This is a genomic window from Capnocytophaga sp. H4358 (assembly GCF_002302515.1).
GTDB classification, from domain to species: Bacteria; Bacteroidota; Bacteroidia; order Flavobacteriales; family Flavobacteriaceae; genus Capnocytophaga; species Capnocytophaga canis.
This window is the reverse complement of sequence record NZ_CP022380.1, coordinates 230,686-346,028: the sequence shown is the minus strand read 5'-3', so window position 1 is coordinate 346,028 and position 115,343 is coordinate 230,686. Positions and strand designations below refer to the sequence as shown.

At 35.3% G+C, this 115,343-nt stretch carries 95 protein-coding genes and 1 tRNA gene (2 of these 96 only partly in view); 58 read left to right on the top strand and 38 right to left on the bottom strand.

Annotated elements, in window-relative coordinates:
• The 6 genes from CGC49_RS01475 to msrB form a co-directional block, all read left to right on the top strand.
• On the top strand, positions 1–6 hold the 3' portion of the coding sequence (locus CGC49_RS01475; protein WP_157908980.1) for a BF3164 family lipoprotein. Its footprint begins 1,122 nt before the window's first position; 6 of the gene's 1,128 nt are visible here — the last part of the coding sequence; the start codon falls outside the window, past its left edge; it ends in the stop codon at positions 4–6.
• A gap of 12 nt (positions 7–18) precedes the next feature.
• On the top strand, positions 19–3,006 hold the full coding sequence (locus CGC49_RS01470) for an efflux RND transporter permease subunit (protein ID WP_198540632.1): 2,988 nt from the start codon (positions 19–21) through the stop codon (positions 3,004–3,006).
• 306 nt (positions 3,007–3,312) lie between these two features.
• Positions 3,313–3,747, top strand: coding sequence for a sigma-70 family RNA polymerase sigma factor (locus CGC49_RS01465; protein ID WP_369801100.1), 435 nt, complete (start codon positions 3,313–3,315; stop codon positions 3,745–3,747).
• 354 nt (positions 3,748–4,101) lie between these two features.
• The gene (locus CGC49_RS11375) at positions 4,102–4,236 is read left to right on the top strand and encodes a hypothetical protein (protein ID WP_369801099.1); all 135 of its coding nucleotides are present in this window, start codon (positions 4,102–4,104) and stop codon (positions 4,234–4,236) included.
• A 45-nt stretch (positions 4,237–4,281) separates the two neighbouring features.
• Positions 4,282–4,548, top strand: a complete 267-nt coding sequence (locus CGC49_RS11370) for a DUF417 family protein (RefSeq protein WP_369801098.1) — start codon at positions 4,282–4,284, stop codon at positions 4,546–4,548.
• A gap of 120 nt (positions 4,549–4,668) precedes the next feature.
• The gene (gene msrB, locus CGC49_RS01450) at positions 4,669–5,682 is read left to right on the top strand and encodes a peptide-methionine (R)-S-oxide reductase MsrB (RefSeq protein ID WP_095912656.1); all 1,014 of its coding nucleotides are present in this window, start codon (positions 4,669–4,671) and stop codon (positions 5,680–5,682) included.
• A 110-nt stretch (positions 5,683–5,792) separates the two neighbouring features.
• Here msrB and CGC49_RS01445 read toward each other — a convergent pair whose 3' ends face one another.
• The 9 genes from CGC49_RS01445 to CGC49_RS01405 form a co-directional block, all read right to left on the bottom strand.
• On the bottom strand, positions 5,793–6,224 hold the full coding sequence (locus tag CGC49_RS01445) for a hypothetical protein (RefSeq protein WP_042344929.1): 432 nt from the start codon (positions 6,222–6,224) through the stop codon (positions 5,793–5,795).
• Between the two features lie 15 nt (positions 6,225–6,239).
• On the bottom strand, positions 6,240–6,731 hold the full coding sequence (locus CGC49_RS01440; RefSeq protein ID WP_095911694.1) for a hypothetical protein: 492 nt from the start codon (positions 6,729–6,731) through the stop codon (positions 6,240–6,242).
• 31 nt (positions 6,732–6,762) lie between these two features.
• Complete coding sequence (locus tag CGC49_RS01435; RefSeq protein ID WP_042006236.1) at positions 6,763–7,302, bottom strand: RNA polymerase sigma factor; 540 nt, start codon at positions 7,300–7,302, stop codon at positions 6,763–6,765.
• 3 nt (positions 7,303–7,305) lie between these two features.
• Positions 7,306–9,141 (bottom strand): ABC transporter ATP-binding protein, encoded by a 1,836-nt coding sequence (locus CGC49_RS01430; RefSeq protein ID WP_095911693.1) that lies wholly within the window; start codon positions 9,139–9,141, stop codon positions 7,306–7,308.
• 237 nt (positions 9,142–9,378) lie between these two features.
• Positions 9,379–10,461 carry an AMP-binding protein gene (locus CGC49_RS01425; RefSeq protein WP_095911692.1) on the bottom strand — a complete coding sequence of 361 codons (1,083 nt, stop codon included), beginning with the start codon at positions 10,459–10,461 and terminating at the stop codon, positions 9,379–9,381.
• 227 nt (positions 10,462–10,688) lie between these two features.
• Positions 10,689–10,919, bottom strand: a complete 231-nt coding sequence (locus CGC49_RS01420; RefSeq protein ID WP_042006231.1) for a hypothetical protein — start codon at positions 10,917–10,919, stop codon at positions 10,689–10,691.
• A gap of 80 nt (positions 10,920–10,999) precedes the next feature.
• Positions 11,000–11,890, bottom strand: a complete 891-nt coding sequence (locus tag CGC49_RS01415; RefSeq protein ID WP_095894058.1) for an IS1595 family transposase — start codon at positions 11,888–11,890, stop codon at positions 11,000–11,002.
• 195 nt (positions 11,891–12,085) lie between these two features.
• Positions 12,086–13,330 (bottom strand): alginate export family protein, encoded by a 1,245-nt coding sequence (locus CGC49_RS01410; protein ID WP_095911691.1) that lies wholly within the window; start codon positions 13,328–13,330, stop codon positions 12,086–12,088.
• 211 nt (positions 13,331–13,541) lie between these two features.
• Positions 13,542–13,961, bottom strand: a complete 420-nt coding sequence (locus tag CGC49_RS01405) for a hypothetical protein (RefSeq protein WP_095911690.1) — start codon at positions 13,959–13,961, stop codon at positions 13,542–13,544.
• A gap of 144 nt (positions 13,962–14,105) precedes the next feature.
• On the opposite strand from CGC49_RS01405, the gene CGC49_RS01400 reads away from it, so the two are divergent.
• The 3 genes from CGC49_RS01400 to creD all read left to right on the top strand — a co-directional run bounded on the left by CGC49_RS01400 (position 14,106) and on the right by creD (position 16,570).
• Positions 14,106–14,729, top strand: coding sequence for a hypothetical protein (locus tag CGC49_RS01400; RefSeq protein ID WP_042006224.1), 624 nt, complete (start codon positions 14,106–14,108; stop codon positions 14,727–14,729).
• 81 nt (positions 14,730–14,810) lie between these two features.
• Positions 14,811–15,113 (top strand): transcriptional regulator, encoded by a 303-nt coding sequence (locus CGC49_RS01395; RefSeq protein ID WP_042006222.1) that lies wholly within the window; start codon positions 14,811–14,813, stop codon positions 15,111–15,113.
• A 77-nt stretch (positions 15,114–15,190) separates the two neighbouring features.
• Complete coding sequence (gene creD, locus CGC49_RS01390; protein ID WP_095911689.1) at positions 15,191–16,570, top strand: cell envelope integrity protein CreD; 1,380 nt, start codon at positions 15,191–15,193, stop codon at positions 16,568–16,570.
• Positions 16,571–16,595: 25 nt separating this feature from the next.
• Here the strand turns inward: creD and CGC49_RS01385 are convergent.
• Positions 16,596–16,668 (bottom strand) — tRNA-Pro (locus CGC49_RS01385).
• A 49-nt stretch (positions 16,669–16,717) separates the two neighbouring features.
• Complete coding sequence (locus CGC49_RS01380) at positions 16,718–18,919, bottom strand: bifunctional (p)ppGpp synthetase/guanosine-3',5'-bis(diphosphate) 3'-pyrophosphohydrolase (protein WP_042006218.1); 2,202 nt, start codon at positions 18,917–18,919, stop codon at positions 16,718–16,720.
• Between the two features lie 575 nt (positions 18,920–19,494).
• Here CGC49_RS01380 and CGC49_RS01375 point away from each other — a divergent pair.
• Positions 19,495–20,463, top strand: a complete 969-nt coding sequence (locus CGC49_RS01375) for a polyprenyl synthetase family protein (protein WP_042006216.1) — start codon at positions 19,495–19,497, stop codon at positions 20,461–20,463.
• A gap of 43 nt (positions 20,464–20,506) precedes the next feature.
• On the opposite strand, the gene murB is transcribed toward CGC49_RS01375, so the two are convergent.
• The 3 genes from murB to CGC49_RS01360 all read right to left on the bottom strand — a co-directional run bounded on the left by murB (position 20,507) and on the right by CGC49_RS01360 (position 25,031).
• On the bottom strand, positions 20,507–21,517 hold the full coding sequence (murB, locus tag CGC49_RS01370; RefSeq protein ID WP_095911688.1) for a UDP-N-acetylmuramate dehydrogenase: 1,011 nt from the start codon (positions 21,515–21,517) through the stop codon (positions 20,507–20,509).
• An 11-nt stretch (positions 21,518–21,528) separates the two neighbouring features.
• Positions 21,529–23,922, bottom strand: a complete 2,394-nt coding sequence (locus CGC49_RS01365; RefSeq protein WP_095911687.1) for an RND family transporter — start codon at positions 23,920–23,922, stop codon at positions 21,529–21,531.
• Positions 23,923–24,095: 173 nt separating this feature from the next.
• Positions 24,096–25,031, bottom strand: coding sequence for a DUF368 domain-containing protein (locus tag CGC49_RS01360; protein WP_095911686.1), 936 nt, complete (start codon positions 25,029–25,031; stop codon positions 24,096–24,098).
• 369 nt (positions 25,032–25,400) lie between these two features.
• Between CGC49_RS01360 and ilvD the strand changes: the two genes are divergently transcribed.
• The 6 genes from ilvD (at position 25,401) to ilvA (ending at position 33,491) form a co-directional block, all read left to right on the top strand.
• The gene (gene ilvD / locus CGC49_RS01355) at positions 25,401–27,083 is read left to right on the top strand and encodes a dihydroxy-acid dehydratase (protein ID WP_095911685.1); all 1,683 of its coding nucleotides are present in this window, start codon (positions 25,401–25,403) and stop codon (positions 27,081–27,083) included.
• A 17-nt stretch (positions 27,084–27,100) separates the two neighbouring features.
• Entirely contained in the window at positions 27,101–28,108 is a 1,008-nt protein-coding gene (locus CGC49_RS01350; RefSeq protein ID WP_095911684.1) for a YhcG family protein, read from the top strand.
• A gap of 25 nt (positions 28,109–28,133) precedes the next feature.
• Entirely contained in the window at positions 28,134–29,816 is a 1,683-nt protein-coding gene (gene ilvB, locus CGC49_RS01345; protein WP_095911683.1) for a biosynthetic-type acetolactate synthase large subunit, read from the top strand.
• Between the two features lie 66 nt (positions 29,817–29,882).
• Entirely contained in the window at positions 29,883–30,422 is a 540-nt protein-coding gene (ilvN, locus tag CGC49_RS01340) for an acetolactate synthase small subunit (RefSeq protein ID WP_013996713.1), read from the top strand.
• Between the two features lie 155 nt (positions 30,423–30,577).
• Positions 30,578–32,047 (top strand): ketol-acid reductoisomerase, encoded by a 1,470-nt coding sequence (gene ilvC / locus CGC49_RS01335; protein ID WP_095911682.1) that lies wholly within the window; start codon positions 30,578–30,580, stop codon positions 32,045–32,047.
• A 184-nt stretch (positions 32,048–32,231) separates the two neighbouring features.
• Positions 32,232–33,491, top strand: coding sequence for a threonine ammonia-lyase IlvA (gene ilvA / locus CGC49_RS01330; RefSeq protein WP_013996708.1), 1,260 nt, complete (start codon positions 32,232–32,234; stop codon positions 33,489–33,491).
• Between the two features lie 129 nt (positions 33,492–33,620).
• Here ilvA and CGC49_RS01325 read toward each other — a convergent pair whose 3' ends face one another.
• The 3 genes from CGC49_RS01325 to nth all read right to left on the bottom strand — a co-directional run bounded on the left by CGC49_RS01325 (position 33,621) and on the right by nth (position 36,382).
• Positions 33,621–34,100, bottom strand: a complete 480-nt coding sequence (locus tag CGC49_RS01325) for an Lrp/AsnC family transcriptional regulator (protein ID WP_042008552.1) — start codon at positions 34,098–34,100, stop codon at positions 33,621–33,623.
• 89 nt (positions 34,101–34,189) lie between these two features.
• Positions 34,190–35,275, bottom strand: a complete 1,086-nt coding sequence (locus CGC49_RS01320) for a DUF2817 domain-containing protein (RefSeq protein WP_232745212.1) — start codon at positions 35,273–35,275, stop codon at positions 34,190–34,192.
• Between the two features lie 468 nt (positions 35,276–35,743).
• Complete coding sequence (nth, locus tag CGC49_RS01315; RefSeq protein ID WP_042343882.1) at positions 35,744–36,382, bottom strand: endonuclease III; 639 nt, start codon at positions 36,380–36,382, stop codon at positions 35,744–35,746.
• A 163-nt stretch (positions 36,383–36,545) separates the two neighbouring features.
• Here nth and CGC49_RS01310 point away from each other — a divergent pair, with 163 nt between their 5' ends.
• Positions 36,546–38,795, top strand: a complete 2,250-nt coding sequence (locus CGC49_RS01310; RefSeq protein ID WP_095893209.1) for a GH92 family glycosyl hydrolase — start codon at positions 36,546–36,548, stop codon at positions 38,793–38,795.
• A gap of 334 nt (positions 38,796–39,129) precedes the next feature.
• On the opposite strand, the gene CGC49_RS01305 is transcribed toward CGC49_RS01310, so the two are convergent.
• From CGC49_RS01305 to queA, 10 genes are all read right to left on the bottom strand, one after another.
• Positions 39,130–39,429 carry a hypothetical protein gene (locus CGC49_RS01305; protein ID WP_042008555.1) on the bottom strand — a complete coding sequence of 100 codons (300 nt, stop codon included), beginning with the start codon at positions 39,427–39,429 and terminating at the stop codon, positions 39,130–39,132.
• A gap of 122 nt (positions 39,430–39,551) precedes the next feature.
• Positions 39,552–42,272, bottom strand: coding sequence for a calcium-translocating P-type ATPase, PMCA-type (locus CGC49_RS01300; protein ID WP_095911681.1), 2,721 nt, complete (start codon positions 42,270–42,272; stop codon positions 39,552–39,554).
• A 130-nt stretch (positions 42,273–42,402) separates the two neighbouring features.
• A complete protein-coding gene (locus CGC49_RS01295; RefSeq protein ID WP_197063219.1) occupies positions 42,403–43,647 on the bottom strand; it encodes an MFS transporter in 1,245 nt (414 codons plus the stop codon).
• Between the two features lie 154 nt (positions 43,648–43,801).
• Positions 43,802–45,730 (bottom strand): LTA synthase family protein, encoded by a 1,929-nt coding sequence (locus CGC49_RS01290; RefSeq protein ID WP_095911680.1) that lies wholly within the window; start codon positions 45,728–45,730, stop codon positions 43,802–43,804.
• 120 nt (positions 45,731–45,850) lie between these two features.
• Complete coding sequence (gene aroC, locus CGC49_RS01285) at positions 45,851–46,918, bottom strand: chorismate synthase (protein WP_095911679.1); 1,068 nt, start codon at positions 46,916–46,918, stop codon at positions 45,851–45,853.
• Between the two features lie 64 nt (positions 46,919–46,982).
• On the bottom strand, positions 46,983–47,648 hold the full coding sequence (gene mnmD, locus CGC49_RS01280) for a tRNA (5-methylaminomethyl-2-thiouridine)(34)-methyltransferase MnmD (protein ID WP_095911678.1): 666 nt from the start codon (positions 47,646–47,648) through the stop codon (positions 46,983–46,985).
• A gap of 3 nt (positions 47,649–47,651) precedes the next feature.
• Positions 47,652–48,740 carry a BT_3928 family protein gene (locus tag CGC49_RS01275; protein ID WP_095911677.1) on the bottom strand — a complete coding sequence of 363 codons (1,089 nt, stop codon included), beginning with the start codon at positions 48,738–48,740 and terminating at the stop codon, positions 47,652–47,654.
• An 8-nt stretch (positions 48,741–48,748) separates the two neighbouring features.
• Entirely contained in the window at positions 48,749–49,294 is a 546-nt protein-coding gene (locus CGC49_RS01270; protein WP_042008562.1) for a DUF1599 domain-containing protein, read from the bottom strand.
• A gap of 207 nt (positions 49,295–49,501) precedes the next feature.
• Positions 49,502–51,259 (bottom strand): 30S ribosomal protein S1, encoded by a 1,758-nt coding sequence (gene rpsA, locus CGC49_RS01265; RefSeq protein WP_042008563.1) that lies wholly within the window; start codon positions 51,257–51,259, stop codon positions 49,502–49,504.
• Positions 51,260–51,483: 224 nt separating this feature from the next.
• Positions 51,484–52,533, bottom strand: coding sequence for a tRNA preQ1(34) S-adenosylmethionine ribosyltransferase-isomerase QueA (gene queA / locus CGC49_RS01260; protein ID WP_095911676.1), 1,050 nt, complete (start codon positions 52,531–52,533; stop codon positions 51,484–51,486).
• Positions 52,534–53,794: 1,261 nt separating this feature from the next.
• Here queA and CGC49_RS01255 point away from each other — a divergent pair.
• Together CGC49_RS01255 and CGC49_RS01250 are read left to right on the top strand one after the other, a co-directional pair.
• On the top strand, positions 53,795–55,183 hold the full coding sequence (locus CGC49_RS01255; protein ID WP_095893204.1) for a dipeptidase: 1,389 nt from the start codon (positions 53,795–53,797) through the stop codon (positions 55,181–55,183).
• 241 nt (positions 55,184–55,424) lie between these two features.
• Positions 55,425–56,045: an L-threonylcarbamoyladenylate synthase gene (locus CGC49_RS01250; protein WP_042008567.1), complete on the top strand. Its 621-nt coding sequence runs from the start codon at positions 55,425–55,427 to the stop codon at positions 56,043–56,045.
• A 3-nt stretch (positions 56,046–56,048) separates the two neighbouring features.
• Here the strand turns inward: CGC49_RS01250 and CGC49_RS01245 are convergent, their stop codons facing one another.
• Together CGC49_RS01245 and CGC49_RS01240 are read right to left on the bottom strand one after the other, a co-directional pair.
• The gene (locus tag CGC49_RS01245; protein WP_042008568.1) at positions 56,049–56,960 is read right to left on the bottom strand and encodes a bifunctional UDP-sugar hydrolase/5'-nucleotidase; all 912 of its coding nucleotides are present in this window, start codon (positions 56,958–56,960) and stop codon (positions 56,049–56,051) included.
• Between the two features lie 168 nt (positions 56,961–57,128).
• A complete protein-coding gene (locus CGC49_RS01240; protein WP_095911675.1) occupies positions 57,129–57,746 on the bottom strand; it encodes a hypothetical protein in 618 nt (205 codons plus the stop codon).
• A gap of 534 nt (positions 57,747–58,280) precedes the next feature.
• Here CGC49_RS01240 and CGC49_RS01235 point away from each other — a divergent pair.
• From CGC49_RS01235 to prmC, 6 genes are all read left to right on the top strand, one after another.
• Entirely contained in the window at positions 58,281–60,050 is a 1,770-nt protein-coding gene (locus tag CGC49_RS01235) for a long-chain fatty acid--CoA ligase (protein ID WP_042346361.1), read from the top strand.
• A 119-nt stretch (positions 60,051–60,169) separates the two neighbouring features.
• Entirely contained in the window at positions 60,170–61,108 is a 939-nt protein-coding gene (locus tag CGC49_RS01230) for a bifunctional riboflavin kinase/FAD synthetase (protein WP_042346359.1), read from the top strand.
• A 167-nt stretch (positions 61,109–61,275) separates the two neighbouring features.
• Complete coding sequence (locus CGC49_RS01225; protein WP_095911674.1) at positions 61,276–62,454, top strand: acetyl-CoA C-acyltransferase; 1,179 nt, start codon at positions 61,276–61,278, stop codon at positions 62,452–62,454.
• A gap of 21 nt (positions 62,455–62,475) precedes the next feature.
• The gene (locus CGC49_RS01220) at positions 62,476–63,402 is read left to right on the top strand and encodes a 1-aminocyclopropane-1-carboxylate deaminase/D-cysteine desulfhydrase (protein ID WP_232745189.1); all 927 of its coding nucleotides are present in this window, start codon (positions 62,476–62,478) and stop codon (positions 63,400–63,402) included.
• On the top strand, positions 63,395–64,351 hold the full coding sequence (locus CGC49_RS01215) for a glucosaminidase domain-containing protein (protein WP_095911672.1): 957 nt from the start codon (positions 63,395–63,397) through the stop codon (positions 64,349–64,351). Before CGC49_RS01220 ends, CGC49_RS01215 begins: the two co-directional genes overlap by 8 nt.
• A 4-nt stretch (positions 64,352–64,355) precedes the next feature.
• Entirely contained in the window at positions 64,356–65,201 is an 846-nt protein-coding gene (gene prmC, locus CGC49_RS01210) for a peptide chain release factor N(5)-glutamine methyltransferase (protein WP_095911671.1), read from the top strand.
• Positions 65,202–65,217: 16 nt separating this feature from the next.
• On the opposite strand, the gene CGC49_RS01205 is transcribed toward prmC, so the two are convergent.
• The 3 genes from CGC49_RS01205 to metG form a co-directional block, all read right to left on the bottom strand.
• Complete coding sequence (locus CGC49_RS01205; RefSeq protein WP_095894416.1) at positions 65,218–66,042, bottom strand: N-acetylmuramic acid 6-phosphate etherase; 825 nt, start codon at positions 66,040–66,042, stop codon at positions 65,218–65,220.
• A 124-nt stretch (positions 66,043–66,166) separates the two neighbouring features.
• The gene (locus CGC49_RS01200) at positions 66,167–66,412 is read right to left on the bottom strand and encodes a hypothetical protein (protein WP_042008417.1); all 246 of its coding nucleotides are present in this window, start codon (positions 66,410–66,412) and stop codon (positions 66,167–66,169) included.
• A gap of 250 nt (positions 66,413–66,662) precedes the next feature.
• Positions 66,663–68,726: a methionine--tRNA ligase gene (gene metG, locus CGC49_RS01195; protein WP_095911670.1), complete on the bottom strand. Its 2,064-nt coding sequence runs from the start codon at positions 68,724–68,726 to the stop codon at positions 66,663–66,665.
• 204 nt (positions 68,727–68,930) lie between these two features.
• On the opposite strand from metG, the gene tgt reads away from it, so the two are divergent.
• From tgt to CGC49_RS01140, 11 genes are all read left to right on the top strand, one after another.
• A complete protein-coding gene (tgt, locus tag CGC49_RS01190) occupies positions 68,931–70,061 on the top strand; it encodes a tRNA guanosine(34) transglycosylase Tgt (RefSeq protein WP_095911669.1) in 1,131 nt (376 codons plus the stop codon).
• Between the two features lie 28 nt (positions 70,062–70,089).
• Positions 70,090–71,169, top strand: coding sequence for an LptF/LptG family permease (locus CGC49_RS01185; protein ID WP_042008421.1), 1,080 nt, complete (start codon positions 70,090–70,092; stop codon positions 71,167–71,169).
• Positions 71,170–71,402: 233 nt separating this feature from the next.
• Positions 71,403–72,431: a rod shape-determining protein gene (locus CGC49_RS01180; RefSeq protein ID WP_042008422.1), complete on the top strand. Its 1,029-nt coding sequence runs from the start codon at positions 71,403–71,405 to the stop codon at positions 72,429–72,431.
• 233 nt (positions 72,432–72,664) lie between these two features.
• Positions 72,665–73,498, top strand: coding sequence for a rod shape-determining protein MreC (gene mreC / locus CGC49_RS01175; RefSeq protein ID WP_042343266.1), 834 nt, complete (start codon positions 72,665–72,667; stop codon positions 73,496–73,498).
• Positions 73,491–73,997, top strand: a complete 507-nt coding sequence (locus CGC49_RS01170; protein ID WP_042008424.1) for a hypothetical protein — start codon at positions 73,491–73,493, stop codon at positions 73,995–73,997. Before mreC ends, CGC49_RS01170 begins: the two co-directional genes overlap by 8 nt.
• Positions 73,994–75,838, top strand: coding sequence for a penicillin-binding protein 2 (gene mrdA, locus CGC49_RS01165; RefSeq protein ID WP_042008425.1), 1,845 nt, complete (start codon positions 73,994–73,996; stop codon positions 75,836–75,838). The genes CGC49_RS01170 and mrdA overlap by 4 nt, the downstream gene beginning before the upstream one ends.
• Positions 75,839–75,859: 21 nt before the next feature.
• Complete coding sequence (locus CGC49_RS01160; protein WP_095893192.1) at positions 75,860–76,726, top strand: helix-hairpin-helix domain-containing protein; 867 nt, start codon at positions 75,860–75,862, stop codon at positions 76,724–76,726.
• 274 nt (positions 76,727–77,000) lie between these two features.
• Positions 77,001–78,143 (top strand): acyl-CoA dehydrogenase family protein, encoded by a 1,143-nt coding sequence (locus tag CGC49_RS01155; RefSeq protein WP_095893191.1) that lies wholly within the window; start codon positions 77,001–77,003, stop codon positions 78,141–78,143.
• A 227-nt stretch (positions 78,144–78,370) separates the two neighbouring features.
• Positions 78,371–78,931, top strand: a complete 561-nt coding sequence (locus tag CGC49_RS01150) for a GNAT family N-acetyltransferase (protein ID WP_095911668.1) — start codon at positions 78,371–78,373, stop codon at positions 78,929–78,931.
• Between the two features lie 11 nt (positions 78,932–78,942).
• On the top strand, positions 78,943–80,928 hold the full coding sequence (uvrB, locus tag CGC49_RS01145; protein WP_095911667.1) for an excinuclease ABC subunit UvrB: 1,986 nt from the start codon (positions 78,943–78,945) through the stop codon (positions 80,926–80,928).
• Positions 80,929–81,154: 226 nt separating this feature from the next.
• The gene (locus tag CGC49_RS01140) at positions 81,155–82,096 is read left to right on the top strand and encodes an IS30 family transposase (RefSeq protein WP_095911666.1); all 942 of its coding nucleotides are present in this window, start codon (positions 81,155–81,157) and stop codon (positions 82,094–82,096) included.
• 23 nt (positions 82,097–82,119) lie between these two features.
• On the opposite strand, the gene CGC49_RS01135 is transcribed toward CGC49_RS01140, so the two are convergent.
• Entirely contained in the window at positions 82,120–83,322 is a 1,203-nt protein-coding gene (locus CGC49_RS01135) for an IS256 family transposase (RefSeq protein WP_095893597.1), read from the bottom strand.
• Between the two features lie 410 nt (positions 83,323–83,732).
• Between CGC49_RS01135 and CGC49_RS01130 the strand changes: the two genes are divergently transcribed.
• Positions 83,733–84,266 (top strand): helix-turn-helix domain-containing protein, encoded by a 534-nt coding sequence (locus CGC49_RS01130; RefSeq protein WP_095911665.1) that lies wholly within the window; start codon positions 83,733–83,735, stop codon positions 84,264–84,266.
• 99 nt (positions 84,267–84,365) lie between these two features.
• Entirely contained in the window at positions 84,366–85,274 is a 909-nt protein-coding gene (locus CGC49_RS01125) for a hypothetical protein (protein ID WP_095894415.1), read from the top strand.
• Positions 85,275–85,439: 165 nt separating this feature from the next.
• On the opposite strand, the gene pyrE is transcribed toward CGC49_RS01125, so the two are convergent.
• A complete protein-coding gene (gene pyrE / locus CGC49_RS01120; RefSeq protein WP_095912654.1) occupies positions 85,440–86,081 on the bottom strand; it encodes an orotate phosphoribosyltransferase in 642 nt (213 codons plus the stop codon).
• Between the two features lie 7 nt (positions 86,082–86,088).
• On the opposite strand from pyrE, the gene CGC49_RS01115 reads away from it, so the two are divergent.
• The 18 genes from CGC49_RS01115 (at position 86,089) to aroQ (ending at position 104,549) form a co-directional block, all read left to right on the top strand.
• Positions 86,089–86,712 carry an NUDIX hydrolase gene (locus CGC49_RS01115; RefSeq protein ID WP_042343285.1) on the top strand — a complete coding sequence of 208 codons (624 nt, stop codon included), beginning with the start codon at positions 86,089–86,091 and terminating at the stop codon, positions 86,710–86,712.
• 47 nt (positions 86,713–86,759) lie between these two features.
• Complete coding sequence (gene lnt / locus CGC49_RS01110) at positions 86,760–88,361, top strand: apolipoprotein N-acyltransferase (protein ID WP_042008436.1); 1,602 nt, start codon at positions 86,760–86,762, stop codon at positions 88,359–88,361.
• A gap of 122 nt (positions 88,362–88,483) precedes the next feature.
• Positions 88,484–88,849, top strand: coding sequence for a PadR family transcriptional regulator (locus CGC49_RS01105; RefSeq protein ID WP_095911664.1), 366 nt, complete (start codon positions 88,484–88,486; stop codon positions 88,847–88,849).
• A 152-nt stretch (positions 88,850–89,001) separates the two neighbouring features.
• The gene (locus tag CGC49_RS01100; RefSeq protein WP_095911663.1) at positions 89,002–89,715 is read left to right on the top strand and encodes a hypothetical protein; all 714 of its coding nucleotides are present in this window, start codon (positions 89,002–89,004) and stop codon (positions 89,713–89,715) included.
• 100 nt (positions 89,716–89,815) lie between these two features.
• Complete coding sequence (locus tag CGC49_RS01095; protein WP_095911662.1) at positions 89,816–90,511, top strand: hypothetical protein; 696 nt, start codon at positions 89,816–89,818, stop codon at positions 90,509–90,511.
• Between the two features lie 9 nt (positions 90,512–90,520).
• Complete coding sequence (locus tag CGC49_RS01090; RefSeq protein ID WP_095911661.1) at positions 90,521–91,219, top strand: hypothetical protein; 699 nt, start codon at positions 90,521–90,523, stop codon at positions 91,217–91,219.
• A 50-nt stretch (positions 91,220–91,269) separates the two neighbouring features.
• A complete protein-coding gene (locus CGC49_RS01085; protein WP_095911660.1) occupies positions 91,270–91,965 on the top strand; it encodes a hypothetical protein in 696 nt (231 codons plus the stop codon).
• Positions 91,966–92,629: 664 nt separating this feature from the next.
• A complete protein-coding gene (locus CGC49_RS01080; RefSeq protein ID WP_095912653.1) occupies positions 92,630–93,001 on the top strand; it encodes an HU family DNA-binding protein in 372 nt (123 codons plus the stop codon).
• A 153-nt stretch (positions 93,002–93,154) separates the two neighbouring features.
• Positions 93,155–93,355, top strand: coding sequence for a hypothetical protein (locus CGC49_RS01075; RefSeq protein ID WP_042010462.1), 201 nt, complete (start codon positions 93,155–93,157; stop codon positions 93,353–93,355).
• Positions 93,356–93,825: 470 nt separating this feature from the next.
• Positions 93,826–95,361 carry a signal peptidase I gene (gene lepB, locus CGC49_RS01070; protein WP_095911659.1) on the top strand — a complete coding sequence of 512 codons (1,536 nt, stop codon included), beginning with the start codon at positions 93,826–93,828 and terminating at the stop codon, positions 95,359–95,361.
• 12 nt (positions 95,362–95,373) lie between these two features.
• Positions 95,374–96,006: a WbqC family protein gene (locus CGC49_RS01065; protein ID WP_095911658.1), complete on the top strand. Its 633-nt coding sequence runs from the start codon at positions 95,374–95,376 to the stop codon at positions 96,004–96,006.
• Positions 96,007–96,027: 21 nt separating this feature from the next.
• Positions 96,028–96,942 carry a UDP-3-O-(3-hydroxymyristoyl)glucosamine N-acyltransferase gene (gene lpxD / locus CGC49_RS01060; RefSeq protein ID WP_042010469.1) on the top strand — a complete coding sequence of 305 codons (915 nt, stop codon included), beginning with the start codon at positions 96,028–96,030 and terminating at the stop codon, positions 96,940–96,942.
• Between the two features lie 6 nt (positions 96,943–96,948).
• On the top strand, positions 96,949–97,632 hold the full coding sequence (locus CGC49_RS01055; protein ID WP_042010471.1) for a cell division ATP-binding protein FtsE: 684 nt from the start codon (positions 96,949–96,951) through the stop codon (positions 97,630–97,632).
• A 106-nt stretch (positions 97,633–97,738) separates the two neighbouring features.
• On the top strand, positions 97,739–99,418 hold the full coding sequence (locus tag CGC49_RS01050; protein WP_198540631.1) for a M23 family metallopeptidase: 1,680 nt from the start codon (positions 97,739–97,741) through the stop codon (positions 99,416–99,418).
• Positions 99,419–99,736: 318 nt separating this feature from the next.
• A complete protein-coding gene (locus CGC49_RS01045; RefSeq protein WP_042010475.1) occupies positions 99,737–100,114 on the top strand; it encodes a RidA family protein in 378 nt (125 codons plus the stop codon).
• A gap of 150 nt (positions 100,115–100,264) precedes the next feature.
• On the top strand, positions 100,265–100,486 hold the full coding sequence (locus CGC49_RS01040; RefSeq protein ID WP_042010477.1) for a DUF2795 domain-containing protein: 222 nt from the start codon (positions 100,265–100,267) through the stop codon (positions 100,484–100,486).
• Positions 100,487–100,716: 230 nt separating this feature from the next.
• The gene (gene secA / locus CGC49_RS01035; protein ID WP_095911657.1) at positions 100,717–104,070 is read left to right on the top strand and encodes a preprotein translocase subunit SecA; all 3,354 of its coding nucleotides are present in this window, start codon (positions 100,717–100,719) and stop codon (positions 104,068–104,070) included.
• A 65-nt stretch (positions 104,071–104,135) separates the two neighbouring features.
• Positions 104,136–104,549, top strand: coding sequence for a type II 3-dehydroquinate dehydratase (gene aroQ / locus CGC49_RS01030; RefSeq protein WP_095911656.1), 414 nt, complete (start codon positions 104,136–104,138; stop codon positions 104,547–104,549).
• Positions 104,550–104,704: 155 nt separating this feature from the next.
• On the opposite strand, the gene CGC49_RS01025 is transcribed toward aroQ, so the two are convergent.
• On the bottom strand, positions 104,705–108,616 hold the full coding sequence (locus tag CGC49_RS01025) for an Ig-like domain-containing protein (protein ID WP_095911655.1): 3,912 nt from the start codon (positions 108,614–108,616) through the stop codon (positions 104,705–104,707).
• Between the two features lie 400 nt (positions 108,617–109,016).
• On the opposite strand from CGC49_RS01025, the gene CGC49_RS01020 reads away from it, so the two are divergent.
• Positions 109,017–111,965 carry a VIT domain-containing protein gene (locus tag CGC49_RS01020; protein ID WP_095912651.1) on the top strand — a complete coding sequence of 983 codons (2,949 nt, stop codon included), beginning with the start codon at positions 109,017–109,019 and terminating at the stop codon, positions 111,963–111,965.
• Between the two features lie 151 nt (positions 111,966–112,116).
• Here CGC49_RS01020 and CGC49_RS01015 read toward each other — a convergent pair whose 3' ends face one another.
• From CGC49_RS01015 to CGC49_RS01005, 3 genes are all read right to left on the bottom strand, one after another.
• On the bottom strand, positions 112,117–112,872 hold the full coding sequence (locus CGC49_RS01015) for a rhomboid family intramembrane serine protease (RefSeq protein ID WP_095911654.1): 756 nt from the start codon (positions 112,870–112,872) through the stop codon (positions 112,117–112,119).
• A 15-nt stretch (positions 112,873–112,887) separates the two neighbouring features.
• Positions 112,888–114,723, bottom strand: a complete 1,836-nt coding sequence (mutL, locus tag CGC49_RS01010; RefSeq protein ID WP_095911653.1) for a DNA mismatch repair endonuclease MutL — start codon at positions 114,721–114,723, stop codon at positions 112,888–112,890.
• A gap of 97 nt (positions 114,724–114,820) precedes the next feature.
• Positions 114,821–115,108: a hypothetical protein gene (locus CGC49_RS01005; RefSeq protein WP_042345328.1), complete on the bottom strand. Its 288-nt coding sequence runs from the start codon at positions 115,106–115,108 to the stop codon at positions 114,821–114,823.
• Between the two features lie 175 nt (positions 115,109–115,283).
• Here CGC49_RS01005 and CGC49_RS01000 point away from each other — a divergent pair, with 175 nt between their 5' ends.
• Positions 115,284–115,343 carry the beginning of a potassium/proton antiporter gene (locus tag CGC49_RS01000; protein WP_042008163.1) on the top strand. The gene runs 1,410 nt beyond the window's last position, so the window shows 60 of its 1,470 coding nt (coding positions 1–60); the start codon lies at positions 115,284–115,286; its stop codon lies off the right edge, out of view.

The following is a 115,343-nucleotide window of genomic DNA, read 5'->3' as shown; positions in this document are numbered from 1 at the left end:
CCTTAATATAATTTAAAAATGTCTTTTAATCAACCTAAAATATCATCATTCAGTATTATTTTAGTGTTTTTGTGCATTTCTTTAGCGGGAATAGCACTTGTTCCTTTATTGCCTGTAAAGTTAGCTCCCTCTCAAAATCTCCCTGCTCTGACAGTGTCTTTTTCGATGCCCGGAAGTGCATCGCGTGTGGTGGAAATGGAAGCTACTTCAAAAATAGAAGCGATGCTTTCCCGTATTAAAGGTATTAAAAAAATTACTTCTCGTTCGGGAAATGGTTGGGGAAGCGTTTCCTTGGAAATGGATAAACACACTTCCATTGATGTTGCTCGTTTTGAGGCATCCACCGTTATAAGGCAGTTGTGGGGCGATTTACCAAGAAGTGTTTCTTACCCACAATTGCAAGTGCGTCGCCCTGATGAAAATGCGAATCGCCCTTTTCTAAATTATACTCTCAATGCATCAGCACCACCCATTACTATTCAAAATTATTGTGAAAACAGCATCAAACCCCGACTTAGTGAGATTGAAGGTATCTATAAAGTGGATGTAAACGGAGCAACTCCTATGGAATGGCAACTTCAATACGACAACGACCAACTGAACCGAATGGGAGTAAGTGTGGACGAAATCCAACGAGCCATACAGTTGCATTATAATACACAATTTTTGGGTATTGGAGAAATTGAAGATAATGGAAATGTTCGAAAATTTGCACGAGTTGTCTTAGGAGATGCTTCTGAAAAAGAAACTTTTGACGCTTCCAAAATTTCTGTCACCAATAAAGACGGAAAGATACTCTATTTGAATCAATTAGTAAATGTAAGTAGGGTGGAACAAGCTCCCCGAAGCTATTATCGTATCAACGGACTCAATTCCATCTATATTTCCATTTCGGCAGAAGAAAATGCCAATCAATTGCAGTTGAGTAACGAAATCAAAAAATTGATGGAAGATATTAGAAAAAATCTTCCGCAAGGGTATGAATTACATCAGAGTTACGACGCTACCGAATACATCAAAGATGAACTCAACAAAATTTACTTCCGAAGTGGGCTTACTATCCTGATTTTATTGGCTTTTGTATTGCTCATCTCACGAAATTTTAAATATTTGTTCCTTATCGTTAGCAGTTTGTTCATCAATCTGGCAATAGCTGTTGTGTTATATTATTTTTTCCGTTTGGAAATACAACTCTATTCGTTGGCAGGGATTACCATTTCCCTTAATTTGATGATTGACAACACCATCATAATGACCGATCATTTGCGAACCAAAAATAATCGAAAGGTTTTCTTACCTATTTTGGCTGCCACACTAACTACCATCGGAGCTCTTTGTATGATTTTCTTTTTAGACGAACGGTTGCGACTCAATCTACAAGATTTTGCGATGGTGATCGCCATCAATTTAGCGGTTTCGTTGCTCGTTGCCTTGTTTTTCGTACCTGCAATGATGGAAAGAATTAAAATCGCTAACAAAACACGAAAATCACGACAGAAATTCCGTATATCGAAGTGTTTTATTGTAAAAACAAGCCGATTTTATCAAAAAATCATTTTGCTTTTAAAGAAAGGAAAATGGGCTGTATATGTATTTTTTATTCTTTTGTTTGGACTACCTGTTTTTTTGCTTCCCGATAAAATTGATAAGGAAACTCGATGGGCGGAGCTGTACAATAATGTTTTCAATACGGCAACTTACAAAGAAAAAATAAAACCCATAACGGATAAGGTTTTTGGAGGAACCTTGCGTTTATTTGTTCAGAACGTATATGAGCGGGGATATTTTGACCGAAATCAGGAAATGGTCTTAACCATTACCTCTTCAATGCCCAACGGGACTACACTCTCACAGATGAATACTTTGGTACAGCGAATGGAAAGTTATCTTTCTACTTTTTCTGAGATAAAACAGTTTCAAACCTCTATAAATAGCCCTAACAGAGCTTCCATTTCTGTGTATTTTACCAAGGAAGCGGAACGCTCGGGATTTCCGTACAGACTGAAAAATAGTGTGATTACCAAAGCCTTGGAATTGGGTGGCGGTAGTTGGGGTGTTTTTGGGTTGGAAGACAGAGGATTTAGCAATGACGTGAAAGAAACTGCGGGAAGTTTTTCGGTAAAATTGTTGGGATATAACTACGATGAGCTGAACACTTGGGCAGACTCTCTGAAAAATAATTTACTGAAACATCGTCGTATCCAAGAAGTGACCATCGGTTCAGATATGTCTTATTACAAAGATGATTATCAAGAATTTATGTTTAACTTAGATAAAAAACAACTTGCCATTCAGAATATGTCTCCCTCTCGGTTGTTTAATTCGCTTTCGAGTATGTTTGGTAGGGACATTTGGGCAGGAAGATTGTTTGTTGATGGACAAAATGAAGATATCGTACTTCACAGTAAGCAATCCAAAACATACGATATTTGGGCATTGCAACACGCTGGAAATCATTTTGACGAACAATTTCATAAACTGAATCAATTTGCTCAAATTACCAAAGGACAAGCTCCGAAAGAAATCGCCAAAGAAAATCAACAATACCGATTGATAGTGCAGTTTAATTACATAGGTTCTTCCCAACAGGGAAATAAGGTACTTGATAATGAAATAGAAAAGCTCAACAGTAGCTTGCCTTCGGGATATAAAGCCGAAAAACAAGGTTGGAATTGGAATTGGGGAAAAGATAAAAAACAATATTGGCTATTGGGTTTGCTTATTGCGATTATCTTTTTTACTACTTCCATTTTGTTTAATTCGCTCAAACAACCTTTTATTGTTATTTTGATTATCCCTATATCATTTATTGGGGTTTTTCTTACGTTTTATAGTTTCGACTTGAATTTTGACCAAGGCGGATTTGCATCGTTTGTACTGCTTTCAGGGATTACGGTAAATGCTAATATTTACATTTTAAATGAGTATAACGGTCTTCGTAAAAAATACCCTAATCTTTCCTCAGTAAGAGCTTATTTGAAAGCGTGGAACAGTAAATATTTTTGAATACTTACCATTTTCTACTTTTTTTAGGATTTGTAAATGAGTTTCCACTTGCTGCCAGGAACGATGGGAGGATGCTCTTTTCGCTGTAGGAATTTTTATATTGTTACCGATGTTTTGTCAAAGAAAATAATCTATTTTAAAATTGAAAAGTTCACACTTTAAGGACTATTTAGTATTTCAAAAAATAAAAGATGGTAGATAAAACAAAAGACCAACAAATAACGCTGTGGATTGAAATGTATTCAGAGTCATTGCCTCCAATAGGGCTTTTTACTGGTTTCGGATAAGGAAGATGCGGCCGATATCGTGCAAAAGTTTTCTTTTTCTTCATTTGAATCTTTTCAAGAGAAAAGTAGTCCACTTACGTGGTTGTACAATATTCTTCGCAATAAAACAGCCGATTTTTATCGGAATAAGTATAAAAATCCTGTCAGTACGAGTCTTTCTGATTTTTTTGATGAAGATGGAATCTGGACAGATCAGAGCGTCTTAAACTTTTGGCAAGAAATATCAGAAAATTCCTCAGAAAAGGAAGATTTTTCACGAGTTTTGGAGGAATGTATTGAAAAATTGCCACCACGATGGAAAATTCTCGTCAAACTTTATTATTTAGAAGGGAAAAAGACGGAAGTAGTTTGTCAGGAAATGGAAATTTCAACGACTAATCTGTGGAAAATATTGCAAAGGAGTCGTTTACAGCTCAGAAAATGTTTGGAAATTAATTGGTTTGGAAATGTTTAGCAGAATTATACATTATTTTATATTGCCTTGTAGTGAAATTTCATTGCTCATTGAAAAGAAAGCAGCGGGAAAAATTTCCTTCTTTGAAAAAGTGCGTCTTTTTTCACATTTGAGGGTGTGTCGCCTTTGTGAGATGTATCACGAAAAAGTGATATTTTTGGATAAATCACTTCAAAATACAGAAATCGGTGAAAAAAAAGTTACTTTTGATGATTCTGAAATTCAGTTATTTAAGAATAAAATGAAAGAAAATATAAAAAAATAGTTCTTTTTTTGTCAGGTTTTTTAAAAGTTAACGACTATAAGGATGTACGATTAATTATACATTTTTAAAATAACTTTTTTTTGAACCAGATGAAAAAACAAATCTTCAAATTGTCGTTGTCAGATGAAAAATCACAAATAGGCTATTACGTATCTCTTTTCGGGGCTTTTAATTTTATTTTGGAAGAATTTCAAAATTCACAACAGCTGAAGCCAATGCGATAAAACCTTTGGTCGAAAATCATTTCTTAACATTTTGGGCATACATGAGTGTACAAGCCGTTTTCAAATCTTGTCGGTATCGTTGAAATTACATTGGCTTTATTGCTTTTACTCAGTCCGTTTTTTCCAAAATTGAGAAAATATGCTGCCTACGGAATGATAGTAACTTTTTTAGTAACAATTAGTTATTTGTTTACTACTCCAAATATGTGGCGAAAAGTAGAATGGCTACCAATTACAGATTTTTTTATACTGAAAGACCTTGTATTGTTGGGTTTCAGCCTAATGTTGGTAGGAAAACAAGAAAAAAAATAATTTTAAATTAGATGTCAAAATGAAAAATATAATTACTTTTATGGCGGTATTGCCTATCATGATTTTGCTTACAAGTCAATCAAAATCTCAAAGGAATCAGTGAAAATTCAAGAGTCAGTTATGAAAAAGCAGAATATGGATATCAAAACAAAGAATAACAAAAAGGATATGAAAGAAATTTATTTTGCGGGAGGTTGTTTTTGGGGAACAGAACACTTCTTTAAGCAAATTCGTGGTGTTATTGCCACTCAAGTTGGGTATGCCAACGGAAATACCCAAAGGCCAAGTTATGAAGAAGTATATACCGATAAAACGGGATTTACGGAAGCTGTGAAAGTTGTTTATGACCCGAAAGAGGTTGATTTACAATTGCTTTTGGATTTATTCTATAAAACTATCGACCCAACCAGTTTAAACAAACAAGGAAACGATATAGGAACACGTTATCGTACAGGGATTTATACTGTTGATGATTCTGATAGAAAAATAATTGAGAAATCACTTAATGAATTGGCTTCCAAATATAATCAGCCGATTGTGGTGGAGAATTTGCCTTTGAAAAATTTCTATGATGCGGAAGAAAATCATCAAAATTATTTAGATAAAAATCCGGATGGGTATTGTCACATAAATCCCAAATTGTTTCAGGTGGCAAAAGAAGCTAACTCTTTGCCTAAAAACGGTAAAAAAATGTACGAAAAACCGACCGATGACGTATTAAAGGATAAGCTTACCAAAATTCAGTATGAAGTTACACAAAAAAACGCTACGGAACGTCCTTTTCACAATGAATATTGGAATGAATTTCGCGAAGGAATTTATGTGGATATTACCACAGGTGAGCCTCTTTTCATTTCAACAGATAAATTTGAATCGGGATGCGGTTGGCCAAGTTTCTCCAAACCGATTGATAAAAAACTCATTGCGGAGAAAATAGATAAATCGCACGGAATGACCCGTGTAGAAGTCCGAAGCAAAACAGGTGACGCTCATTTAGGACACGTATTTACAGATGGACCTTTGGACAAGGGAGGATTGCGTTACTGTATCAATAGTGCTTCTCTGCGTTTCATTCCAAAGGAAGAAATGAAAAAGGAAGGGTATGGTGATTATTTGAAACTGCTGAAGAAATAAATTCTTCTTATTAGATTTGGACTTCTAATAAAAATGTTCACAAAACAACAAGAGACCATATTCAAACGGTCTCTTGTTGTCTTATAATGTAACTTCGAAGAAGCAGGTATTTATTTCGAATTTTTGTACTGTGTCATTAGTTTTCTATGAAAATCTCTTTCTGCATTTTTCAATAATACTAATTTTTGTGCAGAGATAACTTTTAAAAGTTCTTTATCTTTATCCTTGCTTATTTTTGAAATTTTATCTCCTAATTCAGTGTCTTTTTTCAAAATTTCCAAAGCCTCTTTTTCGGTCAGATTCTCTTTCTTAGAAAAACCATGTCTACGACACGTTTTGGCTTCGGTATGTAAATCGTGTAAAATTTTATTATATTTTTCGTATATAGGCCAAAACTTTTTTGCCTCTTCAGCAGTTAAACTCACTTCTTCGGTGATATATCCTATTTTTAGAGTTTTTATACGCTCATAGTTATCCTCTTTTTGAGCAAAAACAGAAAAAGTAAATAAATTAAATAACAAGAAAGTATAAATCAATTTCATAATTACCTATTTTTTTTAATATTCATCTAATCTATAATCGTATTCTGACAAGTAACTGTCAATATTTCCAAAGGATTGTATGTCCCCAACCAAAAAATTATCTAAGTGAACATCTTCAGATTCTTCAACTATCAGGTAAGATTTATCTTCGATATATATATCGCTGAAATAACCCTGAATCTCTGCCGAAGTTAAATCCGAAAAATGAACGTTATTATTTTGATTGTGAGATGTATACATCCAAACAGAAGAGAGTATGAGAGCTGTAAAAACCGATGCCACGGCATATCTGACAAATGAGAACATCCGTGTTTTCGTTTTTTTCGTTGTAGCTTTCAAAATAGCTTGTTTTGACTTCTCAAAATACTTCTCTGGAACAATAAATGTTTCTTTATTAGGTGCATACTCTTCCAATTCAACCCTATTCATCAATTTCTTTTTGAACTGGTCAAAATAATTTTCGGGCAGTTGCATTCCCGATTGAATATGTAAATTATCTTCGTTCATTTCCTCTAAGACGATAAAAAAGTAAAAAAGTTTAATGACTTTCTAAATAATTTTTAATTTTCTGTACAGCATGATGATATGAAGATTTCAACGCTCCCACTGAAGTACCCAAAATTTCAGAAATTTCCTCATATTTCAATTCTTCAAAATATTTCATATTGAATACAATTTGCTGTTTTTCAGGTAACGAAGATATAGCTTGTTGGAATTTTCGCTCAATTTCGTCGCCTTCAAAATAAGTATCAGCTTCTAAGTGCGAACTTCGGTCGTATTGCAAATCTTCGATAGTACAATTTTTCTCATTAGCTTTCTTTTTCAAAAAATCAAGAGCTTGATTGGTCGCTATGCGGTAAATCCATGAAAATAAAGAGCTATCTCCTCTGAAATTTTCAATACTTCGGAAAATTTTGATAAATGTTTCTTGTAATACATCATCAGCATCATCGTGTGAAATTACAATACGACGGATATGCCAATAAAGTCGCTTTTGGTACAAATCGACCAAAATCTCAAAAGCCTTTCCTCTTTTTTTCTCATTTTGAAGTTGTGATATGAGCTCTTTTTCGTCCAAATTTTATGTTTCAAAAGATTGCATTTCTACCAGTTTTCGATATACGCCATCTTTGGCAAGTAACTCTCCATGAGTACCTTGTTCTACGATGCGCCCCCTTTGCATTACCACGATTAAATCCGCATTTTGGATGGTTGAAAGTCGATGAGCAATGACAATTGAAGTTCGATTTTTCATCATATTTTCCAAAGCACTTTGTACCAAACGCTCACTTTCCGTATCTAATGCTGAGGTGGCTTCATCTAAAATCATAATGGGTGGATTTTTTAAAACAGCACGGGCGATACTCAACCGTTGTTTTTGCCCACCACTGAGTTTACTGCCGGAATCACCTATGTTTGTGTCAAACCCCTCGGGTAGGTCTTTGATAAATTCGTAAGCATTTGCCACTTTGGATGCGTCCAAAATAGCCTCATCGTTAGCAGTCGGATTTCCTATCAGTAAATTGTTTTTTATGCTGTCATTAAATAAGATTGAATCTTGTGAGACCACGCCGATAAGTCTGCGTAAATGACTTATTTTTAGTTGTTTGATGTCTATTCCATCGATTTCGATAGTTCCTTCATTAACATCGTAAAAGCGAGTTATAAGATTGGCGATCGTACTTTTTCCACTTCCCGATTGCCCCACCAAAGCAATGGTTTTTCCTTTGGGAATTTCTAGTGAAAAATCAGTTAAAACGTTTTGTTCTCCGTATCGGAATGTGATGTTTTTCAGTGAAATAGCTGATGAAAAATCAAAAATTTCGGTTGCATTCTCTTTTTCCTTAATTGGATTGTCATATTCCAAAATCTCGAATACGCGTTCGGCTGCGGCATTTCCTCTACGGAAATCGTACGAGGCCTTGCTAATTGCTTTGGCAGGGGTTAAAATGTTGTAAGCCAATCCCATAAAAGCGATAAACGCAGCTCCATCTAAACTTTTTTCCACCAAAACCATTGTTCCACCAAACCATAAAAGCGTAGCAATCATCAATATTCCTAAAAATTCGCTCATGGGCGAGGCTAAGTTTTGTCGGTTACCTAAATTATTTGCCAATTTAAAAAAACGATGCGTTGACTCTTCAAATCTTTTTTGGAAAGTTTTTTCGGCATTGAATGCTTTTACAACTCGCAATCCGCCGACGGTTTCTTCAATGAGTGATAAAAATTTGCCTTGTTCTTGCTGTACTTTTGTGGATTGCTTTTTTAGTGATTTTCCTATTTTGGAAATAATCCACCCTGAAAGTGGAATAAATACAAAAGTGAAAATGGTTAATTTTATACTGATACCGAGCATCATTACAATTGAAAATATAATTGTAAGAGGCTCACGTACAATGAGTTCTAATATAGATAAAAAGGAATGCTGAACTTCTCCTACATCACCAGCCACACGAGCTATGATGTCTCCTTTTCGTTGTTCTGAAAAGTAGGAAAGCGGTAGATTGGTAATTTTTTTATAGAGTTTGTTACGTAAATCTTTCAAAACGCCATTTCGCAAATGGGTAATGAAAAATACTGCTATATAGTTAAATAAATTTTTCAGTAAGAACAACAAAATTACCAAACAGATGACAATAGTGAGTGCTGATACAGAATCCTCACCTACCATATTCGAAATTTTGTAGTTTAGCCATTTTTTTCCGTAGTCCACTAAATCGGAGACGTTTCCAGAGAAAGTGGGCACTTCGTAAACCCTGCTCTCTTTCTTTCCAAACAAAATGTCCAACATAGGAATCAATGATACAAACGACAAAGCACTGAATAATGCATATAATACATTAAAAAGCACATTTAAGAAAGCGTATTTCTTATATGGGTATATATATGGTATGAATTTTTTTAAATTAGGATTCATTTTTTTTGGATTCTGAATTTTATTTTACAGGAGTATGTTTTTTAAAAAACTTTCTCATATTATATTCATCAGCTACATTTGTTAATTTTTGGTGTAGTTACGATGATTAATAACGCAATTTGAATTTAGGAAAACATTATTTACTTTTATGTGAAAGACTCAAATTTCATAAAAAAAACTCAAAAAACGCACATAAAAACACGAATTTTGAGTTTTTTATCTATCTGAAAAACATACTTATTTGTTGTGTTTTTTCACAGTTTCGTCTCTTCGAACCTTCCCGTTATCTGTGTATTCAAATTTTGGAACAAAATAAATAGCTCGTGGCACTTCCAATTTTAACATATCTTTATCAACAAACAAATCATGCGATAAAGTTGGATAATCTTTTTCATTACCTTCTATGTATAAAACCGCTTTCTCCCCAAGTTTTTCGTTAGGTTCGCTGGTTAAAAAGTACTGGTTTTTGATATATTTTTTCATTTTACGCTCCACACTTTCAGGAAATACTTTGAATCCGCCCGAATTGATTACATTATCGTAACGTCCCACCCAAATAAACTCAGTTTGAGATATTAGTTCCACAATATCATTCGTAACCACCAAATGATCCGCGATTTGAGGTGCGTTGATTACCAAACATTTTCGGTCATCTTGTGAAAAGGTAACACCTGGTAGTGCTTTGTAACTTTCTTCGTGGGTAGCGGTGTGATTCACTCTACGCATTGCAATATGTGAGATAGTTTCCGTCATTCCATATGAAGAATAAACATGTGTAGAAACATTTTGCAATTTGTTTTCCAAATCTTCATCAATGGAAGCTCCTCCCAAAATCAATTTTTTCACCCGATGTAAATCGTACAACGACTTTGAAGCTTGTAAAGGAATCATCGCTGAGAAATCATAGTCACGGTTAGTTAATGCTAAAGGCATTGACGAGGGCTGGATGATATCTAAATGCAATCCTAAAATGATAGAACGGATAATCATCATTTTTCCAGCAATGAAATCAGCTGGTAAGCAGAAAAGAGCCGTATTTTTAGGTAATAAATTTAGATATTTACCTGTAGCCAATGCTGAGTTGACCATAAACTGCTTTTTCAAATGTATTACCTTAGGAACACCTGTTGAACCAGAAGTAGTTGCTTCAATAAAGTCACGATTATCCAACCAATTTAACAAGAAATCTCCGACAGATTTCAGATGATTCTCTCCGTTTTTTACATAGTCGGTAGCCAAGATAAGCAACCGTTCTCTGTCCATTGGAAAATTGTCAATTTTGAAATCTCTATGTATGAATGTATAATCTATTTCGTTCATTATGTTTATTTTTTTATGCTATGTATTAATTAATTATCTAAAAATGTACGTAAATCTTGTAACACAAATATCTTGGAAATAAAGTGTTTATTTCCTTATGTTTTATGAAAAAATAGAGGTGCAAATATACGAAAAGGATAGGGAAGTTAAAAATAATCGTAAAAATATTTTTATCGGGTAGATTTAACCTTTAAGGCTATGTCTGTTTTTGAGCTTTTCTAGTTGATTTACAAATCAAAAACAGAACTTCGTTTGGTGTAGAATAGGTCTTTTATCCTTAATAAAGATGCTAATAACAGATAGATTCCGAACCAAGCTCCGAGTGTAGCAAACGTGCTGTATATGAAAAATATACGTACATCTTTAGCTCGTACACCTAGCTTTTCTGCTATTCGAGAGGAAACTGCAAATCCGTGTTTTTCCAAAAAAAAACGAAAATCGAACAATTTTTGTTTCATATCTGATTAATTACCTTGCAAATATAGTAAAAAATAGGTACATGATTCACTTTGTTTTTAAAATCTTTTGAGTTCCACACTTAACTACATATCAAATTCCGGTGATGAACAGGTTTCTTCTCAATCATTCGTTTGATGAGATTATTGAATATATTATCTTTCGATTGAGAACGGTTAATTCGGTATGAAAATTCAGCCAAATATCTATCCATATTGAAATCTGAAACTCGACAATAAATCGTTCTCAACCAACTTTTTACTTGGTGTATTATGGTATGTAAAATAGGGAAATTCTTCCCTTTATTACTCGGTATTTGTTTGATATTGAAATCTTTAATAGGTCTGTAACCTTTCCAATCATCAGTGGTCACTTGGGCGGATTTATCAATATGTTTATCAAAAATTGTCCGTAATGATTTGGCAGAATAATCTTCTATTTTATTAGCATAGAATCGTTTAACCTTCCCATCATCAGTTAGTTCTATGGCACAAACAATCTTTTTTTTCTTTGAATCGTAACTCCTACCTTGTTTGCCATCTTCTTTCCCTCCCACAGTAAACTCGTCCACTTGAACTTGACCATTCATTTTATGTAATTCATTGGATTTCATTGCTTCACGAACTTTGTGCATAAACAATCGAGCCGTATTTTCGGTAATTCCATAACGAACAGACATTTGTAAAGCTGATAGGTTTTTAGTGGTTGCACACATCTCAAAACAAATAAAAAAAGCCTTACGAAGCCCGAATTTTACTTTGTGAAAAAGTGTTCCTGCCGTAGGGCTTTCCGTATCAGAACAAATGTTACAAGTTCTTGAAAAATCCTTGCGGATTTGGCTTTTTGTATGCCCACATTTACGACAAACAAAGCCTTTTTCCCACTTCCAATGAGCTAAATATTCTTCACAATCTAAGTCGGTTTTGAAGCGTTCAGTGAACTCTAAAAGATTTTGACCGTTAAAAATTTCCATAACTACCTGATTTTATGAACTGCAAATATATGAAATTATATGAGGAACTCAAAAAATCTTTATTGATGTTGCACCTGTAATTTGTAATCTAAATGATATTATTCGATGAATAATTTTGAAAGTACTCATAAAAAAACCGCTTGATTCTCAATAATCAAGCGGAATATTACAAGTTTTTTTGTAAGAAAGAGTATCTTACTGTTTGGTAGTGAATAAGGTTGGTTTTATGTTCAATTGCACCCAGAACCAATTTTGCATATCGTGAGTTATGGGCGTTTTTATGGCATCAGAAGGCAAATGATGTGAGTATCCAATGTTTAAGCCAACATCTTTGCGGAATTGCTGTGTGAACATAAAGTCTAACTCGGTTCCGAGATAGCTTTTGTTATCAGCACGTTTTGCATTGCTCATAAAAATATGCGGCATGAATAGCAAATTTGATTTCTCATTGAATTTAACAATGGCTTTAGCATAGATATCGTTGAGTCCTGTGGTTCCCTGTAAATTTTGACCTAAGTAGTAAAAATCCATATGCCCGTTGAACTTGTGAGCCGTTCCGTACAGAGGATTGAAACTTTTGATTTTAGCAGAAGTGTCATCATAGTCTCTACCGCTAAGCATTTCCATTCCCAATCCTGCGGTAAACTCCTGTGTCTTATAAATTAACTCAGCCCGAAGTTGATATGCCGAAACGCTTGTTTTTTGAAATTTTCCAAATTGGTAATAAGCACTTGCTTCCAACATTAGGCTTGATATCGGGAAAATACCGTAAAAACCAGTGGTTTGCATGTTCGACACACCATCTTGTTTTCCTGATGAGTCAAAGTCTTGAAATCCATTGTTGATAAACAAAAAGCTAAGTGAATTGTCTTGCCATTTTTTGTTGGCTCTTAAAAACTGCATCGTTTTGTATGTGTTTTTTGAAGTGTTTCCAATGGCATAAGCGTTTCCTACGTTAGGTTGTCCTTCTTGGTTGAATGCCAACCCAACGTTTAGAAAATTTTTATACGAAACGACTGCTGCATCATGGAAACGACCATATTGAGACCAATCCAATCCTCCTAAGATCCGCTCATCATCATACGAAATGACTTGTCGACCTAATTTCACATTCCAATCTTCATCAATTTGCATTTTTGCCCAAGCTTCAAAAAAACCTAAATGATTTTTTAATTCTGCTTGAGGTTGTTGTGCATCGCCCCAAGTAAAAATTTGCTGTGCTGTCAAGCGAAGTTCTAACCACTCGTTTTGATAGGAAGTCCCCAATCGAGCTCGTTGGTTTACAAAAAAAGCAGGTTTCTCTTCTTTTTGAAAAAGCCTTCCCTGACCGTGCCGATATTCAGATCGAGTTCTGAAATTAGCGTCAACAGAGAAATCTTGTGCGACCAAAGTACTAAATCCCACAAGGAATAATAACGTTGTTAAGAAATGTTTTTTCATTTGCAATGGTATTAGTTTGTTTAAGTAACTTTTACATCTTATATAAGAGATTTTTTAATCTCTTATAGAGACAGCACAAATATACACACTATTTTTTATAAAATGAAAAAATAAATCTTAAAAATTACGTTTATCACAATAAATTGTTTGTTTTTTGCGTATAAATATGATATTTATCATTTCTGAGGATATAAAATAATTTTTTGATAGATTATTCCTGTCTTTCCACTTTTTTGTAGAAGTATTCAATTCCCGCTGTATTTTTCACCGTAAATGATTTTTCCGATAGCGACTCCAAGGTTTCTACCCATTTATTGTCTTTGGAGGTATAATTCATCTCCCAAGTATTACCTTTTTTGACGATTGAGAAAAATTCGGCATCCTCACTCGTTTGGTACTTACCAAAAAGTTGTGGATAAACCTTTTTACGAAATCCGCTGTTATCCTTCAAGTCGATATAATCGTAGGTTGTATTTATTTCGTATATTTTTACAGATTTGTCAGCTAAGATAACCTTTTCAATTTCCCAATACCCTTTGAGTAGCACCAATTCCTTCTCAGTGATTTTATTTTTGCAAGATGTTGATAGTGAGATTAATAATACAATTATAGTATACTGAATTGTTTTCATAAGTATGTCAAATTATTGCAACTTTATCTTTATTTAAAAAACGTTTACGTACGAATATCGGAGGTCAAATTTACAAAAAATATGCGAGAAAGTTTTGTTATTTCCTTTTTTTGTTGTTACTTTGCATTTCAAAGAACTTTAAAAATGGAAGATAAAAGCTATTTAGAAGATTTACAGCATATTAAACAAATGATGCGAAAATCTACTCAATTTCTGTCATTGAGTGGACTTTCTGGGGTGTTAGCTGGAGTGTATGCGCTCATTGGAGCCTATGTTGTTCATCTTTTGCTTGAAAAACATTATGCTTATAATCAATTTGTTATCTTAGAAAGTAAAACGTTTAAGGCTATTTTAGGAGTTGCAGCAACTGTATTGATACTCTCATTAGTAACGGCTTATATATTATCACAACGCAAAGCAAGACGTAGGGGAGAAACTTTAATCAACGCCACTTCGAAACGTGCTTTTTGGAATTTTGCCATTCCAATGCTTACAGGAGGGATACTGATTTTCTTGCTACTAAAGAATGAATATTATGGATTATTAGCACCTATGACTTTGATCTTCTATGGTTTAGCTTGTGTGAATGTCAGTAGATATACCTTTGGGGATGTTCGTTATTTGGGAATAACTGAAGTTATTTTGGGCTTGTTGGCTGTACAATTTTCAGGCTATGGATTGCTCTTTTGGGTGATTGGTTTTGGAGTATGTCATATTTTTTACGGTTTGTTAATGTATTTTAAATATGATAGGGGTAGGGTGGAGTAGTTTTCTCTTTCTTAAAACCTGTACCAAAATTACCATTTTATACTGATGAACATCTGTTTTAAAGGAAATAAAAATTAAAAATTGAAGGAACTTTTACAACATATAAATAAAGCATTCGATAATCGCACACGATTGGGGATTATGTCAATACTTATGGTCAATGAAAGTGCTGATTTCAATACCTTAAAGGAATTACTTGACGTCACAGATGGAAATTTAGCAAGTCATACAAAATCCCTTGAAAACGAGGAGTATATCGTTGTAGAGAAACGTTTTATCGGTCGTAAAACCAATACTACCTACAAAGCAACAGAAAAAGGACGAAAGGCTTTCCAAAGCCATATACTAGCCTTGGAAAAAATTATAAAAGGGACTGAAAATTAGTGAGTTCTATTTTTTTAATTTTAAACTTTGAAATTCAAAGAACTTTTAAATTTATTATTAATATAAAAATAAACGTTATGGAATCAAATCAAAAATCATTTATCGCAACATTGTTGCAATCAAGTACCGCTCGAATGGTCATGGTCGGAATTTTAATTTTGGTATTGCTAATTCCGTTAGAATTAGTAAAAAGTTTAGTTAGAGAACGCAAATACCGACAGGAGGAAGTCATAGGTGAAATCAATTCAAAATGGGGGGAGAAAGTGTTTTTCTATGGGCCTATTTTAAAGGTTCCTTACACTTCCTACGAGAAAAATACCGTTTATGACAAAAAATTAGGGACAACTGTTATAGAGCGAAAAGCCCAACAAAATGTAGCGTACTTTTTTCCTGAGACATTAAAAAATATTTCGAACGTGATGACCGAAACTAAAAAGCGTAATAATTATGAGTCGGTGGTGTTCACAGCTGAAATGGAATTCGAAGGGAAGTATGTAAAACCAGATTTCTCGTCAAAAAATATCCCTGAAGAAGATATTCACTGGGATAAAGCTACTATTTTGATTCGAACAACCAATTTATCAAGCATAAAAAATGGTGTTTCCATCAATTTATCAGGGAAATCGTATTCTTTCGAGCCTATTTATGAAGAAAGTTCTTCCAATTATGCTCAATATGATGAGTATAACGGTCATACAGGAACTTATTTCGTAGTATCTTCATTAGAAACATCTTTTTTTAACCTAAAAGAGCATTTTGATAATGGTAATTTTAATTTTTCGATAAAATATGATGGAAGTTCAAGCATTAGTATCGTCCCGATTGGAAAAATTACAGAAAGTACAGTTAAATCGAATTGGAAAGATCCGAGTTTTAAAGGCAATTTCTTGCCGTATCAAAAAGAAATTACAAATAGCGGATTTTCAGCTGATTGGAAAGTGTTACATATCAATCGTCCTTTTGCTCAACAATCTTTTGGTGTGTTACCAAGTATTGAAAAATACACTTTCGATGTAGATTTTGTAATCCCTGTGGATGAATATCAGCAAAATGAAAGGGCTAGTAAGTATGGATTTTTGGTTATAGGACTTACATTTTTAATTTTCTTTTTGATACAAACCATTAGTAAAGTAAAAATTCATATTTTTCAGTATACGATGATAGGATTAGCTTTGATCATGTTTTATACACTTTTGATTTCGATTACAGAGCATAGTAGCTTTTCAAAAGCGTATCTTATTGCATCATTAATGGTTATTTTACTCATTAGCTTATACTCGGTATCCATATTGAAAAACAGAAAGTTTCCATTTTTTATAGGATGCTCACTATCAGCTGTATATGGATTTATTTATGTGATTATTCAATTGGAGAACTACGCACTTTTAGTGGGAAGCATTGGCTTGTTTGCAATTCTCGCTATCGTGATGTACGTTTCGAGGAAAATAGAATGGTAAGAGAGTTATAATGCAATGAAGAAAGTCGGGGTGACTGGACTCGAACCAGCGACCACACGCACCCCATACGTGTACGCTACCAACTGCGCCACACCCCGATTTTTCGGTTGCAAATATACTATTTTTTATTTAAATTCCTAATCTTTCCTATAACCTGTTTACTTTATCAATACCTTTGATATGTTTCAAATCTAACATCAATTGCTTTAGAGTAGCGTTATTGTTCACTGTAATTGATAGCTTTCCGTTGAACATATTTCCCTCTGTGTCTATGTTTATGTTTGTCATTTTTACAAATTTATTACTTCCAATGGTTTGTGAAATATCAGCTACCAACCCATCACGATCTAAACCGCTAATTCGGATAGCGACTTTAAATTCTTGTTCGGCTGATTTTACCCATTTGGCAACCATGATACGGTAAGCATAGTTTGACTGCATTGAAATAGCATTCGGACAGTTTTTTTTATGTACCTTAACTCCCTCATTGATAGTAATAAACCCAAAAATAGGATCCCCAGAAATAGGGTTACAACATTTAGCAAACGTATAGTCCAAAGATTCCTCTTCTTTGCCAAAAACAATGCTATCGTAGTGTTCATTTGAACTTTCCACCTCTTCCACCACATTCTTTTTACTGGTGATTTTGCTTTTGAAAAAGTTGAAGAATGACGAACGTTTTGAAGCAAAATCTCTAAGCATCTGGTTTGTGATTTCTCCCGTACCAACTTGGTAAAAAATATCCAAACTTGTTTTGGTTTTGAAATGGCTAACTAAGTCGTTTACAACATCTTCTGTAAGGCTTACTTTCAATTGTTTCAATTTGCGTTGCAACAGTTCCCGTCCTTCGGCGGCTACCGTTTTAACCTCTTCTTTGAGAGCTGATTTGATTTTGCTTCGAGCCTTAGCTGTAGTTGCATAGTTCAGCCAGTTTTTGTTTGGTTTGGCATTTTCAGCGGTGATGATTTCTACTTGATCGCCGCTTTTCAGAACATGGCTTAGGGGAACGAGTTTGTTGTTTACCTTTGCCCCACGAGTTTTCATTCCTACCCCCGTATGGATGTAAAATGCAAAGTCAATCGGTGTAGCTCCTTTAGGTAAGGATTTGATTTCTCCATTAGGGGTAAAGACAAAAATTTCTTTGGCATAGAGGTTTAGTTTGAAATCCTCAACGAAATCCACAGCATTACCTTCACTATTTTCCAACACTTCTTGCAAACGATTAAGCCATACTTCAATCCCTGCTTCTTCCTGGTTTCCGTGCTTATATTTGAAGTGAGCAGCATATCCCTTTTCGGCAATTTCGTGCATACGCTCACTGCGTATTTGAACCTCCACCCAGCGTCCTTTAGGCCCCATTACGGTAATATGCAATGCTTCATAACCTGTTGATTTTGGTGCTGATATCCAATCGCGAAGCCTTGTTGGATTGGGGCGAAAATGATCCGTAACAATAGAGTAAATTTTCCATGCTAAAAACTTCTCTTCCTCAGGAGTGCTTTTATAAATGATACGTATGGCAAATTTATCATATATTTCTTCAAAGGTAACGCCTTGATTTTCCATCTTTTTGTAAATTGAGTAGATAGATTTCGGACGACCTTTGATACGGTATTCTATTTTTTGACTGTTTAAAGATGATTCAATGATTTGGGTAAATGATTCTATATAGCTTTTTTGCTCTTCTTTCGATTCTTCCATCTTACCGAGTATGCTGTAATAATACTCAGGGTCTGTGTACTTTAGCCCCAAATCCTCCAATTCGGTTTTAATGTTGTATAACCCGATACGATGTGCTAATGGAGCATAAATGTACAAGGTTTCAGAAGCTATTTTGGCTTGTTTGTGTTCCGCCATTGAGTCCATCGTTTGCATATTATGCAGACGATCAGCGATTTTGATGATAATTACACGCACATCATCGTTCATCGTTAAAAGCAGTTTTCTGAAATTTTCAGCCTGTAATGATATATCTTTTTCTTTACTTAGGTTGGAAATTTTAGTAAGTCCTTCAACGATATGTGCTACTGTTTTGCCAAAAAGACGTTCCATATCTTCCACAGTGTGGTCGGTATCTTCAACTACATCATGTAACAAAGCTGCAGCAATGGAAACGGCATCCAAACCAATTTGCGAAGCTACAATTTTAGCTACTGCAATCGGATGTAGAATGTAAGGCTCACCACTTTTGCGACGTTGTTCTTTATGAGCATCTACTGCCGTGTCGAAAGCTAATCGAATTAGTTTTTTGTCATCTTCCGTAAGGGTCTGATAACTAATACTTAATAGCTCTTTGTACTCCCGAGCTATTATTTTATTTTCTTCCTCCAAGTCAAAATTCCATCCCATAGCCTCAAAATGTTTTGTTTGTGAATTATCTTAAAAAATCTAAAAAATATTTCTTTTTTTCAGTGAAATTTAAGTAATTCAGAAAGAGGTATATTACTTATTTTTAGGAAAAATACGAGTTTTTGTGTCTTTCTGAATCTGTATGTGTCTGAAAAATAAATATTTAATTTTTAATACCTTGTTGAATTTTGTTCAGAATGATATTCTTATATTGGTATAAAATACACACCTTCAAAGCACAAATATAAAAAATAATTAATAAAATCCTACAATAATTATAAATTTATTTAAAGAATATCTATAAAAAGCAATAGCAAGTTAATTTTATTTAAGTGTCAATTTTTTTCACTTTTACGTACAACACAGTTTGTTACGTATATGCTCATTTTCAGTAGTTTTAAAAGTTCATATCTACAAGTAAACTAATTACCTTTGAGTGTAATCTGTCATATATTTCGCAGACAAATATCTATTTTTTTTACTCAGAAACTGACGTTTAGTCTATCGTGATGTATGCCAAATTTGCATATTTCAAATTAAAGTAGTTATTTTGTTCCTTATTCATATTAAATTATATGTCGTCAATTGAAAATTATAGAAAAGTATTTTTAACTCATTTGCAAGAAAATATCACCAAGCAAGAACCTGAAAATTTGTATGCCCCGATGCACTATATCTTAGGTTTAGGAGGGAAACGTATACGTCCTATTTTAACATTGTTAGGGGCAGATATTTTTCAAACAGATTATAAAAAGGCACTCCATGCGGCTTTAGCAGTAGAAGTTTTTCATAATTTTTCATTAGTTCACGATGATGTTATGGATAAGGCGCCTTTAAGGCGAGGACAGCAAACGGTTCATCATAAATGGGACTTAAATACAGCTATTCTTTCAGGAGATGCTATGCTTATCATAGCTTATCAGTTTTTTGAAAATTATGAACCTATTGTTTTTCAGCAACTTGCTAAGTTGTTTAGCAAGACAGCTTTGCAGGTTTGTGAAGGGCAACAATGGGATATGGATTTTGAAACACGTAACGATGTTAGTGTGGAAGAATATTTATTGATGATAAAATATAAAACCGCTGTTTTGGTGGGAGCTGCTTTACAGATGGGAGCTATAGTTGCCAAAACAACAGACGAAAATAAGCAATTGATTTATGATTTTGGGGTTCAATTAGGGATGGCATTTCAACTGCAAGATGATTACTTAGATTCTTTTGGAGACGCTTCTTTTGGAAAGAAAATTGGTGGGGATATTTTAGAAAATAAGAAGACAATGCTCTATTTGAAAGCTTTGGAACTTGCTGATAATGAGCAAAGAAATTTATTATATAATCTTTATAATACTACGGAAGAAACCCCTCAAAAGGTTGAAAAAGTAAAGAAAATATTTACGGATACAAAAACCACTGATTTCGTAAAAACTCAAATTGAATATTATACCCAACAAGCCATTCAAACTCTCGAAAAATTAGATATTCAACAAGATAAGCGAAATGAAATCAAGCAATTTGCGCTTGATTTGATGCATCGAAAAATTTAATTTAAATTACACAGATTCAGTAGGGATATCAAAACATTGTGCCCTACTGAATGATATTTACTTCACTTTCCAAATGAATCTGAAACTTGTTGTATACGGTTTGTTGTATGAATTTTGATAACTCAACAAGTTCTTGTCCTGTAGCATTACCATAGTTTACCAAAACTAAGGCCTGTTTTTGGTGTACACCTACATCACCTCTTCGGTAACCTTTTAGTCCGCAAGTTTCTATGAGCCAACCCGCAGGGATTTTTGTAGACTCTTCATTGACAACATAATGAGGCATCTGAGGGTATATTTTCTGTAATTTTTCGAAATGAATTTTGGATACAATCGGATTTTTAAAAAAACTACCACTATTGCCAATTTCTTTCGGATTAGGAAGTTTACTTTCTCTGATGGAGATGACTGCTTTTGAGATGTCTATCGGTTGTGGATTTTTAATATTTTTTTGTTCCAAAATTTCACGAATGGCTCCGTATTCTGTATGTAAAATGTGATTCTTTTTGGTCAATTTAAAAGTTACCGAAGTTATGATATAATTTCCTTTTTCTTCACACTTGAAAATAGATTCCCGATATGAAAATTTACATTCATCTTTTGAAAACTGTTTTTGAGTTATGGAGTGGATATTTATGGCTTGGCAATATGCCATAACATCTTTAATTTCAACACCATACGCTCCTATATTTTGAATTGGAGTAGCTCCTACATTTCCAGGTATGAGAGATAGATTTTCAAGACCTCCGTATCCTTTTTCCAAGCAAAATTGTACAAACTCGTGCCAATTTTCACCTGCTGCTGCGGTTATCCACACATGGTCATCTGTTTCCCTTTCAATAGAAATACCTTTGAGTTGTATCCAAAAAACTGGATTTTCAATGTTTTTTGTGAGTAACATGTTACTTCCTCCTCCAAAAATGAAAGGATTTTTGTAATTGTTAAGTGCTTTTGTAAGCCCTTTTTCCGAATGTATGGTCACAAAGGTAGTGGCTTGAGCATCAATCCTAAAGGTGTTAAACGGTTTTAAAGATACGTGGTGTTCTATAATCATATGAATTGTATTTATGCCTTATTTTCTTCCTCCTCTTCTGGTAAAATATCAATTTTTGGCTCTATAAGAGTTTCTTTATTTGCGATGGTTCTTTCTAACGAAAGCAATAAACTCGGTAGTAATAACAAATTGGTTAGCATGGCGAACAAAAGAGTTAGTGAAATCAATCCACCGAGAGCTTTTGTTCCGCCAAAACTTGATAGCATAAACACCGAAAACCCGAAAAACAATACCACTGAGGTGTAGAACATACTTACTCCTGTTTCTCGTAAAGTCGCATAAACGGATTTGCTGATTTTCCAGTTTCTTGCAACCAATTCCTGACGATATTTTGCCAAAAAATGAATGGTATCATCAACTGAAATACCGAAAACAATACTAAAAACCAATATGGTCGAGGGTTTTAGAGGTATGCCAAAATAACCCATCATTCCTGCTGTAACCAATAGTGGTAATAGGTTGGGAACCAATGAAGTGAGTATCATTTTAAACGAACGGAACATGTAGGACATGATCAGTGCAATAAGTAAAATAGCTAATCCTAACGAATAAATAAGATTTTTTGCCAAATAGGTAGTTCCTTTAGTAAACAGAAAAGCTTTTCCAGTGACTTTCACTTCATATTTTTCTTCTGGAAATATTTTTTTTGCTTTTGCGTAGATATTTTCTTCTATTTGTTGCATTTTGTCCGTACCAATATCTTTCATGAAGGTTGTGATTCGAGCCGTTTGCCCCAAGGAATCAACATAGGAACTTAGCATTTGTCCGTTACCTTTTGAATTTCTGACGTAGGACATTATGAAATTTTGTTCCTGAGAGGTTGGTAAATCGTAGTACTCTGGATTTCCGTTGTAGTAGGTTTGTTTAGCATATTTCACTAAATCAACTATTGAAATAGGTTTAGAAATTTCTGGAATATCCTCAATATATTTACATAACTCGTCAATTTTTTTTAAGTTAGGCAATCGCATTACTCCATTTTTCTGTTTGGTATCTACCGTAATTTCCAAAGGCATGATGCCTCCAAATTCTTTTTCAAAAAACAAAATATCATCGAAAAAAGGAGCTGATTTTGGCATATCTTCAATCAAACTTCCCGATATTTTCATTTGATTAATCCCTATAATACTTAGTGTTAGCAGCATTACAGCAATAGAGAATACTGCAATTCGGTGGTGCTTAACGGTTCGTTCCAACAGTTGTATAAACTTCTGAATCCAAGTGCGGTGCAAGTGTTTCAAATGTTTTTCTTTTGGAATTTTCATAAAGCTGTATATGATAGGTATAATGCACAACGAAATGAAAAAGATAGACATGATGCTGATGGCAGCAATGGTTCCGAACTCCTGTAAAAGACTACTTTCCGTAAAAATAAAAGTAGCAAAACCGATGGAAGTTGTTAGGTTAGTAAGCAAGGTCGCATTTCCTACATTTCTGATGACACGTTGGAGAGATTTGGCTTGGTTTCCATGTTTGTTAAATTCCTGTTGATATTTGTTAATCAAGAATATACAGTTTGGAATTCCAATAACGATTACCAAAGGAGGAATAAGTCCAGTCAAAATCGTAATTTCATAATTGAATAAACCAAGCAACCCGAATGACCACATAACCCCAATAGAAACTACACTCATCGAAATAAACATAGCACGATAAGAGCGGAAAAAAAGGAATAAAATAAATGATGTAATAAGCAACGCCATTCCGATAAATAACCCAATTTCATCGATAATGTTTTGAGCACTAAGTGTTCGTATGTAGGGCATACCTGAAGTACGTACTTTGATTTGCGTTTGCTGTTCAAATTTTTCTATAATAGGGATTAAGGTGTTTATAATGAAGTCTTTACGTTCTTTCGTGTTTATGATTTTTTTGTTCATATACAACGCCGTTTGTAAAGTTTCTGTTTCTGGATTGTAGACGATTCCTTTATAGAAAGGCAGTTTTTCGGAAAGTAATTGTTTGATGCTATCTACTTGATTTTGAGAGGTTATTATGCCGTCTATAAGTGGTTTCGTAGTAAAACTTTCGGTAGCTACGTCTTTTGTTAAAACTGGTAAATTCCCTATGGAAAGCACAGCTTCAACTTCCTTAAATTGTTTAAATTCATTGGCTAAACCTTTCCATTGATTTAATATTTCGGGAGTGTAACTATTTTTATTTTCAATAGCTAATAGAATAAGATTTCCTTCTTCACCAAATTTTGATAGAAATTCATGATATTCTAGGTTAATCGGATGTCCGTCAGGAAGCATATTCGCTTCCGTAAATGTAAAGCGAATGTTTTTCCATTGCAAGGCTAAAAAAAGGGTTATTAGTGCAATAGCAACGAGTATCGCAATCCGATTTCTCAGAATCAGACGTGCAACAGTAGTCCAAAATTCAGCTTTAAACCATTTTATCATGTTCTATTTTATTAATTTCGTTTATCTTTAACTTAATTGCATCATTAATGTCTATTTGGTAAATGATTTTTTTCCAATTTTATTGTTTTGATGCGTTTTTATTCTACAATTGAGCTCATGATGTTTGTTTTTTGAGTCTCGTAAATACGTAATATGTTGAAGTTTCTTATTAATTACGACTTTTTCAAATTTACCGCCCACCTTTCAAGTCCGTAGAGTATAAAAAATCCTGCCAACGCCAATGCAACAGCTGTTAGAAATTGTGAATCACCTGAAATACTTTCATAAGTGGAAGGCAAAATACTCTTTTCCCATACAGGCACTTCGTTGCCATGCGAATCAATGCGAGTTTGAAGAATCTCCTTCCAAGGCCAAATTTTATTCAGTGAGCCAATGATAACCCCTGTGAGCCCCGCAATTGTGGTATTTCGGTAATTCGCAAAAAGCCATTTCAATACTTTTGAAAAACTCAGTATTCCAATGATTGCTCCTATGCCAAAAACTCCTATAATCTTAAAATTCCAGTCATTTAAGGCTCCCAAAACGATATGATACGACCCTAAGAGTACTAAAATAAATGCTCCCGAAATACCTGGTAAAATCATCGCACAGATTGCCAATGCTCCCGAAAAAAATACGTAAATCAGTCCATCGTTGCTTCCTAAAGGTGGAACAATGGTAATTAAATAAGCCAAAATTCCGAAAAAGAGCATTGATAAAACCGTTCCAAGATTCCATTTTTTAATGTCCTTTGCCAAAAATAGTATACTTGCCAACATTAATCCGAAGAAAAATGACCATACAGCAATCGGTTGGTTTTCTAATAACCATTTTACGCCTTTTGCTAAGGATAAAATACTTATACCTATCCCCACAAGTAGTGAAAAGAAAAAATTACCGTTAATGTGTTTCCAAAAATTGACAACTCCATGGTTTTTCAGGACTTTGAAAGCTCCTAAATTTATATTGTTGATAGAACTAATCAGCTCTTCGTAAATACCTGATATAAAAGCGATTGTTCCACCTGAAACACCAGGAACTACATCCGCAGCTCCCATAGCCATTCCTTTTAGGGAAATTAGCATATAATCTAAAAAAGTTCTTCGCATTTGTTTAAACAATTAGCCTACAAAGGTACGTAAATATTTAAAAAAGTAAACAGTAGGAACGGAAAAACTTTTTAATGGACTATATCATAGAAGCTAAATGAAAATTCTAAAAATGAAATTAGAGTAGGAATCCAATTTTTAAACAAGAAAAAACATAAAAAATTTGTTTTTTTTTGCAGAAAGTATTACGTTTGCAACCGAATTAATTAATAAATGTATCATAACAGTATAATTATTAGCCTTATTATTATCATCAATAACACCTATTGATGCGAGGCTTCGTATATGTAAAACACAGAAAACCTGCATCAGAAATTAGATGCAGGTTTTTTTATTTTTAAAATTTGATTCAGAAATCATCATCAAAATATGGAATTAAATAAATACAGCAAACAAGTTACACAAGACGATACGCAACCTGCAGCACAAGCAATGCTACACGCTTTGGGGCTGACCGATGACGACCTAAAAAAACCTTTAGTAGGCATCGCAAGTACGGGTTACGAGGGAAATCCTTGTAATATGCATCTAAATGATTTAGCTTTGAAAATTAAGGGGGGCGTACAGCAATCGGGTTCTGTGGGATTGATTTTCAACACCATAGGAGTTTCAGACGGAATCTCAATGGGTACTTACGGAATGCGTTACTCTTTAGTTTCGAGAGATATTATCGCTGATTCTATCGAAACGGTAATTCAAGCAATGTGTTACGATGCACTCGTTACAGTGGTAGGGTGCGACAAAAATATGCCGGGAGCTTTAATGGCAATGCTCAGACTGAATCGACCTTCAATTTTGGTGTATGGCGGAACAATTGCCGCAGGTTGCCATAATGGGAAAAAACTCGATGTAGTTTCCGCTTTCGAGGCGTGGGGACAAAAAGTAGCAGGAACTATTGATGAAAAAGAATATAAGGAAGTAATACACAAAGCCTGTCCGGGCGAAGGAGCTTGTGGCGGAATGTACACAGCCAATACAATGGCATCGGCTATTGAAGCATTGGGAATGAGTTTGCCTTACAACTCTTCAACTCCTGCCTCAGGTGATGCCAAAAGACAAGAATGCCTCAAAGTGGGTAAAGCGTTGCGTTATCTGCAAGAAAACGACATCAAACCTCGCGATATCGTCACGCGAAAATCCATCGAAAATGCTTTCCGATTGGTGGTTGCCTTGGGAGGCTCTACCAATGCCGTATTGCACTTTTTAGCCATTGCAAAAGCAGCTCAAATCCCGATGACTATTGATGATTTTGCCAAGTTGAGCGATTCCACACCTTTTATCGCAGACCTTAAACCAAGCGGAAAGTACGTTATGGAAGATTTACACCACATTGGCGGAATCCCTGCTGTGATGAAATATTTACTCGAAAAAGGATTACTTCACGGTGATTGCCTTACAGTTACAGGTAAAACAATAGCTGAAAATCTTGCAGATGTACCATCACTTTCTGAAAACCAAAATATTATATATCCGTTAGAAAAGCCAATCAAAGAAACGGGACATATTCGTATTCTCTATGGAAATTTAGCCACCGAAGGAGCTGTAGCAAAAATTACGGGTAAAGAAGGACTTTCGTTCACCGGAAAAGCCAAAGTTTATGAAGGTGAATTTCTTGCCAATGAAGGAATTGCCAAAGGCGAAGTCACTGAAGGAACAGTTGTGGTCATTCGCTATGAAGGTCCGAAAGGAGGTCCGGGAATGCCTGAAATGTTAAAACCGACTTCTGCCATTATGGGAGCAGGTTTGGGCAAAAAAGTAGCACTCATCACCGATGGTCGATTTTCGGGAGGTTCGCACGGATTTGTAGTTGGGCACATTTCGCCCGAAGCACAAAACGGTGGCAATATTGCATTGGTACAAGATGGTGATTTGATTACCATTGATGCTGTAAAAAACACTATTGATGTACATCTCACCGAAGAAGAATTAGCTCAAAGACGAGCCAATTTCAGCCTCAAACCACTAAAAGATACTGCCAAACGAGGGGTGCTTTACAAATACGCTCGTACGGTAAGTTCCGCCTCACAAGGTTGTGTTACCGATGAATTTTAAATCATATCTGTAAAACAATGACTTATATTGCCGAAATAAAAAATATTCTATCACAAGCGAGGCAACGTGCCTATACGGCTATCAATTCGGTAATGGTTGAAGCCTATTGGCTAATTGGCAGACGAATTGTAGAAGAAGAACAAAATGGCGAAAACCGAGCTGAATACGGAAAAGAAGTATTACAAACTTTATCCATAGCGTTGACCAATGAGTTTGGGAAAGGATACAGTTACAGAACTTTGAGAGAAATACGCCAATTTTATTTGACTTTTCCTGAAATTGAAAAATGGCGAACACTGTTCGCCAAATTGAGTTGGTCTCATTTTCAACGAGTTTTAAAAGTTTCTAATGAAAAAGCACGAATGTACTATCTGACCGAAGCTGCCGAAAATATGTGGACTGTGCGAACCTTTGACAGAAACATTTCTACCTTATACTATGATAGATTATTAGCAAGTGATAATAAATTGGAAGTACAAGAAGAAATGCAAAACAACACAAAACTTCTTCAATTTGAGGAATTTATAAAGAGTCCAACGGTGTTGGAATTTTTAAAACTTCCTATAGGAAAAAGTTACACTGAAATGGAGTTAGAAAAAGCCTTGATTGATGATTTACAAGAATTTATGTTAGAACTCGGTAAAGGTTTTGCTTTCGTAGCTCGTCAGCAACATATAAAAACCGAAACTTCTGATTTTTATATCGATTTGGTATTTTATAATTATATTCTGAAATGTTTTGTTATTGTAGAATTGAAAACCAATAAATTAACGCATCAGGATATTGGTCAATTGGATATGTACGTCAGAATGTATGACGATTTGAAAAGACAAGAAAACGATAACCCCACCATAGGGCTTTTGCTTTGTACGGAAACCGATGGTGTGGTGGCAAGATACTCTATTTTGAATCAAAATTCGCAATTATTTGCCACAAAATATGTACATTACTTGCCTACAGAAGAGGAATTAGTCAGAGAAATAACACAGCAAAAATGGTTTTTTGAGCAGAAAAACGCAAAATAGTATCAAAATCAAAACATAAAATATGATGACAGGAGCAGAAGTTTTAATCAAATGTTTGTTAGCCGAAGGGGTCGATTTAGCTTTCGGTTACCCCGGCGGGGCGATAATGCCCGTTTATGACGAACTTTACAAATACCAAAATCATTTGAAACACATCCTCACTCGCCACGAGCAAGGAGCTATTCACGCTGCACAAGGCTACGCAAGAGCTACCGGAAAAGTAGGTGTGGTTTTTGCCACATCAGGACCCGGAGCAACCAACATCATCACAGGAATTGCCGATGCCCAAATCGATTCCACGCCGTTGGTGTGCATCACAGGTCAGGTAGCAAAGCACCTCTTAGGAACAGATGCCTTTCAGGAAACAGATATCATCGGAATTTCTACCCCCGTAACCAAATGGAATTTCCAAATCACGGAAGTAGAAGAAATACCCGAAGCAATTGCCAAAGCCTTTTACATTGCCCGTTCGGGAAGACCCGGACCTGTACTTATCGACATCGTAAAAAGTGCTCAGTTCGACCAAGTTGCTCAGTTCGACTATAAGAAATGTACTCGAATGCGAAGCTATAATCCTGTACCTGAAATAGATGATTCAAAATTGGCTGAAGCCGCACAAATCATCAATCAAGCACAAAAACCCTATGTTGTTTTCGGACAAGGAATCATTTTAGGTCAAGCTGAAAACGAGCTAAAATCCTTTTTAGAAAAGACCGATATCCCCGCAGCAGCGACCATTTTAGGACTTTCGGCATTGCCCACCGAACACCCCAATTATGTAGGAATGGTAGGTATGCACGGCAACTATGCACCCAATGTAATGACCAATACGTGTGACGTACTCATTGCTTTGGGAATGCGTTTTGATGACCGCGTAACGGGCGATTTAAGCAGATACGCCAAACAAGCAAAGGTGTTGCATTTTGACATTGACCCTGCGGAAATCAACAAAAACGTAAAGGTTGATGTCGCCATATTGGGCAATGTAAAAGAGGCTTTACAGAAAATACTTCCGTTAGTAGAACAGAAAAAACATACAACGTGGCGAGAGGAGTTCAAAAAATACGACAAAGAAGAATATGATTCCGTTATTAAAAACGAATTATATCCTGAAAAAGAAGGGCTAACAATGGGGGAAGTTTTAGAATTGATAAATAAATGTTCTAATCACGAAGCAGTTATCGTCTCCGATGTGGGGCAACATCAGATGATGGCTTGTCGTTATGCGAAATTTAAAAATTCACGCAGTAAAATCACTTCGGGAGGATTAGGCACAATGGGATTTGCCCTACCGGCAGCCATCGGGGCAAAAATAGGAGTTCCTGAAAAACAAGTGGTTGCAGTAATTGGCGATGGTGGTTTTCAAATGACCATTCAAGAATTGGGAACGATTTTTCAGTCGCAAATTCCTGTGAAAATTGTAGTTTTAAACAACGAATTTTTAGGAATGGTTCGTCAGTGGCAAGAACTATTTTTTGACCGCCGATATGCTTCCACCGAAATGATAAATCCTGATTTTATTAAAATTGCAGAAGGGTATCATATTCAGTCGCGATTGGTTACAAAACGTAGCGATTTGGAAGAAGCTGTTAAAGAAATGCTCAATTCCGACAAGGCTTATTTCTTGGAAGTTCGTGTCGAGAAAGAAAACAACGTTTTCCCGATGGTACCCACAGGAGCTTCAGTTTCGGAAGTGAGACTGAAATAAAAGAAGTTCAATGACAATAAAACCTTGAACCTGAAACTTTAAAACCTCAAACGTAAAATTGTAAATATGGAACAAAAAACATACACCATCACCATATATTCGGAAAATCAGCTTGGGCTACTCAACAGAGTGACGGGGATTTTCCTAAGAAGACATATTGATATGGAAAGCATCAATGTGTCGGCATCGGAAATTGACAATGTATTTCGGATGATTATTGTGACTCATACCACTCAAAAATGGGTAGAACATTTGGTTCAACAGATTGAAAAACAGATAGAAATCATCAAAGTATTTTATCATACCGATGAAGAAATCATTTCCCTTGAAAATTCACTTTTCAAAATGCCAACGGCTTCCCTTTTTGATGAAGAAACTCCCATTCAAGCTATAATTCAGCGATATAACGCTAATATTGTTGCTGTTTATAAACATTTTTATGTAATTTCAAAAACAGGCTCACGAGAGTCCATCGCAGCACTTTATCAGGAGCTGAAACCTTACGGAATTATGCAATTTTCAGGCTCGGCACGAATTGCTATTTCAAAATCGGAAATGAAAGTATCGCCCTTGCTCAACAAATATGAGGTAGATAACCAAAAATAGTAGAGTATGATGTAAGAAAACAGTTTTTTCAAGTTGAGTAAAATCAAATCTTTAATTCCAAGAACTTTGATTTTATTCGGTTTGACACCAAAAGTTATCATCATATTTTTAAGAACACAATCCATATAAATCTTTAAATTAAATCGGAAAAAACAATGAAAAATTATTTTAATACCTTAAATTTCAGAGAAAAATTAGCACAATTAGGCGTTTGCGAATTATTACAGAGAAGCGATTTCAGTCAAGGAGTTGAAGCCTTAAAAGGAAAAAAAATTGTTATCGTGGGAGCAGGAGCCCAAGGGCTTAATCAAGGGTTGAATATGCGTGATTCGGGTTTGAATGTTTCCTACGCTTTGCGTGAATGTGCCATCGCTGAAAAACGCCCTTCGTACACCAATACCATCGCTAACGGCTTTCAAGTAGGCACTTTTGAAGAGCTTGTTCCTACGGCAGACTTGGTGTGTAACTTAACCCCCGACAAGCAACATACTTCGGTGATTAACAAGATTATGCCTTTGATGAAGCAAGGAGCGACTTTATCCTACTCACACGGATTCAACATCGTGGAGGAGGGTATCGAAATCCGTAAAGATATTACCGTGATTATGGTAGCTCCAAAATCGCCAGGTTCGGAAGTGCGTGAGGAATACAAACGTGGATTTGGTGTACCGACTTTGATTGCCGTTCACCCCGAAAACGATCCTGAGAATAAAGGTTTTGAATGGGCAAAAGCCTACGCAGCAGCTTTGGGAAGCGACACTGCCGGAGTACTACGTTCGTCATTTGTAGCAGAAGTAAAATCGGATTTGATGGGCGAACAAACCATTCTGTGCGGACTTTTACAAACAGGTTCGATATTGGCTTTCAATAAGATGAAACGCGAAGGAGTTGCCCCTGAATACGCTGCCAAACTCATTCAATACGGTTGGGAATCCATTACCGAAGCCTTAAAACACGGCGGAATTACTAATATGATGAATCGCCTATCGAATCCTGCCAAAATAAGAGCATTTGCCATTTCCGAAGATTTGAAAAAGATGATGCGTCCGCTCTTTGAAAAACATATGGACAATATTTTAAGCGGACATTTTTCAAAAACGATGATGGAAGATTGGGTAAACGACGATAAAAACTTGCTTACGTGGCGTTCCGCTACGGCTGAAACCGATTTTGAGAAAACTCCTACCACTACCGAAGCTATTGAAGAGCAAATCTATTTTGACTACGGAACATTATTGGTAGCGATAGTGAAATCAGGGGTGGAGTTGGCTTTTGAAGTGATGACCGAATCAGGCATAAAAGCCGAATCAGCATATTATGAATCACTACACGAATTGCCGCTGATTGCCAACACTATAGCTCGTAAAAAATTATACGAAATGAATAAAACTATTTCCGACACCGCCGAATACGGCTGCTATCTGTTTGACCACGAATGCCGACCGCTCATTGCTACCTACATCGATGGACTAGAAAGCAATGTAATCGGACGTCATTTCACTGCCTCAAACCAAATCGACAATATTGATTTAATTCAAGTGAACAAATCCATAGCCTCACACCCCATTGAAGTAATTGGAGCACATTTAAGGGCTTATATGACTGATATGAAGCGAATAAAATAGTTTAAATTTAATCATTTATTTTCATATTTATACTTTTGTCTTGAAACATAACAATAAAAAAATAGTACGTTACACCAAAAATTCAGAACTATAAATACGTCAATCATAAGAACAATTATACCGAGAAAAAGATAAATGTTTCATCAGAGAAAAACAAAATAACCTAGGAAAATTAAGGAAATATATGGAAGTAACAACATACATACCACAAGTTCAAGAAGTACAAAAAGCAATGCTACGGATAAAATCTGTGATAAATACCACACCGCTTTCAAAAAGTGTGCGATTAAGCAATTTATTCGGAGCTGAAATTTATTTTAAAAGAGAAGATTTACAGCAGGTTCGTTCCTATAAAATACGAGGAGCGTACAACAAAATCAGCTCCCTTTCCGAGCAAGACAAACAACAAGGAATCGTCTGTGCGAGTGCCGGAAATCACGCACAAGGTGTGGCACTTTCTTGCCAAATATTAAATATCAAAGGTGATATTTATATGCCTGTAACTACTCCACAACAAAAAATTGAACAAGTACAAATGTTTGGAGGAGAGAATGTTACCATAGTTTTGGAAGGCGACACTTTTGATGATTCCAACAATGCCGCAATAAAATTTGCAACAGAAAACGCAAAAACGTTCGTCCCTCCTTTTGACGATGAAAAAGTCATTGAAGGACAAGCCACTATTGGGCTAGAAATTCTCGACCAAGCTAACGAACCGATTGATTATGTGTTTGTTCCTATAGGTGGTGGTGGACTTTCAGCAGGGCTTTCTTCCGTATTTAAAACGCTTTCTCCACAAACGAAAATCATTGGAGTTGAACCCTTAGGTGCCCCCTCAATGAAAGAAGCGTTGAAAGCAGGAAAACCTGTGGAACTCACTGAAATCGACAAGTTTGTAGATGGTGCTTCGGTAAAGAAAGTGGGCAGTTTAAATTTTGAAATCTGTAATCGATTTTTAGATGATGTTGTACTTGTACCCGAGGGGAAAGTATGTCAAACCATCTTGGATTTGTACAACCGCGATGCTATTGTGGTGGAACCTGCTGGGGCGTTATCAATTTCCGCTCTGGATTTCTATAAAGAAAAAATTAAGGGTAAAAAAGTGGTTTGTGTTATCAGCGGAAGCAATAATGACATCACTCGAACGGCAGAAATTAAGGAACGCGCCTTGCTTTATGCCAATTTAAAGCATTATTTCATCGTTCGATTTCCGCAACGTGCCGGTGCATTGAAAGAATTTGTGGTTGAAATCCTCGGAAAAACAGATGATATTACCTATTTTGAATACTCCAAAAAGCACAATCGCGAAAACGGACCTGCCGTAGTAGGCATCGAACTCAAAAATGAAGCTGACCTCCAACCACTTATCGACCGGATGAAACAGCGCAACTTCTATGGGGATTACCTAAACAACAAACCCGATTTATTTCAGTTTTTAGTGTGATATAGTTTAATAAGTATATTTAGCGTTGTTAAACTTAAAATCCCCGAATTTTGATTTTTGTAGCAAAATTCGGGGATTTTATAAATAACCTTTTGAAGTTAATAACAAAAGGATTTTTGATTTCAAATTTTATAGTTCTTTAAATACTGCATGCATTAAACGTCTCTTGTCGTTGATAACTTCCTCCAAGGAAATCATGCTCTCAGTACGAGCTACACCTTCAATTTCATCAATCATATAGATAACTTCTTTGGTGTGTTTTGGATCTCTGGTGCGAATCTTACAAAAAAGGTTGTATTTTCCGGTGGTTACGTGAGCTACGGTTACATAAGGTATTTTTTCCAATCGTTCCAAGACGAATTGTGTTTGATGATTTTTTTCCAGATAAATACCGATGTAGGAGACAAACGTATACCCAAGTCTATCATAATCAACAGTTAAAGTAGAGCCTTTAATGAGTCCTGTTTCCTCCATTTTACGTACACGTACGTGAACTGTTCCTGCGGAGATATCTAACTTTTTAGCGATATCAGTGAAAGGAGTTCGCGTATTTTCAATTAACATATCTAAAATTTGGTGGTCTATTTCATCTAACTTAAATCTGCCCATTTGTATTATAAATTAATTTCATCCGCAAAATAAATATTTTTTTTCATATTCTCAAAATATATAGCAATTTTTTTTCATATAAAATTTATTTATGCAATTTTAAAACCAAAATCACGTAAATTCAATTCTTTTTCTATATCTTTTTTAGAAACGGGTTTTGTGAAGAAATCGGATAATTTTCGTTCTTGATGTCCGTAATGATTTGATAAATCTTCAATCATAGCAATGTAAGGTTCGAAATGAATTTCGTTGTTTTTCAGAGTTTCCTTAAATAAAATTCCAATATGGTTATTATCTCCGTAAAAATCATCACGTATTAAAATATCAAAGAAAAGTTTATCATTTTCAGGAATTGTGAAATATGGTTTATAATATTTTCCGGTAACTTCATTTTGGTTGATATATGCCAAGGCTTCGAGTATGGATAGTGAGATGTATTTTCGAGTTTGTTCTCGTGCATAATCATTTTGGTAATGTCCTGATTCAAAGAGTATTGTAGGGGTTCCTAAGGAAGTATACATATCTCCTGTGCAATTGAGATTAAAGCTATCGTCAAAGCGTCCTACTTGGTTTGGAATTTTTGTTTGTAACATAGCATTCATTACCCCGATAATCTCCATTGCTTTTTTGCGAGTATGGTTTATTTCACGAGCTCCGTTGTAAGAAGGTGCTAAGAATGAGACCGTTGCGGGATTTTGAGTTTTCCCTGCACTGAAAATAGTACGTTGATCGTGTAAATTGAAACAAAAATCGGGCTGTACCAATTTATATGCTTTTCTAAGGCACTGGCTTTCGGGTTGAGACAAATCGTAAGCATCCCGATTCAAATCAATTTCATTGGCATTCATCCGATTGTAAACTTCAGCTCCATCGGGATTTAATATCGGGATAAAAAACATGCTGATATTTTCTAATTCTGAAGGGTTTTGTGTCATATAGTTCAACACATCAAACAAAGCCTTAGTCGTAGTGGATTCATTGCCATGCATTTGCGACCATATCAAAATTTTCGTTCTTCCGTTTCCTTTTTGATATAATGAAATAGAATTTCCTTGCACTGATTTTCCTAACAATATTTTGTTTTCAAAGGTATGTTTTTCTAATAAAGGCTCAATCATTAATGAAGTGATGTAACGTCCAAAAAGTTTCGGTTCTTTGTAGTTTGTATATTCCATTTGTAGATTGTTTACAAAAGTTAATTCTCCTATTTTCTCGATTGTATTTAATTTATAACCAAGCCATAGCCCTATGACAAATGTCTGAATGCCTCCAAAAATGAATGTTCCTATTATTAAGAGTAAAATAGCAGTTAATACATCGTTAGTGTCCAATGTTCTATCCAAAACTGAGACTATTACTAAGCATAACCACCCCGCAAGTAGCATTGTTAGCAATAGCAAAAACTGAAAAACGATTCCGAAAAGGATACGTATGGAATCGTATCTCTCCCATGGAAACTTTTCTCCTAATTGATATCCAACCCAATACGTAGTTACAATCGCTATGAATATAGGGAGAATCAATTGATTGTCTAATGATCGTATTCCAAAAGCAAACAAGGTCAAAAAAGCGAAATAAAACTCCAGAAATATGGCTATGAAAATATATTTAGTAGCGGGTTTTAATGACATGAGTTTAATCTTTTACTTTGGAAACAAACTTTTTCGTCCAATAGTTTTTGTGATAATATCTTTTTCAATATTCCATCCTCGAGCAGGACTATATTCTCTTCCGTATAGAATGATTTGTATGTGCAATTTATTCCATTTTTCTTCAGGGAATAAGCGTTTTGCATCTTTTTCCGTCTGTGTGACATTTTTTCCGTTCGAAAGTCCCCATCGATACATAAGTCTATGAATATGTGTATCCACAGGGAATGCAGGGACTCCGAAGGCTTGAGACATGACCACACTGGCGGTTTTATGCCCCACTGCGGGTAAGGCTTCCAGATCTTCAAAATTCTGAGGGACTTCACCATTATGTTTATCAATCAGAATATGTGAAAGTTCATAAATTCCTTTTGATTTTGCAGGAGATAATCCCACAGGTTTGATAATTTCACGTATTTCTTCTACCGAAAGTTTTATCATATCATACGGATTATCAGCTTTTTGGAAGAGTAGGGGAGTGATTGTATTCACACGAGCATCTGTGCTTTGAGCCGAAAGCAACACAGCAATTAGTAGCGTATAAGGATCTTTATGGTCAAGAGGAATCGAAACCTTCGGATATATTTCCTCCAATGTGTCGATAACAAAAGCCACTTTTTCAGTTTTTTTCATTTTGAATATTATTTTTGCAAATATACAGAACTAATTGAAAATTTTAGCTTTATGGGTGAAAAGTATAACAACTTTGTTGAACTATTTATGGTAATTTTAAACTTTTTAAACTCAAAAATTCAATAAATTTTGTATCTTTGGCGGAAAACAAGATTTTGAATATATGAAAAATAGCTATTTATTGTTTTTGGTATTGTTGTGCTTTTATTCGTGTGATAACAAACCTATTTCTCAAGAGCAAAATATTAATTACCAACATCTTACTGATTTTGTAAATCCATTCATTGGGACAGATGGCCCAGGAAATACTTATCCTGGAGCTACTGTACCTTTTGGGATGGTGCAACTTAGTCCCGATATAGGAATTCCAGGTTGGGATAGAATTGCAGGGTATTTCTATCAAGATAGTATTATTACAGGATTTTCTCATACGCACCTTTCTGGAACAGGAGCGGGTGACTTGTATGATATCTTAGTGATGCCTACGAATAGTCGCTTCGACGAGCGTATTGCTGAAAATTCCTACAAACCTTTTTCTAAATTTAGCCATCAACAAGAATATGCCACAGCAGGATATTATACCGTTGATTTACAAAGTTTTGGAATCAAAGCAGAACTTACTTCTACAGAAAGAGTAGGCATCCACCGGTATACTTTTCCAAAAGATAAAAATACTAAAATTACCATAGATTTAGGTTTTGCAATGAATTGGGATGCCCCTACCGATACACATATTAATGTAGTAAATGATTCAATAATAGAGGGTTATAGAAAATCTACTGGTTGGGCAAAAGACCAACGTATTTATTTCGTAATGCAGTTTTCTAAGCCTTTTTCAAAGTATATCCTTTTTAATGATGAAAAAGAGGTTGAAAATCCAACAAAAGGGAAAAATACGCGTATAGAGTTGCATTATTCAACTGAAAAAGATGAACAAATTGTGATTAAAACAGCTCTTTCTACAGCCGATATTACAGGAGCCTATGCCTCGATGAATACCGAGGCATTCCATTTCGATTTTGATCAATACCGTTCTGAAGCTCAACAGAAGTGGGAAAAACAGTTGAGAAAAATACAAATAGAAACTGATGATATTAATAAGAAAACAATTTTTTACACGATGATGTATCAGTCCATGCTAGCTCCTACGCTAATTAGTGACCCCAACGGAAACTATAAAGGGGCAGATGGTAATGTACAGAAAGCGAATAATTATAAACGATACGATACTTTTTCACTTTGGGATACATTTCGTGCGACACATCCTCTCTTTACAATGATTCATACTGAAAGAATGAATGATTTCATACAATCATTACTGGCTCATTATCAGGAAACAGGTAGACTACCCGTATGGTCGATGCAAGGAAATGAAACTAATATGATGATAGGATATCACGCCGTACCAGTGCTCGTTGATGCTTACTTCAAAGGATTTCCAATGGATAAAGAATTGCTTTATAAAGCTTGTTATGAAAGTGCGATGGTTGATGAGCGTCAGATTGATTTATACAAAAAATATGGTTACGTTCCTATCGATGGTCATCATGAAAATTGGTCAGTTTCAAAAACAGTGGAGTATGCTTACGATGATTGGTGTATTGCTATGTTAGCAAAAGATTTAGGTAAAGATTATGAATTATTTGCTAAAAGAGCAAAAAGTTGGAAAAATCACTACGATCCAAAATCAACTTTTCTTCGACCTAAAGACCAAAAAGGAAAATTTGTAAGCGATTTTATACCCAAAGAATACACACCATATTTTTGTGAAAGTAATGCTTGGCATTATTTCTGGTTTGTGCCTCAAAATATTCCGGAGCTAATCAAAAGTGTAGGTAGCGAAGAGCGTTTTGAACAGAAGTTGGATTCGATGTTTTCGTATTACCCACTCCCTGAGGACAAATTACCAATTTTTAGTACCGGAATGATAGGACAATACGCTCACGGCAACGAGCCGAGCCACCATGTAGGGTATTTGTATAATTATGTTAAAAAACCATCCAAAACACAGGAAATTATCCGTCAAATACTCAAAACACAATACAAAAACGAACCTGCGGGGCATTGTGGTAATGAAGATTGTGGACAGATGTCTGCTTGGTTTGTATTCAGTTCCTTAGGGTTTTATCCCGTGAATCCTGCTCAAGGAGTATATCTTTTTGGTACCCCTTATTTTCAAGAATCAAAAATACAAGTAGCTGAAAATAAATATTTTGAGATAAAAGCAACTAATTTTTCAGAAGAAAATAAATATATCAAAGCCATTTATTTGAATGGAAAACCTTATAAAAAACTGTACATCAGTCATAAAGATATTATGGCAGGTGGTGAACTTATGTTTGAAATGAGTAATATACCCAATGATGTTGGACTTGGTAGTTATGAATTGCCTGAGGTTAATAAAGTGTATTAATTTTCAAAACGTTACCTAAACGTATGATAAGAAAAACGAAATTTTGTAAATTTTGTTTGGAGTCCATACTCTACAATGTTTAGGTTGTACGAAGAAGGAGGCAATAAACTTTACAGCAACAGGAAGTTTGAAAATCCTTTTTATATAACACAATTAAATCCTAAAAATTAGGAGAGAATATGTTATCTTTTTTCTTTCTCTGTATCAAAAATTACTTTTTTCTGCTTAAAATATCCAAAAAAGAAAAATCCAACAGTTTGGATAAAACTGTTGGATTTTTTTCGTTCTTAATTTAATTTTTAGAAAAAATGAAGATTTTACAAATGATCTTTATTTAGTCTTCTTCCAATGAATCCTCAGGGATTTCCAATCCGTCAGTGTTCAAATCATCATCACTTGAAGCATCAAAATCATCATCTTCATCAAAGTTTTCCATTGAATCAGCTAAACGTGTGCTTACTTTTACCAAATAGATGGTGTCTTCAGTACGCACTTCTAATGCTTCTACAGTTTCGTTCTTTGCATTCTTAAAACGAATCACATCATCATCCCCATATCCGTCAGGATATTTTTCTACTAACATTGATAGAATTTCACTTGTAAGTTTCTTATAATCAACTATTACTCGTTTCATATTGATATTTTTCTTTTCCGAGGGCTAATGTACTTTAAATTTTAGAATTACAAAACAGAAAATCATTTTTTTTCTTGACAATTTAAATATTTTAACCTTATTTTGGAAGTGTAGTAATCTGTTTATTTTTTAGAAAACAATCGGACTACTTCTCCAATCCAAAGTACCAAACTTGTTGATAGTATGATTATTATCCAGTCTACTAATTTTAAAGGTGTCACGTTAAACATAACACCCCCAAAAGTCGTTATTAATACTTGTCCCAAAATGATGATTACAGCAATAAATAAAAAACCTTTATTATTAGCTAAGTTATTAAACGCACTTTTGCCTGTATGATGTGCTTTGGCGTTGAACATGTTCCAGAATTGCAACATCACAAAGATGGAAAAGAACAACGATAATTCATATGCTGAAAGTCCACTTTCCACTTGGTTAAAATTAAAGAAATTTACAAAGTAATCTTTTACAGAAAATTCCGTAAGAGTGTAAATATCAGTATGTTTAAAGTATTGAACAAAGCCAAAAAGTAATAAAACAAACAGAATTCCCACTCCGAATATGATTTTAGCCATCGCAGGAGTGATTATGTTTGATTTACGCTCTCTCGGCTTTTCTTTCATGACGCTACTGCTTGGAGGTAAAGAAGCTAAAGCCAAGGCAGCAAAGGTATCCATAATCAAATTAACCCAAAGCATCTGTGTCACTGTCAAAGGAGATTCTGTTCCTAAAAATGCTCCAATTAATACAATTAAACAAGCTACTACATTGATTGTCAATTGGAAAAGAATAAATCGTTGAATATTCAGATAGAGAGAACGTCCCCACATAACGGCTTTTCCAATACTAGTAAATGAGTTGTCTAGAATAGTAATATCGCTGGCTTCCTTAGCAACTGAAGTTCCATCACCCATTGAAAGACCTACTTGAGCAGCCTTAAGTGCAGGGGCATCGTTTGTACCATCTCCAGTAACGGCAACCACTTCGTTTCTTTGTTGTAATAGGTTTACCAATCGAGCTTTATCAAGGGGTCTGGCTCGTGAAATCACACGTATATCAGGTAATTTTTTACTTAATTCATCGTCAGAAAGGGTAGCAAAATCAGTTCCTGAAATATGGTTTTGATCATTGCAAGTTTCGTCCCATAAACCTATTTGACGAGCAATTTCCTTGGCAGTTCCTGGTGTGTCACCTGTAACGATTTTCACCTGAATTCCAGCTCCCATACATTCTTCAATGGCAGCAGGAACATCTTCACGAACAGGATCACTAATAGCAGTTATGCCAATGAAATTCAATCCCTTAACTGTTAATTTTCCATTTTCCGAAATGATTGAATTTTCGTTGTCAATTACTTTATAGGCAAAACCTATTGTTCGCATTGCCTGTGATTGATACTGCTCTAATTTGCTTTCAAAATCGGCACGATGAATCTCTGAAAGGAATTCATTATTAGAGTCATAACAGAAATCCATTACTATTTCAGGAGCTCCTTTGACGTACAAAATTATTTTATTTAGAACTGGTGATTTTACCAAAGTTGCCATATATTTCCTTTCCGTAGAGAATGTCAATTGATTGACAATCGGAGTATTCTCACGAATGGGAAGGTAGTTTGTACCTTGTCCATCCAACCATAGTAATAAAGCTCCTTCGGTTGGATTTCCTAACACTTGTGGTTTTTCCTTGTCTGAAAAGTCTAAATAAGCTGTGGAATTGACCGCCATTGACTCGGATATAAGTTGCTTTCCTTCTAGTTCAGATGAAAATTTATTAAAGAAAATATCATAAATTTTCATCTGATTTTGAGTCAGCGTTCCCGTTTTGTCGGTACAAATCACAGTGGTTGCTCCCATTGTTTCACAAGCGTGCATCTTTCTAACCAAGTTATTGGTTTTCATCATACTACGCATACTGTATGCCAAACTAAGGGTAACACTCATAGGCAGCCCTTCGGGAACGGCTACCACTATGATGGTAATAGCAATCATTAGGGTATTTAAAGCATATCCCCAGAAATGAATCCATTCGATTTGTGAATTAGCAGAATTCGAGAAAAATACTACAAATCTGCCAATAATCACAAGTAAAGCAATGCCATAACTCAATTTAGTAATAATCCCTGCTAATTTGTTAAGCTGTTCATTAAGAGGCGTTTTTATTGAGTTATCAATTTGTACACCTTCAAATACTTTTCCATATTCGGTGCGGTCTCCTACTTGTGAAACTTTAAAAATTCCATGTCCGTCAACTACCGATGTACCTCGGCAAACGTAGTTAGATGGGTAGGTAGCCTCCGACTCAAATTCCTCAGGATTTGTTGTTTTATAAACCATCGGTTCTCCTGTCAATGATGATTCATTGATTTGTAATGAAATAGCTTCTAATAGTTCGCCATCTGCAGGCACCTCTTCACCTGTTTCTAAAATGATAATATCTCCAACAACGATGTCATTCTTCAGCACTTGCGTAACTTTTTCATTACGAATAACTTTGTATAAAATCTCATCATTTACTTGGTTTAATATTTTAAATTGTCTATTAGCCTTTACCTCAAAATAGAAAGCTACACCTGTGGCCAAAAATACGGCAAAAAGTATCCCAATAGGTTCTAAAAAAACGTGTCCTCCTTTGTCATGGGCTATAAACTCATAACAAGATACCCCGAAAGAAGCTACCAAAGCGACTAATAAAATCATAATGATTGGGTCGGAAAACTTTTCTAAGAATTGTTTCCATAAAGGTTCTGTTTCTACTGATGTGAGAGTGTTGTTTCCAAATTTCTGACGACTCTCAAGTACCTGAGCATCGGAAAGCCCTTGATAGTGATTTTTTTGTGTCATTTCTGTATTAAATTGAGTGCAAAGATAGATTTTATATGTTAAAAAAATAGTTAATTGTATGGTGAAATTAAGAAATAAAAAAGAGGTACCCTTTTTGGGGTAACCTCTTAGCAAAAAGGTATGGAATTTTTTATAATTTATTTTTTCCTATTTTATGTCCCGCCATACCGTAATACAATATGAACAAGAAACAAGGTAAGCAAATCCAATAAGCATTTTGCATTCCGTAGCTATCTTTTAACCATCCGAAAACGTATGGAATTACAGCTCCCCCTGCAATTGCCATAGTTAAAAGAGAAGCTCCTGTTTTGGTAAAATTTCCTAATCCATCCATTGCCAAAGGCCAAATAGCAGGCCACATAAGTGAGCATCCAATTGCTATTAAAATAATTAATGAAACGGTAAGGTTCAGTTGTAATCCAAAAAAACTAAAGAAAATATCAGTTGGAGTTATACATACTAAAATGGAACCAATGATAGCTATTAAAGAACAAATTTTTAAAGCCGTAGATTGTGAAATATATTTAGGAATTAAAATTACTCCCGAAATGTACCCAATAACCATTCCTATAGGAGAAATCCATGCATATATTTCAGCATTTTCAATACTTAATGATTTTGCGAAATCAATCAGGGAAGATAATGCTACTGTTTCAACTCCTACATAAAAAAACAAGGCTAAAACTCCCAATAATAGGTAAGGAAAATCGAAGACAGAATTTTTACCGTTATCGCGAATTTGCGTAGTATCAACGGTTTCTTCTTCTCCTTGTGCTTTTACTTCAGGAAGAGGAGCAAAGAAACTTAATATCCCTAAAAATAAAAATACAGCTATCAAAATATAAAAAGGAGTATTCAGGTCTGCGATAGCTATTTTATCAACTTCTTTTCCTATAATCCAAACTAAGAATAAAGCAGGAATAGGCCACGCTAATTTATTACAAATCCCCATTATACTGATACGTTTTGCTGCACTTTCAATAGGGCCTAAAATGGTAGTGTATGGATTTACAGAGGCTTGTAAAAAGGCATTTGCTGTACCGCTTACGAAAGAGGCTATTAAAAAGAGCATAAAACTTTCAATTTTAGCCGATGGAATAAAAAGTACGAAAGCTAAAGCAAAAAGGAAGAAAGAAAAAGCCATCGTTTTTTTATAACCGATTTTTTTTATCAGTATTGAAGCTGGATACCCAAAAATCAAAAACGGAATAAAGGTAGCCGCAACAATTAAGTATCCCTGTCCTTCAGGAGTGATTTTTTTCAAAACAGGAATTAGGATTCCATTAATCCCCAAAGCGAATCCAATGGAGAAAAACATAAGCCCGATGAACGCTAACGGGACTAAGAAACTTTTTGTAGAACTGTTTGTCTGCATACTATTTTAAATTGGTTAATATTAAATGATATTTTATAAATTCAGACGCCTAAATTACAAAAAAACTTACAAACCAAAAACTTATTTCTTGATAAAAATATACTCCTAATAAAAAGCAATTTTAAATATATTGATTTATAATGAATTAATGTTTTTATTTCAATTTCTGATGCAAAATCCTATCCATAAAGTCTTGCATAAAAGCTCTTAAATCAGTAATACCTTTGTGAGTAGTTTCCTCTGGAAGAATTTCTTTTAGATTTTCTTTTAAATTTTGGTCATTTTTTGCGTAAATTCCTACTATTTCACCTTTTATATCAGCTACATATATATAATCTCCTTGTATTAGTTGATAAAAATTTCGATTGGTAACATAGGCTCTGTGAGGTTCTTCTTTAGCAAATAGACTACGACCCCAAGATCGGAAAGGTTTTTGATAACCGGCCAAATCTACGAGGGTAGGAAATATATCAATTTGCTGAGCTAATTCGTCCGAAGTTCCCGTTTGTATTAATTCCTTACTGGGACTATAAAAAATTATTGGTACATTGAAATACGAAATTTTTTGTTTGTAATAATCATAATAAGCTGTAGAAGGGTGATCTGCAACAAATACAAATATTGTGTTTTCAAACCAATCTGATTTTTTTGCGGATTCGAAAAACTTCCGTATGGAATAATCGGAATAAGCCACTGCATTTTGCATCGGCACATCTCCTTTGTTGAAAACACCTTTGTATTTTTCTGGAATTGTATAAGGTTCGTGTGATGAGAGCGTAAATACTGTTGCCAAAAAAGGAGTTTTCATTTTATCAATTTCTTTTTTAGTATATTGTAAAAAAGGCTCATCGTGTATCCCCCAACTACCATTGTGCTGACTTTCATCGTTAAATTCAGTCCTTCCAAAATAATGCTCAAATCCTATTTGTTTCGTAAATCCGCTAAATCCCATAGAGCCATTGGTAGCTCCGTGAAAGAAAGCCGTTTTATAGTTCATTTCCCTGTAGATATTTGCAATGGAGGCTATTTCTTGTTGGGAATGTGGTGAATACGCAAGTGGTGTCTCAAATGTTGGGATTCCTGCTGTAACTGCTGAAATTCCTTCCATAGAGCGACTGGCGTTTGCATATACATTAGTAAAATAAAGTCCGTTTTGAGCTAACGAGTCCAAGAAAGGCGTATAGGATTTAAACTCAGGAATTGCTTTATCTTTATTGAATGTTTCAAAATATTCATTTCCCATTCCTTCTAAAATAAACAGGACGATATTCGGCTTTTTAGTTACTTTTCGATTATATTTTTTTATAGGACGAATATTTTCAGCAATATAATCCTCCGTAGCAAAATTATAAGTTCGAAAGCTATCGCTTTTTCCTAAAGTTCGGATAATACCAAAAGGAGTGTTGAGAATCAGATTGACTTGTGAGAGGTCATTGGCAAATTTATTAGCATCGGTAATGGTAAGCGGAATAGTTCCTTTTTTGAAAGGCATACCTCGTATTCCTAACAAAAATAAAGGCGTGATAGCAAACATAAAGACTGTAGAACCAATAAAATAGCTCCATTTGTTTGAGTAAGTTTGAGGATTTATTTTATTTTTTTTGTAAAGATATATCCAAGTGAATACGCAAACTAAAAAAATAACAAAAACTGACCAATGCCTTACCAAGAATCCAAACAGAAGAGACCATTTATTATCTTCGCTAGCCGCCAACGACCATGCACTGAGCGTAAGTCGTGAGCGATTATATTCGAAAAATACAATATCTATGAAATTTAATAAGAAAGGAGGGATATTTGTCAAAAAATAGACCCAAAAAACAATTTTCTGATATTTTTTTGAAGTATTGACCCATAAAGGAAACAAACTCAATACTAAAAAGAGTAAGTTTATATAAATAATGGCAGCAGAATCGAATAGTAGCCCATAGAATGCTAATCGAAAAAATTCTGATACATTATCAACAGAAATGAGGTCTTTATTGAATAAATAAAAGCACACTCGAGCAATAAAATAAAATAAATACACCAAAAAAAGGCGATAAAACAAGATTTTATATTCTCTTAAACGGATGTTTTTCATGACAATATCTCTTTATGGGTGTCAATATCACTGAAAACAGTTAGCTCTCAAGCGATTTATGTTTTAAATTACCTATTTTAAGAAGAAAACTCACAGAGTAGGGCTGCCATATTTTCGACTTCATTTGAATTGTAACCCTCTGTTGATAAGATAAAAATCCAAAAGTACCATTGCAGCCATAGCCTCTACGATAGGTACGGCACGAGGTACAACACAAGGATCATGCCTACCTTTACCCTGTACTGGAATCAAATTTCCACGAATATCTAAAGCTTCTTGCTCTTGCATTAATGTTGCAACCGGTTTGAAAGCAACTTTAAAATAGATATCCATTCCATTGCTGATGCCTCCTTGAATGCCACCTGAACGATTGGTTTGAGTACTTCCATCTGGATTGAAAAGATCATTGTGTTGACTGCCACGTAATTTTGTTCCCTCGAAACCACTTCCATATTCAAATCCTTTTACCGCGTTAATGGAAAGCATCGCCTTGGCTAATTGTGCGTCCAATCGGTCGAACACAGGCTCACCAAGTCCTATAGGTACATTTTGAATAACGCACATAACCGTTCCTCCAACGGTATCCCCTTCTTTACGGATTTGTTTGATGTAATCTTCCATCTGTTGAGCCAATTTTGGATCGGGACAACGAACAGCATTGGTTTCCGTTAGTGATAAGTCCAAATTAGTGTAAGGTGTTTGCAAAGCTAATTCACCTACCGATGAAACAAAAGCTGTAAAACGAATTTGATGAAGTACCTGTTTAGCGATAGCTCCTGCCACTACACGACAGGCAGTTTCACGAGCAGAACTTCGGCCACCTCCTCGATAATCACGATGTCCATACTTCTGTTGATATACATAATCAGCGTGACTCGGACGGAAAATATCTTTAATATGGTTGTAATCTTGCGATTTTTGATTCGTATTCTCAATAATAAAGCCTATAGAAGTTCCAGTGGTCTTTCCTTCAAAAATTCCTGAAAGAAAACGCACTTCATCAGGTTCTTTACGTTGAGTAACAATGGAAGATTGCCCTGGCTTTCGTCGGTCTAATTCTTGTTGAATCAATTGAAAATCAATAGTTATTCCTGCAGGACACCCATCAATTACACCTCCTAATGCTGTTCCGTGTGATTCGCCAAAAGTAGTCAGTCGGAATAATTCTCCAAATGTGTTTGCGGCCATTTTTTATTTAATTTACAGAATATTCAATCATCTCTTTAATACGATAAAAATCTTAGTAGATTATCTACACGATTTTTTTCGCTCTGAGCATTTCCCGTTTTCCAGGTGGACCTGCCAATTTTTCAACCTGAAAACCACATTGCCTCATGGCTCTTTGAACACTTCCCTTAGCAGAGTAAGTCACTAGAACACCTTCGTTTTTCAAAGCCTTATGCATTTTTTCAAAGATAATTTCTTCCCATAATTCAGGTTGCACTCTTGCTCCAAAAGCATCGAAATATATTAAATCAAAACGATTTATATCATCAATTGTCTCAAATCGTTGTCTGCGTTTTTTAAGAGTAAAAGTCTCTGTTATAGGAATATTTGTTTGCCAATCCGATTGATGAATATGCTCAAAAATAGGATCCAGTTTTTCATTTCCAATAATTTGAGTATAGTTCATTTGTTGTGCTTCTTCCCACGAAAGCGGATAGGCTTCTATACCTTCATAATGTACTCGCAACCTCAGATTCTGATGCTCTATGTATGTTACCAAAGCATTCAATCCTGTGCCAAATCCTATTTCAAGAATCGAAATTTGTCTATTTTCAAATAATTGCAATCCATTTTTTATAAAAACATGCATTGCTTCTTGTAATGCTCCGTGTTTAGAATGGAAATTTTCGTTCCATTCAGGGATGTGTATGGTTGTGGAACCATCTGAAGTGGTAATAACTTGTCGATTCATCGGTTACAGCACTAATTTTTCCCAATCGTTATAATGCTTTTTATCGATAATTGTTCCTTTTTTTATAGTTATTAGCCCAGGATTGGAACGAATCATCGTTTTTAAGGTTGTTTCATCGTTGTAGTAGAACTCAAAATTCAATTCATATTCCTTTATGAGTTGCTCCGATTGGTTCAAATCATATGCTAAACCGATAACAGTATATCCCGATTTTAAAGCCTTGTCAGTGATAGTTTTGATGTTCTTAAAAGCATTTCTATCTGTTTTTTCAATTTTATAACAAATCACCAAAAGCAACTTTTCTTTGCTCATCATCTCATCAAGATAATTTTCCCCTTCTTTTTCTATATAAAAATCGTGAATTGGAGGTTCATATCCTTTATCAACTAATTTAGTTTCAAAGGATATAAATTCACCATCTACTGTAGGATAACTACCTTGCGTAGTCACTATTTTTTCTTCTCCATTCACATTGAATTTCCAAAGATAATCATAAACCGCTTTTGGAGCATTTTCAGGAATCCTCATAGCCTCAGGAATGTTCACACCAATTTTATAAGGTCTAAAATCCTTTATTGGTAAGTGATTATAAACTTGATATACAAATACAATACAACCAATCAACGAAACAAAAGTAACCACGAACGGCAGTTTTCTACCAATTGGTTGAATCATTTTTTGTTTCCAAAATAGAATTAAAGTTACGACAAGCAATAGAATATCTTTCCCAAATGATTGCCAAGGAGTAAATTTAATAGCATCACCAAAGCACCCACAATCAGTAACTTTGTCGTAATAAGCTGAATAAAAAGTTAAAAAACCAAAGAAAATGAGCATCAATAGCGTAGCCCAAAGAGTCAATTTTTTTAAATATCCCATCAGAATCATCACCCCCAAAAGTACTTCAGCAATGCATACAAAAATAGCAATCGCCAAAGCAAAAGGCATAAAAAAAGGTAAATTGAGTACTGACTCACTAAAATATTCTTCCAGTTTAAAAGAAAATCCGATGGGATCATTAAGTTTTATTAATCCGCTAACAATAAACGTGATACCTAAAAAAAGTCGTAAAATATGGATTATAATTTTCATTACAAATATTATTTTTTTAATTCTTTGAGATGGATTAAGGCGAACACAGCATAGTTTATCATATCTTGGTAATTGGCTTCAATTCCTTCGCTGACAAGGGTTTTACCTTGGTTGTTTTCAATTTGTTTTACACGCAGAAGTTTTTGTAAAATCAAATCAGTAAGCGAACTAACACGCATATCACGCCATGCTTCACCATAGTCATGGTTTTTTTTCTCCATCAACGAGCGAGTTTCTTCTACTTTGTTCTCATAGAGCTGTATAGCTTCCTGCGTTGATAAATCAGGTTGTTGTACCACCCCTTTTTCGATTTGAATAAGTGCCATTACGGAATAATTAATGATTCCAATAAACTCCGAAATTTCCCCTTCATCAATTTTCCGTACCGAATTTTCCTGTAAACTCCGAATACGTTGAGCCTTAATAAAAATTTGGTCAGTAAGTGAAGGTAATCTCAGAATACGCCACGCACTTCCGTAGTCAGTCATTTTATTGATAAAAAGTGACTTACATTCTGAAATCACCTGATTGTATTGTTCTATTGTGTTATTCATCGTTCATAAATAATTCACAAAGGTAATATTTTTATGAGAATAATCCATTTTTATATATTAAAATATTTGATTTTTGCTTTGATATGTATGGTATAAATCTATATCATTAATGTTCTATTTATTGAAGGATACGTATATACAAAAAAGTCGCCACTTCCCAGCGACGACTTTTCCTCATTAAAACAAAAAATTATGAAAAAAACTAAATTACTTTCCTTTTTCCATTTTGTCTTTCAGCTCTTGAAGAGCCTCCAAGTCACCCAAAGTTGATTTTTCAACATTTGTTGTTGTATTAACAGCAGCTTCCTTAGCTATTTTCTCTTCTTCTTCTCTGAAAATTGCTGTATGTGAAGCAACTACTCTTTTGAATTCTTTGTTAAATTCAATGATCTTGAAATCAGCAACATCTCCTTTTCCTAATTTCTTGCCGTCTTCTTTTTCTAAGTGACGTGTAGGAATGAAAGCTACGATGTCCTCGTTAAAATCAACAGTAGCACCTTTGTCTACTATTTTAGAAACGGTTCCATTGTGGACAGTTCCAACAGCGAACTCTACTTCATATTTATCCCAAGGATTTTCTGTAGTTTGTTTGTGTCCTAATGAAAGTTTACGACCTTCAACGTCTAATTCAAGAACAACAACATCTAGTTTATCTCCAACGTTTACAAACTCAGAAGGGTGTTTTATTTTCTTAGTCCAAGATAGATCAGAAATATAAATCAATCCATCAATTCCTTCTTCTAACTCAACAAACACACCGAAGTTTGTAAAGTTACGTACAGTTCCAACATGTTTAGAACCTACAGGATATTTTGAAGCGATATTTGTCCAAGGATCAGATGTTAACTGTTTGATACCTAATGACATTTTACGCTCTTCTTTGTCCAATGTGATAACCACGGCTTCAACTTCATCACCTAAGTTAACAAAGTCCTGAGCTGAACGGAGGTGCGTACTCCAAGACATTTCAGAAACATGGATAAGACCTTCAACTCCTTCAGCAACTTCAATGAAAGCACCATAGTCAGCAATTACTACTACTTTACCTTTCACCTTATCACCAACTTTCAAGTCATCGGTCAAAGCGTCCCAAGGATGTTTACTTAATTGTTTCAAACCTAATTGGATACGTGATTTATTGTCATCAAAATCAAGGATAACCACGTTCAATTTTTGGTCTAACTCAACAACTTCGCTTGGGTGGTTGATTCTTGACCAAGATAGATCAGTAATGTGAATCAATCCATCAACACCACCTAAGTCAACGAACACACCGTAAGAAGTTACATTTTTAACAACACCTTCTAAAACTTGACCTTTTTCAAGTTGTCCGATGATTTCTTTTTTCTGTTCTTCAATATCAGCTTCGATAAGAGCTTTGTGAGAAACAACTACGTTTTTGAATTCATGATTTACTTTTACTACCTTGAATTCCATAGTTTTATTCACAAATTGCTCATAATCACGAATCGGTTTAACATCAATTTGAGAACCTGGTAAGAATGCTTCGATTCCGAAAACATCTACAATCATACCACCTTTTGTTCTACTCTTAACAAAACCATTTACAATTTCGCCATTTTCGTGAGCTAAGTTTACGCGATCCCATGCTTTTATAGTACGAGCTTTACGATGTGAAAGCACTAATTGTCCTGTTCTGTCCTCACGGATATCAATCAAAACCTCAACTTTATCTCCTACTTTTAAGTTAGGATTGTAACGAAATTCGTTCAAAGAGATAACCCCTTCTGATTTAGCATTGATGTCGATGATTGCTTCTCTGTCAGTGATGCGAACTACTGTTCCTTCAACAACTTCATTGTCTTGAGTGTCAACAAAATTGTTTTTCACTAAATCTTCAAAATTTTTTAATTTGTCTTCTTGAACTCCATCAATACCTTCTTGGTATTTAGCCCAATCGAAGTTTTGCAAAAACTCCTCTTTTGTTTGTTGTTGTTCAGCCATTTGCTGATAATTAAATTTGTATTCTTATGAAAATCAAGAGATTAGCAAATTTTCACTTGAATGATTAAACATTATTTTTCTCTCTTATTCTCTTGTAAATGCTATCTAAGAGCGTGCAATATTAAATATTATTTTTCTAATAACCAAAGAAATAGTATGTTTTTTGTAAAATATTTTTTTGATATTCAGTGTAATACCACATTTCCTCAATTTTATTTGTATTATTACAAAATCAACATAGCGTCTCCGTAGGAATAAAATTTATATTTTTCTTGTACCGCTTCCTTGTATGCTTTCATAATCAAATCGTGTCCTGCAAAGGCTGAAATCATCATTAGCAGGGTTGATTTTGGTGTGTGAAAATTCGTTATCATGGCATCGGCAATGCTGAAATCGTGTGGTGGGAAAATAAATTTGTTTGTCCATCCCACATAAGGGTTTACCGTATTTTCTGATGAAACAGAGCTTTCTAAGGCTCTCATTACCGTTGTTCCAACAGCACAAACTCTATTTTTTGCACGTTTGGCTTTATTGATAATCTCAGTCTGGTCTTCTAAAATGAACATCTCTTCGCTGTCCATTTTGTGTTTTGACAAATCCTCAACTTCAACAGGACTGAAAGTTCCTAAACCTACGTGTAAAGTTACTTCTGCAAAATTTATTCCTTTGATTTCTAATCGTTTCATCAAATGTTTGGAGAAGTGTAATCCGGCCGTTGGAGCTGCAACAGCTCCTTCGTGTTTCGCGTAAATAGTTTGGTAACGCTCTTCATCTTCAGGTTCAACGGCTCTTGAAATATATTTTGGAAGTGGTGTTTGACCTAATTCTGTGAGTTTATTTCTGAATTCTTCGTAAGAACCATCATATAAAAAGCGGAGTGTACGTCCTCGGGAAGTAGTGTTATCAATTACTTCAGCAACCAAACTGTCGTCTTTTCCGAAGTACAATTTATTTCCAATACGTATTTTTCGAGCAGGGTCTACAAGCACATCCCATAAACGCTGGTCTGCATTCAATTCACGAAGTAAAAACACTTCAATTTTTGCTTTTGTTTTCTCTTTATTACCATAGAGCCGAGCAGGAAAAACTTTGGTGTTGTTCAGTACAAAAACGTCACCATCGTCAAAATAATCGATGACATCTTTAAAAAGTTTATGCTCAATCAATCCTGTTTTTCGATGTACAACCATCAAACGTGCTTCATCGCGATTTTCACTCGGATATTCAGCCAATAATTCTTTAGGTAATTCAAAATTAAAATTTGATAATTTCATTGTGTGATGTATAAAACCGTATATTTTTCCATAAAAAGTCTGCAAATATACGTTTTCAAAATAGGCTTTGTCAAGTAATTATAAGATTATTTCTCAAGTGTAATGTTAAGCGATTGAAATTTAATATTTTATCTTATTATTTTCTCTCTATTCTTTAAAACTTGATATCAAACCCGTATTTTTGCGGAATGCACGTTTTAGGTTCCTATCTGACCTGATAATCCCAATGTTTTCGTCAGATAAAGGAACAAAAACCAATGTGAGTGTTCCAAATGAAGCTATCATGATTACTGTTATCCATTTCTACAATTAGGTATCACCTTGATCTTTGTAGGATGCAAAAGTAACCACAGAACTGTAAGAGAATTTCGAGCCGATTCATACGGCAGTCAGAAATTTCTGAATGTCCCCAGCTCCTAATCTGTACTCTTCAAAAGTTAGCTTTTGTTTCCGTACGAACAAAATAGTGCTTTTTTGAAACATTTTGAGTTGTTGTGATTTAGAATCTTAAAGCAGGGATTCTAAGGAATAGTAAATTCATTTTAAATGTTTTTCCGATTTAATTCGAATCAATCTTTTTAGTCTTGTTTCAATGTATAAATTCAGTTAAGCAAAACATCTTTCGCCTATAAAATACAGCATTTTCGGATTTTAATTCGAGCTGAAGAGACCTCCATTGTTCTGAAAGACAATTATTTTTATCTTAAATCCGTAAGTAACATCGTTAAATAATTCGGATTGACTCCATTTCAATAATAAATACATATTTATTTTTTGAGTTCATTATTTATTTTCATATTTGTACTTTTGTGTTGAAACATAGTAAGCGAAGGCTTATTATGTGAAACCAAAATTGCCCCCACAAGGTCGGCGAATTTCATTTCAAGGCTGTGGATACTTCACTAAAAATTAACTCTCATATACTCCGCAGAGCGGACTTTGTCTCCAATGCCGATAGAAATCACCGAAAAACATTGAAAATCAAAATCTAATAGATAAAAAAGATATGTAGTTAAATACTGAAATTGGTTTCTTTTTTCTCAATAATTAAGAAAGTTATTTCCTTTTGACAGAATACTAACTACCATGATTTTCGTAGTCTTTGCCGTTGCTCAAATGGGTGAAAAGACAATTCAGTAGTATGCCAGAGAACAAAAAATTGCACTTCGAGTTTGAGTCTGCACGACAATCTTTTTTATGAATAACTTGTAACTTTTAGATATTCTTCTTACCTTTGAGCGATTTATTTATCAAAAAATATATGGAAACTGTAAAAAATTATATTGAAGAAAACAAAGAACGATTTATTGATGAACTGATTCAACTTCTTAAAATTCCGTCGATTAGTGCCGACTCAGCATATTCGCAAGATGTAATAAACACCGCTGAAGCTGTGAAAAATGCTTTAGAAAAAGCAGGATGTGATACAGTCGAGATATGTGACACCCCAGGTTATCCAATTGTGTATGGTGAGAAAATCATAGACCCTGCATTGCCTACTGTTTTGGTGTATGGTCACTATGACGTACAACCTGCTGATCCTATTGATTTGTGGCATTCTGATCCTTTTGAGCCAGTGATTAAAACCACTGAAAAACATCCACAAGGTGCTATTTTTGCTCGTGGAGCTTGTGATGACAAGGGGCAGATGTATATGCACGTTAAAGCCTTGGAATATATGGTGAAAACGGGCAATTTACCTTGCAATGTGAAATTTATGATTGAAGGAGAAGAAGAGGTAGGTTCTGAAAGTTTGGGTTGGTTCGTAAAACGCAATCACGAAAAACTCAAAAACGACATTATTTTGATTTCCGATACAGGGATGATTGCTAATGATACACCTTCAATCACGACAGGGCTTCGTGGTATCAGCTATGTTGAGGTAGAAGTTACTGGACCTAATCGCGATTTGCATTCAGGGCTCTATGGCGGAGCTGTAGCAAATCCGATAAATATTTTGACAAAAATGATTGCTTCTTTACATGATGAGAATAAGCGAGTTACCATACCAGGATTCTATGATAAAGTAGAAGAACTCTCACAAGAGGAACGCAATCAAATGGCAAAAGCACCTTTTTCATTGGAGAATTATAAAAAAGCCTTGGACATTGAAGATGTTTATGGAGAGGAAGGCTATTCAACTAACGAACGCAATTCCATTCGTCCTACTTTGGATGTAAATGGTATTTGGGGAGGATATATTGGTGAGGGAGCTAAGACCGTTATTCCGAGTAAGGCATATGCTAAAATATCAATGCGATTAGTACCTAATCAAAATTGGGAAGAGATTACACAACTGTTCAAAGAGCATTTTGAGAGTATTGCTCCTGCAGGAGTCAAAGTGACTGTAAAGCCACATCATGGAGGACAAGGATATGTAACGCCTACAAATTCAGTAGGGTATCAGGCGGCAGCAAAGGCCTATAAGCAATCTTTTGGTAAAGACCCAATTCCTGTGCGTTCAGGAGGAAGTATTCCGATTGTAGCTCTTTTTGAAAAAGAATTAGGTAGTAAATCTATTTTGATGGGGTTTGGTTTGGATAGTGATGCGATTCACTCGCCTAATGAACATTTTGGAGTTTTCAACTTCTTAAAAGGAATTGAAACTATACCATGGTTTTACCATTTTTTTGCGAAACCTAACGAATAGGTGTGATTTTAAAATGTTATAATTCAAAACTTTATAAGATTGTATAAAAACATCTTTGTAGGAATTGCGTGTCTATTTATTGATTTCGATTGTGGTCTGTTTTTGATATGCGATTTCTACAAGGGTGTTTCCGTTGGGTGACTTTACTATATTGATACATTCAGTAAATAAGCAATAAAAGGATTTTAAGCCTTGAAGCAGCATTGAATCCGTAATTCAATAAATCATAAAACTTAAAAATATGGCAGAGTTTATACGTATTTATAATGACAATCCGAATGAGAAAGAGATAGCTAAGGTGGTGGAGATTCTCCGCGAAGGTGGATTAGTTATTTATCCAACAGACACGGTCTATGGATTGGGATGTGACATTACTAACACCAAGGCTTTGGAAAAAATAGCTCGTTTCAAAGGAATAAAGTTGGAGAAAGCAAATTTTTCATTCGTTTGTGCCGATTTAAGCAATCTTTCTGATTATGTTAAGCAGATTGATAGTTCTACGTTTAAAATATTAAAGAAAGCTTTGCCTGGACCTTATACATTTATTCTTCCTGGCAGTAATAATCTTCCGAAAGATTTTAAGAAGAAAAAGACGGTAGGAATCCGTATTCCCGATAATAATATAGTCCGTATCATCGTTGAAAGGCTTGGAAACCCGATTGTGTCCACTTCTATCTATGATGAGGATGATTTGATTGAGTATACTACCGACCCTGAACTTATTTTTGAAAAATGGCAAAACAGGGTCGATGCCGTTATCGACGGAGGATACGGTGATAACGTGGCTTCAACCGTTATAGACTTATCTGGTGATGAACCCGTTGTAGTTCGTGAGGGCAAGGGAAGTGTAGACATTTTTTAATATCTACACTTCAATACTAACTGATTTATTACCTGTATTTTTACCTTCTTCAAAGTAAAAATCGATACGTCCCAACTGAATTCCAAAGCAACCCACTTGGTTTACTAAGGTGGTGTTCCCCTTTTTGTTTGTTACTAAAGTAGGCTCAGTTAAGAACGTATGTGTATGTCCGCCTATGATGAGGTCTATATGTGACGTTTCTTCTGCAATTTTAAGGTCGTAGATTTGATTTTTTCTATCTACGTAATCATATCCTAAATGGGAAAGACAAATTACTAAGTCACATTTTTCTTCTTCTTTGAGTTTACGCTCCATATCCAATGCGATTTCCAAAGGATCTAAATAAACAGTTTCTTTGTAATTCTGTTTGCTGACCAAATTTTCTAATTTTACACCCAGTCCGAAAACTCCAATGCGAATACCATCAATCACATACACTTTGTAAGGATTTGTGTATCCGTCCATTAGAGTATTTGAAAAATCGTAGTTTGCGATTAAGAAATCAAATTTAGCATGAGGCAATTGAGCGTACAGTCCATCAATTCCATTATCAAAATCATGGTTCCCAATGGTAGAGGCGTTGTATCCCATCATGGACATTAACTTAAATTCGAGTTCTCCTCCATAGAAATTGAAGTAAGGAGTTCCTTGAAAAATATCTCCAGCATCAAACAGTAATGTGTTTGGGTTTTCACGACGAATTTGTTCAACCAAATAAGCTCTTCGTGCTACGCCTCCACGATTTGGGTTCTTAGGAGCATTGGCAGGTTGTGGGTCGATATGGCTATGCGTATCGTTTGTGTGTAAAATAGTGATTTTCTTTATATTATCAGGCTTCATTGCTAACGACAAACCTCCCAACCCCACAAATAAGGACGAAGCTCCCACATTGCGTATAAAAACTCTTCTCTTCATAATTTCTTTTCTATGATTGCGATTCTGCTATTTACAATTTATTTTATAGTTGAAAAATTTTGTGTTCTGACCAAAGTCATCTACCGCAAAGGTATGAATTTATTGTAGAAAATTCAATAAGTACTTTTGTTTTTTTTATGTTTTCTTTTTGAAAGCGTCGTTTACGGGTTATTTTTCCTTAAATCGAATGGACACTAAAAAGTAATGCGGAATGAGAAAGTGCGTACCGAAACGTTCGGGAGCAACATCTGACTGGGCAACTTCACAGTATGAGCCAGAGCCATCAGGATTGATTTTCGGGGTAATGATAGCAAAAATAGCAGTAGCTTTATTGGTGGCAGACGTAAAAAACCATTCATTTGATGAACCAAAGAAATCCTTTAAAACGTACATATCCGATTCACTTTTCAAATCAAAATATACTTTTTTACTACCAAAGCGTTCACCTCGCAAAAATCCTTTAAATTTACCGTCTGCCATTTTAAAGAAGAATGTAAGGGGCAAAGTATTGGATTGATTTCTGAAATAATCAGACTCCGAACCATCAAATAGTGTTTCTGTTCTTACAAGGTTTCCGTTTTCATACTCTGAAATTGTAACTTCATAATGTTTGCCTTTGATAGTAGCCCCGTGAAAGGTAAGGGTTTGGATGTAGATATTTTCAAAATCTAATAAAACTTGTACCTCTTTGTTTTCACTGCCATAGACGGAAGTTACTTTTATTTTTTCCTGTCCGAAAGTAATGCTTAAAAAGGCGATGCATAGTAAAAATGTAAATCTCTTCATAAAATATCTAGGTATTGTTGTATAAAGCGTTGATAATTAAATAATAAGGTTGTGATTTTGTGAAATATAAATAACGGTAGAGTTATGCTCCACAGATTCTTAAAGCACAAATATAGTAAAAAAGGTGCCAAATCCTATAGAAAACAGAATTGTATTCGTAAAGAATTTCACTGACAATTTATATGTAACCATAATTTGTTTTGTAAAGATAGTCTACTAATGATTTACCGAAAATATTTTATTTTTTCGTTATATTGCTCAAATTAAGAAGATTATCTTCAAAAAGTGTTGTCATTTCTGGTTTGTTTTAATGTACAAATCAAATTTGAATAATCGTTTTACAAAACTTTACTAATGCTAAAATACTAATGTTATGATTGTATTGTTTTTTTATATTTCATCTGATTTATTGTTCTGTAAATCAATCAATAATAAAAAAGTTAAATCCAAATATCGACAAAAAAATGTCAAAAAAAATTGTTTTTACCACTTTTTATTGTTACTTTGCGTGTTGATTTTAAAATTTTGAGCAAAATGAATGAAGTTACCCGTTTGTTTGATATTCCGTATTATCAGCTAAAAAACTTTCCTTTGGAAGATGCTTTTGTAACAAAATACGACGGAAAATGGGAAAAAACGTCCACTGAAACCTATATTCAAAAAATAAATCAAGTTAGTCGAGGTTTGCTACGTTTAGGAGTGGAAAAAGATGATAAAATAGCAGTCATTTCATCCAATAATCGCACTGAGTGGCACGTTTTAGATATGGGTATTTTGCAAATAGGTGCTCAAAACGTACCCGTCTATCCAACTATTTCATTGGAAGATTACGAATATATCTTCAATCACGCAGAATGTAAATATTGCTTTGTTTCTGATAAACAATTGCTTGATAAAATTACCTCAATTCAAGATAAATTACCTCATTTGAAAGGGATTTACACCTTTGACACTGTTCCTTATGCACACAGTTGGAAAGAAATTTTAAACTTGGGTGTTGATGAAAGTAACCAACCCGAAGTTGAAAATTATAAAAAACAAATTCATGGAACAGATTTAGCTACCATCATATACACTTCAGGAACAACAGATCGTCCGAAAGGAGTGATGTTGTCACATAAAAACATAATTTCCAATGTGTTAAACTGTGAAGACAGGCTTCCCATAAAAGCAGGTTCTCGTTGTTTGAGTTTTTTGCCTGTATGCCATATTTTTGAACGTATGCTGACATATTTCTATCAGTATAATTTCATGCGAATTCATTTTGCTGAATCCATTGAAAAAATGGGAGAAAATATTAAGGAAGTAAAACCTCATTTGATGACAGTCGTTCCGCGTTTACTTGAAAAGGTATATGATAAGATTTATACCAAAGGTACGGAACTCTCTGGCATTAAAAAGAAATTATTTTTCTGGGCTTTGGATTTGGGCTTTGCATATAAACCTTATGGAGCGAATGGCTTTTGGTATGGTTTTAAATTGGGAATTGCTCGTAAATTGATATTCAAAAAGTGGCAGGAGGCCTTGGGGGGAGAACTGCAATTGATTGTATCGGGAAGTGCCGCATTGCAAAATCGTTTAAATCGAGTATTTTGTGCTGCAGGATTGAATATCGTTGAAGGATATGGACTTACAGAAACATCTCCCGTAATTTCTGTGAATCGAAAATCAGGTAAATATTTGAAAATAGGCACTGTAGGAAAACCTATCAACAATGTTGAGGTGAAAATTGCTGAAGACGGCGAAATTCTTTGTAAAGGAGACAACGTGATGTTAGGTTACTTTAAAGATCCTCAAATGACTGCACAGGCTATTGTTGATGGTTATTTCCATACAGGAGATATTGGGGAGTTGGACAAAGAAGGATTTTTAAAAATCACCGACCGTAAGAAAGAAATTTTCAAAACATCGGGAGGAAAGTACATTACGCCACAACGTATTGAAAGTCTTTTGAAACAATCCAGATTCATTGAACAAGCCATGGTGGTGGGTGAGGGAGAAAAGATGCCTGCGGCAATCATTCAATTGAATTTCCCTTTTGTGAAAGAATGGGCAAAACGCCGTGGAATTAATCTTGAAAGTAGCAATGAGCAAATAATAGCCAACAAAAAATTATTTGACCGAATTAGAAAAGAGGTTGAGCGGGCTAACGAGAATTTAGGGCAATGGGAGAAGATCAAAGTTTTTGGACTTACACCCGATGAGTGGAGCATTGACGCAGGGCATCTGACCCCAACTTTGAAACTAAAACGTCGTATTATTAAAGAAAAATATTCCGAACTTTATAAATCGTTTTACGCTTAGTTTAAAAGTTTAACGACCAACAAATAGAGTTTCACCTGAATTTCTAGCTGGTAAAGATTTTTGTATGCAAAGATAGTATACAATCTCAAGCCAACTACAAGAAAATATAACAACTGTACGTGAAAGAGATAACCGATATTTCCAAATTCAAAGCCTCCAAGGGAAGTGTTATTACCATCGGAACATTTGATGGGGTGCATTTGGGGCATCAAAAAATTATTCGAAAGTTGGTGGAAGAAGCTAACCAAAGAGATTGGTACTCAACCATTTTTACTTTTTTTCCACATCCGAGAATGGTAGTACAACACTGTAATGATTTGAAATTGATCTATACCTTGGAAGAGAAAAGTCAGAAGTTGTCTACGTTAGGTATAGACCAATTGATAACCCATCCGTTTGATGAAAAATTTTCACAAATGTCGGCTCGGGAATTTGTGGAGGAGTTTTTAGTTAAAACTCTGAATATGAAAAAAGTAGTGATTGGGTACGATCATCGCTTTGGGCGAAATCGAACAGCTGATATTGATGATATGCGTCAATTTGGAGTACAATACGGATTTGAAGTAGAAGAAATTTCAGCAAAGGAAATAAACGAAGTATCGGTTAGTTCTACCAAAATACGCGAAGCCTTAGCTCAAGGCGATGTGAAGAAAGCATGGGACTACCTTGGAAGCCCTTTTTTGATTACCGGACAAGTTGTTCACGGCATGAAACTTGGTAGGGAAATAGGTTTCCCCACAGCTAATATTCAGGTAGATTTTCCGTACAAGCTAATTCCCAAAGATGGTATTTACATCGTTTATAGCATCATCAGTGGCAAAAAGATATATGGCATGATGAGTATCGGAAAGAATCCAACTATACCAGGCAAAGAGCCTTCTATCGAAGTGTTTTTCTTTGATTTTGATAAAGATATATACGGAGAAACCCTACAAATCTATTTTTTACAATACCATCGCACTGAACAAAAATTTGATTCAATAGAAGCTTTAAAAGCTCAGTTGCAACAAGATGAAATTATTTCGAGGAAGTTTATCAGCACCTTAAAAGATTTCTAAATAATCGTTTTTTCGCAGAATTTGATTTTGTTGATATTATTACTTCAAGAATCCAAATTTTAGAAGTTCTGTATCTCTATTTTTTAAAATAAACTTTTGAAAAATAAGGTCAGTTAGCACAAGAATTTGTCTTCGTTGTTGAATGTTATGGTTAAATAAGCAACATTATGAAAGCAACCTATATTGTAAAAGCCTATCGTACGGCTGTTGGAAAAGCTCCTCGTGGATTGCTTCGTTTCAAGCGTCCCGACGAGTTAGCGGCTGAAACTATTGCCTATATGATTTCACAAATGACTGATTTTGATAAAACTATGATTGATGATGTCATTGTAGGGAGTGCTGTTCCCGAGGCAGAGCAAGGGCTAAATGTGGGAAGGATTATTTCCTTAATGGGTTTGCAGACCGACCAAGTGCCTGGGATGACCATTAATCGATATTGTGCATCGGGACTAGAAAGTGTTGCTATTGCAATGGCAAAAATTCAGTCTGGTATGGCAGACTGCATCATAGCGGGAGGCGTGGAAAGTATGAGTTATATCCCTTTTGGAGGATACCGTCCTTCACCCGATTATAAATCAGTTATGCAAGGGAATGAAGATTTCTATTGGGGAATGGGACTTACCGCCGAAAAAGTAGCTTGTCAGTTTAATATCTCGCGAGAAGATCAAGATATGTTCGCGTTTCAATCGCATCAAAAGGCAGTCAAAGCTCTGACCGAAAAACGATTTGAGGGTCAGATAGCACCTATTCAAGTAGAGGAAGTGCTACTTAGAAATGGGATTCGTACCGCACGAACATACACCTTTAAAACTGATGAAGGGCCACGTAGTGATACCTCATTAGAGGCATTAGCAAAACTAAAACCTGTTTTTGCAAAAGGAGGTAGTGTTACGGCAGGAAACTCTTCGCAAACAAGTGATGGAGCTGCTTTTTTGTTGCTGATGAGTGAGGAATTAGTCAAAAAACTGAATATTAATCCTATAGCTCGATTGATAACATATGCCGTTGCAGGTGTACCACCAAGTATTATGGGGATTGGGCCTGTTAAAGCTATTCCTAAGGCTTTGAAACAATCTGGGTTACAACTCATTGACATTCAAATGATTGAGTTGAATGAGGCCTTTGCGGCACAAACCTTAGCAGTAATTCGAGAATTGGATTTGAATCCTGAAATTATTAATGTGAATGGAGGAGCGATAGCTTTAGGACATCCGTTAGGGTGTACGGGAGCAAAACTCTCAGTGCAACTATTTGATGAAATGAAACGCCGTAACCAGAAGTATGGAATGGTTTCTATGTGTGTGGGTACAGGTCAGGGAGCAGCCGGAATTTTTGAGGTTTTTTAGGAGTTAAATATTTTCTGAAATATGATGGATATATTTTCTGACATAACTATTGAAAATCAGCAAGTTAATTTACATTTGCCCAATGGAATTTCTTTGTATTTAAAACGAGAAGACAAAAATCATCCGTTTGTATCAGGGAATAAACTTAGGAAGTTGAAATACAATATTTTAGAAGCTAAAAAACAGCAAAAAAATACATTACTCACTTTCGGAGGAGCTTATTCTAATCATATTGCCGCTACTGCTGCTGCAGGACAGTTGATGGGATTGAAAACCATCGGTGTGATTCGTGGGGAAGAGTTGTTCGACAAAATTCATGAAAATCCAACTCTAAGATTTGCACAGCGTTGTGGTATGGAATTTCGATTTGTAACCCGAACAGAATATCGATTAAAAGACAGCTTAGAGTTTTTAAATAATTTGTTACACAATTATGGTACAGATGTTTATGTGTTACCAGAGGGAGGGACAAACATTCTGGCTGTACAGGGTTGTCAAGAAATTTTGATTTCCGATGATGCTTCATTTGATGTAATTTGCACAGCCGTTGGTACGGGAGGAACTATGGCAGGATTGATAAACAGCAGTTTTCCACATCAGAAGGTTTTGGGGTTTCCTGCTTTGAAAGGAAAATTTTTAGAAGAAGTCATTAAAAAATATGTTTCAAAAAACAATTGGAAGCTCATACACGATTACCATTTTGGCGGATATGCAAAGATTAACGATGATTTAATACGATTTTTGAATAACTTTAACGAAAAAACGAATATTTCTTTAGACCCAATTTATGTGGGTAAAATGATTTTTGCTATTTTTGCCCTCGCAAACCAGGGGTATTTTGAACCGAATACAAAAATACTTGCGATTCACACAGGAGGTTTGCAAGGAATTGCAGGATTTAATGAGAGGAGATTAAGGAAAAGTAAAGAAATCTTGAATTATGTTTAAAAAAATACTATTTTTGTTGGCGTTTTTGTCGATTTTAGCGTCTTGTTCTTCAAGATATTACAAAAATCCGAAAAATCCCAAAAAAGTAACTCATCGAGGACAACGTCCTATGCCTAAAAATATAGACAAGAAGACTAGAGAACTTGTCAATGAGAAATTAAAGAAATACGAAAGTTCGGAGGAAATATATCACGAAATTCCACCAGCAATGCCTGTGACAACTGCTGTAACACTCAAATATATAGAGGATTACAAAGAAATTTCAATGGTAGAAATGCAACGTTATAGAATTCCAGCAAGTATTACTTTAGCTCAAGGAATCTTAGAAAGTGCTTCAGGGCAAGGACGTTTAGCACGGTATGGTAATAATCATTTCGGAATCAAGTGTCATTCTGCTTGGAAAGGTAAAACGATTACTCATGATGATGATGAAAAGGGAGAATGTTTCCGCCGTTATAAATATGCTTTTGAATCGTTTGAAGACCATTCACAGTTTCTGGTAAATCGCAGTCGCTATGCTTCGTTGTTCACTTTAGCCATCAATGATTATGAAAAATGGGCTCATGGACTCAAAAAAGCAGGATATGCCACCGATCCTCAATATGCTCAAAAGTTGATTGCTATCATTAAGCGTTATAAACTCTATGAGTATGACAATCTTGTGATCAAGGCTGATAATCAAGGGATTGCTATTACAGACGCTTTGCGTACCCAACAGACTCAAAAAGACAGCGTTAAAGCAGTTGAGCCAGTAGTTGAGCCAGTAGAGACATTTGCAAAACCATCAACTGAAGGAAGTCCAGTTTACTATGTGGTACAAGCAGGGGATACGCTTTACAAAATTTCGAGAGAACAAAAAGTACCCGTTAATCAGATTATGAAACTTAATAATTTGAATGACATTACAAGTAATAATTTACAAGTAGGTCAGGAATTGAGGTTAAATTAAATTCATGAATTTCAGACAATTAAAAGAGTATCTTGTCTATAAATTAAGTGAGAAATACGAATCGAGGGAACTACAATCCCTCTATTTTCTTTTGTTAGAATTTTATACGAATTCTTCTCGAACTGAAGTACATCTGTATCCCGATAAAGATCTTTCTGTCGATGAAAAGCAGTGTATTTTGACCGCAATTGATGAACTTTTTATTGAAAAACCCATTCAATATATTTTTGGAGAAACTTTCTTCTTCGGAAATCGTTTCTTTGTAAATGAAGGTGTACTGATTCCACGGCAGGAAACCGAGGAGTTGGTAGCTTGGATTCTTGATGAAACCTCTGAAAATCAACAATACAATATATTGGATATAGGGTGTGGCAGTGGGTGTATTTCTATTTCAATTGCTAAAGAAAGACCTGCTTCAAAGATTAGTGCCTTGGATATTTCACAAAAGGCTCTTAGTATAGCTCAAAAAAATGCAGTAGAAAATGGAGTCTCTGTCCGTTTTATACATCAAGATATTTTACAAACAGACACCCTGTTACATACATACGACATTATCGTGTCGAACCCCCCATATGTTCGCAATTTGGAAAAACAAGAAATGAAGCAAAATGTATTGGGTTATGAACCTCATTTGGCTTTGTTTGTAAGCGATGAAAATCCACTTATCTTCTACGAGAAAATAGCTGATTTGGCTCAGAAATCACTAGCCCCCAAGGGAAAACTTTTTTTTGAAATTAATCAATATTTAGGAATTGAGACTGTTAACATGTTATATGCCAAAGGCTTTTCCGAGGTTCAATTGCGTAACGATTTGCATGGCAATCCAAGGATGATAAAGGCTATGTTATAGCTTTTTTTCGTAACAGTTAATATAGTTGTTTGCGGTATGCGTCTATTGCTTTTTTTACTGAACCATTTTCTTTTAAAAGTTGTTCAGCAATGGGGTAATCTATTTGGAGTTCATCCATAACAAATCGGATACCTCTATCCACTAATTTGTGGTTGTTTAATTGCATATTGACCATTTTATTACCTTTCACCCGACCAATTTTAATCATAAGAGCGGTTGAGATCATGTTAAGTACTAACTTTTGAGAAGTACCACTTTTCATTCGAGTGCTTCCTGTGACAAATTCAGCACCTACATTTATTTCGATAGGAATATCCACCTCTTTGGAAAGCGGAGCGTTTGGATTATTGATTATACAAGCTGTGAGCAATCCATTTTTACGGGCTTCTCGTACGCCACCAATCACGTAAGGAGTACTTCCAGAAGCAGCTATACCAATTACACAATCGTTTGGAGTAGGGGAGTATGGAGTAATGTCCTTCCAAGCCTGTAAAGGATCGTCTTCAGCAAATTCGACAGCTTTTCGGATAGCGGAGTCGCCACCTGCAATAAGTCCTATTATTCGATCGTGGGGCATTCCGTAGGTTGGAGGTATTTCAGAGGCATCAAGGATTCCAAGGCGTCCGCTGGTTCCTGCTCCAATGTAAAAAAGCCGTCCGCCTTGTTCAAAACGAGGAATTAGGGCGGTCACTAATTTTTCAATTTGAGGAATGGCTAAAGCAACCATTTCGGGTACTTTTCGGTCTTCGTTATTCATGTTATGGAGCAAAGAATTGACGTCCATTTCTTCAAGATTATCATAAGCCGAAGTCTCCTCCGTAATTTTTCGATATAAACTCATTGAGGTTCCATTTTGTATGGCAAATATAGGAATAAATTTAGCAAAATAGAAAATTATGTAAAAAGAAAAAGCCACTCATAAAGAGTAGCTTTTCTAAAAAATCAGTCTATTTAATATGAACAAATTATGCTTTTGCTCCTGGAGCCCATGACGAGCATAACATTTCAGCAGATGCTTTTGCTGGATGAGCACACTGTGCAGTTTTGAAACGAACGCATGTACCACAACTGATAGCATCTTTCGCTGCTACTGTCATATCGAAGCTGTCACAAGTATATTTAGCTTCTACTTTTGTATGGTGAACACTACATACATTATTTTCCTGTAAATTTTGGCAGTTTACACAACCGTTTGTCAATCTGATAGCCATAACCTTTTATTTTTTAATTCAACATTATTTTAACTTCTAAATTCTGATGCAAAGGTACGATGAAATGAATATAGAAACAATTTAAATAACTGAAAATGAGTTATATATATTTAGATTGTTTACAGTTAAAACTTATTTATAAAAGGTATAAATTAAACTAAGTTCGAAACTCAATGTGTTTGTGATAATTAGATTTGATGCATTTTCTTTTATCTCTGATTAACGAGGATACGAACGTTGAGTTTCTAAACTATTTCACAGGCGTTCCATTGGAAATTTGATCCGCATCAGGATTTAGGAATACAAACTGTCCTGTTGTATTTTCAACCATTAAAATCATTCCTTGGCTTTCTACACCACGCAATTTTCTTGGAGCTAAGTTAACCAAAACGGTTACTTTCTTGCCGATAATATCTTGTGGATTGAAACTTGTGGCGATTCCAGAAACGATGGTGCGAACATCAATTCCTGTGTCTACTTTTAAAATTAATAATTTGTCAGCTTTAGGCATTTTTTCTGCCTCTAAAATAGTTCCGATACGGATGTCCATTTTTGCAAAATCTTCGTATGAAATCAATTCTTTTTGAGGTTCAATATTGCCTACAACTTGTGCTTTATTTGCTGATTTCGTAGCTTCCAAACGGGCTAATTGTTTTTCAATAGCATCATCTTCAATCTTTTCAAATAACAAAGCAGATTTCCCTAACGTGTGATTAGCAGGAATGATATGTTGATCTATTTCGATACTGTTCCATGTTGGTTTTGTCTGTAAATTGTTAAAGTTAAGCATGTTGCATAGTTTTTCAGCTGTAAAAGGCAAAAAAGGTTCACTTAAGACAGCTAAAGCTCCTGCAACTTGCAAAGCGATATACATTTGTGTTTTTACACGCTCAGGATTCTCTTTGATAAGTTTCCAAGGTTCTTCATCAGCGAGATATTTGTTTCCCAAACGAGCTAAATTCATTAACTCTTGTGATGCCTCACGGAAGCGATAGGATTCCAAAGAGTTAGATATTATGTTCGGGAATTCTTTTAACGTAGCTAATACCTGTAAATCTGTGTTGGAAAATTTATTTGGTGTTGGTACATTTCCGTTGTAATATTTTTGTGTTAAAACCATCACTCTATTTATGAAATTTCCGTAAATAGCTACTAATTCATTATTATTTCGTGCTTGAAAATCCTTCCAAGTGAAGTCGTTATCTTTGGTTTCAGGTGCATTGGCTGTTAAAACATAACGCAATACATCTTGCTGATTTGGAAAGTCTTGCAGATACTCATGTAGCCAAACAGCCCAGTTTTTAGATGTAGAAAGTTTATCGCCTTCTAAATTTAAAAATTCGTTGGCAGGTACGTTTTCGGGCAAAATATACGACCCTTCGGCTTTCAACATGGCAGGGAAAATGATACAATGGAATACAATATTGTCTTTACCAATGAAATGGACTAATTTTGTGTCTTTATCTTTCCAATAGGGTTTCCAGTCTTTACCTTCTCGTTCTGCCCATTCAATGGTTGAAGAGATGTAGCCGATGGGAGCATCGAACCAAACGTAAAGTACTTTACCTTCAGCACCTTCCACGGGGACCGGAATTCCCCAATCCAGGTCGCGTGTGACTGCACGTGGTTTCAACTCATCGTCTAACCAACTTTTTACTTGTCCGTAAACGTTTGGCTTCCAGTCTTTTTTATGACCTTTCAAAATCCATTCTTCGATGAATTTTTGGTATTTGTTCAAGGGTAAAAACCAGTGTTTGGTTTCACGCATGGTAGGAGTAGTACCTGTGATAGATGATTTTGGATTGATTAAGTCTGTGGCATTTAAGGAACTACCACATTTTTCACATTGATCACCATACGCCTCAGGATTGTTGCATTTTGGGCAAGTGCCTATCACAAAACGGTCGGCTAAGAATTGCTGTGCTTTTTCGTCATAGAGTTGTTGTGATACTTCCTCTATAAAATCATTTTGGTCATAGAGTTTTTTGAAAAAATCAGCCGCTGTTTTGTGGTGTATGGGTAGAGAAGTTCGGGAATAATTGTCGAATGAAATTCCGAAATCTTCAAAAGATTGTTTGATGATAGCATGATATTTGTCGATAACTTCTTGTGGAGTGATTCCCTCTTTTTTTGCTTTAATAGAGATAGCTACACCGTGCTCATCGCTTCCGCAAATGAAGGCTACATCGTTGTTTTTCAGACGTTGATAACGTGCGTAGATGTCCGAAGGAACGTATACTCCTGCTAAATGTCCGATATGAATGGGGCCATTGGTGTAGGGCAATGCCGCTGTGATTGTAATTCTTTTTGCCATGTTTCTTTTGAATATAACTATGAGTTGGCAAAGATAGTGTATATTTAAAAATAGTCAAAAAATATTTTTCTGATAAAGATCACTTAGATTCAACCCTCAAGCATATTTTTTTACATTTAATTTTCGCATTTCGTAATTGATTTCGTATTTTTGCCGAATTGAACTCATTTTAAAAAAGTTGTAAGCCTTGACTTACGAGAAAATATGCAATTTGAATTACTAAAAACAGACGAAAAAACAAAGGCTCGAGCAGGAAAAATCACCACAGACCATGGAGTGATTGAAACCCCTATATTTATGCCAGTAGGTACAGTAGCATCGGTGAAAGGGGTGCATCAGCGAGAACTCAAAGAGGACATCAATCCGGATATTATTTTAGGAAACACCTACCATCTGTATTTACGTCCGCAAACTGCGATTTTAGAAAAAGCAGGGGGCTTACATAAGTTCATGAATTGGGACAGAAATATTCTAACCGATAGCGGGGGGTATCAGGTCTATTCTTTGGCGGCTAACCGAAAAATTAAAGAAGAGGGTGTAAAATTTAAAAGTCATATTGATGGGTCATACCATTTTTTTTCACCCGAAAATGTGATAGAAATTCAGCGCAGTATTGGAGCAGATATCATTATGGCATTTGATGAATGTACTCCCTATCCTTGTGATTATCAATATGCAAAACGTTCATTGGCGATGACGCATCGTTGGCTTGACCGCTGTATTTCTCATTTGGAAAAAATACCTCCCAAATATGGCTATTCTCAGAGTTTATTCCCTATTGTACAAGGTTCGGTGTATAAAGATTTACGCCAACAATCAGCGGAATACATTGCTTCCAAAGGAGCCGACGGAAATGCGATTGGTGGATTGTCCGTAGGGGAACCTGCGGAGGAAATGTATGCAATGACCGAAGTAGTTTGTGATATTCTCCCTAAGGATAAGCCTCGCTACTTGATGGGAGTAGGAACTCCTATTAATATATTAGAAAACATATCGTTGGGGGTTGATATGTTCGATTGTGTGATGCCAACGCGTAATGCTCGGAATGGTATGCTTTTTACCTCACAAGGAGTTATTAATATCAAAAATAAAAAATGGGAAGATGATTTTTCACCCATTGATCCTGATGGACATACGTTTGTGGATGTGCAGTATACCAAAGCCTATTTGCGACATCTTTTTGCTGCCAATGAATATCTTGGTAAACAAATTGCTTCGATTCACAACTTAGGATTTTACCTTTGGTTAGTTCGAGAAGCCAGACAACGCATCTTGGCCGGTGATTTCAGCATTTGGAAAGAACAAATGATACGACAAATGAGTACCCGCTTGTAAGTATGGTTATTATTGAAATAAAATGAGTATGAAGATATTAGATTGGTACATATTAAAACGCTATTTAGCCACATTTTTTACGCTTATCATTCTTTTTATTCCTATTGGAATTGTAGTGGATTTGTCGGAAAAAGTGGATAAGATGATAAGTCGGAATGCACCTATTGACGAAATTTTGATTTATTACGCAAGTTTTACTATCTATTTTGCCAACATTTTATTTCCAATTTTCTTATTTTTATCTATCATATGGTTTACCTCCAAGTTAGCTAATAACACTGAAATTATTGCAATACTTGGTTCAGGAATTTCATTCAATCGATTTTTGAAGCCTTATCTCATCGGAGCTACAATCATTTCGATCATTGTTTTCTTTATGGGGATGTTCATAACTCCTGCAGCCAGTAAGATTTATAATGAGTTCTACGATAAATATTTAGGAAGTAAGAATACTACCAGTGTGACTGATTTGTACAACCAGTTCTCCGAAAATGACTATCTCTACGTGAGTTCATTCAACTATGAAACCAAAACAGGATATAACTTTTCAGTAGAGCATTTTGACGGAGTACACTTGAAACACAAAATTATGGCACAATCCATTAAGTGGATCGAAAATGACAGTGTAAAAACATATCGTTTAACGGATTACGTCAAAAGAACACTCACTGAACAAGGGGAGATTTTAGAAAAAAGATATGAGCTTGACACCTTGTTTGCTTTTACTATTGACGATTTGATGCCTGTTGAATATGCTGCTGAAAGCAAAAATATTTTTGAACTTGACAAATTTATTGAACGAGAAAAAATGAAGGGTTCTCCTAATATAAATCTTTATTTATTAACGAAATATCGTCGTTGGGGATTGATGTTTACGGCATTCATCCTTACGTTTATTGGAGTAGCGGTTTCTTCTGTAAAACGCAGAGGGGGAATGGGAGCAAACTTAGCGTTTGGAATCGCTATTGGATTTATATTTATATTTTTTGATCGTGTTTTTGGAACACTTGCCGAAACCTCGGGAATATCCCCATTGACAGCAGTCATCATCCCAAATGCGATTTTTTTAGCATTAGCATTATATTTACTTAGGACTATAAAGCATTAATAATTAAATAGATATGAAGTGATGAACTTTAAATTATATCGTAAAAATGATGTGGATTATTTGAACAACTTTTTTAGTATATGATTTATGCCGTTCTTTTTATATGATTTTCACCATATTTATTTGCAGAACCCCTTTTTTTTCCTTAAACTTGCAGTCTAATTTCACAAAAAATGCTTACCTTTGTAGGGTATTGATATATAAAAAAATAAAGTAATACACATAAGATAAATATGGGCTTTTTTGATTTCTTAACAGAAGAAATAGCGATAGATTTAGGAACAGCGAATACGTTAATTATCCACAATGACAAGGTCGTGGTTGATAGTCCCTCAATAGTGGCACAAGATCGAACCACCAGCAAAATCATCGCTGTGGGTAAAGAAGCACGATTGATGCAAGGAAAAACGCATCCCAATATTAAGACTATACGTCCGTTGAAGGATGGAGTTATTGCTGATTTCGACGCATCAGAACAGATGATTAGTATGCTCATACGTAGTATTCCTGCATTGAAAAAACGTTTTTTTTCACCTTCGTTGCGTATGGTAGTTTGTATTCCCTCGGGGATTACAGAGGTGGAAACCCGTGCTGTACGCGAATCTTGTGAGCGCGTGAACGGAAAAGATATTTATTTGATTCATGAACCTATGGCAGCCGCTATTGGTATTGGGTTGGATATTATGCAACCCAAAGGAAATATGATTATAGATATTGGAGGGGGAACTACAGAAATTGCTGTAATTGCCTTAGGGGGAATTGTCTGTGATAAATCAGTGAAAATTGCAGGGGATATTTTTAATTCTGATATCGTGCATTACATGCGTACGCAGCATAACTTATATGTAGGGGAAAGTACGGCTGAGAATATCAAAATCACCATTGGAGCAGCCACTGAAGATTTAGAATCTCCCCCTGATGATTTGAGTGTGCAAGGTCGTGATTTGCTAACAGGAAAGCCAAAACAGGTACAAGTATCCTACCGTGAGATGGTTAAGGCTTTGGATAAATCCATCTTGCGTATTGAGGATTCGATTATGGAAACCCTTTCGCAAACGCCTCCAGAGTTAGCAGCTGATATTTACAACACAGGAATTTATATGGCTGGTGGAGGAGCTATGCTTCGTGGTTTAGATAAGCGTATTTCTCTCAAAACTGATTTACCTGTGTATGTTGCTGAAGATCCATTGCGAGCTGTAGTTCGTGGAACGGGAATTACACTCAAAAATATCAATAAATTCAGAAGTATTCTCTTGAAATAGTAAATGAGGTTCCGTGAATCTATATTTCATATAGAGATGAAAGTTTTGTTTTTCAGCAGGAATTTATTGTTTTGAATATATCCTGCTGATATGCAAATATAAATAAAGGAAATTTGTCTGAGTTTTTGTTCTTGGTGAGCGTTCGCCATTGGAGTATAACATTGTCTCTGGCAAGTTACGTCTAATGTAAAATCAAATAAACAATCAAATAAATTTTATATTTTTACGAAATTATGCAACAAATCATTTTGTTTTTTATACGTAAGAAAAATTTTTTCATGTTTTTGTTGCTTTTTTCTTTTTCTATATCATTGATTTTCAGAGATAATTTTTATCCCCAAAGTAAATTCATCAATTCAGCAAATGCTGTTTCTGGTACATTCTATCGATTTACAAATTATTGGCGTCAGTATTTTGATCTGCGTACTCAGAATGAAATGCTTAGCGAAGAAAATAGAGAACTTCGTAGGCAATTGTTGGCAATGCAACAGTACGAAAGTCGTTATGTTTTTATGGATTCACTGCAGTTTTTTGATTCTTTGAAATATGAAGTTAGAAAGGCTAATGTAATCAGGAATAGCTTTTTACATAGTAAAAACTACATGACCATTGACAGAGGAGCGAAAGATGGTATTACCCAGGATATGGGAGTTATCTCTTCTAAAGGAATTGTTGGAATCATTGAAAATACGGGAAACCGTTTTTCGACCGTGCAAAGTGTTTTGAATACCAAATCAGCATTAAATGCTATGGTTAAGAACTCAGGACATTTTGGTTCTTTGAAATGGAACGGAGATAGAATTAATGTTGTGCAATTAGTTGATATACCAAATATTGCACCTATTCAAGAAGGAGATACTGTTATAACGGGAGGAATGTCAAACATTTTTCCAAAAGGGATTCCCGTAGGGAAAATTGTAGCTATTAACAGAAGTCAGATGGACAATTCATATGTGATTGATGTGGAACTTTTCACCGATATGGCAAAGATTGATTTTGTGTATATCATTGAAAATAAGGATAAACAAGAGATTCATAATTTAGAAAACCAGATCTCCTATGAATAATATTTTTATAAAGAATACTGTATTGTTTGTCGTGCTACTGCTATTGCAGGTTCTTATTTTTAATAATATTAGTTATTGGGGGTATGTTAATCCGATGGTCTATCTGTTGTTTATCATTTTATCTCCTTATCGAGAAAACAGAGTTCCTTTTCTGTTTGCATCTTTTCTATTAGGATTGTGTGTAGATATTTTTTCTAACACAGGAGGTTTGCATGCAGCAAGTAGTGTGTTTGTAGCCTATTTTAGGTCAGGTATTTTAACTTTGGTTTTTGGGAAAAATCTAGACTATCAAGAAATAAAATTACAACAGCATCCATTTACAAAGGTGCTTGTTTACGTAGTTTTATTGGTTATATTACACCATATTTTATTTTATTTTCTCGAAATTTTTAATTTTAATCATTTGCTTACTACTTTTGCGAGGATTGGTGTGGCTTCTTTCTTCACAACGGTTGTTTGCTTGCTGTTTATTTACATATTTAGCAATACGAAAAAATGAGAAAATATTTACTTTTTTTCGCTATAATTTTAACTGGTATTATCTTTTCATTGCGATTGATTTATCTACAGGTTATCGCCTTCAATGAAGATGCGCGTCCTGATGCGGATGTGGCGATTGAGGTGGTTTATGATTATCCAGAAAGAGGCTATATCTATGATAGAAATGGAGAGCTATTGGTATCGAATCAACCTGCTTATGATGTGATGGTTATCCCCAACGAGGTAAGACGTATTGATACCTTGGAACTATGTAATTTGCTGTCAATCAACAAAGAAGTTTTTGAAGAACGTTTGAAAAAGGCTAAAAAATATTCCTATCGAAAACCTTCCGTTTTAGTAAATCAATTATCAAAAGCTGACTATGCAGTTTTGCAAGAAAAATTGCGAAAGTTTGACGGGTTCTATATCCAGAAACGAGCCTTACGACACTATTTGACTCATAATGCAGGGAATGTTCTAGGGTATATCAGTGAGGTAAACGAATGGGAATTGAAAGAAAATTCATATTATCTTTCGGGGGAACTTATTGGTAGACAAGGTGTTGAAAAACAGTATGAGACTTTTTTACGAGGAGAAAAAGGGGTGCGTTACTTCCAAAAAGACAGACATAATCGTCAAATAAGTAGTTATAAGAATGGCGCTCTTGATACGCTTCCTGTGATGGGACAAGCATTGCAATTGACCATCGACATTCATTTACAGGCGTATGGAGAGCAGCTCATGCAAAACAAGAGAGGTGGCGTTGTCGCTATTGAGCCTCAAACGGGTGAAATCTTAGCGTTGGTTTCTGCTCCGTCATTCGACCCTAATTTATTGGTGGGACGACAACGCTCCAAAAATTATACAGCTTTATACCAAGATTCAATTGCTAAACCTTTGTATGACAGAGCTTTATTGGCTGAATATCCACCAGCTTCACCCTTTAAAGTAGTGAACGCTTTGATTGCTTTACAGGAAGGAGTGATTGATCCAAACACCCGATTCAGTTGTGGTGGTGGCTATCACTATGGAAATCGTGTGATGCGTTGTCATTGTGGTCGTTCAAGTAATGATTTGTATCACGGAATTGCATTTTCATGTAATTCCTATTTTGCCAATTCTTATAGGCGTTCGATTGAAAAATACCCTAAAACAGCTATTGGGATGGATGCTTGGGCGAATCATCTCAAAAGTTTTGGTTTAGGAGGTTTTTTGGGAAGCGATTTTCCCATTGGTCGTCCAGGAAAAGTGCCTGACGCATCCGTTTACGACAGGGCGTATGGGGTAGGTCGATGGACTAGTTCGAATAACGTTTCCAACTCAATTGGGCAAGGAGAATTGCTTACCACTCCAATTCAGTTGGCAAATGTGATGGCTATTGTGGCTAATCGTGGTTATTTTTACACACCTCACATAGTGAAGAAAATAAATGGTCAGGTAACTCCTTTTGAACAGTTTACTAAACCTAAACATACCACTATAGACGAAAAACACTTTGAACCTATTATTCAAGGGATGAATATGACCTATAATTATGGAACGGCACGAGGTACTGTCATTGAAGGGGTAGATGTAGCAGCAAAAACAGGAACAGCTGAGAACTTTATCCGAATCAATGGAGTACGCACAAAACTTGAAGATCATTCCATTTTCGTAGCATTCGCACCTTTAGAAAATCCTAAAATAGCCATAGCTGTGTTTGTTGAAAATGGTTCGTTTGGTTCACGCATCGCAGGGCCAGTAGCTTCTTTGATGATTGAAAAATATCTCAATGGTGAAGTGAAGCGTACTGACTTGGAAAAGCGTATGTTCGAACGAAGTTTGGAAAGTGAATATGCTAAGCAGTTGAAAAAAGATTAAGAATGTAAGGAGGGTTTTTATATGAAAGGTTTTCCATTTTTCAAAAGAAATCAGCGAATTGGAATCTTCCTATTGCTACTACTTATTGTATTGATACAAATCGCTTATTTTGTAGTTGATTTCAGTGAAAAAACATCTGAAAGATCTTCGCAATTGTTTGCAAACATAGAAAAACAGGTCGATTCGTTGCGTACTGTAGCGTTACGTCCCAAAAAAGATACAATCTATCCCTTTAATCCAAATTATATTACTGATTATAAGGGATATATTTTAGGAATGTCTACCGAAGAAATAGATCGATTATTGGCTTTTCGTAAGCAAGGTAAATTTGTAAATAGTACCCAAGAATTTCAAAATATTACAAAAATTTCTGATTCTCTACTGAAAAAAATAGCTCCAGCGTTCAAATTCCCTGAATGGGTAAACAACAAAAAATCAAATGATTACCAAAAGGTAAAAACTTCATTGACCTCTTCTCACAAAGAAAAACAAGATATTAATACAGCCACCAAAGAACAACTGATGGAAGTAAAAGGAGTAGGTAATGTGTTGTCAGACAGAATATTAAAATACAAAGAACGTCTACAAGGATTTGTTGAGATGGATCAATTAGCCGAGGTGTATGGTTTGGAAACAGATGTTGTTGAGCGACTCAAAATACAATTTGAAGTAAAAACACTTCCGAATATCGTTAAAAAAGATATTAACTTGATAACCCTCAGAGAATTAGCTAAAATTCCGTATCTTAAATACGAGGAAACTAAGAAGATCATTGGGTTACGAAGTGAGTTGGGAAATTTTAAAAAGTTTGATGATTTGTTGGAAATCAATGAATTTGACACATTGAAGATACGAAAACTCCAATTTTATTTGTTTATTGAGAATTAAATACTTTTATTTTTCAAATTATTTATGTAATATTGCTCACGAGAGAGGTTAGCAGTTCGTGATGCTTTACAAAAAGAGAACTGTCATATCCTGCCGAACTTTTATTACCTTGATTACACATATTTTCGACATATGTTCGGGATTTTGGTAAAGGAAGAAAATTTGTATAATCTGTACTATATTATTTGTTATCAGATTGTTGTTAGGTGATTGAGGTAAGGATCTTGGCCTTTTGATAAAATTTAAATAGCAACCATATAAAAATAAATAGCGTATGAATTTTAGTTATTCCGAAACACAAAAGATTGTAGCTGAGACGGCCAGAGATTTTTCTGAAAAATATATTCGTCCTAATGTCATGAAATGGGATGAATCGCAGGAGTTTCCCGTTGAGGTATTCAGGAAAGCAGGAGAGATGGGCTTTATGGGAATTTTAGTTCCTGAAGTTTATGGAGGTTCGGGGCTTGACTATCATCAGTATATAGCCATAGTGGAAGAAATTTCAAAGGTTGACCCATCGATAGGTTTGTCGATAGCAGCTCATAACTCACTGTGTACAAATCATATACTTTCTTTTGGAAATGAAGAACAAAAACGAAAATGGTTGCCAAAATTGGCTTCAGGTGAATGGATTGGAGCTTGGGGAATTACTGAACATAATACAGGGTCTGATGCAGGAGGAATGAGTACAACAGCTGTGAGAGACGGTGATTTTTGGGTGTTGAACGGAGCTAAAAATTTTATAACACATGGAAAATCAGGTCAAATAGCAGTTGTCATTGCACGTACTGGAGAAAAAGGAGATAAACATGGTATAACAGCTTTTGTGGTAGAACGCGGTACTCCAGGGTTTAGTTGTGGTAAGAAGGAAAATAAATTAGGAATGCGAGCCAGTGAAACGGCCGAAATTATCTTTCAAGATTGTAGAATTCCAGACTCTAATCGATTGGGAGAAGTAGGAGATGGGTTTATTCAAGCAATGAAAATTTTGGATGGGGGACGTATATCTATCGGGGCTTTGTCGTTAGGAATTGCTAAGGGAGCTTATGAAGCCTCGGTGAAATATGCCAAGGAGCGTATGCAGTTTGGACAAAGATTGATTGACTTTCAGTCTATTGCGTTTAAAATAGCCGATATGGCAACTGAAATAGAGGCTTCCGAGTTGTTGTTGCATAAAGCCGCTTATTTGAAAAATACAAATCAGAAAGTAACCCAGCAAGGAGCGATGGCAAAAATGTACGCTTCTGAGGTATGCGTGAAAGTTTCCACTGAAGCCATTCAAATTCACGGTGGTTATGGCTATACTAAGGATTTCCCTGTCGAGAAATTTTTCCGTGATTCCAAATTGTGTACTATTGGAGAAGGAACTACTGAAATTCAAAAATTGGTCATCAGTCGAAATATAGATAAAGCCTAATTCCGAATAATATACAATAAGCTAATGCCATGGTAAAAGCATTAGCTTTATCTTTTTTGTATGAAATCTTACTAAATCATGATACTTCGAACATTATGATATGTTAGTAAGATTTCTACGAAATTAAGGTGAAACCCTGTAAATATTTAATTTTTAACTCTTTGAAAAAGATGTTTTTATATAGGATATACCGCATATTTGAAAAGTAAACACTTAATTGTAAAAAAATGATTCGATTTGCAATAAAAAATGATGCTGATTTTGTAGCTCCACTGATGTTTCAGGCAATGGAAGAAATTGTTTTCAAACTCATTGGGAAAGAAGATAAAACTCAAGCAATTTCTTTCTTAAAAATACTTTTTTTGGAGGAAAGAAATCAATATTCCTACACAAATACAATTGTTTTTGAAGAAAATAGCCAAGCTATTGGCTCTTTAGTTTTTTATGATGGTGCCGATTTGCACGAACTTAGAAAGCCTGTTCTGACATTGTCTGAGCAAATTTCTGGAAGAAAAATCATTGTTGAAGACGAAACTTCCGAAGGAGAGATTTATATCGACACAGTAAGCGTAAGCCCTCAAGGACAAGGAAAAGGCATTGGTTCACAATTAATTACTTTTCTGCAAGAGTATGTTTCTAAAAACAAACTTGGAAAAATCGGGCTACTTGTTGATGAAAAAAATCCACAAGCCGAAAAGCTCTATACACGCTTAGGATTTGAATATGTGAATAAACAATCACTAGCAGGTGGAAGTTATAAACATTTGGTTTTTGAAACACATAAATAAAAATACACTTAATGCAATTCTCTATACAATCTGATTTTCAGCCTACTGGCGACCAACCTCAAGCCATTAAGCAACTCACACAAAGCATCGAAAAAGGGGAAAAATATCAGGTCTTACTCGGTGTGACTGGCTCAGGGAAAACCTTTACTGTGGCTAATGTGGTGCAGAATGTACAACGTCCAACGCTTGTTCTAGCTCATAACAAAACCCTTGCTGCTCAATTATATAGTGAATTTAAAGCGTTTTTCCCAAACAATGCGGTGGAATATTTCGTGTCGTATTACGATTATTACCAACCCGAAGCCTACATTCCCACTACGGGAACATACATCGAAAAAGATCTATCCATCAATGAAGAAATCGAAAAATTACGGCTTAGCGCTACTTCTTCCTTGCTTTCAGGACGACGCGATGTGTTGGTTGTGGCTTCCGTTTCGTGTCTGTATGGAATCGGGAATCCTATTGAATTTCAGAAGAATGTAATCACCATAAAACGAGGCGAAGTACTTCCACGAACCAAATTTATGCATCGTTTAGTGCAAAGTTTGTATGCCCGAACCACTGCCGATTTCATTCACGGAAATTTCCGAGTGAAAGGCGATGTGGTGGACGTTTACCCTGGCTATTCCGATACGCCTTTCCGCATTCATTTCTTTGGAGATGAAATCGAAGAAATTGAGGTTTTCGACCCGCAAACTAACAAAGTATTAGAACGTTACGATAGTTTGAATATCTATCCTGCCAATATGTTCGTAACCTCGCCCGATGTGTTACAAAAAGCCATTTGGAACATTCAGCAAGATTTGGTCAAACAAGTGGAATATTTCAAAGAAATTGGTAAACACCTGGAAGCAAAACGTTTGGAAGAACGCACGAATTTCGATTTAGAAATGATTCGCGAGTTGGGATATTGTTCTGGAATTGAGAATTATTCACGTTATTTAGACGGAAGAGAGCCTGGTTCGCGTCCGTTTTGCTTGTTGGATTATTTCCCTGATGATTTTCTGATGGTTATCGATGAAAGTCACGTAACTATTCCGCAAGTACACGCAATGTATGGAGGCGACCGCAGTCGGAAGGAAAATTTGGTAGAATACGGCTTTCGTTTACCCGCAGCTTTGGATAATCGTCCACTGAAATTTGAGGAATTTGAAGCCCTTCAAAATCAGGTGATTTACGTAAGTGCAACACCTGCCGATTATGAACTTCAAAAAACGCAAGGAGTTTATGTTGAGCAGATTATTCGTCCGACAGGATTGCTCGACCCTGAAATCGAAATTCGTCCGAGTGAAAACCAAATTGACGATTTGGCGGAAGAAATTCAGCTCCGCGTAGAAAAGGACGAACGTGTTTTGGTAACCACTCTCACCAAGCGAATGGCGGAAGAGCTTACTAAATATTTGACCAAAATTGGGGTACGTTGCCGATACATTCACAGCGACGTGGATACCCTTGAACGAGTGGAAATTATGCAAGATTTACGTCGTGGATTATTTGATGTTTTGGTAGGTGTAAACTTGCTTCGTGAAGGTTTGGATTTACCTGAAGTTTCGCTTGTTGCCATTTTAGATGCTGATAAAGAAGGCTTTTTGCGTTCTACACGTTCGCTGACTCAAACGGTGGGACGAGCTGCCCGAAACGTAAACGGAAAAGCCATTATGTATGCCGATAAAATTACTCAAAGTATGCAAGTAACCATTGATGATACCAACTATCGACGTGAAAAACAGATGAATTACAATTTCCGTAATGGAATCACTCCCAAGCCATTAAACAAAAAAATCGAAAATACACTTAGCAAAAGTCCAATTACTGAATTTCATTACGACCCTTCGTTTAAACATGTAGCAGAAGCCGAAACTTCGTATATGACAGAAAAAGAGCGGACAAAAAAAATAAAAGAACTCAAAAAACAAATGGAATCTGCTGCTAAAGAATTAGATTTTGTAAAAGCAGCACAATTGCGCGATAGGATTAAAGAATTGGAAACAATTTAGAATCATAAAAAACGTCCGAAAAGCTTTGCCTTTAATGGTTCATAGACAAAACTTTCCGGACGAATTTTAGTATGAGCATGCTTAAATTCCATTAGTAAGTGCAATTTTTTGGGATCGTTTTTCTCTCTTTTTTCTTTGGGCTAGCCCAAAGAAAAAAGAGAGAAAGTAAAAAAACTTTCTCCCTTCAAAAAAATGTTATTTCTTTGTCAAATAACCAAATAAGACAATGAAATATAAACATTTAACTTTGGAGCAAAGATACGAAATAAAAGCATATCTTAAATGTAATAAATCACAAAAATTTATTGCTCAGCAAATGGGCGTTTCAGAAAGCACTATCAGTAGAGAGCTTAAGAGGAACAAACTCAAAAGAGGGGGGTATAACCCTCAAAACGCTCAGGAACAAGCCAATATTCGCAAGGAAAGATTTGCCGTAAACAGGAAGTTTACCCCAAAGGTAGCAGCTTTTGTAGAAGAGAAAATAAGGCGGGAACAGTGGTCTCCTCAGCAAATCGTAGGTTACTGTAAAAAGCACGAAATAAGTATGGTAAGTACTGAAAAGATTTATCAATATATCCGAGAAGACAAGGAAAAAGGAGGAGATTTATATCAATATTTAAGACATCAGTTAAAACATCGAAAACGCCCCGTTTCAGGCAAAAAAGAAGTGATAAAAAACCGAAAACCAATTCGTTTACGCCCTGAAATCGTTTTGACTAATGAAGAATTTGGACATTTTGAGGTAGATTTAATCGTGGGGGCAGAACATAAAGGAGCGATTCTAACGATTGTAGAAAGAAAAACAAAATTTCTAATAATGAGGAAGTTAAGTGGTAAAAATGCAAAAAGTTTAGCCAAAGCAATGATATACGCTTTGCTCCCTTATAAAGATTATGTGAAAACCATTACCAGTGATAATGGATTAGAATTTTCTGAACATGAGTATATTAGCAAGAAATTAAGTTGTGATTTTTATTTTGCCAATCCGTATTGTTCTTGGGAGCGAGGATTGAGTGAAAATACCAACAAACTTGTACGACAATATATCCCTAAGGGTACTTATTTTGAGAAAATTAGCAAAGAGAAGATTAAAGAAATTCAACATAAAATTAACCGAAGACCGAGATTAACATTAGATTTTGAAGACACTATCCCTCTAAGTGTGTAAGTTAAAAAGTTGGGGTTAAGTTTTTATAGTTTGAGTCTTTGTGCAAATATAAGCATAAATTGGTTCAAGACAATCCCCCAATTTTGGATAGGCATACTCCACTTTTTGGTAGCTTCTCTCAAAGCCAAGAAAACGGACTTTTGCACAGCTTCGTCTGTTGGGAAAGACAGCTTGTTTTTGGTGTATTTCCGAATCTTACCATTCAGATTCTCAATAAGATTGGTTGTGTAAATAATTTTTCTTATCTCTAACGGAAAATCGAAAAATACGGTCAATTCGTCCCAATTGTCATACCAAGATTTGATAGCATAGCCGTATTTTGACTCCCATTTTTGGGCAAAATCTTCCAAAGCAACCTTGGCAGCTTCCTTGTTAGGGGCAGTATAGATGTGTTTCATATCGGCTGTAAATTCTTTTCTGTCTTTGTAAACCACATACTTACAAGCATTCCTAATCTGATGAACCACACATATTTGCGTTTGTGATTGGGGAAAAACCGTGCGAATGGTTTGCGTAAATCCGTTTAAATTATCGGTGGCAGTAATGAGAATATCTTCCACTCCACGAGCCTTTAAATCAGTGAGAACGCTCATCCAAAAGGCGGAACTTTCATTCTTTCCGAGCCACATTCCTAAAACTTCCTTTTTTCCCTCTCGATTCAAGCCCACAGCAAGGTAAATGGTTTTGTTGACAACTTTTGAGTTCTCACGAACTTTAAAAACGATGCCGTCCATCCAAACAATCAGATACAGCTCGTCCAACGGGCGGTTCTGCCAAGCGACCATTTCATTGGTAACCGCATTGGTAATCCTTGATATTGTGGAAGTTGATACTTCAAAGCCGTACATTTCTTGGATTTGTTCTTCGATGTCGCTCACGCTCATTCCTTTGGCATAGAACGATACGATGATGTTTTCCAAACCATCGATAACGTTCTTGCGTTTAGGGACTAACATTGGGTTAAAACTACCGTCTCTATCCCTAGGAACTTGGATTTGTTCTTCGCCAAAGGAAGTTTTTATCTTCTTGGAAGTGTGTCCGTTACGATAATTTCCATCTTTAGTTTTGTCGTGTTTTTCGTTGTCCAAGTGAACGTCGAGTTCGGCATTGAGCATATGTTCCACCGCTTTTTTGTGGAGCTCTTTAAAGAAACCTGTCAAGTCCTCAGCAGTCTTAAATGACTTGTAAAATTCTTTGCTGTTGAGCAATTCTTCCTTGTTAATCATATCTGTTTAAATTATGGGTCAAAAATAGTTAAAAAGTTATTTCCGAAATTTTTTTTGAGCTTTTAAGGGCTCAAAAAATTTCAGAATAACTTTTCAACTTACACAGATTATGGGATACTCCTATTTTGAAGAACCTAAAAATTTATTTTATAAATTCGTGGCATAAAAAATTGCACTTGGGGGTTGAATCTAAGATGTGTTAAATTTGGTCGTGCTTTAAGATTTTTTTTCCGTTTTTTCCTATTTTTGTACTCTGACTATCGGAGCAATGCAGTGTAATTGTGATTAAGATTTAACAAAAGTACTACGTTTTTTCCTGATTGTTAATTTTTTATGTCATCATACTTTTTACAGTACGACCAAATACTTTTCCGTTACCTGCAATTTTAACCAAAATACCGCTAAAACCTATGACGAATAAAGTGAAATTTTTGAGAGAACAGAAAAATTTAACGCAAAATGAACTTGCAGAAAAATCGGGAATTTCTTTGCGCACAATTCAACGGATTGAAGCGGGAAACATTCCAAAAGGTTTCACCTTGAAAACCATTGCAAAGGCTTTGGATACTCAACCCGAAAATCTATTTGAAGAAAAAGAAAAATTTGAAAGAGCGAAATTGATTAATTTTTCTGCGTTGTCAGGACTAATTTTGCCATTTGGAAACGTGATTATTCCACTGATTTTAACATACAGAACCAAAGATTTAAAAAACAAAACTATTGGAAAGGAAATTGTAGGCGTTCAAATTATCTTAACGGTGATACTTTCGGTTTCAATGATTTTAAGTCCATTTATTCAGAAAATAATTGGAGCGAAATTTCCTCTTTTTGTAGTTCCACTAATCATTCTTATTTGTGCAAAATTGTTTGTTATTATAAAAAATGGGATTAGTTTGAATCAAAAACAAGATTTATCTATTAAACTGAAAAACAATTTTTTATAACCCATTTCGTGAAATTGTCGTAAGATTGTCGCCCTTAATTTTTAATGTTTTCAAATTAAATTGCAGAAAATTGCAGAAAAATTTTGAATGAAAACGCTTATGAAAACATTTGTAAAAATCTTATTGACATTTTTGGTAATTATTGTTTTGTCCTCAATAATTGGATATTTTTATTTTGACAAAAAATTTACTCCTGAAAAAAATTATCTCAATATTAAAAATGAAAGTGGAGAAATTTTTATAAAATGGGGAAATGAAAAAAACAGCATTCTGTTACCCATTAAATTTAGTGGAAATTCCACAACTTATTTTATGCAGTTTGATACAGGAAGTCCTTCAACTATTTTCTATAAAAAAGCGGTAGAAAATATTCCGAATATAAAAATAAACACACAAAATAAAAGGGCTATTGCAAGTTTCAATTTAGGAAATTCAATAATTTCTTCCGATAAGTTTAAGGTTTTAAATTATGGAGATAAAACGGACACTCTAAAAATTATTGGAACAATTGGTTCCGATATTTTAGAGAATAGAATAACAGTTCTAAATTTTAAAGAAAATTTATTAGAATTTAATATAGATAAAATGCCAACGAACTTTGAAAATAAACTATCTGATTTCCAATTCAAAAAAAGAAAAATAATTATAAAAGGAAGTTTGAGAGGTAAAGACGAAAAATTTTTATACGATACGGGAACAAGTGCTTATGAATTGGTTACGAACAAAGAAGTTTGGCAAAAATTAAAGTTAGCAAATTCAAAAATTAAGATTGAGAAAGAAAATTCTTGGGGAAATATTTTGACAACTTACACCTCAAAATCTAATGAAGAAATATCTTTAGGAAAGAATAAAATTCATTTGAACACTGTTACTTATGTAGACGGATTTTCACAAACTCAAAGTTTACTGATGAAATTTTCTGGAATGACGGGAATGTTAGGAAATAAAATCTTCTTGAATAACAAAATTCTGATTGACGGAAAGGTAATGAAAATAGGCGTTGAATAAAAAAACGGCAGGTAGCATCGATTTAGCAAAAGTCGGGGTTAAAGGAAAGATTGAATTTCAGTTTTTAAAATTTAGTACTACAAAAATTGTCCGAAAAGTTTTTTGAGTATTCATAAGAGATTCATAGACAAAACTTTTCGGACAATTTTAGAGAATATCAAATCTTTACTGTCGCCATTGTGATGGATTTTGACGCCATTCTTTGAGAGTATGTAGCTCATCTTTAGTGATATACCCTACCTTTAACGCTTGTGTCAATAGGTTTTCGTAGTCGCTGAGCGTATATAGTTCTACTTTTTCATTTGCAAAATTGGTGTGAGCCAAATCGAATCCATAGGAGAAAATCGCAATCATTCCCAAAACATTTGCTTGACTATCCTTAAGAGCTTTAACCGCATTCAAACTACTCATCCCCGTACTGATAAGGTCTTCAATAACGATAACGTTTTGATTTGCTTCCAGAAGCCCTTCGATTTGGTTTTGTCTACCGTGTTTTTTAGGCTCAGGACGTACGTAAATAAAAGGCAAACCGAGTAGATTTGCTACTAGCATTCCAATACCAATTGCTCCGGTAGCAACTCCAGCAACCACTTCTGTTGTTGGAAATTTTTCCTTAATTTGTCCTGCCATTTGTGAGGCAACAAAATTACGAACCTCTGTGTATGAGAGAATTATACGGTTGTCACAATAAATTGGCGATTTCCAGCCCGAAGCCCATGTAAAAGAATTTTCAGAATTCAATTTAATTGCTTTTATTTGCAATAAAAATTCAGCTGTTTTTTGTGCAGTGTTACTATTTAATACCATTTTGATTATGTATGAAATTTTTGTAAACAATAAATCTATCGTTCTAACAAGTGTAGAGCAGACAAATGTAGGTGAAAATAATAAGAATGTCAAATATTTTCCTCTAAAAAAGGAAATTACTATTGAATTTCTTATTTCTGAAATAAATAAAGAAGAAGTTGATAAAATCTACCTTTATCATCCGAAAGAGGAAAAACTTTTGAAAAAATTCAAGAAAAAAGTTACGACCATAAAGGCAGGTGGAGGTATTGTAACCAATGCAAAGGGTGAAATACTTTTCATAAAACGACAAGGTAAGTGGGATTTGCCTAAAGGAAAGAAGGAAAAAGGCGAAAACATCGTTGTTTGTGCTTTGCGTGAAGTGGAAGAGGAAACAGGAGTTAAAAAATTGAAAATCATACGTTTTAATACGATTACCTATCACATATTTAAGCATGATGGAGCATATTTCATGAAAGAGACTTATTGGTATGATATGTTCACCAAATACAAAGGAAAACTAAAACCTCAAACAGAAGAAGATATTGAAAAAGTACGTTGGAAAGCTCTCTCGGAGATTCCAGAGCTGTTGAACAATTCATATCGAAGCATTCAAAAAATATTTGAAGGAATAGGGGAGAACAAGGAGTGATTTTCTTTTAAAAAAGAGTTCTTTTGCTTTGGAATAATACATAAGAAATGAAAAGAAACATATTATTAGCCTTACTTTCAGGAGTACTGTTAGCAATTTCGTGGCCTACTTATGGTTTTGCGATGCTTATATTCATAGCGTTTGTACCTTTACTGTTTGCAGAGCAACATATCCGTAAAAATTACAAGCATACCAAACGAAAATTGTTTTTCGTTAGCTATTTATCTTTTTTAGTTTGGAACGTAATTACCACGTGGTGGATTTGGCATTCTACTCAAGGCGGTGCAGTTTTTGCTATTTTAGCAAATACTTTATTGATGACCATCGTTTTTATGTTATATCACATAGTAGCCAAACGAATGGTTCGGAAAGTAGCATATATTTTTCTAGTAGCAATATGGTTGTCGTTCGAAAAATTTCATTTGTCATGGGATATCTCGTGGACATGGTTGAATCTAGGAAATGTATTTTCAGAATATCCTGCTTGGGTACAGTGGTACGAATATACAGGAACCTTTGGCGGAACCTTGTGGGTTTGGTTGGTTAATATTATTTTATTTTTATACGTAAACGCTTTTTTTGAAACAAAAAACAGAAAAATATTGGCTAAGGGTGTTGGAATTTCGGTTTTATGCTTTGCTGTCCCTGTTATTTTTTCTTATTTCACGTATATTAACTACAAAGAAGATGAAAACCCGATAGATGTTATTGTTTTACAGCCAAATGTAGATCCTTATTATGAAAAATATCAGATTTCTAATCCTGAAATCGCTAATTTATTAGTCAAGTTATCTGAAGATAAAATAGATCATAACGTCAATTTTATTGTTACTCCTGAAACTGTTTTTGGAGATAATATTGGGTTGAACCAATTGCAACAATCATGGGAGATTTCTATATTACGACAAATGGTGGCTCAATATCCGAAATTGAACATAGTTGGCGGTGTAGCAATGATTGATTTTATCCAAGATGAATCCTTACTAACTCCTCAGAGCAACTATTTGGAAAAACACAACGTTTGGTACAACGACTACAATTCAGCTTTTTTGCTAAATAAAAATGCTGATATTCCTCTTTATCATAAATCGAAATTAGTGGTTGGTGTGGAAAACTTCCCATATCAAAGTGTTTTAAAACCTATTTTTGGGGAAACGTTGATAGATTTAGGAGGAACAGTAGCTTTAAAAACTACTCAACCACATCGAAGTGTGTTTTACGGGGAGCAAACTAAAGGAAAGGCTGCTCCAATTATCTGTTATGAGTCAATTTATGGTGAATTTGTGACCGATTACGTCAAAAACGGTGCGAATTTTTTGGCTATATTGACCAATGACGCCTGGTGGCAAAACACCCAAGGACATAAGCAATTACTAAGTTATGCACGTTTGAGAGCCATCGAAACTCGCCGAAGTATCGCCCGAAGTGCCAATACAGGAATTTCAGCTTTTATTAATCAACGAGGCGATGTGCTAAATTCATTGCCCTATGATACGCAAGGTAGCTTACGAGGGACTATCAACTTGAATGAAAAAATTACATTTTACACGAAAACAGGGGATTATTTAGCTCGAATATCCTATTTTTTGAGTTTGTTTGTGTTTTTATACGCAATAGCTCGGAAAAGGGAGGTGATATTTCGTAATTAGTAAACAGCAAATAGTAAAACTTTTAAACCTTTAGCCTTTACGGTTGGAGGTTTATTTTTTTTTGTAATAAATTTTATTACATAAGAAAATTATGTATATTTGCAACATAAATATATAAGACGATGAAAAAACAAAATTCAGCACTTTATAAAGGAAGTCTGAGTACCATCATTATGAAGCTGTTACAGGACAACGGACGAATGTATGGCTATGAAATTACTCAGAAGGTAAAGCAGCTTTCGCAAGGAGAGATTGCCATAACTGAAGGTGCTTTATACCCAACTTTGCATAAACTCGAAGCCCAAGGATTACTTACACCTGAAATTGAGCAGGTAGACAACCGCATTCGTAAATACTATAAAATAACGGAGAGCGGTATCAAAGAAACCGAAAAACAGGTGTCTGAAATACAAAATTTTATAGCTTGTCTTCAGAACATTATTAATCCTCAGAGAGATACGGATTTAGTACCCGTTGTAAAACTATAATTCCAATAAAGATAAAAATATTCCACAGATACCCTGACGGATTATTTTTTAGATTTTAGATATATTCTGTTGAAGTTTGTGTTATCAGTGGAAACAAAATCGTAGAAATATATTGCAACATATCTCTGCAATAAAAAGCAATACCATATAATATGAAAACTGTAACCCCAAAACAAATCGAACGTCTGTATGAATTTACGCATCAGTGTCAGGTGAAATACTTTGACGTACAAACTGAACTGGTTGACCATTTAGCAAATGCTATCGAAACACATTGGCAAGAATTTCCTGACGACGATTTTGAAATCGTTTTAATACAAGAAGCTCAAAAGTTTGGTACTTTTGGTTTTAAGGAAATTACAGAAGAGAAAGAAAAACAACTGCGTAAACGATATAAGAACATTATTTGGAAAGAAATAATCGCTTTTTTCTCGTTCCCAAAAATTATAATGACAATAATTCTGACAATGTCATTATTTATTTTGTTAAACCTATCTTCTGACAAAGGAACCGTTGTTAATGTGCTGTTTATGAGTACCTATTTAACAATTATTTCTTTCTTCATCCAACAATATATCAGGAAGAAAAGACAGAATCAAAACGACAAAAAATGGATTTTAAAGGATATTATTTTTAATAATGGTTGGTGTGCTTCTTTTTTAGTAATCATACTTAACACACTTTCTATGGCTAATATTCATCATACTGAGTATATTGAAAATAAATATTTTATAAGTATATTTTCTTTTGTCATAGTTCTTATTTATATTTTTTCTTATTTGGTGTTATTTCATATTCCTTTCAAGAGTGAAAAATATCTTACAGAAACATATAAGGAATACAAAGTAGCAAAACTTACATCGTAAAAGTAATGCGAGTTTGTTACAAGTCAGAAAATTACAATGAAAAGTAATTCCGAATAGAAATACCCAAATAAAAACACATAAACTAAAATCGAAAAATTTTATGAAAACCATAACCCCAAAACAAATCGAACGTCTGTATGAATTTACGCGTCAGCATTACGTGGAATACTTTGACGTACAAACTGAACTGGTTGACCATCTGGCAAATGCTATCGAAACACATTGGCAAGAATTTCCTGACGACGATTTTGAAACGGCTTTGCAGAAAGAATTCCGAAAATTCGGGGTGTTTGGGTTTAATGATATTGTAGAGGAGAAAACAAAACAAATGGAAAAATTGTACAAAAAATTGCTTCGGAAGAAAAAAATTGAGTTCTTCACCTTTCCTAAAATACTACTTACTCTTTTTATATCAGCTGTAATATATACATTACTTTCCGCTTTTAATACTATGTGGATGCCTTTCTTAGGAATAATCATTGTGTTTTATATTTTCAAAGGTATCATCTATCTGAAAACTAAATCTATTTACAAAAGAAAATCAAACAAACAATGGCTTTTCAAAACCGTCTTCCTACATCAGGATAATTATCCTCTGTTGTTACACACTTCTATGCACATCATACTTTATTATTGGCTGTTCATTCAAAAGCAGCATATTCCTATCTTATTTATTGTTGTAGGCTTTACGCTTCAATTTATCTACACGTATATTATAAGCTATCATATTCCGAAAAATAGTGACTGCTACTTTCTGGAAATGTTCCCCGAATACAAATTTGAACTCTCAAACTAAGTTTCTACTATGAAAAAAGTAACCCCAAAACAAATCGAACGTCTGTATGAATTTACACGTCAGCATTACGTGGAATATTACGACGTACAAACTGAACTGGTTGACCATCTGGCAAATGCTATCGAAACACATTGGCAAGAATTTCCTGACGACGATTTTGAAACGGCCTTGCAGAAAGAATTCCGAAAATTCGGGGTGTTTGGGTTTATGGATGTGGTGGAACATAAAATCAGAGAAATGAATAAACGTTATAATAGAATACTATGGCAGAAAATTAAAGACTTTTTCACATTTCCTAAAATAATGATGACTTTGTGTATTGCGTTGGTTGTTTATACAGTTTTGTATTTCTTCAAGGATATAGCCGCTGAAATCGTTGGTAGTATGACACTTATCATTTTGTTTTTAATATATGCCTTTTTACTTTCAAAACCCAAGTTATATCAAAATAAAACTGATAAAAAATGGCTTTTTGAAAACGTCCTCTTAGGGTATAACAACTATGTGGGGGCGTTAGGATTGTTGGCTCAGCTTCATTTTTTTATTAGATATTTGGGAGAAAATATTGCTTTTATGGCTGTTTTTTCGATTTTAATTACGTTTTTAGGCATATCGGTATATTTAGTTTTTTATTATTTACCCAAAAATCGAGATAAGTATCTAATGGAATTGTATCCCGAATATAAAGATTTTATGATAACTACTTAGTATGGCATATTACAATATGTCTTTATAATAAAAATAGAATAGTATATAATATGAAAAAAGTAACCCCAAAACAAATCGAACGCTTGTACGAATTTACGCGTCAGCATTACGTGGAATACTTTGACGTACAAACTGAACTGGTTGACCATTTAGCAAATGCTATCGAAACACATTGGCAAGAATTTCCTGACGACGATTTTGAAACGGCCTTGCAGAAAGAATTCCGTAAATTTGGAGTGTTTGGGTTTATGGATGTATTAGAAGAAAAAACCAAACAAATGAGTAAACGTTATAATCGAATGTTGTGGAAAAAAACTAAAGAACTGTTTGTTATTTCCAAAATAATCTTGATATTTTGTATTGTTATCTCCATTTTTTCACTATTTACTTTGTTTGGGAACGCAAAAATTATGGTTCCCGCGTTGTCTCTTGCCATTTTTATTGCTGCTATTGTATTTATGGTTAAAAACAGACGTACGCTTAAACAAAAAGGTGATAAAAAGTGGCTTTTTGAGGATATCATTTTGCGATTGAATGATCATACTTTCTTTTTCTTCTTTCCTTGTCAGATGAGTTTACAGTTTTGGCGTGATTTTCCTGACAGTGAAATGGCATATATGATTTATTCTGCAGTATTCACGTTTCTACTTGTTTTGATGTATGTGCTAATGGTCTACTTTCCCAAACATCGTGACAAATATCTTCAGGAATTATATTCTGAGTACAAAATTCAGTATATCAAGTAATTTTAAGAATATCAAAAAGTAATGAGTAGAAAAAAACTTTATATATTCTACTGCTCTGTATGGATAGATGTATTTTTTGAAAGGAGAATCTGCAAAGATTCGATGAATCTCTGGAAACAAAAACCTTAAGTAGGGGCGTATCGCAATACGCCCTTACGATGGTATAGGAAACCGTAGGGGCGTATCGCAATACGCCCTTACGATGGTACAGGAAACTGTAAAGGCGTATTGCAATACGCCTTTATGATGGTACAAGAAACCGTAGGGGCGTATCGCAATACGCCCTTACGATGGTATAGGAAACCGTAGGGGCGTATCGCAATACGCCTTTATGATGGTACAAGAAACCGTAGGGGCGTATCGCAATACGCCTTTATGATGGTACAAGAAACCGTAGGGGCGTATCGCAATACGCCTTTATGATGGTACAAGAAACCGTAAGGGCGTATCGCAATACGCCTTTATGATGGTATAGGAAACCGTAGGAGCGTATCGCAATACGCCTTTATGATGGTACAAGAAACCGTAAGGGCGTATTGCAATACGCCCCTATGATGAAAAAATAAAAATGTTAATTTTTTTTGTTTCTCACGGAAAATGAATACCTTTGGTAGCGAAAACATCGTTTTTCAACATTGAATTTCTAACCAAAAAAACTAAAGCTATGAAGTATCATTTAGTACAAAAAGCAAATCCGCAAGATCGTAGTAAAAAGAAATTTTATGCCAATGCGATAATTTCGAGTAAAGTAGAACAAAAGGATATCGCTAAAACGATTTCATCTAAATCGTCACTTACGGCTGGTGATATTGCCAACGTAATTCAGAATCTATTAGAAGAGCTTCCGAAAGAACTACTAAAAGGGAATAGCGTAAAGCTGGGCGATTTTGGAACATTCCGCATCTCCATTAGCAGTGAAGGCGTCGAAAACGAAAAAGATTTTAATGCTTCAATGATTAAGGACGTTCGCATTATCTTCACTCCAGGTGTGGAAATGAAAAAAGCCATTGAAGGAATTTCTTTTGAAAAATCGTAAAAAGAGGGTTTAAAATTTACGGCTGTATCTTTTGTACAGCCGTATTCTTTTTACGTAGTGGTCTTAAAAGTAATGTAAGAAAAGTTATAGTTTTTTTATTAATTTCAATTTAAAATTTTAATCTGTAATTTAATAACGTTTAAAAACTGAGTTATGGTTAAGAAATACTTTTTTTTAGGAATCCTTCTACTATTTGCTGTCATTGGCGTACATGGACAAAAGGCTACAGCCGAAACACCACCTATGGGGTTTATGACTTGGAACTATTTCGCTGAGAACATTTCTGAAAGTCAACTCAAAGAAGTTGTTGATGCAATGGTAAGTACAGGATTACGTGATGCTGGGTACAATTAAAAAATGAACAAGAATAAAATTCTACTACTTATACAATTGAAATTTTTATAAAAATTATTCATTAGAATTATTTCTAAGACACATTTTAAAATACAGAAATAAAGAAAGAAATGATTTTTCATGTAACAATTTAAAATTTTTGTATACTAAAATAAATAAAACTTACGTCAAGAAAAAAAAATATTGACGTCAGGAAATTTTTAAAAATACATTTAGATATGGCGTTGTTCAATGCTGTAGTAATAATTCAAAAGGGAAAGATGTACTGCACTACATCTCTGTAATAGAAAACAATATGTAAAGAAAACTTATCTCTGAACAAATCTGCCGATGTATTGAATTTACACTTCAGTATTGGGTGGAATACCATCATTTGGCAGGTAAATTTGCCGTGCCAAAAAAAATGGAGGCAGTATTGTTTAATCAAGATTAATTTTTATCTTTGTGAACTTTAAATTTAAACACAGAATATGGCGTATTTTTATATTTTAGTTATAGCACAGTTAGTCAATGGTTTATTCTTTTGGAAAGGATACGAAAAGGCAGGTTACAAAGGATGGCAAGCCTTTGTTCCTTTTTACAATACGGTCATTTTTCTTAGGATTATAGAACGTCCATGGTGGTGGTTGTTCTTAGTGTATCTTCCTGTAATAGGGAATATTATGCTCATTGTGATGAACTATGAATGGTTGCATGTGTTTGGCTATCGCAAAAAACGTTACACGCTACTTTCGGTTTTGACTTTGGGTTTGTTTACTGCCTATGTAAGTTATACCGCTTTTTACGTAAAAAAAGACAATCAGGTTATCAAAAAGAATGTATCTTCGTGGATAAGTGCTACTCTATTTGCCGTAGTAGCAGCTTCAGGAATTCATACCTATTTCATTCAACCTTATATGATTCCGACTTCATCGCTGGAAAAAACATTGTTAGTAGGTGATTTTCTGTTTGTTAGCAAGTTCCACTACGGAGTTCGTGTACCGATGACACCACTTGCTCTACCGATGGTTCATGATTCAGTACCTGTGTTAGGAGTAAAGTCATACTTCAGCAAACCGCAACTACCTTATTTCCGTTTACCTGCCTTGCAGAAGATTGAGCGTAATGATATTACGGTTTTTAACTGGCCTACGGACACGGTGCGTTTTTTCCGCGACCCGTCAAATATTCACGTTCATAAACCTATTGATAAAAGGTCGAATTACGTGAAGCGAACTGTTGCTTTGCCTGGCGATGTGTTTGAGATTAAGGATGGAGACGTGCATATCAATGGTAAAAAAGAGATATACCCCGTAAGAGCTAAGTTACAGTCTTCCTATGTTGTTGAGGTGCAACCCAATAAAGGGGTTTTCGATAAATACAGTATGTACAAACAGTTCGGTGTGACGGATTACTTTTTCGAAATTCAGCCTAACGTATATGTTTTCTCCTCTTTAACAGAAGCAGTAGCCGAAACTCTACGTCAGAATCCAAATATTGTATCTGTGAGAAAACGAGTGGAAGAGGTCGGAAAATATAATCCATCGGTGTTTCCGCATTCCGAAAAATATCCATGGAATGAAGATCAATACGGTCCAATTACCATTCCTGCTGAGGGAGCTACAGTAGTTTTGTCAGCTGAAAATTTACCGTTGTACAAACGTATTATTGAAGAGTACGAAGGTAATAAACTTCGGATACAAGGAGAAGATGTTTATATAAACGACATAAAAACGAATTCCTATACCTTTAAACAGAATTATTACTGGATGATGGGAGATAATCGTCACAATTCCGAGGATAGCCGTTATTGGGGATTTGTACCTGAGGATCACGTGCTTGGAAAACCCGTCTTAGTTTGGATGAGTTTAGACAGAAACGCTTCGGGATTGGACAAAATCCGTTGGAATCGTTTGTTCACTACGGTCAATGGTGAAGGGGAACCTGTTTCATACAGATACTATGTGTTAGCAGCTCTTGGATTATGGTTGGCATATAGTTTATTAAGAAAGAAAAAGAAAAAATAATTTCATTAGAAAATGTTAGAAAGCGTACTTTTGCATCCTACGTATTTCCCGTCAATAGCCCAATTTTATTGGATATTGAACCGCCCCTGTGTGCTAGAAGTTTCGGACAACTACCAAAAGCAAACGCTCCGAAATCGAGCATATATTTACGGTGCTAACGGAAAGCAGGCTTTGAATTTGCCTATAAAACATGTGGGAGGAGAAACAGGCAGACAATTATTTAAAGATGTGAAGGTGGAAAACCACTTCCCTTGGCAACGATTGCATTGGAAGAGTTTGGAAACGGCATATCGCACCTCTCCCTTTTTTGAATATTATGAAGATGATTTACGCCCGATTTTTGAAAAAAATTACACCTTTTTGTTGGACGTGAATTTGGAGACTCTTGAAACGGTGTTAGCTTGTTTGCAAACCGATATTAACTTTGATAAAACCGTTATGTATGAGGCTGCTCCAAAGCATTTGAAAGACGCTCGAATTTTGACCAATGCCAAAAAGGAATTGCCTGTGGAAATGGCTGAATATCACCAAATATTTTCAGATAAACACGGTTTTATTCCGAATTTGTCTATTTTGGATTTGCTTTTCCACGAAGGGCCAAACGCCAAAGATTATTTAGCAACACAGATATATATAAACATATAATAACATTAATAAACATCGAAGATGCGTTTTCCTCAGCCATACACACTTAAACAAATAGCAACCATCATCGGAACTTCGTTTGTCGGTGATGATAATTTCCCTGTCTTAGGAATGAACGAAATTCACGTGGTTCAAGCAGGGGACATCGTTTTTGTTGACCATCCGAAATACTATGATAAAGCCTTGCAATCAAATGCCACAGTGGTACTTATTAACAAAGAAGTAGAGTGTCCTAAAGGAAAAGCTCTGCTAATTTCAGACGATCCTTTTCGGGACTTTAACAAACTGACAGAGTTTTTTAAACCTTTCCTGAAATCTACCGCTTTGGTCTCGCCAACCGCTAAGATTGGAAAAAATACAATTATCCAGCACGGTGCTTTCATAGGAAATAACGTACAGATAGGCGATAATTGTGTAATTCATTCGAATGTAAGTATCTATGACGATTGTATTATTGGCAATAACGTAACGATTCATGCGGGAACCGTGTTGGGAGCCGATGCATTTTACTATAAAAAGCGTCCCGAAGGGTTCGATAAGTTGAAATCAGGCGGTCGTGTGGTTATCGAAGATAATGTTGATTTGGGAGCTTTGTGTACTATCGACCGCGGAGTTACAGGTGATACTACTATCAGAAAAGGAACAAAAATAGATAATCAAGTTCATGTAGGACATGATACTGTTATCGGTGAAAAATGTTTAATAGCTTCCCAGACAGGAATTGCGGGTTGTGTTGTTATAGAAAATGAGGTAACCATCTGGGGGCAGGTAGGTATGACCAGTGGGATTACTATTGGAGCCAAAGCAGTTATCTTGGCTCAAAGTGGTATCTCAAAATCGTTGGAAGGAGGCTTGACTTATTTTGGATATCCAGCCGAAGAAGCTCGAAAAAAATATAAAGAAATGGGAGCCTTACGCAGACTTATAACTCAGTAAATCAAAATGGAAGCACCAATAGTACATCTTAAAAATACATTTATTCAACAACGGTCAAGCGTGGTGTTGTCAGATGTGAATTTGACCATCAACAAAGGAGAGTTGGTCTATGTAATCGGAAAAACGGGAACGGGAAAGAGTAGCTTAATTAAACTTCTTTACGGTGATTTGCCTTTGCTTAAGGGTGAGGGGTATGTGGCAGGGTTTAACCTAAAAAAAATGCAAGAGTCCGACATCCCCTTGTTAAGACGTAAGTTGGGTGTCGTGTTCCAAGACTTTAAATTACTTTCAGACCGAAATGTATTCAATAATTTGGCTTTTGTTTTAAAAGCCACAGGTTGGAAGGACTCCAATAAAATTAAACAACGTATTGAGCGTGTGTTGGCAAAAGTGAAAATGGAAGATATGATTTTAAAATTTCCACACGAATTGTCCGGAGGAGAACAACAGCGCGTGGCAATAGCCAGAGCTTTACTCAATAATCCTGAACTTATTTTAGCAGACGAACCAACTGGGAACTTAGATCCCGAAACAAGTGTTGAGATTATGCAAGTATTGAAAGAAATCAATGCTTCGGGGCGTACTATTTTAATGGCAACTCATGACTACGCCTTGATTTTAAAGTTCCCATCAAAAACTTTGAAATGCGATGAATCCAAGCTTTTTGAGGTTATCCAAAGAACTGTTTAAAAGATTTTCTGAAAAATATTAATATTGCATTTATTTTCACCACGACTCCAACTGCCTACAGCGGAAGGTGTCATGCAAATGGAAATAATAAAATCAAGACAACTCAATGAAATTTTCACTAACTATTTTTGTACTATTCATTAGTTTTTTTTCATATTCCCAAACCAAAACTGACTATATTTCACCGTTGGACATTCCGCTGTTACTCTCAGGTAACTTTGGCGAGTTACGAGGAAGTCACTTCCATGCAGGGGTCGATTTCAAAACTCAAGGCAAAGAAGGATTGAAAATCTATGCTATCGAAGATGGGTACGTTTCTCGTATTAAAGTAGGGGCATATGGTTACGGTAAGGCTTTGTATGTCACACATCCCGATGGGAATACCAGCGTGTATGCTCACTTACAGAAGTTTTCGCCTGAAATTGAAAAGTATGTAAAAAAAAGGCAATATGCACGAAAATCGTTCGAAATAGAAGCCTATCCCAAAGCTATTGAGCTACCTGTGAAAAAAGGAGAATTAATTGCTTATGGAGGAAATACAGGTAGTAGTGGCGGGCCTCATTTGCATTTTGAAATCCGTGATTCGAGTGCCAGAGCCATGAACCCCTTATTGTTTGGCTATGACATTTTAGATGAAATTCCACCCAGTGTGTATCAATTGGTAGGCTATTCTCTTGGGAGCGATTCTCAAATTGAGAAATCGCAATTGCCACGACAAATCAATATGACCAAACAATCGGACGGGTCGTACTTAGCAGATAAAATTACAGCCAGTGGTAGTATCGGTTTAGGAATACAATCTATTGATAAGCAGAACGACACTTATCACATTTGTGGAGTTTACCGTGTTACCTTGGAAATCAACGGAATTGTACATTTTCAATATGTTTTTGACAAATTGGATTTTACAGAAGCACGTTATATTAATGTTTTTTCCGATTACGAGCAGTATGTGGATAAAAAAACAAGAATCCAGTTGTTGTACAAAAAAGCCGGAAATCGTATTTCAACGATTTACCGAAATATAAAAAATAACGGACATATTGACGTTCAGGATGGTATGTCCTATTTGGCAACCATTTCAGTTGAAGACATTAAAGGTAATACCACTCGAATTGTCCTTCCTATCGAAGGGAAGCAACAGGAAATAATAGAGCCCAAACCCATTGCAGAAGGGAAATTATTGGTAGCTAAGCGTGACCAGTTCTACACTTTTGAAAATGGAAATGTTTATTTTCCTGAAAATACATTTTATGATGATTTTATGATACAAATCGATAGTAAAAATGACACGCTTTCGCTACATCATCCACGAGAAGCTGTACATAAGCAATTTACTTTGAATATTGAAAATAAGAAATTTACGGAAGAGGAAACTGCACAAGTGTTTATCGCTTACTTGAATGAGAAAAATCGACCTTCGGCAGAACGAACAACTTACAAAAATGGAGTTTTCACGGCAAAAACTCGTAATTTAGGACGATTTACCCTTATGAAAGATACCATTCCACCAACTGTAAGGCCCGTGAATTTCAAAAATAATGGATTGTTAAATGCTTCAACTTTAAAAGTGGAAATCAAGGACGATTTGAGTGGAATTGGGAGCTATTCGGCATCCCTTAATGGTGAGTGGATTTTGTTCGAGTATGACCCCAAAACACGGATGCTTACGTTTGATTTTTCGGACATAGAGGCAAAAAAAACAGATGCGTATAAGTTAGAAATGATTGTTAAAGATGGAGTAGGGAACGTCCAAAAGCTAAACGTCTCGTTCAAGAAAAAGTGACGAAGCCTATAAAAAAATAATTTTGCTACGCCTACCTTTTTTTAGGAAGACGTGATAACGGGAACATGTAAAAACTGAATTTTCGATACGAATAGAGGCGAAAAACTTTCGGAAAATTCAATCGTATATCGTTTAGAAAAACGGAAGTGATGTAAAAAGTATGATATCTTAAAAAAAGAGGATATTTCTGTCAGGCTGAGCGAAGTCGAAGCCCTGTAATGATGAGGCTTCGACTTCGCTCAGCCTGACAGTCAGAACTTCCATCATACTTTTTACAACACGACCAGAAAAACAACAACATTTTAAATATTTATAAATATGAAACAAATAATTTTTACAGAAAATGCACCCGCACCGATTGGGCCTTATAATCAAGCGATTTTGGCAGGAAACACATTGTATGTTTCAGGACAAATTCCTGTAAATCCAAAAACTAATGAAGTCGTTAAAGGCATTGAAGCAGCAACCACTCAAGTGATGGAAAACCTAAAAGCGGTTTTAGAACAAGCAGGAGCCACGTTTGAAAACGTGGTAAAGACGACCATTTTCCTTAGCGATATGGAGCAATTCGGACAAGTAAATGCTATTTACGGAAAATATTTTGACGAAAAAACAGCTCCAGCACGTGAAACAGTGCAAGTGGCAAACCTTCCTAAATATGTAGAGGTCGAAATCTCTTGCGTAGCCGTATTGTAAATTTGAGTAAATTTCTATATCCAAAAAAGCTGTCTATTTCTAGATAGCTTTTTTATTTATGTAAAATTTAACAACAAAAAAAATAAAAAATATTTGCATAGTTAAAAATAAAATTTACTTTTGCAGAAATTTTAAAATACCTATTAAGCTATGTATTGGACGTTAGAATTGGCATCTTACTTAAGCGATGCACCTTGGCCTGCAACTAAAGACGAGTTGATTGACTATGCAATTAGAACAGGAGCTCCTATGGAAGTTGTAGAAAATCTTCAATCGCTTGAAGATGAAGGGGATATGTACGAGTCTATCGAAGAGATATGGCCTGATTACCCATCTGAGGAGGACTATCTGTGGAATGAAGACGAGTATTAATGGAATTTGACAATAGAAAGAAGTCTCTTTTTTGAAAGAAGAGGCTTTTTTGTTTATTGACTTTTTGTCAGTTTTAAAACTATTGGTATATTTGTTGCCTTGTAAAAGCGTTCTGAATCCTTGCTCAAAACAGATGAACCTTTATAATTATATAAAATATTTAAGATGTTAGTATTAAGCATTTTATTAGAAAGGCCTACTAACTCTAACCACTAAATAACGTATTAGAAATGAGTATTGTAAATTCACTGATTAAAATTTTTGTAGGTGATAAAGCAAAAAGAGATTTAAAGTCTATTCAGCCTATTGTAGAAAAAATAAAAACATATGCACAACAGTTGGAAGCTATTTCTAACGATGAATTACGTGCTAAAACAATTGAATTTAAACAAAAAATTCGTGACGCTCGAGCTGAGTTTGATGCTAAAATATTTGATTTACAACAGAAAGCAAATCAAACGGATGATATAGATGAAAAAGAAGATCTATATACCGAAATTGACAGTCTAAATGCAGAGGCCTATGAAATTTCAGAAAAGACTTTGGATGAGATTTTGCCTGAGGCTTTCGCTGTAGTAAAAGAAACTGCACGGCGTTTGGCAGGTAACCCTACTCTTACGGTTACGGCGACCCCTTATGACAGGGAACTTTCGGCTACTAAATCCTACGTAACAATCGAAGGTGATAATGCTGTTTGGCAAAACTCTTGGGATGCGGCAGGTAAGCAAGTTACTTGGGATATGGTGCATTATGACGTACAGCTCATCGGAGGGATTGCTCTGCATCAAGGAAAAATTGCAGAAATGCAAACAGGAGAGGGGAAAACTCTCGTAGCTACTTTACCGGTCTATTTGAACGCTTTAACAGGAAATGGAGTACACTTGGTAACCGTGAACGATTATTTGGCACGTAGGGATAGTGCTTGGATGGGGCCACTTTTTGAGTTCCATGGAATGCGTGTGGATTGTATTGACAATCATCGACCTAATTCACAGGAGCGTCGTAATGCCTATAATGCCGACATCACCTACGGAACTAATAACGAATTTGGTTTTGATTACTTGCGTGATAATATGGCACATACATCGGAAGATTTGGTGCAACGAGTTCATAATTATGCAATTGTCGATGAGGTAGATTCGGTGTTAGTAGATGATGCTCGTACTCCGTTAATTATATCAGGGCCAACGCCTAAAGGAGAGTTGCACGAGTTTAACGAATTGAAACCCTTAGTGTCGGATTTGGTGTCGAAACAACGTCAGTATTTGACAAAGGTTCTTGCCGACGCCCGTAAGCTCATTGCGGAAGGAAACACCAAAGAGGGAGGTTTTCTATTGCTTCGTGTGTATCGAGGATTGCCCAAAAATAAAGCACTTATTAAGTTTTTGAGTGAAGAAGGAGTTAAGCAATTACTTCAAAAAACCGAAAACTTCTATATGCAGGATAATAATCGCGAAATGCCAAAAGTAGATGAGGAATTGTATTTCGTGATTGATGAAAAAAATAATCAAATAGAGCTTACTGATAAAGGTTTTGCTGATATTTCTTTTGATGGGGATAAGAATTTCTTTGTACTGCCCGACATTAGCATTGAAATAGCAAAAATAGAAAAACAAGGTTTGCCTATTGAGGAAGAGGCAGCCTTAAAGGAAAAATTATTTCAGGATTTCAATGTAAAAAGTGAGCGTATTCACTCATTGAATCAGTTATTGAAAGCCTACACGTTATTTGAAAAAGACGTTGAATATGTGGTAATTGACAACAAGGTATTGATTGTTGATGAACAAACAGGGCGTATTATGGATGGTCGCCGTTATTCCGACGGGTTGCACCAAGCTATTGAAGCAAAAGAGAACGTAAAAATTGAGGCTGCAACGCAAACGTATGCTACCATTACCTTACAGAATTATTTCCGTATGTACAACAAGCTATCGGGAATGACGGGTACTGCAATTACGGAAGCTGGGGAATTTTGGGAGATTTATAAATTAGATGTAATGGAAATCCCTACCAACAGACCTATTGCTCGTAAGGATAAAAATGATTTGATTTATAAGACCAAACGTGAAAAATATAATGCTGTAATTGAGGAAGTTGCGCGTATTTCAGAAGCAGGTCGTCCTGTACTTATTGGTACTACTTCGGTAGAGGTTTCAGAACTTTTGAGCCGTATGCTTACCATGCGTAAAATCAAGCATAATGTTTTGAATGCTAAGTTGCATAAAAAAGAGGCTGAAATTGTAGCAGAAGCTGGACAGCCTGGGGTGGTGACTATTGCAACCAACATGGCAGGTCGAGGAACTGATATTAAGTTAACTCCAGAGGTAAAGGCTGCAGGAGGTTTGGCAATTATCGGTACAGAACGCCACGATTCACGTCGTGTGGATAGACAGCTTCGCGGTCGTTCGGGACGTCAAGGAGACCCTGGAAGTTCTTTATTTTTCGTGTCATTAGAGGATAATTTGATGCGTTTGTTTGGTTCGGAACGCATTGCTAAATTTATGGATAAATTAGGACATAAAGAAGGTGATGTGATTGAGCATTCATTAATGACTAAGCGTATCGAAGCAGCACAAAAGAAAGTAGAGGAAAACAATTTTGGTATTCGTAAGCGTTTGCTTGAATATGACGATGTGATGAATGCACAACGTGAGGTAATCTACAAACGCCGTCGTCACGCTTTGGAGGGAGAACGCCTTAAAGTGGACTTGGCGAATATGATTTATGATACTTGTAAAGTTATTGTAGAGCAAAATAAAGGAGGAAATAATTTCAAAAATTTTGAATACGAACTTATTCGATTTTTCTCTTTGAAATCTCAAATTACCGAATCTGAATTCGGAAAATCGTCTGTTAATGATTTGATTAATACACTTTACAAAGAAGTATTGATTCACTATCAAGAAAAGACAGAACGCAGTGCCGAAACAGCTTTTCCTGTGATAAAAAGTGTTTACGAAAATCCATCGAATACCTATGAACGTATCGTAGTGCCATTCACGGACGGACAAAAGGCTATGAACATCGTTACCGATTTGAAGGAGGCTTACGAAAGTAATGGCAAGAAATTAATCAGTGATTTTGAGAAAAATATTACTTTAGCTATCATTGATGAGGAATGGAAAACGCATTTACGTCGTATGGATGAACTTAAACAGTCGGTACAATTGGCTGTGCATGAGCAGAAAGATCCGTTACTTATCTATAAATTTGAGGCTTTCGAGCTTTTTAGTTCAATGATAGATAAAGTAAATAAGGAAATTATTTCATTTCTGTTCCGTGCCGAATTGCCTACGCAGAATACACCAATTCAAGAGGAACAACGAGTACAACGTCAGCCTGAAAATTACCGAACATCGCGTGAAGAAGTTGGCGATGAGGTGGCAAATCAACAGCGTGAAGCTGGACAGGCTGTGTCAAGACGTTCGCAAGTGGTGGAAACCATCGTACGTGAACAACCTAAAATCAATAGAAACGAGCGTATTATGGTACAAAATATTCGTACCGGTGAACGTAAAGAAATGAAATATAAACAAGCTATTCCCCTCATTGAAAAAGGAGAGTGGATTGTAGTTCCGAGTTAGTTAAGTTACTAAATGAAATTGAAAGGCTATCTGAACAGGTAGCCTTTCTATATAATCAACATATTATGAAAATAGCAATCATCAATGGGCCTAATCTGAATTTATTAGGAAAAAGAGAGCCTGAAATCTACGGAAATGAAACTTTTGAACAATTTTTTGAAAAGTTGCAAAAGAAATATCCTTCCGTGCAACTGACTTATTATCAGAGCAATATAGAAGGAGAACTCATTGATAAAATTCATGAAATAGGCTTTGAATATGACGGAATAATCCTCAATGCAGGGGCTTATACGCATACGTCTATTGCTATTGCCGATGCTATCAAAGCAGTCACCACCCCTGTATTAGAAGTGCATATTTCCAACACCTATGCACGTGAAACTTTTCGTCATAAATCCTATATTTCGCCTGTGGCTAAGGGACTTATATTAGGTTTGGGTTTGAAAAGTTATGAACTGGCATTGATAAGTTTTCTATAAATTCGCTATTCGTTTTACGAAATTACAAATTACGAATTACGGAAAAGCCTCGCCCCCGTAATTCGTAATTTTTCATTCGTAATTAACTATCGTACTTCGTAATTAACTATCGTACTTCGTAATTAACTTCGTAATTCGTAATTTTTCATTCGTAATTAATTAACCACCGTCCAGCCTTTTGCTCTAATAGCATTAAGTTGACTTTGAGAAAAGTCTTGATAGTTGTAATTGTTAAATTTTGCCTGTTCAGATGCTGAGCGTGTGGGCAAATCATCTACAATTTTTTGTTTGCTTGCAGGGGTTAGGTTGTTGTTTATGATAGTAATATGATTTAATTTTGCATTTTTACTAATATCTAAATCAGTCAATTGATTGGAATGACAATCAAATCTTTGTAATTCGGTATTTTTGGTAATATTCAAATTTGATAGTTGATTTCCTCCACAGATTAAAAGAGTTAGATTCGTATTTTTGGTAATATCTAAACTGGTTAATTGATTAACACTACAAACAAACTGTATCAAATTTGCATTTTTGCTGACATCTAAACTGGTTAGTCGATTTCCCATACAATTTAAGTAATTTAGATTTGTATTTTTGGTAACATCTAAATCAGTAAGTGTATTGTTCCAACAATCAAGAGATTTTAAATTTGTATTTTTACTAACATCTAAGTTAGTTAATTGATTTTGACGACAAATAAGTTCCGATAAATTTGTATTTTTGGTAATATCCAAATCGTACAGTTGATTTCCACTACAGTCTAGAAATGTTAAATTTGTATTTTTGGTAATATCCAAACCGTACAGTTGATTATTTCCACTACAGTCTAGAAATGTTAAATTTGTGTTTTTAGAAACATCCAAACTTGTCAGGTTGTTATTAGTACACTTCAAAAAAGTTACTTTTCCGTAAATTGTTACTGTTTTTTCTGGAAAAGGTTGTTGTATGATTGCATTAGAAATTAAGTTATGACCAAAAGTTGTTACATTTTCGTTTGTATCTTTTTGTCCATCGTTATTAAAATCAATCCATATATCATTTCGATCTTCAGGTGCTGCGTCAATAATTAATGTAATTGAGTTACTTATAGCTTTCATTACAATGCGAGGTGTATCGTCATCTCTTACCGTTACAAAGCAAGTAGCTATTTTACCTCCATCGACAGTTGTAGCTGTGAGTTGAGCCTTTCCTACTCCTATTGCGGTTACTATTCCATTTCCGTGTACCGTAGCTATTTCAGCGTTAGAGGTTGCCCAAGTTATGGCTTGGTTAGTGGCGTTCGTTGGCAAAATCCTCACTAACAAATTATGGATACTTCCTGGTCTTAAAATTAAACTACTTGAAGATAATTCTACAGAAGTTACTTGTACAGAAGGCGTGTTACCTTCGTTAGGCATAGGAAATATTCTATCTCGGTATTCGCTCCAAAACCAATTAGGGTCGTTTTTATAGGTGTCTACATAGGCTTGTGGCACATAAATAAACGGATTTTTGTTACCGTGTCCAAAAAGTGATAAACTATATAGAGCATAAGTTCGAGGAGGAGCAGGTGCTTTTACAGTAATTGAAACCAATGATGGGGTATCTGCAAATAGTCTTGGGCCTATGTTTTCTAAAGTTGCTGGTAAAACAATGGATTGCAACGATGAGCAACCTTCAAAAGCAGACGTTTCAATACGTTTCATTCCCTCGGCTATGGTTACTTTGTTTAATGCCGTACAGTTTTGAAAAGCCTCTTCTCCAATCATGTTCACATTTCCATGAATTACTACTTCTTTTAGTCTTTTACATTGTGCAAAGGCTCTACTGCCTATTATAGTCACGTTAGCAGGAATAATCACTTTCCCATCAGCAGGAATTTTTGTGCAATCCCATCCTGTTAATACACTTCCGTTAATATTTGCTCCGTCGGATATCACCGAGGAAGCTGTTACCGTTACTTTACAGGAGGCTGTTTTAGAACCATCTTCGGTAGTAGCTGTAATATAAACAGTTCCTGAAGCAACGCCCATTACTTTTCCGCTGGCACTAACGGTAGCTATGGAGGTATTTCCACTTGTCCACGTTACGGCTTTGTTAGTGGCGTTTGTAGGTAATACATTAGCCGTTAGCTGTTGTTCTCCACCCACAGTTACTGTGGCAGTTTCGGGTTGTATGTTTATGCTTGTTACCTGAATCATTGGAATTTCCACAGTAACTTTACATGTAGCAGTTTTCCCGCCATCTTCGGTAGTAGCGGTAATATATACCGTTCCTGAAGCTACGCCTGTTACTTTTCCGTGATTATCCACTTTGGCTATTCCTGCGTTGGCAGTTGTCCAAGTTACTTTTTTATTGGTTGCATTCGTGGGGGATACCGTTGCAGTCAATTGGAGTTCGTCTCCTACTGGCAAGGTAATAGTTTCGGGTTGTATGCTTACATTTGTTACAGCTATTACGGATTCTACAGTTACTTTACAAGAAGCTTTTTTTCCTCCATCTTCGGTAGTAGCTGTGATGTATACTGTTCCTGAAGCAACGCCCGTTACTTTTCCACTGGCAGTCACCGTAGCAATGGAAGGGTCAGCACTCGTCCAAGTTACTTTTTTGTTGGTTGCATTTGTAGGGGATACCGTAGCAGATAATTGACGTTGGTTTCCTATCGCTAAGACAATGCTTTCTGGCTGTATGCTTACGTTTGTTACAGCTACTATGTTTTTTTCTACAGTTACTCTGCACGATGCTTTTTTTCCGCCATCTTCTGTTGTAGCTGTAATGCTAACTACTCCTGCTGTAATAGCCGTTACCTTTCCATTTGCATCTACCGTAGCAATGGTTTTATCAGTAGTTGTCCAAGTTATTTTTTTGTTGGTTGCATTGGTAGGTGATACGGTAGCAACCAAAGTTTTGGTGTCACCCTCTAATAAGGTGATAGTTTCATTGTCCAAACTTACGTAGGCTACTGTAATCACTTTTTTGGATACGGTTATCTTACAAGAGGCTGTTTTCTTGCTATCTTCGGTAGTAGCTGTAATGTATACCGTTCCTGAAGCTACACCTGTTACTTTCCCCAAATCGTCCACGGTAGCAATAGCGGTATTAGCACTTGTCCAAGTTACTTTTTTATTGGTAGCATTGGCAGGTAAAACGGTAGCCGTTAAACTGTAAGTATTGCCCTCCACCAACGTAATTTGCTCTTCAGAAAGGCTTACGCTCTCCACAGCAATGACTTTTGCTTCGACGGTCACTCGACAAATTGCAGTCTTTTTCCCGCTTTCTGTAGTAACCACTACGGTAGCTGTACCCACTTTATGAGCGGTTAGTAACCCTCCTTCGTTTATGGTGACAACAGCCTCATTTTCACTTGTCCAATGAATGTTTTTGTTGGTAGCATCGGCAGGCAGTACGGTGGCTGTTAAAGAATATGTATTTCCTTCCACTAACGTAATTTGCTCTTCCGATAGGCGTACGCTTTCCACTTCAATAATTTTTGCCTCAACAGTAACCTCACAGAGAGCTCTTTTCCCTCCATCTTCGCTGGTTGCCGTAATGGTCACCACTCCCGCCTTAAGAGCCGTTAGCTCTCCCATTTCATTTACCGTAGCAATCGTGCTATCCGCAGAACTCCACATAACTTTTGGGTTAGTAGCCTCAGCGGGTAATACCGTAGTGGTTAAAGAGTGCGTATTCCCCTCAGTGAGAGTTAGTTTTTCAGGGGAAATACTCACCGAAATTACATGGATAAAACGTGGGGCAACGGTTACCTTACATACGGCGGTTTTTTCTCCATCTTCGGTAGTTACTGTGATTTCAACCGTACCTGGTTTCAATGCTGTAATCAGCCCTTTGGCATCAACTGTAGCTACATCGGTGTTGCTACTTTCCCAGCTGACACTTGCGTTGGTAGCATCTTCAGGAAGAACTATTACTGACAGTTTGTGGTTGTCCCCTTCCGTCAATTCCAATTCATTTTTCTCTAACGTAACACTCGTTACGTGAATGATAGGCTCTTCTTTAATACAAGCCAAAAGTAAAACTAAAGCAACCACACTGGTCACTACCCATTTTCCAATCTTTGTATTCATAACTATCAAATTTGATTTACTATTTTAAAAATATTTCCTTATGTTTTATAGTTTTTTGAGTATGTTAATCATCAGTTTCTGTTTCAAATCGCACAACAAAATAACAGAATTTGGTAAATAACTACAATTGTTAACGTTTGTTAAATGTTAAAATATTGAACCTAAAATACTGTTTTATGCATGAACGGTCGAAAATCGTACCTGAACTGTCAATTTATTAACATTTCTTTAAGTGTTAAATTTAGAAGGATAATAAGTTAATTACGAATTGAGTATTGGATAATTAGTGGTTATGGATTAAGAGTTAGCGTAATTCGTAATTTAAAATTCGTAATTAACCTATCCTCTTGGCACAGTATTTGACCTCTTCAAAATGTTTAAAAATTGTAAATATAATGCTATGAAGTACAAATATCTTTTTTCCGGTGTTAGCATTTTGATGAGTGTAGTTTCTCATGCACAATCGATGCTTCCTAAAATGAAAATTGCAAGTCAGCAAAATGCAAATCCTATGGAATTGCAAGAGTTGCACACTGACATTTACGTTGTAGGGCAAACAGCGATTACCACTATGGAAATGGTGTTCTATAATCCTAACGATCGGGTGATGGAAGGTGAATTTGAGTTTCCTCTCGGAGCAGGACAAGTGGTTTCTCGTTTTGCCTTGGACATCAACGGAAAGTTACGTGAAGGCGTAGTAGTGGATAAAAAACAAGGACGTGTAGCCTTTGAAAATATTGTCAGACGTGGTGTTGACCCCGGTTTATTGGAAAAAACCGAAGGAAACAATTTCAAAGCACGTGTTTATCCTATACCTGCAAAGGGGTCTCGACGTATTTTGATTGCTTTTGAACAAGAATTAAGTCATAGAAATGGAAAAGATTTCTATTTTCTACCCATAAAAGGAGATTTTACGCTAAAAAAATTCAGTTTGAAAGCTGAAATTGTGTCAAGAGAAGTAAAAACAGAAGATGATGGAGTGGAATTATCATTCAAAAAATGGCGAAATTCGTATATTTCAGAATTGACAAAAACGGATTATAGGCTTAATAAAAACATCACTTTAATATTTCCAAAAATAGAAAAACAGCAGATTTTTGCTTCTACAGAAAACCAAAAAACGTACTTTTATGGAAGTATTTTACCTGAAAAAGAGATAATTAACAACAAATCGTTTCCCAAAAAGATTGGATTGCTTTGGGATATTTCGGCTTCAAGTGAGGAACGTGATTTTGATAAGGAATATCAATTGTTAGATGTCTATTTTAAAACCATAAAAAATGTTGATGTTGAGCTAATTACATTTAATATTCGTGCTAATGTTCCTAAAAAATTTAGTATTAAAAATGGAGATTGGTCAGCGTTAAATTCTTATTTGAAAAAACAAACTTATGATGGAGCTACTTATGTTAATCCATTGGAAATTAAGGATTCAAGTGATGAGTATTTGGTGTTCACGGACGGAATTTTCAATTTTGGAGAGGAAAAAGATTTGAAATTATTGACTGCTATTATCCAAAAACCTGTGTATGTAATCAATTCAAAATCAGTAGCAAATACTGATAAAATGCAATATATAAGCAATCAGACAGGTGGAAATTTTATCAATTTATCACAACAAACAGTTGAAAATTCTTTGGAAAAATTACTAAAACCAACATTTCGTTTGATTGAGGCAAAAGTGAAGTCAGGAAAAGTGTCGGATGTATATCCACAAGTAGGAAGTCCAATCACAGAGAACTATTTTTCATTTGCGGGGCAATTGCAATCGGATAAAGCAGAGTTGGAGTTTTCTTTCGGATATGGAAATAAAATCACTGAAAGTAAAATAGTTACCGTTCAGAAAAATATGGATTCTTCCGAAAAAGAATTTAAGCAGTTAGAACGTTTTTGGGCAGGGAAGAAAATCGCACAAATGAGGTCAGAAGCTGAAAATCAGGATAAAATAGATGCCGTTGGGAAAGAGTTTGGTATTGTAACTGAAGGAACATCGCTCATTGTTTTGGAACTTTTATCGGATTATGTTGCCAATAGAATCGTTCCTCCAACAGAACTGCAAAAAGATTATTTTGAAGCCGTTGCTCGGGAAGATAAATACGCTAAGGAGGAAGAAAATCGCAAAAAATCTCAGAAAAAAGACAAAATTGAGGAGGTTATTGCGATGTCAAAAGCCCAAAGTGAGTGGTGGAACACGAGTTTTCCAATTAGTGTTGAGGAAAAAAACGGAAAGGGAGAGATTCCACCCCCATCGCCACCTGCATCTGCAATTGAGGAAGTTGTGGTAATATCTGCTACTCATTCAGATAGGAGAGAAGTGGCAGTAGAAGAAATAGCTTTTATGGAAGAAGCCGAAGTAGCGTCCGAAATGAAAGAGATGGTTGCGATGACCGGTGCAGGAAGCAAAAAAATGGCTGAAAAAACAAGCGTTAGTCAAAATAAAAATATTGATATTCAGTTAAATAGTTGGAATCCTGATACGCCTTATCAAAAAGTATTAGAATATACAGACGAAAGGAAATCCTATGAAACTTACTTGAAATTAAAGCAAGAATATGGTAAAACCCCCGCTTTTTACGTCGACGTTGCCGATTATTTCTTCAAAAAAGGAAAAAGCGAAACTGCAACTTTGATACTTTCAAACTTAGCGGAACTCAACTTAGAAGAAGCTCAAATTTTGCGAGTTTTGGGATATAAATTATTAGAGTACAAAAATCCAAAATTGGCCATATTGATATTTCAAAAAGTACTGAAAATGAGAGAAGAAGAGCCTCAATCGTTCCGTGATTTAGGTTTGGCATTGGCTCAAGATAAACAGTATAATAAAGCTGTTGAAACGCTTTATAAAGTTGTTACCGAAGTATGGAATAGTCGTTTTTATGGTATCGAACTTATTGCAATGAACGAAATTAATAACATTGTTAATACGCAAAAAAATGTAAAAACGTCCTTTATAGACAAGCGATTACTGAAAAATGAACCAGTTGATGTACGTGTTGTACTTACTTGGGATACAGATAGTTCCGATATGGATTTATGGGTAACTGACCCTAAAAAGGAAAAATGCTATTATTCAAACGACCTGACGGAGTATGGAGGGAAAATATCAAATGATTTTACAGGAGGCTATGGACCAGAGGAATTTATGATAAGAAAAGCAATTGATGGTCAATATGAAATTCAGGTACAATATTACGGAAATTATTCACAAAAACAATTGTTCCCAGTAAGTCTTCGTTTAGAATTTTTCACCAATTATGGTTCCAGAAATCAGAAAAAACAAGAAGTTGTCATTCGGCTTACTAATAATAAAGAAGTTATTGATGTAGGAAAGTTTATTTATAAAAAGTAATTCATTTGGAAAAATTGTAGGGGGTATATAAGAAGAAGTTGAAAATTTCATTCAAATAAAAAGCCTCTGTTTGACCTTGGTGATGTTATAAAAAGTCTTCAAAAACTTTTATGTATTGCTATTGATAGGTTAAACAGAGGCTATTATTATGCTATCGTTTCCATCCATTGGCATCAAAGGAATTCTTTTTCCAATACCACATCATTAAAAATCCAATCAACGCACCTCCAACATGTGCGAAATGTGCGATATTACCACCGAAAATAGAGAATCCTGTAACACCTGAGAATAAATCTATTCCCACCAAAATAGGAATGAAATATTTAGCTTTTATCGGATACGGAATGAAAATCATCATGAGTTTGGCATCAGGGAACATCATCCCAAAGGCGACTAAAATCCCGTAAATTGCTCCTGAAGCTCCCACAGCTGGTGTAAAATAGGAACTCATCATATCGTTAAACGTACTTTTAGGAATAATATGCTCCCAAGCTGTGTTGTACTTACCTTCGGCTAATACATTTTTCACCATTTCGGGCGTAAAACCATTATCAGCTAAGGCTTGTAATCCTTCCTGAAAATAGTAGTAATTCACTCCTGAATGTATTAACGCTGAACCTACGCCACACGAGAAATAGAAAAACAAAAATTTTTGTTGTCCCCAAATCTTTTCTAACGGACTGCCAAATGCCCAAAGTGCATACATATTGAAAAATAAGTGCATTAGTCCGCCGTGCATGAACATATATGTTATATACTGCCACCATTTGAAATTAGGATTTTCAAAAAAGTAGATCGCAGCATTTTCTGTGAGATTTATGTTGGGAATCAAATTGTATTCGGCAATGAAAAATACAATAACATTTATGATTATTAAGTGTTTGATTATTTGTGTGATACGTTCCATGAAATATATTATAGATTAAAAATATTTATCAATTTCATTAAGTGAAAGATGGCTATACACTCGCTTTCCAAGTGGCGAAATTAAACTTTCTTTACAAGCAAACAAATTATTTAACAAAGTTTCTTGCTCCTGTTCCGTTAGGTTTTGTCCTGTTTTTATGGCTAAACTACGGCTAAGACTTTGTGCAAAAGCCTCTTTTTGAGAGTTTTCGTTTGTAGGTAGGTTTTCAAAGTGTTGCTGAATGAGTTCTTGAAATACGTTGGGAATATCGCTGTCCGAAATATGTAGAGGAACTCCATTTATTTGTATTTTATCTTCTTGAATATCAATAATAAAACCAATATTTTCAAATAATTCTTTTAATCTTTTAACCACATCAAGTTCCTCCCTTGAAAAAGATAATTCCAGAGGGAACATTAGTTGTTGACTTGCTGTACTTGTTGATTTTAAGGTTTTCAGAAAATCTTCATACAAAATCCGCTGATGCGCTCGGTTTATATTAACGATAATTAGTTCATTATGCAACGTTGTTACAAGGTATTTCTTTCCTATTGACAGTATATTTTTTCCTATTTGCGGTGACAACGGTTCTACATCAAAGAGTTTACTCTCAATTACTTGTGGTTCAAAGCTATTCAAATCAGATTCGATACCTACATACAGACTTTCCCACGAGCTTTGTTTTTTAGGGTGCGAAGAAAAGTTCTGTCCATTTCCCGAATTTCGGTTGTTTTGAGTTTCTTCTTTAAAAGGATTAAAATTAGGATCTATTTCAATTTTTGGAAAAACAGGTTCCTTATCCTTATAGCTATAAGGAATGTCGAAAGTCGTGTCTCGATTAAAATCAAGTACTGGAGCTATATTAAATTGTCCTAAACTGTGTTTTACTGCCGACTTGAGGAGAGCGTAAATGCTGTGTTCGTCCTCAAATTTTACCTCAGTTTTAGTTGGGTGAATATTGATGTCTATGGTTGAAGGGTTAACTTCCAATCGAATGAAATATTCAGCCTGTTGTTGGCTGTTAATAAGTCCTTCGTAGGCCACCGTAATAGCGTGATTTAGATATCTATTTTTTACAAAACGATTGTTTACCATTAAAAATTGCAGGGATTTCGTTTTAGCTATGTACTCAGGTTTCACCACGAAACCGCTTATTTTCAAAATGGGGGTTTCCTCCTCAATAGGTACTAATTTTTCATTTGTTTTTCCACCAAAAAGGTGTACGATACGTTGTCTAAAATTTGTGATAGGTAAGTTAAATAGTTCATTCCCATTGTTGTAAAAGTGAAAATGGATATTTGGATGAGCCAATGCTACACGATGAAATTCATCTAATATATGTCGTAATTCTACGGTGTCCGATTTGAGAAAATTTCGTCGAGCAGGGATGTTAAAAAACAAATTTTTCATTGAAATAGAAGTGCCATCAGCTGTAACACATGGTTCTTGATAAGTTATCTTGCTTCCTTCTATCCGAAGTTCTGTTCCTAATTCATCCGTAGGTCGTTTAGTGATAAGTTCCACATGAGCAATTGCCGCTATGGAGGCTAATGCCTCCCCTCGGAATCCTTTTGTTTGCAATTGGAATAAATCTTCCGCTTTTTGAATTTTGGAGGTAGCATGTCGTTCAAATGCAAGTCGGGCATCTGTTACGCTCATTCCTATGCCATTGTCAATGACTTGGATAAGAGTTTTTCCTGCATCCTTAACGATGAGTTTTATGTTAGTAGCCTTGGCGTCAATCGCATTTTCAAGTAATTCTTTCACTGCAGAGGCAGGTCGCTGAATTACTTCTCCTGCTGCAATTTGATTGGCAACGTGATCGGGTAATAAACGAATTATATCGGTCATTTTTATTTTAGGAATCGTTTTCTTGGTAGTCTGTGGGATTGTATATCTCAAGCTATATTTTTTAATCTATTCCCTATCAGGCTGATTTTTTTATATATTAGCTCCTTTTAAATATAGATAGATCAAAATCAAGTATATACAATGCTAAAAATAGTAAAATCGCTAACACAATTAGAAAAGTTTTGTTGATTTCTACGTTCTTGGTATTTCGACTGTTAGCACGGACATCTCGCCATTGAGCAGTGAAGTGATTGGTCTGTGTTTCGCGATCTTTTCGGATACGAGAGTCTAAATCATAGATGTTTCCTTTTTCTTTTCCATCATAATAGCGAGGAGTGTAATTGTATTTTTTATTTTTTGGTAAGGAGAATAATTTAAATTTCATAACAATTTATTTTTCAGATAGATATAAAATAGTACATCTTAGTTTTTACGTTTCTTTATGAAAAAGACATCAACGGGTAATGCAAAGATAGTCATTTTTTTTAGCATAAAACTATTTTTTCAGTTTTGGTTCTTAATTTTTTTTCATATTTTCGCACCAAAACCATGTACATATTATGAATTTAACCTCGGAAAACATATTACTCGTCGGGTCTTTACTACTACTTGTTAGTATC

Excerpts from the sequence above, each read along its gene's own strand:
- prmC (WP_095911671.1), top strand. The coding sequence starts at position 64,356 with ATGAATTTCAGACAATTAAAAGAGTATCTTGTCTATAAATTAAGTGAG.
- CGC49_RS01360 (WP_095911686.1), bottom strand. The coding sequence starts at position 25,031 with ATGCGAAGAACTTTTTTAGATTATATGCTAATTTCCCTAAAAGGAATG.
- aroQ (WP_095911656.1), top strand. The coding sequence starts at position 104,136 with ATGAAAATAGCAATCATCAATGGGCCTAATCTGAATTTATTAGGAAAA.
- CGC49_RS01140 (WP_095911666.1), top strand. The coding sequence starts at position 81,155 with ATGAAATATAAACATTTAACTTTGGAGCAAAGATACGAAATAAAAGCA.
- CGC49_RS01205 (WP_095894416.1), bottom strand. The coding sequence starts at position 66,042 with ATGAGTTTATATCGAAAAATTACGGAGGAGACTTCGGCTTATGATAAT.
- CGC49_RS01055 (WP_042010471.1), top strand. The coding sequence starts at position 96,949 with ATGGAAGCACCAATAGTACATCTTAAAAATACATTTATTCAACAACGG.
- ilvN (WP_013996713.1), top strand. The coding sequence starts at position 29,883 with ATGGAACAAAAAACATACACCATCACCATATATTCGGAAAATCAGCTT.
- CGC49_RS01135 (WP_095893597.1), bottom strand. The coding sequence starts at position 83,322 with ATGATTAACAAGGAAGAATTGCTCAACAGCAAAGAATTTTACAAGTCA.
- CGC49_RS01050 (WP_198540631.1), top strand. The coding sequence starts at position 97,739 with ATGAAATTTTCACTAACTATTTTTGTACTATTCATTAGTTTTTTTTCA.
- mrdA (WP_042008425.1), top strand. The coding sequence starts at position 73,994 with ATGAGAAAATATTTACTTTTTTTCGCTATAATTTTAACTGGTATTATC.
- aroC (WP_095911679.1), bottom strand. The coding sequence starts at position 46,918 with ATGGCCGCAAACACATTTGGAGAATTATTCCGACTGACTACTTTTGGC.
- CGC49_RS01130 (WP_095911665.1), top strand. The coding sequence starts at position 83,733 with ATGACGAATAAAGTGAAATTTTTGAGAGAACAGAAAAATTTAACGCAA.
- CGC49_RS01420 (WP_042006231.1), bottom strand. The coding sequence starts at position 10,919 with ATGAAACAAAAATTGTTCGATTTTCGTTTTTTTTTGGAAAAACACGGA.
- CGC49_RS01470 (WP_198540632.1), top strand. The coding sequence starts at position 19 with ATGTCTTTTAATCAACCTAAAATATCATCATTCAGTATTATTTTAGTG.
- CGC49_RS01105 (WP_095911664.1), top strand. The coding sequence starts at position 88,484 with ATGAAAAAACAAAATTCAGCACTTTATAAAGGAAGTCTGAGTACCATC.
- nth (WP_042343882.1), bottom strand. The coding sequence starts at position 36,382 with ATGAAAAAAACTGAAAAAGTGGCTTTTGTTATCGACACATTGGAGGAA.
- CGC49_RS01085 (WP_095911660.1), top strand. The coding sequence starts at position 91,270 with ATGAAAAAAGTAACCCCAAAACAAATCGAACGCTTGTACGAATTTACG.
- lpxD (WP_042010469.1), top strand. The coding sequence starts at position 96,028 with ATGCGTTTTCCTCAGCCATACACACTTAAACAAATAGCAACCATCATC.
- CGC49_RS01425 (WP_095911692.1), bottom strand. The coding sequence starts at position 10,461 with ATGAACGAAATAGATTATACATTCATACATAGAGATTTCAAAATTGAC.
- CGC49_RS01245 (WP_042008568.1), bottom strand. The coding sequence starts at position 56,960 with ATGAAGAGAAGAGTTTTTATACGCAATGTGGGAGCTTCGTCCTTATTT.
- CGC49_RS01125 (WP_095894415.1), top strand. The coding sequence starts at position 84,366 with ATGAAAACATTTGTAAAAATCTTATTGACATTTTTGGTAATTATTGTT.
- CGC49_RS01220 (WP_232745189.1), top strand. The coding sequence starts at position 62,476 with ATGATGGATATATTTTCTGACATAACTATTGAAAATCAGCAAGTTAAT.
- pyrE (WP_095912654.1), bottom strand. The coding sequence starts at position 86,081 with ATGGTATTAAATAGTAACACTGCACAAAAAACAGCTGAATTTTTATTG.
- CGC49_RS01100 (WP_095911663.1), top strand. The coding sequence starts at position 89,002 with ATGAAAACTGTAACCCCAAAACAAATCGAACGTCTGTATGAATTTACG.
- msrB (WP_095912656.1), top strand. The coding sequence starts at position 4,669 with ATGAAAAAGCAGAATATGGATATCAAAACAAAGAATAACAAAAAGGAT.
- CGC49_RS01170 (WP_042008424.1), top strand. The coding sequence starts at position 73,491 with ATGAATAATATTTTTATAAAGAATACTGTATTGTTTGTCGTGCTACTG.
- mnmD (WP_095911678.1), bottom strand. The coding sequence starts at position 47,648 with ATGAATCGACAAGTTATTACCACTTCAGATGGTTCCACAACCATACAC.
- CGC49_RS01405 (WP_095911690.1), bottom strand. The coding sequence starts at position 13,961 with ATGAAAACAATTCAGTATACTATAATTGTATTATTAATCTCACTATCA.
- uvrB (WP_095911667.1), top strand. The coding sequence starts at position 78,943 with ATGCAATTCTCTATACAATCTGATTTTCAGCCTACTGGCGACCAACCT.
- CGC49_RS01005 (WP_042345328.1), bottom strand. The coding sequence starts at position 115,108 with ATGAAATTTAAATTATTCTCCTTACCAAAAAATAAAAAATACAATTAC.
- CGC49_RS01415 (WP_095894058.1), bottom strand. The coding sequence starts at position 11,890 with ATGGAAATTTTTAACGGTCAAAATCTTTTAGAGTTCACTGAACGCTTC.
- CGC49_RS01305 (WP_042008555.1), bottom strand. The coding sequence starts at position 39,429 with ATGAAACGAGTAATAGTTGATTATAAGAAACTTACAAGTGAAATTCTA.
- CGC49_RS01270 (WP_042008562.1), bottom strand. The coding sequence starts at position 49,294 with ATGAATAACACAATAGAACAATACAATCAGGTGATTTCAGAATGTAAG.
- lepB (WP_095911659.1), top strand. The coding sequence starts at position 93,826 with ATGGCGTATTTTTATATTTTAGTTATAGCACAGTTAGTCAATGGTTTA.
- CGC49_RS01350 (WP_095911684.1), top strand. The coding sequence starts at position 27,101 with ATGACTTATATTGCCGAAATAAAAAATATTCTATCACAAGCGAGGCAA.
- CGC49_RS01440 (WP_095911694.1), bottom strand. The coding sequence starts at position 6,731 with ATGAACGAAGATAATTTACATATTCAATCGGGAATGCAACTGCCCGAA.
- CGC49_RS01375 (WP_042006216.1), top strand. The coding sequence starts at position 19,495 with ATGTCGTCAATTGAAAATTATAGAAAAGTATTTTTAACTCATTTGCAA.
- CGC49_RS01445 (WP_042344929.1), bottom strand. The coding sequence starts at position 6,224 with ATGAAATTGATTTATACTTTCTTGTTATTTAATTTATTTACTTTTTCT.
- queA (WP_095911676.1), bottom strand. The coding sequence starts at position 52,533 with ATGAAATTATCAAATTTTAATTTTGAATTACCTAAAGAATTATTGGCT.
- tgt (WP_095911669.1), top strand. The coding sequence starts at position 68,931 with ATGCAATTTGAATTACTAAAAACAGACGAAAAAACAAAGGCTCGAGCA.
- CGC49_RS01090 (WP_095911661.1), top strand. The coding sequence starts at position 90,521 with ATGAAAAAAGTAACCCCAAAACAAATCGAACGTCTGTATGAATTTACA.
- murB (WP_095911688.1), bottom strand. The coding sequence starts at position 21,517 with ATGATTATAGAACACCACGTATCTTTAAAACCGTTTAACACCTTTAGG.
- CGC49_RS01235 (WP_042346361.1), top strand. The coding sequence starts at position 58,281 with ATGAATGAAGTTACCCGTTTGTTTGATATTCCGTATTATCAGCTAAAA.
- CGC49_RS01250 (WP_042008567.1), top strand. The coding sequence starts at position 55,425 with ATGGCAGAGTTTATACGTATTTATAATGACAATCCGAATGAGAAAGAG.
- CGC49_RS01015 (WP_095911654.1), bottom strand. The coding sequence starts at position 112,872 with ATGGAACGTATCACACAAATAATCAAACACTTAATAATCATAAATGTT.
- CGC49_RS01320 (WP_232745212.1), bottom strand. The coding sequence starts at position 35,275 with ATGGAATATACAAACTACAAAGAACCGAAACTTTTTGGACGTTACATC.
- CGC49_RS01075 (WP_042010462.1), top strand. The coding sequence starts at position 93,155 with ATGGTTAAGAAATACTTTTTTTTAGGAATCCTTCTACTATTTGCTGTC.
- CGC49_RS01080 (WP_095912653.1), top strand. The coding sequence starts at position 92,630 with ATGAAGTATCATTTAGTACAAAAAGCAAATCCGCAAGATCGTAGTAAA.
- rpsA (WP_042008563.1), bottom strand. The coding sequence starts at position 51,259 with ATGGCTGAACAACAACAAACAAAAGAGGAGTTTTTGCAAAACTTCGAT.
- CGC49_RS01020 (WP_095912651.1), top strand. The coding sequence starts at position 109,017 with ATGAAGTACAAATATCTTTTTTCCGGTGTTAGCATTTTGATGAGTGTA.
- CGC49_RS01290 (WP_095911680.1), bottom strand. The coding sequence starts at position 45,730 with ATGAAAAACATCCGTTTAAGAGAATATAAAATCTTGTTTTATCGCCTT.
- CGC49_RS01155 (WP_095893191.1), top strand. The coding sequence starts at position 77,001 with ATGAATTTTAGTTATTCCGAAACACAAAAGATTGTAGCTGAGACGGCC.
- mreC (WP_042343266.1), top strand. The coding sequence starts at position 72,665 with ATGCAACAAATCATTTTGTTTTTTATACGTAAGAAAAATTTTTTCATG.
- CGC49_RS01160 (WP_095893192.1), top strand. The coding sequence starts at position 75,860 with ATGAAAGGTTTTCCATTTTTCAAAAGAAATCAGCGAATTGGAATCTTC.
- CGC49_RS01225 (WP_095911674.1), top strand. The coding sequence starts at position 61,276 with ATGAAAGCAACCTATATTGTAAAAGCCTATCGTACGGCTGTTGGAAAA.
- lnt (WP_042008436.1), top strand. The coding sequence starts at position 86,760 with ATGAAAAGAAACATATTATTAGCCTTACTTTCAGGAGTACTGTTAGCA.
- CGC49_RS01240 (WP_095911675.1), bottom strand. The coding sequence starts at position 57,746 with ATGAAGAGATTTACATTTTTACTATGCATCGCCTTTTTAAGCATTACT.
- CGC49_RS01150 (WP_095911668.1), top strand. The coding sequence starts at position 78,371 with ATGATTCGATTTGCAATAAAAAATGATGCTGATTTTGTAGCTCCACTG.
- ilvC (WP_095911682.1), top strand. The coding sequence starts at position 30,578 with ATGAAAAATTATTTTAATACCTTAAATTTCAGAGAAAAATTAGCACAA.
- CGC49_RS01255 (WP_095893204.1), top strand. The coding sequence starts at position 53,795 with ATGGAAACTGTAAAAAATTATATTGAAGAAAACAAAGAACGATTTATT.
- CGC49_RS01400 (WP_042006224.1), top strand. The coding sequence starts at position 14,106 with ATGGAAGATAAAAGCTATTTAGAAGATTTACAGCATATTAAACAAATG.
- CGC49_RS01180 (WP_042008422.1), top strand. The coding sequence starts at position 71,403 with ATGGGCTTTTTTGATTTCTTAACAGAAGAAATAGCGATAGATTTAGGA.
- ilvB (WP_095911683.1), top strand. The coding sequence starts at position 28,134 with ATGACAGGAGCAGAAGTTTTAATCAAATGTTTGTTAGCCGAAGGGGTC.
- CGC49_RS11375 (WP_369801099.1), top strand. The coding sequence starts at position 4,102 with ATGAAAAAACAAATCTTCAAATTGTCGTTGTCAGATGAAAAATCACAA.
- CGC49_RS01025 (WP_095911655.1), bottom strand. The coding sequence starts at position 108,616 with ATGAATACAAAGATTGGAAAATGGGTAGTGACCAGTGTGGTTGCTTTA.
- CGC49_RS01430 (WP_095911693.1), bottom strand. The coding sequence starts at position 9,141 with ATGAATCCTAATTTAAAAAAATTCATACCATATATATACCCATATAAG.
- mutL (WP_095911653.1), bottom strand. The coding sequence starts at position 114,723 with ATGACCGATATAATTCGTTTATTACCCGATCACGTTGCCAATCAAATT.
- ilvA (WP_013996708.1), top strand. The coding sequence starts at position 32,232 with ATGGAAGTAACAACATACATACCACAAGTTCAAGAAGTACAAAAAGCA.
- CGC49_RS01200 (WP_042008417.1), bottom strand. The coding sequence starts at position 66,412 with ATGGCTATCAGATTGACAAACGGTTGTGTAAACTGCCAAAATTTACAG.
- CGC49_RS01380 (WP_042006218.1), bottom strand. The coding sequence starts at position 18,919 with ATGGGATGGAATTTTGACTTGGAGGAAGAAAATAAAATAATAGCTCGG.
- CGC49_RS01295 (WP_197063219.1), bottom strand. The coding sequence starts at position 43,647 with ATGCAGACAAACAGTTCTACAAAAAGTTTCTTAGTCCCGTTAGCGTTC.
- CGC49_RS01115 (WP_042343285.1), top strand. The coding sequence starts at position 86,089 with ATGTATGAAATTTTTGTAAACAATAAATCTATCGTTCTAACAAGTGTA.
- CGC49_RS01275 (WP_095911677.1), bottom strand. The coding sequence starts at position 48,740 with ATGAAAATTATAATCCATATTTTACGACTTTTTTTAGGTATCACGTTT.
- creD (WP_095911689.1), top strand. The coding sequence starts at position 15,191 with ATGGAATCAAATCAAAAATCATTTATCGCAACATTGTTGCAATCAAGT.
- CGC49_RS01045 (WP_042010475.1), top strand. The coding sequence starts at position 99,737 with ATGAAACAAATAATTTTTACAGAAAATGCACCCGCACCGATTGGGCCT.
- CGC49_RS01325 (WP_042008552.1), bottom strand. The coding sequence starts at position 34,100 with ATGGGCAGATTTAAGTTAGATGAAATAGACCACCAAATTTTAGATATG.
- CGC49_RS01095 (WP_095911662.1), top strand. The coding sequence starts at position 89,816 with ATGAAAACCATAACCCCAAAACAAATCGAACGTCTGTATGAATTTACG.
- secA (WP_095911657.1), top strand. The coding sequence starts at position 100,717 with ATGAGTATTGTAAATTCACTGATTAAAATTTTTGTAGGTGATAAAGCA.
- CGC49_RS01310 (WP_095893209.1), top strand. The coding sequence starts at position 36,546 with ATGAAAAATAGCTATTTATTGTTTTTGGTATTGTTGTGCTTTTATTCG.
- metG (WP_095911670.1), bottom strand. The coding sequence starts at position 68,726 with ATGGCAAAAAGAATTACAATCACAGCGGCATTGCCCTACACCAATGGC.
- CGC49_RS01065 (WP_095911658.1), top strand. The coding sequence starts at position 95,374 with ATGTTAGAAAGCGTACTTTTGCATCCTACGTATTTCCCGTCAATAGCC.
- CGC49_RS01365 (WP_095911687.1), bottom strand. The coding sequence starts at position 23,922 with ATGATAAAATGGTTTAAAGCTGAATTTTGGACTACTGTTGCACGTCTG.
- CGC49_RS01185 (WP_042008421.1), top strand. The coding sequence starts at position 70,090 with ATGAAGATATTAGATTGGTACATATTAAAACGCTATTTAGCCACATTT.
- CGC49_RS01215 (WP_095911672.1), top strand. The coding sequence starts at position 63,395 with ATGTTTAAAAAAATACTATTTTTGTTGGCGTTTTTGTCGATTTTAGCG.
- ilvD (WP_095911685.1), top strand. The coding sequence starts at position 25,401 with ATGGAATTAAATAAATACAGCAAACAAGTTACACAAGACGATACGCAA.
- CGC49_RS01300 (WP_095911681.1), bottom strand. The coding sequence starts at position 42,272 with ATGACACAAAAAAATCACTATCAAGGGCTTTCCGATGCTCAGGTACTT.
- CGC49_RS01410 (WP_095911691.1), bottom strand. The coding sequence starts at position 13,330 with ATGAAAAAACATTTCTTAACAACGTTATTATTCCTTGTGGGATTTAGT.
- CGC49_RS01040 (WP_042010477.1), top strand. The coding sequence starts at position 100,265 with ATGTATTGGACGTTAGAATTGGCATCTTACTTAAGCGATGCACCTTGG.